The sequence below is a fragment of the Brevibacillus choshinensis genome, assembly GCF_001420695.1.
GTDB classification, from domain to species: Bacteria; Bacillota; Bacilli; order Brevibacillales; family Brevibacillaceae; genus Brevibacillus; species Brevibacillus choshinensis.
Map to the genome: position 1 here is coordinate 978,171 of NZ_LJJB01000013.1, position 115,343 is coordinate 1,093,513.

At 49.9% G+C, this 115,343-nt stretch carries 115 protein-coding genes and 1 riboswitch (2 of these 116 cut by a window edge); of the genes, 29 read left to right on the forward strand and 86 right to left on the reverse strand.

The window, feature by feature from the left end:
- On the reverse strand, positions 1-302 hold the 5' end (the start) of the coding sequence (locus AN963_RS24895; protein ID WP_055747211.1) for a multicopper oxidase family protein. The gene continues 1,177 nt to the left of window position 1, outside the view; the window shows 302 of its 1,479 coding nt (coding positions 1-302); it begins with the start codon at positions 300-302; its stop codon lies beyond the left edge, outside the window.
- A 253-nt stretch (positions 303-555) separates the two neighbouring features.
- Between AN963_RS24895 and AN963_RS24900 the strand changes: the two genes are divergently transcribed.
- Entirely contained in the window at positions 556-1,914 is a 1,359-nt protein-coding gene (locus tag AN963_RS24900) for an FAD-binding oxidoreductase (protein ID WP_055747871.1), read from the forward strand.
- Between the two features lie 525 nt (positions 1,915-2,439).
- On the opposite strand, the gene AN963_RS24910 is transcribed toward AN963_RS24900, so the two are convergent.
- From AN963_RS24910 to AN963_RS24920, 3 genes are all read right to left on the reverse strand, one after another.
- Positions 2,440-2,976 carry a peroxiredoxin family protein gene (locus AN963_RS24910; protein WP_055747213.1) on the reverse strand — a complete coding sequence of 179 codons (537 nt, stop codon included), beginning with the start codon at positions 2,974-2,976 and terminating at the stop codon, positions 2,440-2,442.
- Positions 2,966-3,655 carry a hypothetical protein gene (locus AN963_RS24915; RefSeq protein WP_055747214.1) on the reverse strand — a complete coding sequence of 230 codons (690 nt, stop codon included), beginning with the start codon at positions 3,653-3,655 and terminating at the stop codon, positions 2,966-2,968. The genes AN963_RS24910 and AN963_RS24915 overlap by 11 nt, the downstream gene beginning before the upstream one ends.
- Positions 3,656-3,846: 191 nt before the next feature.
- Positions 3,847-4,248, reverse strand: coding sequence for a DsrE/DsrF/DrsH-like family protein (locus AN963_RS24920; protein WP_055747215.1), 402 nt, complete (start codon positions 4,246-4,248; stop codon positions 3,847-3,849).
- Positions 4,249-4,263: 15 nt separating this feature from the next.
- On the opposite strand from AN963_RS24920, the gene AN963_RS24925 reads away from it, so the two are divergent.
- The gene (locus AN963_RS24925; protein WP_055747216.1) at positions 4,264-4,710 is read left to right on the forward strand and encodes an aminoacyl-tRNA deacylase; all 447 of its coding nucleotides are present in this window, start codon (positions 4,264-4,266) and stop codon (positions 4,708-4,710) included.
- Between the two features lie 159 nt (positions 4,711-4,869).
- On the opposite strand, the gene AN963_RS24930 is transcribed toward AN963_RS24925, so the two are convergent.
- Complete coding sequence (locus AN963_RS24930) at positions 4,870-5,397, reverse strand: DinB family protein (protein ID WP_055747217.1); 528 nt, start codon at positions 5,395-5,397, stop codon at positions 4,870-4,872.
- Between the two features lie 329 nt (positions 5,398-5,726).
- On the opposite strand from AN963_RS24930, the gene AN963_RS24935 reads away from it, so the two are divergent.
- Positions 5,727-6,473, forward strand: coding sequence for a glycosyltransferase family A protein (locus AN963_RS24935; protein WP_083497052.1), 747 nt, complete (start codon positions 5,727-5,729; stop codon positions 6,471-6,473).
- A 31-nt stretch (positions 6,474-6,504) separates the two neighbouring features.
- On the opposite strand, the gene AN963_RS24940 is transcribed toward AN963_RS24935, so the two are convergent.
- The gene (locus AN963_RS24940) at positions 6,505-9,573 is read right to left on the reverse strand and encodes a hybrid sensor histidine kinase/response regulator (RefSeq protein ID WP_055747219.1); all 3,069 of its coding nucleotides are present in this window, start codon (positions 9,571-9,573) and stop codon (positions 6,505-6,507) included.
- Between the two features lie 135 nt (positions 9,574-9,708).
- Here AN963_RS24940 and AN963_RS24945 point away from each other — a divergent pair, with 135 nt between their 5' ends.
- Both AN963_RS24945 and AN963_RS24950 read left to right on the forward strand, forming a co-directional pair.
- Positions 9,709-10,020 carry an ArsR/SmtB family transcription factor gene (locus AN963_RS24945; protein WP_083497102.1) on the forward strand — a complete coding sequence of 104 codons (312 nt, stop codon included), beginning with the start codon at positions 9,709-9,711 and terminating at the stop codon, positions 10,018-10,020.
- Entirely contained in the window at positions 10,017-10,478 is a 462-nt protein-coding gene (locus tag AN963_RS24950; RefSeq protein ID WP_055747220.1) for an SRPBCC family protein, read from the forward strand. Before AN963_RS24945 ends, AN963_RS24950 begins: the two co-directional genes overlap by 4 nt.
- A 228-nt stretch (positions 10,479-10,706) precedes the next feature.
- Here AN963_RS24950 and AN963_RS24955 read toward each other — a convergent pair whose 3' ends face one another.
- The 20 genes from AN963_RS24955 to cobO all read right to left on the reverse strand — a co-directional run bounded on the left by AN963_RS24955 (position 10,707) and on the right by cobO (position 29,950).
- Entirely contained in the window at positions 10,707-11,351 is a 645-nt protein-coding gene (locus tag AN963_RS24955; RefSeq protein WP_055747221.1) for a precorrin-2 dehydrogenase/sirohydrochlorin ferrochelatase family protein, read from the reverse strand.
- Between the two features lie 39 nt (positions 11,352-11,390).
- On the reverse strand, positions 11,391-12,179 hold the full coding sequence (gene cobA / locus AN963_RS24960) for a uroporphyrinogen-III C-methyltransferase (RefSeq protein WP_055747222.1): 789 nt from the start codon (positions 12,177-12,179) through the stop codon (positions 11,391-11,393).
- On the reverse strand, positions 12,176-13,225 hold the full coding sequence (gene cobT, locus AN963_RS24965; protein ID WP_055747223.1) for a nicotinate-nucleotide--dimethylbenzimidazole phosphoribosyltransferase: 1,050 nt from the start codon (positions 13,223-13,225) through the stop codon (positions 12,176-12,178). The genes cobA and cobT overlap by 4 nt, the downstream gene beginning before the upstream one ends.
- Positions 13,222-14,742: a cobyric acid synthase gene (locus AN963_RS24970; RefSeq protein WP_055747224.1), complete on the reverse strand. Its 1,521-nt coding sequence runs from the start codon at positions 14,740-14,742 to the stop codon at positions 13,222-13,224. The genes cobT and AN963_RS24970 overlap by 4 nt, the downstream gene beginning before the upstream one ends.
- Positions 14,735-16,132: a cobyrinate a,c-diamide synthase gene (locus tag AN963_RS24975; protein WP_055747225.1), complete on the reverse strand. Its 1,398-nt coding sequence runs from the start codon at positions 16,130-16,132 to the stop codon at positions 14,735-14,737. Before AN963_RS24975 ends, AN963_RS24970 begins: the two co-directional genes overlap by 8 nt.
- Positions 16,129-17,271 carry a cobalt-precorrin 5A hydrolase gene (locus AN963_RS24980; RefSeq protein WP_055747226.1) on the reverse strand — a complete coding sequence of 381 codons (1,143 nt, stop codon included), beginning with the start codon at positions 17,269-17,271 and terminating at the stop codon, positions 16,129-16,131. Before AN963_RS24980 ends, AN963_RS24975 begins: the two co-directional genes overlap by 4 nt.
- Positions 17,271-18,050 (reverse strand): precorrin-4 C(11)-methyltransferase, encoded by a 780-nt coding sequence (gene cobM / locus AN963_RS24985; protein WP_055747227.1) that lies wholly within the window; start codon positions 18,048-18,050, stop codon positions 17,271-17,273. The genes AN963_RS24980 and cobM overlap by 1 nt, the downstream gene beginning before the upstream one ends.
- Positions 18,047-18,763, reverse strand: a complete 717-nt coding sequence (gene cobI / locus AN963_RS24990) for a precorrin-2 C(20)-methyltransferase (protein ID WP_055747228.1) — start codon at positions 18,761-18,763, stop codon at positions 18,047-18,049. Before cobI ends, cobM begins: the two co-directional genes overlap by 4 nt.
- Positions 18,760-19,992 carry a bifunctional cobalt-precorrin-7 (C(5))-methyltransferase/cobalt-precorrin-6B (C(15))-methyltransferase gene (locus AN963_RS24995; protein ID WP_055747229.1) on the reverse strand — a complete coding sequence of 411 codons (1,233 nt, stop codon included), beginning with the start codon at positions 19,990-19,992 and terminating at the stop codon, positions 18,760-18,762. Before AN963_RS24995 ends, cobI begins: the two co-directional genes overlap by 4 nt.
- Entirely contained in the window at positions 19,955-21,091 is a 1,137-nt protein-coding gene (locus AN963_RS25000; RefSeq protein ID WP_055747230.1) for a cobalt-precorrin-5B (C(1))-methyltransferase, read from the reverse strand. The genes AN963_RS24995 and AN963_RS25000 overlap by 38 nt, the downstream gene beginning before the upstream one ends.
- Positions 21,092-21,095: 4 nt before the next feature.
- Complete coding sequence (locus AN963_RS25005) at positions 21,096-21,746, reverse strand: precorrin-8X methylmutase (RefSeq protein ID WP_055747231.1); 651 nt, start codon at positions 21,744-21,746, stop codon at positions 21,096-21,098.
- Positions 21,747-21,748: 2 nt separating this feature from the next.
- Positions 21,749-22,522, reverse strand: coding sequence for a precorrin-6A reductase (cobK, locus tag AN963_RS25010; RefSeq protein WP_055747232.1), 774 nt, complete (start codon positions 22,520-22,522; stop codon positions 21,749-21,751).
- 12 nt (positions 22,523-22,534) lie between these two features.
- Entirely contained in the window at positions 22,535-23,482 is a 948-nt protein-coding gene (locus AN963_RS25015) for a sirohydrochlorin chelatase (protein ID WP_055747233.1), read from the reverse strand.
- 90 nt (positions 23,483-23,572) lie between these two features.
- The gene (gene cobJ / locus AN963_RS25020) at positions 23,573-25,357 is read right to left on the reverse strand and encodes a precorrin-3B C(17)-methyltransferase (RefSeq protein ID WP_055747234.1); all 1,785 of its coding nucleotides are present in this window, start codon (positions 25,355-25,357) and stop codon (positions 23,573-23,575) included.
- Between the two features lie 80 nt (positions 25,358-25,437).
- Complete coding sequence (gene cbiB, locus AN963_RS25025) at positions 25,438-26,391, reverse strand: adenosylcobinamide-phosphate synthase CbiB (RefSeq protein ID WP_055747235.1); 954 nt, start codon at positions 26,389-26,391, stop codon at positions 25,438-25,440.
- The gene (locus AN963_RS25030; protein WP_055747236.1) at positions 26,391-27,008 is read right to left on the reverse strand and encodes a histidine phosphatase family protein; all 618 of its coding nucleotides are present in this window, start codon (positions 27,006-27,008) and stop codon (positions 26,391-26,393) included. Before AN963_RS25030 ends, cbiB begins: the two co-directional genes overlap by 1 nt.
- Positions 27,005-27,742 (reverse strand): adenosylcobinamide-GDP ribazoletransferase, encoded by a 738-nt coding sequence (gene cobS, locus AN963_RS25035; protein WP_055747237.1) that lies wholly within the window; start codon positions 27,740-27,742, stop codon positions 27,005-27,007. The genes AN963_RS25030 and cobS overlap by 4 nt, the downstream gene beginning before the upstream one ends.
- Positions 27,739-28,299, reverse strand: coding sequence for a bifunctional adenosylcobinamide kinase/adenosylcobinamide-phosphate guanylyltransferase (gene cobU, locus AN963_RS25040; RefSeq protein WP_055747238.1), 561 nt, complete (start codon positions 28,297-28,299; stop codon positions 27,739-27,741). Before cobU ends, cobS begins: the two co-directional genes overlap by 4 nt.
- Positions 28,296-29,402, reverse strand: a complete 1,107-nt coding sequence (cobD, locus tag AN963_RS25045) for a threonine-phosphate decarboxylase CobD (protein ID WP_055747239.1) — start codon at positions 29,400-29,402, stop codon at positions 28,296-28,298. The genes cobU and cobD overlap by 4 nt, the downstream gene beginning before the upstream one ends.
- Positions 29,402-29,950, reverse strand: coding sequence for a cob(I)yrinic acid a,c-diamide adenosyltransferase (cobO, locus tag AN963_RS25050; RefSeq protein ID WP_055747240.1), 549 nt, complete (start codon positions 29,948-29,950; stop codon positions 29,402-29,404). Before cobO ends, cobD begins: the two co-directional genes overlap by 1 nt.
- Positions 29,951-30,095: 145 nt before the next feature.
- A riboswitch (cobalamin riboswitch) is annotated at positions 30,096-30,310 on the reverse strand.
- Between the two features lie 193 nt (positions 30,311-30,503).
- Here cobO and AN963_RS25055 point away from each other — a divergent pair.
- The 8 genes from AN963_RS25055 (at position 30,504) to AN963_RS25090 (ending at position 37,621) form a co-directional block, all read left to right on the forward strand.
- Positions 30,504-30,884, forward strand: a complete 381-nt coding sequence (locus AN963_RS25055) for a hypothetical protein (protein WP_055747241.1) — start codon at positions 30,504-30,506, stop codon at positions 30,882-30,884.
- Between the two features lie 101 nt (positions 30,885-30,985).
- A complete protein-coding gene (locus tag AN963_RS25060) occupies positions 30,986-31,696 on the forward strand; it encodes a M15 family metallopeptidase (protein WP_055747242.1) in 711 nt (236 codons plus the stop codon).
- 64 nt (positions 31,697-31,760) lie between these two features.
- Positions 31,761-33,383, forward strand: coding sequence for an ABC transporter substrate-binding protein (locus tag AN963_RS25065; protein ID WP_055747243.1), 1,623 nt, complete (start codon positions 31,761-31,763; stop codon positions 33,381-33,383).
- A gap of 25 nt (positions 33,384-33,408) precedes the next feature.
- On the forward strand, positions 33,409-34,413 hold the full coding sequence (locus tag AN963_RS25070; RefSeq protein ID WP_055747244.1) for an ABC transporter permease: 1,005 nt from the start codon (positions 33,409-33,411) through the stop codon (positions 34,411-34,413).
- 14 nt (positions 34,414-34,427) lie between these two features.
- On the forward strand, positions 34,428-35,315 hold the full coding sequence (locus AN963_RS25075) for an ABC transporter permease (protein WP_055747245.1): 888 nt from the start codon (positions 34,428-34,430) through the stop codon (positions 35,313-35,315).
- Between the two features lie 19 nt (positions 35,316-35,334).
- On the forward strand, positions 35,335-36,306 hold the full coding sequence (locus tag AN963_RS25080) for an ABC transporter ATP-binding protein (protein WP_083497054.1): 972 nt from the start codon (positions 35,335-35,337) through the stop codon (positions 36,304-36,306).
- Positions 36,303-37,139, forward strand: coding sequence for an ATP-binding cassette domain-containing protein (locus AN963_RS25085; protein ID WP_055747246.1), 837 nt, complete (start codon positions 36,303-36,305; stop codon positions 37,137-37,139). Before AN963_RS25080 ends, AN963_RS25085 begins: the two co-directional genes overlap by 4 nt.
- A complete protein-coding gene (locus tag AN963_RS25090) occupies positions 37,091-37,621 on the forward strand; it encodes a cupin domain-containing protein (RefSeq protein WP_055747247.1) in 531 nt (176 codons plus the stop codon). Before AN963_RS25085 ends, AN963_RS25090 begins: the two co-directional genes overlap by 49 nt.
- Before the next feature lie 81 nt (positions 37,622-37,702).
- On the opposite strand, the gene AN963_RS25095 is transcribed toward AN963_RS25090, so the two are convergent.
- Entirely contained in the window at positions 37,703-38,014 is a 312-nt protein-coding gene (locus AN963_RS25095) for a hypothetical protein (RefSeq protein WP_055747248.1), read from the reverse strand.
- Between the two features lie 247 nt (positions 38,015-38,261).
- Here AN963_RS25095 and AN963_RS25100 point away from each other — a divergent pair, with 247 nt between their 5' ends.
- The 4 genes from AN963_RS25100 to AN963_RS25115 are packed head-to-tail and all read left to right on the forward strand — an operon-like array spanning position 38,262 to position 41,831.
- Positions 38,262-39,689, forward strand: a complete 1,428-nt coding sequence (locus tag AN963_RS25100; protein ID WP_236708087.1) for a right-handed parallel beta-helix repeat-containing protein — start codon at positions 38,262-38,264, stop codon at positions 39,687-39,689.
- Positions 39,686-40,228, forward strand: coding sequence for a nitrous oxide reductase accessory protein NosL (locus AN963_RS25105; protein ID WP_055747249.1), 543 nt, complete (start codon positions 39,686-39,688; stop codon positions 40,226-40,228). Before AN963_RS25100 ends, AN963_RS25105 begins: the two co-directional genes overlap by 4 nt.
- A gap of 18 nt (positions 40,229-40,246) precedes the next feature.
- The gene (locus tag AN963_RS25110; RefSeq protein ID WP_055747250.1) at positions 40,247-41,053 is read left to right on the forward strand and encodes an ABC transporter permease; all 807 of its coding nucleotides are present in this window, start codon (positions 40,247-40,249) and stop codon (positions 41,051-41,053) included.
- Positions 41,054-41,057: 4 nt separating this feature from the next.
- Positions 41,058-41,831 (forward strand): ABC transporter ATP-binding protein, encoded by a 774-nt coding sequence (locus AN963_RS25115; RefSeq protein ID WP_055747251.1) that lies wholly within the window; start codon positions 41,058-41,060, stop codon positions 41,829-41,831.
- A gap of 11 nt (positions 41,832-41,842) precedes the next feature.
- On the opposite strand, the gene AN963_RS25120 is transcribed toward AN963_RS25115, so the two are convergent.
- Positions 41,843-43,051 (reverse strand): cytochrome P450, encoded by a 1,209-nt coding sequence (locus AN963_RS25120; protein WP_055747252.1) that lies wholly within the window; start codon positions 43,049-43,051, stop codon positions 41,843-41,845.
- Between the two features lie 161 nt (positions 43,052-43,212).
- Between AN963_RS25120 and AN963_RS25125 the strand changes: the two genes are divergently transcribed.
- Complete coding sequence (locus AN963_RS25125) at positions 43,213-43,926, forward strand: TetR/AcrR family transcriptional regulator (protein WP_236708088.1); 714 nt, start codon at positions 43,213-43,215, stop codon at positions 43,924-43,926.
- An 83-nt stretch (positions 43,927-44,009) separates the two neighbouring features.
- Here AN963_RS25125 and AN963_RS25130 read toward each other — a convergent pair whose 3' ends face one another.
- From AN963_RS25130 to AN963_RS25225, 20 genes are all read right to left on the reverse strand, one after another.
- Positions 44,010-44,528 carry a DUF2179 domain-containing protein gene (locus tag AN963_RS25130; protein ID WP_055747253.1) on the reverse strand — a complete coding sequence of 173 codons (519 nt, stop codon included), beginning with the start codon at positions 44,526-44,528 and terminating at the stop codon, positions 44,010-44,012.
- Between the two features lie 138 nt (positions 44,529-44,666).
- The gene (locus tag AN963_RS25135; protein WP_083497105.1) at positions 44,667-44,864 is read right to left on the reverse strand and encodes a hypothetical protein; all 198 of its coding nucleotides are present in this window, start codon (positions 44,862-44,864) and stop codon (positions 44,667-44,669) included.
- A gap of 116 nt (positions 44,865-44,980) precedes the next feature.
- On the reverse strand, positions 44,981-45,274 hold the full coding sequence (locus AN963_RS25140; protein ID WP_055747255.1) for a DUF3817 domain-containing protein: 294 nt from the start codon (positions 45,272-45,274) through the stop codon (positions 44,981-44,983).
- An 88-nt stretch (positions 45,275-45,362) separates the two neighbouring features.
- Positions 45,363-45,896, reverse strand: coding sequence for a PadR family transcriptional regulator (locus AN963_RS25145; protein ID WP_055747256.1), 534 nt, complete (start codon positions 45,894-45,896; stop codon positions 45,363-45,365).
- A gap of 15 nt (positions 45,897-45,911) precedes the next feature.
- Entirely contained in the window at positions 45,912-47,447 is a 1,536-nt protein-coding gene (locus tag AN963_RS25150; protein WP_055747257.1) for an MDR family MFS transporter, read from the reverse strand.
- A gap of 124 nt (positions 47,448-47,571) precedes the next feature.
- Positions 47,572-48,231 (reverse strand): hypothetical protein, encoded by a 660-nt coding sequence (locus AN963_RS25155; protein ID WP_055747258.1) that lies wholly within the window; start codon positions 48,229-48,231, stop codon positions 47,572-47,574.
- A gap of 124 nt (positions 48,232-48,355) precedes the next feature.
- Positions 48,356-49,096 (reverse strand): GNAT family N-acetyltransferase, encoded by a 741-nt coding sequence (locus AN963_RS25160; protein WP_055747259.1) that lies wholly within the window; start codon positions 49,094-49,096, stop codon positions 48,356-48,358.
- Positions 49,097-49,320: 224 nt separating this feature from the next.
- Positions 49,321-49,890, reverse strand: coding sequence for an FAD-dependent oxidoreductase (locus AN963_RS25165; RefSeq protein WP_055747260.1), 570 nt, complete (start codon positions 49,888-49,890; stop codon positions 49,321-49,323).
- A 110-nt stretch (positions 49,891-50,000) separates the two neighbouring features.
- Positions 50,001-51,626: an amidohydrolase gene (locus tag AN963_RS25170; protein ID WP_055747261.1), complete on the reverse strand. Its 1,626-nt coding sequence runs from the start codon at positions 51,624-51,626 to the stop codon at positions 50,001-50,003.
- Complete coding sequence (locus AN963_RS25175) at positions 51,623-53,056, reverse strand: amidohydrolase family protein (protein WP_055747262.1); 1,434 nt, start codon at positions 53,054-53,056, stop codon at positions 51,623-51,625. The genes AN963_RS25170 and AN963_RS25175 overlap by 4 nt, the downstream gene beginning before the upstream one ends.
- Before the next feature lie 31 nt (positions 53,057-53,087).
- Complete coding sequence (locus tag AN963_RS25180) at positions 53,088-53,816, reverse strand: amino acid ABC transporter ATP-binding protein (RefSeq protein ID WP_055747263.1); 729 nt, start codon at positions 53,814-53,816, stop codon at positions 53,088-53,090.
- Positions 53,817-53,853: 37 nt separating this feature from the next.
- On the reverse strand, positions 53,854-54,507 hold the full coding sequence (locus AN963_RS25185) for an amino acid ABC transporter permease (RefSeq protein WP_055747264.1): 654 nt from the start codon (positions 54,505-54,507) through the stop codon (positions 53,854-53,856).
- Positions 54,508-54,558: 51 nt separating this feature from the next.
- On the reverse strand, positions 54,559-55,380 hold the full coding sequence (locus AN963_RS25190; RefSeq protein ID WP_055747265.1) for a transporter substrate-binding domain-containing protein: 822 nt from the start codon (positions 55,378-55,380) through the stop codon (positions 54,559-54,561).
- Positions 55,381-55,730: 350 nt separating this feature from the next.
- Complete coding sequence (locus AN963_RS25195) at positions 55,731-56,255, reverse strand: GNAT family N-acetyltransferase (RefSeq protein ID WP_055747266.1); 525 nt, start codon at positions 56,253-56,255, stop codon at positions 55,731-55,733.
- A 37-nt stretch (positions 56,256-56,292) separates the two neighbouring features.
- Positions 56,293-57,360, reverse strand: coding sequence for a CotS family spore coat protein (locus tag AN963_RS25200; RefSeq protein ID WP_083497055.1), 1,068 nt, complete (start codon positions 57,358-57,360; stop codon positions 56,293-56,295).
- Between the two features lie 192 nt (positions 57,361-57,552).
- On the reverse strand, positions 57,553-57,870 hold the full coding sequence (cyoD, locus tag AN963_RS25205) for a cytochrome o ubiquinol oxidase subunit IV (protein ID WP_055747268.1): 318 nt from the start codon (positions 57,868-57,870) through the stop codon (positions 57,553-57,555).
- Between the two features lies 1 nt (position 57,871).
- Positions 57,872-58,486 carry a cytochrome o ubiquinol oxidase subunit III gene (cyoC, locus tag AN963_RS25210; RefSeq protein ID WP_055747269.1) on the reverse strand — a complete coding sequence of 205 codons (615 nt, stop codon included), beginning with the start codon at positions 58,484-58,486 and terminating at the stop codon, positions 57,872-57,874.
- Positions 58,486-60,456 (reverse strand): cbb3-type cytochrome c oxidase subunit I, encoded by a 1,971-nt coding sequence (locus AN963_RS25215; RefSeq protein ID WP_055747270.1) that lies wholly within the window; start codon positions 60,454-60,456, stop codon positions 58,486-58,488. The genes cyoC and AN963_RS25215 overlap by 1 nt, the downstream gene beginning before the upstream one ends.
- 23 nt (positions 60,457-60,479) lie before the next feature.
- Positions 60,480-61,445 carry a ubiquinol oxidase subunit II gene (gene cyoA, locus AN963_RS25220; protein ID WP_055747271.1) on the reverse strand — a complete coding sequence of 322 codons (966 nt, stop codon included), beginning with the start codon at positions 61,443-61,445 and terminating at the stop codon, positions 60,480-60,482.
- A gap of 457 nt (positions 61,446-61,902) precedes the next feature.
- Complete coding sequence (locus tag AN963_RS25225; RefSeq protein WP_055747272.1) at positions 61,903-62,115, reverse strand: hypothetical protein; 213 nt, start codon at positions 62,113-62,115, stop codon at positions 61,903-61,905.
- A 260-nt stretch (positions 62,116-62,375) separates the two neighbouring features.
- Here AN963_RS25225 and AN963_RS25230 point away from each other — a divergent pair, with 260 nt between their 5' ends.
- Positions 62,376-63,974 carry an ATP-binding protein gene (locus AN963_RS25230; RefSeq protein ID WP_055747273.1) on the forward strand — a complete coding sequence of 533 codons (1,599 nt, stop codon included), beginning with the start codon at positions 62,376-62,378 and terminating at the stop codon, positions 63,972-63,974.
- Positions 63,975-63,995: 21 nt separating this feature from the next.
- Positions 63,996-64,727, forward strand: a complete 732-nt coding sequence (locus tag AN963_RS25235) for a response regulator (RefSeq protein WP_055747274.1) — start codon at positions 63,996-63,998, stop codon at positions 64,725-64,727.
- Positions 64,728-64,790: 63 nt separating this feature from the next.
- Here AN963_RS25235 and yedA read toward each other — a convergent pair whose 3' ends face one another.
- From yedA to AN963_RS25330, 19 genes are all read right to left on the reverse strand, one after another.
- Positions 64,791-65,756, reverse strand: a complete 966-nt coding sequence (yedA, locus tag AN963_RS25240) for a drug/metabolite exporter YedA (protein ID WP_055747275.1) — start codon at positions 65,754-65,756, stop codon at positions 64,791-64,793.
- Between the two features lie 20 nt (positions 65,757-65,776).
- Entirely contained in the window at positions 65,777-66,229 is a 453-nt protein-coding gene (locus AN963_RS25245; protein WP_055747276.1) for an Lrp/AsnC family transcriptional regulator, read from the reverse strand.
- 231 nt (positions 66,230-66,460) lie between these two features.
- Positions 66,461-67,252, reverse strand: a complete 792-nt coding sequence (locus AN963_RS25250; RefSeq protein WP_055747277.1) for a class I SAM-dependent methyltransferase — start codon at positions 67,250-67,252, stop codon at positions 66,461-66,463.
- Between the two features lie 15 nt (positions 67,253-67,267).
- The gene (locus tag AN963_RS25255) at positions 67,268-68,794 is read right to left on the reverse strand and encodes a tripartite tricarboxylate transporter permease (RefSeq protein WP_055747278.1); all 1,527 of its coding nucleotides are present in this window, start codon (positions 68,792-68,794) and stop codon (positions 67,268-67,270) included.
- Between the two features lie 12 nt (positions 68,795-68,806).
- On the reverse strand, positions 68,807-69,268 hold the full coding sequence (locus tag AN963_RS25260; RefSeq protein ID WP_055747279.1) for a tripartite tricarboxylate transporter TctB family protein: 462 nt from the start codon (positions 69,266-69,268) through the stop codon (positions 68,807-68,809).
- A 231-nt stretch (positions 69,269-69,499) separates the two neighbouring features.
- Complete coding sequence (locus AN963_RS25265; RefSeq protein ID WP_055747280.1) at positions 69,500-70,540, reverse strand: tripartite tricarboxylate transporter substrate binding protein; 1,041 nt, start codon at positions 70,538-70,540, stop codon at positions 69,500-69,502.
- A gap of 206 nt (positions 70,541-70,746) precedes the next feature.
- Positions 70,747-71,823 (reverse strand): AbrB family transcriptional regulator, encoded by a 1,077-nt coding sequence (locus AN963_RS25270; RefSeq protein ID WP_055747281.1) that lies wholly within the window; start codon positions 71,821-71,823, stop codon positions 70,747-70,749.
- 215 nt (positions 71,824-72,038) lie between these two features.
- The gene (locus AN963_RS25275) at positions 72,039-72,911 is read right to left on the reverse strand and encodes a LysR family transcriptional regulator (protein ID WP_055747282.1); all 873 of its coding nucleotides are present in this window, start codon (positions 72,909-72,911) and stop codon (positions 72,039-72,041) included.
- Positions 72,912-72,914: 3 nt separating this feature from the next.
- Positions 72,915-73,616: a TerC family protein gene (locus AN963_RS25280; protein WP_055747283.1), complete on the reverse strand. Its 702-nt coding sequence runs from the start codon at positions 73,614-73,616 to the stop codon at positions 72,915-72,917.
- 841 nt (positions 73,617-74,457) lie between these two features.
- Complete coding sequence (locus AN963_RS25285) at positions 74,458-74,871, reverse strand: VOC family protein (RefSeq protein WP_055747284.1); 414 nt, start codon at positions 74,869-74,871, stop codon at positions 74,458-74,460.
- A gap of 68 nt (positions 74,872-74,939) precedes the next feature.
- Positions 74,940-75,683: an RNA polymerase sigma factor gene (locus AN963_RS25290; RefSeq protein WP_055747285.1), complete on the reverse strand. Its 744-nt coding sequence runs from the start codon at positions 75,681-75,683 to the stop codon at positions 74,940-74,942.
- A 31-nt stretch (positions 75,684-75,714) separates the two neighbouring features.
- On the reverse strand, positions 75,715-76,023 hold the full coding sequence (locus tag AN963_RS25295) for a hypothetical protein (protein WP_055747286.1): 309 nt from the start codon (positions 76,021-76,023) through the stop codon (positions 75,715-75,717).
- A 166-nt stretch (positions 76,024-76,189) separates the two neighbouring features.
- Positions 76,190-77,134: a DUF1177 domain-containing protein gene (locus AN963_RS25300; protein WP_055747287.1), complete on the reverse strand. Its 945-nt coding sequence runs from the start codon at positions 77,132-77,134 to the stop codon at positions 76,190-76,192.
- A gap of 37 nt (positions 77,135-77,171) precedes the next feature.
- Positions 77,172-78,233, reverse strand: coding sequence for a DUF917 domain-containing protein (locus AN963_RS25305; RefSeq protein WP_055747288.1), 1,062 nt, complete (start codon positions 78,231-78,233; stop codon positions 77,172-77,174).
- A gap of 28 nt (positions 78,234-78,261) precedes the next feature.
- Positions 78,262-79,866 carry an OPT/YSL family transporter gene (locus AN963_RS25310; protein WP_055747289.1) on the reverse strand — a complete coding sequence of 535 codons (1,605 nt, stop codon included), beginning with the start codon at positions 79,864-79,866 and terminating at the stop codon, positions 78,262-78,264.
- Between the two features lie 393 nt (positions 79,867-80,259).
- Positions 80,260-81,819, reverse strand: coding sequence for a PucR family transcriptional regulator (locus tag AN963_RS25315; protein ID WP_055747290.1), 1,560 nt, complete (start codon positions 81,817-81,819; stop codon positions 80,260-80,262).
- 231 nt (positions 81,820-82,050) lie between these two features.
- Positions 82,051-83,484 (reverse strand): YfcC family protein, encoded by a 1,434-nt coding sequence (locus AN963_RS25320; RefSeq protein WP_236708089.1) that lies wholly within the window; start codon positions 83,482-83,484, stop codon positions 82,051-82,053.
- A 2-nt stretch (positions 83,485-83,486) separates the two neighbouring features.
- The gene (locus tag AN963_RS25325; RefSeq protein WP_055747291.1) at positions 83,487-84,683 is read right to left on the reverse strand and encodes a M20 family metallopeptidase; all 1,197 of its coding nucleotides are present in this window, start codon (positions 84,681-84,683) and stop codon (positions 83,487-83,489) included.
- Between the two features lie 110 nt (positions 84,684-84,793).
- Complete coding sequence (locus AN963_RS25330; RefSeq protein ID WP_055747292.1) at positions 84,794-85,024, reverse strand: hypothetical protein; 231 nt, start codon at positions 85,022-85,024, stop codon at positions 84,794-84,796.
- Positions 85,025-85,162: 138 nt separating this feature from the next.
- On the opposite strand from AN963_RS25330, the gene AN963_RS30590 reads away from it, so the two are divergent.
- Positions 85,163-85,426: a hypothetical protein gene (locus tag AN963_RS30590; protein ID WP_083497057.1), complete on the forward strand. Its 264-nt coding sequence runs from the start codon at positions 85,163-85,165 to the stop codon at positions 85,424-85,426.
- Between the two features lie 62 nt (positions 85,427-85,488).
- Here the strand turns inward: AN963_RS30590 and AN963_RS25340 are convergent, their stop codons facing one another.
- From AN963_RS25340 to AN963_RS25355, 4 genes are all read right to left on the reverse strand, one after another.
- The gene (locus AN963_RS25340) at positions 85,489-86,385 is read right to left on the reverse strand and encodes a LysR family transcriptional regulator (RefSeq protein ID WP_055747294.1); all 897 of its coding nucleotides are present in this window, start codon (positions 86,383-86,385) and stop codon (positions 85,489-85,491) included.
- Between the two features lie 27 nt (positions 86,386-86,412).
- Positions 86,413-87,345, reverse strand: a complete 933-nt coding sequence (locus AN963_RS25345) for a 3-hydroxyacyl-CoA dehydrogenase family protein (RefSeq protein ID WP_055747295.1) — start codon at positions 87,343-87,345, stop codon at positions 86,413-86,415.
- A gap of 152 nt (positions 87,346-87,497) precedes the next feature.
- Positions 87,498-88,685: an MFS transporter gene (locus tag AN963_RS25350; RefSeq protein WP_236708090.1), complete on the reverse strand. Its 1,188-nt coding sequence runs from the start codon at positions 88,683-88,685 to the stop codon at positions 87,498-87,500.
- Positions 88,686-88,822: 137 nt separating this feature from the next.
- Positions 88,823-90,244 (reverse strand): SpoVR family protein, encoded by a 1,422-nt coding sequence (locus AN963_RS25355; RefSeq protein ID WP_055747296.1) that lies wholly within the window; start codon positions 90,242-90,244, stop codon positions 88,823-88,825.
- 193 nt (positions 90,245-90,437) lie between these two features.
- Here AN963_RS25355 and AN963_RS25360 point away from each other — a divergent pair, with 193 nt between their 5' ends.
- Complete coding sequence (locus tag AN963_RS25360; RefSeq protein WP_055747297.1) at positions 90,438-91,229, forward strand: HipA family kinase; 792 nt, start codon at positions 90,438-90,440, stop codon at positions 91,227-91,229.
- 122 nt (positions 91,230-91,351) lie between these two features.
- Here AN963_RS25360 and AN963_RS25365 read toward each other — a convergent pair whose 3' ends face one another.
- Entirely contained in the window at positions 91,352-91,534 is a 183-nt protein-coding gene (locus tag AN963_RS25365; RefSeq protein WP_055747298.1) for a hypothetical protein, read from the reverse strand.
- Between AN963_RS25365 and AN963_RS31255 the strand changes: the two genes are divergently transcribed.
- From AN963_RS31255 to helD, 4 genes are all read left to right on the forward strand, one after another.
- Positions 91,533-91,685: a hypothetical protein gene (locus tag AN963_RS31255; RefSeq protein WP_161827305.1), complete on the forward strand. Its 153-nt coding sequence runs from the start codon at positions 91,533-91,535 to the stop codon at positions 91,683-91,685. The genes AN963_RS25365 and AN963_RS31255 overlap by 2 nt on opposite strands.
- A 62-nt stretch (positions 91,686-91,747) precedes the next feature.
- A complete protein-coding gene (locus AN963_RS25370; RefSeq protein WP_055747299.1) occupies positions 91,748-92,122 on the forward strand; it encodes a DUF423 domain-containing protein in 375 nt (124 codons plus the stop codon).
- A 135-nt stretch (positions 92,123-92,257) separates the two neighbouring features.
- The gene (locus tag AN963_RS25375; RefSeq protein WP_055747300.1) at positions 92,258-92,875 is read left to right on the forward strand and encodes a DUF6143 family protein; all 618 of its coding nucleotides are present in this window, start codon (positions 92,258-92,260) and stop codon (positions 92,873-92,875) included.
- Positions 92,876-93,132: 257 nt separating this feature from the next.
- Complete coding sequence (gene helD / locus AN963_RS25380; RefSeq protein WP_055747301.1) at positions 93,133-95,484, forward strand: RNA polymerase recycling motor HelD; 2,352 nt, start codon at positions 93,133-93,135, stop codon at positions 95,482-95,484.
- A 45-nt stretch (positions 95,485-95,529) separates the two neighbouring features.
- Here helD and AN963_RS25385 read toward each other — a convergent pair whose 3' ends face one another.
- The 4 genes from AN963_RS25385 to AN963_RS25400 form a co-directional block, all read right to left on the reverse strand.
- Positions 95,530-95,901 carry a DoxX family protein gene (locus AN963_RS25385; protein ID WP_055747302.1) on the reverse strand — a complete coding sequence of 124 codons (372 nt, stop codon included), beginning with the start codon at positions 95,899-95,901 and terminating at the stop codon, positions 95,530-95,532.
- 82 nt (positions 95,902-95,983) lie between these two features.
- Complete coding sequence (locus AN963_RS25390; RefSeq protein WP_055747303.1) at positions 95,984-97,219, reverse strand: MDR family MFS transporter; 1,236 nt, start codon at positions 97,217-97,219, stop codon at positions 95,984-95,986.
- Positions 97,216-98,145, reverse strand: a complete 930-nt coding sequence (locus tag AN963_RS25395) for an ArsR/SmtB family transcription factor (protein ID WP_055747304.1) — start codon at positions 98,143-98,145, stop codon at positions 97,216-97,218. The genes AN963_RS25390 and AN963_RS25395 overlap by 4 nt, the downstream gene beginning before the upstream one ends.
- A 142-nt stretch (positions 98,146-98,287) precedes the next feature.
- On the reverse strand, positions 98,288-99,154 hold the full coding sequence (locus tag AN963_RS25400) for a LysR family transcriptional regulator (protein WP_055747305.1): 867 nt from the start codon (positions 99,152-99,154) through the stop codon (positions 98,288-98,290).
- A 112-nt stretch (positions 99,155-99,266) separates the two neighbouring features.
- Here AN963_RS25400 and dapA point away from each other — a divergent pair, with 112 nt between their 5' ends.
- On the forward strand, positions 99,267-100,157 hold the full coding sequence (gene dapA, locus AN963_RS25405; RefSeq protein WP_055747306.1) for a 4-hydroxy-tetrahydrodipicolinate synthase: 891 nt from the start codon (positions 99,267-99,269) through the stop codon (positions 100,155-100,157).
- A gap of 32 nt (positions 100,158-100,189) precedes the next feature.
- Here the strand turns inward: dapA and AN963_RS25410 are convergent, their stop codons facing one another.
- The 3 genes from AN963_RS25410 to AN963_RS25420 are packed head-to-tail and all read right to left on the reverse strand — an operon-like array spanning position 100,190 to position 102,858.
- Positions 100,190-101,152, reverse strand: coding sequence for a metal-dependent hydrolase (locus AN963_RS25410; protein ID WP_055747307.1), 963 nt, complete (start codon positions 101,150-101,152; stop codon positions 100,190-100,192).
- A complete protein-coding gene (locus AN963_RS25415) occupies positions 101,152-102,060 on the reverse strand; it encodes a lysophospholipid acyltransferase family protein (protein WP_055747308.1) in 909 nt (302 codons plus the stop codon). The genes AN963_RS25410 and AN963_RS25415 overlap by 1 nt, the downstream gene beginning before the upstream one ends.
- Before the next feature lie 27 nt (positions 102,061-102,087).
- The gene (locus tag AN963_RS25420; RefSeq protein WP_055747309.1) at positions 102,088-102,858 is read right to left on the reverse strand and encodes a GNAT family N-acetyltransferase; all 771 of its coding nucleotides are present in this window, start codon (positions 102,856-102,858) and stop codon (positions 102,088-102,090) included.
- 1,280 nt (positions 102,859-104,138) lie between these two features.
- Here AN963_RS25420 and AN963_RS25425 point away from each other — a divergent pair.
- Positions 104,139-105,614 carry a M81 family metallopeptidase gene (locus AN963_RS25425; RefSeq protein WP_055747310.1) on the forward strand — a complete coding sequence of 492 codons (1,476 nt, stop codon included), beginning with the start codon at positions 104,139-104,141 and terminating at the stop codon, positions 105,612-105,614.
- Positions 105,615-105,870: 256 nt separating this feature from the next.
- Here AN963_RS25425 and AN963_RS25430 read toward each other — a convergent pair whose 3' ends face one another.
- The 3 genes from AN963_RS25430 to AN963_RS25440 form a co-directional block, all read right to left on the reverse strand.
- Positions 105,871-107,322 carry an ABC transporter substrate-binding protein gene (locus tag AN963_RS25430; protein WP_236708091.1) on the reverse strand — a complete coding sequence of 484 codons (1,452 nt, stop codon included), beginning with the start codon at positions 107,320-107,322 and terminating at the stop codon, positions 105,871-105,873.
- A 454-nt stretch (positions 107,323-107,776) separates the two neighbouring features.
- Entirely contained in the window at positions 107,777-109,567 is a 1,791-nt protein-coding gene (locus tag AN963_RS25435; protein WP_055747312.1) for a M3 family oligoendopeptidase, read from the reverse strand.
- Between the two features lie 182 nt (positions 109,568-109,749).
- The gene (locus AN963_RS25440; protein ID WP_201783781.1) at positions 109,750-110,688 is read right to left on the reverse strand and encodes an MBL fold metallo-hydrolase; all 939 of its coding nucleotides are present in this window, start codon (positions 110,686-110,688) and stop codon (positions 109,750-109,752) included.
- 250 nt (positions 110,689-110,938) lie between these two features.
- Between AN963_RS25440 and AN963_RS25445 the strand changes: the two genes are divergently transcribed.
- Entirely contained in the window at positions 110,939-111,451 is a 513-nt protein-coding gene (locus AN963_RS25445; RefSeq protein WP_055747313.1) for a Crp/Fnr family transcriptional regulator, read from the forward strand.
- 31 nt (positions 111,452-111,482) lie between these two features.
- On the opposite strand, the gene hmpA is transcribed toward AN963_RS25445, so the two are convergent.
- The 4 genes from hmpA to AN963_RS25465 all read right to left on the reverse strand — a co-directional run.
- Entirely contained in the window at positions 111,483-112,691 is a 1,209-nt protein-coding gene (hmpA, locus tag AN963_RS25450) for an NO-inducible flavohemoprotein (RefSeq protein ID WP_055747314.1), read from the reverse strand.
- A 106-nt stretch (positions 112,692-112,797) separates the two neighbouring features.
- On the reverse strand, positions 112,798-113,595 hold the full coding sequence (locus tag AN963_RS25455; protein WP_055747315.1) for a methyltransferase domain-containing protein: 798 nt from the start codon (positions 113,593-113,595) through the stop codon (positions 112,798-112,800).
- Positions 113,596-113,776: 181 nt separating this feature from the next.
- Positions 113,777-114,280: a molybdopterin-guanine dinucleotide biosynthesis protein B gene (mobB, locus tag AN963_RS25460; protein ID WP_055747316.1), complete on the reverse strand. Its 504-nt coding sequence runs from the start codon at positions 114,278-114,280 to the stop codon at positions 113,777-113,779.
- 5 nt (positions 114,281-114,285) lie between these two features.
- Positions 114,286-115,343 carry the 3' portion of a molybdopterin molybdotransferase MoeA gene (locus AN963_RS25465; protein WP_055747317.1) on the reverse strand. Its footprint extends 202 nt past the window's final position, so only the last 1,058 of its 1,260 coding nucleotides appear in the window; the start codon falls outside the window, past its right edge; its stop codon occupies positions 114,286-114,288.

Sequence of the window (115,343 nt, forward strand, 5' to 3'; positions counted from 1 at the left end):
TGTACAACGGTTCGAACTTCAGGGGTATCCATAGCCCCATGAATCGTGGTATCGACGGGCAAAAAATGTTTTTTAGGTAATTTATTTTCCCATTTCACGTATATAGGTTGGTCTTTTTCGACTTCTATCGTTGGACCAGGCACTTTCCCCTGATACGCCCAAACTTTTGTTTTTGGCAAATTTTTGTGAAATCGATGTCGTGTTTGTATCATGCGTACAACATAAGGGTTATTTTGGGAGTTTTTTCTTGGTTTGATTACTAGCGGCATTGGTAGTTGATCGATAAATTTCTTCAATTCCATTTTTTCACTCCTTTCATTTATAAACATTGAAAACGAAGGTAGATTCATAACTTGATAACGCAATCGAGAACAAAAAGAGAGATAAATGGTCTTCTTCCATCTCCTCAATCTCTATGGCCTCACACAAACACAATGGAATCTACATCCCTAAAATTCTAACTACAAAATGGGTTTGAACACAGCAAAAATAATGACTAGACAGACGCCGTTCCATAGGAAAGTGACAATACATAGGATGGAGCGGGTGAATGTGATGATAAATAAAAAACAGGGTTTGACCCGTTTGACAGGGCGTATCGTTGTGCCCGGTGATCCTGCGTACAACCAGGCTCGAATGGAATTCAACAAACGAATTTCCAAATTCCCTCGTGTGATTGTTTTTTGCAAAAGAACACAAGACGTAGTGAATGCTGTTAAATGGGCGAGGGAAAATCGCGTTCCGATTCGTGTGAGAAGCGGACGGCACAGCTATGAAGGATTTTCTGTGATGAATGGTGCGATTGTGATCGATGTTAGTCAAATGAACCGCATCCAGATCTATTCAAAACAGAAGTTGGCCAAAATTCAGACGGGAAACCAACTGCAAAGAGTTTATCGAACACTATGGCAAAAGCGTGTAACGATCCCAGCGGGTACTGCTCCTGATGTCGGGATTGCTGGATTGACCTTAGGGGGGGGAATTGGGTTGTTATCCCGAAAATACGGGTTAACACTTGATAACCTGAAGGAAGTTGAAATGGTTGTTCCCCATGGTCGCTTTGGTGCGAAAATCATCCGGTGTAATGCCCATGAACACGCGGATTTGTTTTGGGCCTGTCGTGGAGGCGGAGGAGGCAATTTTGGAGTTGCTACATCTTTTACCTTTAAGGTACACCCCATCTCAACGGTAGCCATCTACAGTATCACTTGGAAATGGAAGGATCTTGGAAAAGTATTCGACGTGTGGCAGAAATGGGCACTATCTGTAGATAACAGGCTTACTTCCACCATTCAAATGTTTTCCAAACAGGTTGGAACCGTGGAATCCACGGGTCAATTTCTCGGGTCGGCAAGTGAACTGCGCAGGATGATCCAACCGCTTCTTCATGCGGGTACGCCATTGAAAGTACGAGTGAAAACGGTTCCTTTTATAATAGCTACAAAATTTTTTGCCCAAATCGATATCGGTTTGTTGCCTAAATTTAAAGTTACCGGTGGGTACGCTTATCGTGCGGTGCCTAAGGAAGGAATTCGAACCATCCAGCGGTTTCTGGCAAATCCCCCCAATAAACATGCCAACGTGGAGTGCCAAAGCTTGGGAGGAGCTGTCGCTCGTGTCTCCCCCACTGCTACAGCCTATGTTCACCGACACGCCAAAGTGATTTTTGAACTATCAGCAAGATGGAGATTGAAACAGGAACAGAAGCGAAACATTAAGTGGGTAGAAAGCTTTCGTAGAGCCATGACTCCTTTTTTAATAGGAGATTACGTGAATTTTCCTGATCTGGAATTCAAGAATTGGCCAAGGGTATATTACAGGAACAATTTCAATCGGCTAACAAAAATAAAACGGAAATACGACCCTTTAAACGTATTTCATTTCCAACAAAGTATTCCACCTGCTAAAAATTGATATTATAGATCCTGAGGGCGTTACCTTAGCAAGGAAACGAGGAGTCGAAATAATAAATAAGGGAAAAAACCACAAGTGGTTAGAAAATAATGGCCTGATCAAGACTGCTAGTATATTTCATCTAAATACTATTTACTATTTGCCAGCACTCCATTATTTTTAAAGTAGATAGTTAACCGTTGAGGACCTAAGAATCATATATTAAAGGATATCTGGAGGAGCACTCTATGATCATGGCTTTTTAAGCATGCATAGGGTGCTCTTTTTTGTAGAAAGGAGACAATATGATAGCTGTACTCGTTGAAACGAAGGAACAAGCAAAGAAATTGGCAGCTCCTTTTAATGGGGAAGAAAAGAGTGGATACATAACGATATCATCATGTCCAATTTTTGCATACCTCGAGTATATGAAAAGGTCTCGTGTAGTCTTCGATTCCTTCATCCCTCAGCTTTTGTGTTATATCCAGCTGCCACAAGATGCCGAATTGTTCGTTTTTCAAATGAGTATCTAGCTAATCCCCTCTTTTACTCCATCGACGAAATGATGTTCTCCAACTTTTCCTGATCCATCGGGCCGATGAATTTTTCCCGGATCACTCCATTCGAGTCGATCATGTAGCTGGTAGGAATGGAAATGGCTTGGTACTGAACCGCCACCTGCTTGTCGACATCCAACACCACCGGGAACGTCATACCGTAGCCTTTGATAAAGGCTGCCACATTCTCCACACTATTTTCGGTTGAAGTCAAATTCACCCCGAGAATGACGACTCCCTTATCTTTGTTTTCCTCATAAAAAGCTTGCATATCCGGTATCTCAGCTCGGCACGGAGGACACCAAGTAGCCCATAGATTGACGATTACTTTTTGACCACGCAGGTCGGACAGCTTGATGGACTTTCCCTCTGGAGTCAGCAGTTCAAAATCCGGCGCAAGGTTGCCCTTCTGGATGCCAACCGCTTGCGATACAGGCTGTTCAAGGGAAGTGGTTCCTTGCGCATAGAGCCCCCATCCTAGCATGGCCAAGAGGGCGACTATCGCGAACAGATTGTTACTCTTCATTGGGGGTTCCTCCTGTATCACGAGCTCGATTGGCTAAAAACAAAGCGAGGACGGAAAAAATGTAGTAGAGTAGCTGCTCTTTGGATAGACCGACCAAAAGCGGCGCATAATCCGGGGAGAAAAACGTCACGTATACCTGACAAATACCGAACCAGAGCAGCATTTGCAGCCATGGGATCACACTCGTTGCACGATCTAGCTTACGAATCACCCACAGCAAAAAGACGATGGCGATGAACGCTTGCTGAAAGGAATACCAACCACCTACCTGCTCCACCCCCCACGTAAGGACATGTCCTACTGCCCAAGCAGTCAATCCACCCGTAGCAAAGACATCCACCAATACCGGGATGGGTATCCCCTGTCGTCTCACCTTTACCACCAAGTATACGGAGACTGCCAGTACACCCAGCAAGATTCCACGATCCCCACCTGAGAAATAGAGAAGCGACGCAGGCTGAGCCCATACTTTTGCGGGATAGAATAGCGCATAGCTGAACTTCCAGACGAAAAAAGCCAAAAGTAAGCTGCTAGTTATCAGTTCGAAGATCGTCTTTCTTTGCTCCTTTTCCTTTCGCAGCCGAAAATAAACCGCTACGAACGCTGATAAGATGGGGACCGCTATAGCCAGCATGCTCATTTTGATCAAGAAAGGGCCAAACTGTATGACATCGGGCATGTTCTTTTGTTTCCTTTCTCTGCGGCTTTTTTGGTATAAAAACCTCTATCGAGGCTTGTTCATGGACGAATGCCCATACAATCTCTTATGTGAAAACAAGCCTATTCTTTGTAACAGAATAGGCTTTGACGTATCTATGCTAGTATAAATCACCAATTCTCACCGTACCATTTATTTCTCGCTCACTGATCTTAGAAGGACAGGCTGACATTGGCGTCCTTGGCAAAATCGAGGAAAGTGACGGCACCGCCTACTTCAATTCCGTAGACAAAATCTTCTTTTACCAGCCCCATGACATCCATCGTCATCTGACATGCGATGAGCTTCACACCCAAGTCGCTAGCCATTTTCACCAGCTCGGGAATGGTCGGGATGTTCGCTTTTTGAAAGCCTTCCGCCATCGATTCTTTCCCTGCCGGGAGTGGCAATTGCTGATGAGCTTCCTTTTGAATGAGATTCAAGCCTTCAAAGGTAAAGAAAATAGCTACCTCTGCATCTGTCGCTGCGGAAGCAGTCGCGATCTCCCCCATTTTTTTACAAAAAGGTCCTTCTTCCCGTCCATTTTTTGCTATTCTATAAAGAACATTTCGCATGAGGAGGCTGCGCGCATGACATCCTTACAAGAACTTCTGACAACCAAGAACGTACCCTTTGAAATCCTGGAGCATCCACAACTCATACGTACGGCGCAGGACGGTGCTGACTATTTCGGCATCGAGCTTGGCCAAACTGCACCTACTCTCGTGCTGGAAACCGAAAACGGCTATGTCGCCGCGATTCTGACAGGAGATCGTGGACGGCTGGATTTTCAGTCCGTTGCCGTTACCTTATCATGCCAGGAAGTAAAGCTTGCCAACCCCAAGCAAGTGGAGGCCATCACGGGTTTTCGGATCGGCACGGTACCATTGGTAGGCCTCTTTCTTCCTTGCCTGTTTGATCGCAGACTGTTTCGTTACTCCGCTATTTATGGCGGGACTGGCGAGGCAGGATCGACGCTAAAAATCTCACCGGGAGCAGTGGAGGAATTGAATCAGGTAATGGCTTATTTGGACTAAGCGGTGAGGTGGACAAGAGCCCGGGGAGACAGCGTCGCTCCCCAAGAATCACTGTTTGTCCACGAATGACCATCACTCAATTGGACAATGGGAGGAAACGTTCGACTCCTGTTTATCTAGGTGAATCGCGATGAACCATCCTATGGAGGTGGTACCCTCTTACTTCCTTTTCAATACACCGAGATATTCTTGCCAGGGTCCGACATCTGTGCGGTATCTCTCCGCCATCACCCGTACGATTTGAGTGATGTGCGTCAAGTCATGAACGACCCACGTAGAGAGCAATTCTCTGAGCTTCACCTGACCAAACGCAGGGTGTGAGCCCGTCAATTCTAGATGCAAGTCAGGGTCAATCATCGTTTGAAGAGTAGCGATATTTTGTGCTCGAATCGTTTTGAATTCCAGTAATTTTTGTTCGATGGATCGTTCGGACGTTTCTTGCAAGTGAGAAAAACGGTCAAATGAGGGAAATGGTTTCCCTTCCCCTTCTTGTAGAATCATTTCTAATCTGGGGAGCCAATTATGTTTCTCCCCCTCTATGAGGTGCTCAATCACTTCAGAGGCATTCCATGTTCCCACTCCTTCCTTGCATTGCAGCCATCCTTCCGATAAACCCGACAAAAAATGCTCCAATGTTTGCGGGGTGCGCTCCAAAACCTCAATCGCTTCTTTCATCGAAAAATTCATATCCTTGCTCCTTTCTATTTAGAAGACTACCTATGCGACAGGCGTATCGATATTGTCATCCATTCCGGGCATACGAAACTCAAAAGCTCTCAGGCTCTTCCATGAACCACATGATATAGGAGCAGCGTTGGCAAACCAGGATGGTCGCTTCTTTATTTGCCCAATCCAGCCCAAAGAAGGTTGCTCATCAACTCCTCTCCTCTTTGTTTGTTATACGCTTCGGTTGTACCAAAAGTTTCCAAAACAACCTTATGTGCTTGTATCATGAAGCGGTATCCGACTACAGCAAAACCTGACAAACTCCAATACCATGTAATAGTCACGGCTTCATGGCAAAGGAGAGTGAGTCATCAGTGGGAAAGCGAAAGAAAAGAATTATTGTCGGAATCGCTTTTAACTCTAAAAAGCTAAAGTACAACCGCAAGAAGAGATTCTCAGTGAGCTGGATAAAGAACCGTATGAACATATTTATGCGGTATACGCGGAAGAGTTTGCAAAGGCAGACCAATCAAGGCTTTGATGCCCTTGTGGAGTACGAAAACCATTCCCGCAAAAAGATTAATAGGCAGCTGCGCAAGTATAAAAAACTCCCTAATAATATCAAGTTCATCCCGAAAAGCATGTATCAAAGAAGCATCAAGAAACGCCTGAAAGGCTATCGCTATTTATATCTGGTCCGGCTAGATTCGGATGACTTGTACCGCAGAAGCTATATTCAACAGCTCAAGAAGCATCGCAGGCGAAAAGGTGTCAAAGCGATTATTAATCAGCATGGCTACATGTATGATTCGAGAAAACAACGGATTGCGCCGATGTATGCAAAGTCACCGGCATTTTATACCTTGATTTATAAAGCGAAAGACTATTTGCGTGGCAAACGCTATAAACTTCGCGGGGGGCATCCTGCTGTCATTCGCTTGCGTCACGATAAATTGCGTCTAAGAAACTATGTGCATATCATCCACTCGGGCAATACCACAAGCAAATTCCTCTCAAAGCGCAATAAGGTCATCAACAAAAGGCGTGTCGTAAAAGGACGTCATCGTGTAAGAAGAATCCTTTCCTCGTTCATGTAAAAAAACAGCTGCCCCTCACAAGGCAGCTGTTTTATCTATCGGCGTTGTTCACACTCTGTGAAATCCGAATCGTCACTTTGGTTCCCTGATTCGGTATGCTTTCAACCTCCAGCGTGCCGCCGAAATTTCGCAGCCGCCTTTCGATATTGCGCAATCCAACTCCTTTTCGAGTCTCCTGCTGAATTTCCAGGCTGGCCCCAAACCCTGGTCCATTGTCTTCAACAGTTACCACAGTATCTCCGTCCTCAGTAACGACAGTGAGTTTTACCGTTCCTCCATCCAATTCCTTCATCGCTCCATGGCGGATAGCATTTTCCACGATCGGCTGAATGGTCAAGGGAGGAATGAGGCCTGTGATGCTTTCCTCCACTTCACAAATGACATCCAGTCGATCGCCGAAACGGATCTGCTCGATATGGAGATAAGCGTCTACCAGCTCCAGCTCACTTTGAATAGAAATCACTTTCTCATGTTGTTCGAAGTCAAAGCTGTTCCGCAGATACGTACTAAAATCGAGCAGCAGTTCCTGCGCCATTTCAATATTCTTGTGACTAACGGCTAATATCGTCGTCAAGGCATTGAACAAGAAGTGCGGCTTGATTTGCGAACGTAAAAAGGCCATCTCAGCCTCGATCAATTCGCTGACAGACTGTTTCATTTTCAAGAGAGTCCGTACCCGTGCTCTGAGCTCGAGTGCCTCGACAGGCTTGGTAATATAATCGTTTGCTCCCGCCGCAAATCCAGCGAGCAGGTCATCTCTCTGACTGCGTGCGGTCACCATCAGGACAGGCAGCTCGGAGGATGAATACATCTCTCGCACTTGTTGGCACACTTCGTACCCTGACATCTGTGGCATCATTACATCGAGGATGACGAGATCCCAATGCCGATGTTTCTCCAAAGCCTCCACTGCTTCCCTTCCACTGGACACGGTGACTATCTGATACGGCTCCACCGCCAACAGCTTCATCATCACGTATTGATTCGTCGGCTCATCATCCACCAGCAAAATGGTTGCTTCCGCCTTCTGTTGCGGAAAATGCGGCATGAATGGTAATGACTGCAATTCGGTAGTTGCGGCCACCAAACGCTCGACGGAATGAAGAAAGTATCGTTCGGTGCTTTCTACGTGTCTGACGTCTTCAAGGCTACTCGATACAGGCATGGTAAATAGGAATGTCGTGCCTTGTCCGACCACGGAGCTGACACGAATCTCACCCCCGTGTCGTTCCACAAGCTTTTTACAAATATGAAGTCCCAGCCCGTTCCCTTCGTTGCTGGTTCCTCTCTCCCCTTGCTCGAACATGTCAAATATGCTTTTTTGCTGCTCTTCTTCAATCCCGATCCCAGTATCTTTGACACGAATCTCGACCATCCTGCCTTTTTGCTCGGCCTCGATTGTAATGGTTCCAGCTGGGGTAAATTTAATCGCATTGTAGAGCAAATTGAAGACGATCTGCATAAACCGCTGCTCATCCGCCCAGATCCGCACTGACTGTTCAGGAACCTGATTAACAAGCCGTACTGACCTCTCGTCGGTCATGTAACGCATCACGTCTAGGGCAACCGCTACCACATCATGTACCTTGAGGCTGGTCGGCTTTATTTCCATGCCCGCATGTAGATGTGAAATATCTAAAAGATCGTCCAGCAAATGAGTGAGGCGCTTCCCCACGCCTATAACAAGCTCCAAATCCGCTTTTTGTCGCTCGTTCAGCTCTCCTGCCCCACCATCCACCACAGACTGCACGATGTTCAACGTAGCATGGAGAGGTGTGCGTAATTCATGCGATGTATTCGCTAAGAACTCATCCTTTGCTTTATCCAGCATCAGCAGTTGCTCGGTTAATTGCTCCGCTTTTTGCAAGGCAGTAAAATACCCCCGCGTGCTCAGCATCGCCAGAGACATGGCAAACACAATGATCTCCAGCGGAATCCAGCCGTCGTCCTGCATCCAGCCTAGAGACCTCAGATTTTCAAATACCCCGTTGAAGAGGAGGCTGCACGTGCTGATGACCACCCACATGACACTTGCAGGATTATGCCACACCCTACGAAGTAGTTGGATGAAGTGATACAAGACTGTGATCCAGGAGAAGAAAATATAGAGTCCTTGCAGATGGGTAAATTCTTTTGCTTCCAGTAGCAAAACGGATCCTGTGCAAAGCAGGATGATCGTCAGCAGCACTCTGCTTACCGTATCGTTTGATTTTTTCAGCACGATGTTTTTCATGAATAAAGAATAGCTAAAAGCAAGAGCAAGCATTGAAATAAACTGAATTCGCGTCGCCCAATCGTAGGACAAGTCGAACCAGTCGAGCGCTATACGCTCACGATGTGTAAAGATATATAGCGCTGCAAAAAAGTTGGACAGGGCGAAGTAAATAAACTCCTTGAAGCGACGATTATAGGCGTACAGAAGAAAGAAGTAGACGCTAAATAAAAAGATCACGCTGGCAGCAGTCGCGTCAAAATATTCGGAACTACGTTTGCTCGCCAATATGTCTTGAACAGGGCCAAACGAGATCCCATCAAATACACCGCCACCTGCCGCAAAATCCACATTGGCAACCTGCAAGATGATGTCCACCTCTGGCCTTGTAATGTTTACAAATGAAAGATACGGTACATTTCGGGCAATCACATCTTGGGACTGTGCCGATGGCTGCCCTTGCTGTCCTACGGTTTGTCCATTCACAACTAATAGATGCGACGAGCGTATATTCGAAACCCGAACACCCCATACGCTCTGCTTACTTTCAGGCAAAAGCAGCTTTACATGATAGGTCCCGTAACCGAGCGATGTGACCTTCTGATCGTTGACATACTTGTCCCACACGCCTGGCACATGAACCATCAACGGCGAAGTGCCCTTCGCAGAAAGCTGATCGGTTTGGAGCAACTTCTCACGATAAAACTCCCATTCCCCCTCTAGCTCAATCGTCCCTTTATTGGCGAAATCCCATCCTCTAGCGTCCAGAACCCCTTGCTTGGCCACAGGCATTTCCGTTGGGCTGTAAATATAGTCCCAAGTCAGCCGAATACCAATAACGAAGAGAAACAGGGTGAAGATGATTAGCAATTTTCCTTTATTCGCCATTGTCTCCCCCTCATTCTTTTTCCCACTCCATATTTTCCCTGTAGGAAAAGAGTTGTCAAGGAAAAATCCAGAAGAGAAACGGTTAGATTTTTTATTAAGTTGACACTTAATTAAGCGTGGACTAAAATAAAAAACATGATAGATAAAGCCATACAAGCGATTGCTGAACCTAGACGGAGGGAGATCTTGTCTCTCGTCCGCGACGGGGAGCTTGCCGCAAGCGTCATTGCATCCCATTTTGAAATTTCTGCTCCAGCCGTATCGCAGCATCTCAAGGTTCTGGAAGAATCCGGACTGGTAGTCGTCCGCAGGGAAGGAACCAAACGGTATTATCGATTGAGGAGGGACGGATTCGCCGAATTGAAACAGTACATCGACCGTTTCTGGGATGACAGCTTATTGCGATTGAAAGAAGCAGCCGAAGAGGAAGAAAGGAGAAAATCATGACTCCCTTGCAAAGTGAACAGATCGTAAAAGAAATTTTTATTGAAGCTCGTCCGGAAACCTTGTTCTCATTCTTTACAGATCCAGACAAATTAGTCCGCTGGATGGGCAGACAGGTTCTGCTTGAGCCAAAAATCGGAGGAAAGTACCGCATTGACATTAACGGAAGTGACGTTGCAATGGGCGAGTACGTGGAGATCGTCCCCTATGAGAAAATCGTCATGGCTTGGGGGTGGGAGAAATCAAAGGTTGTACCTCCCGGATCAAGCACACTCGAATTCCGACTGACACCGAAGGATAACGGGACCCTGTTGGTATTGACCCATTCCGGTTTGCCTGCGGAAGAAATTCCTTCCCACCAACATGGCTGGACTCATTACATGGCACGCATTCACCAGTTGGGACAAGGGCAAGATCCCGGAATCGATCCATGGTCGGAAACGCCGATGCATGAAAACTAGTTCGTATAAGCATCACAGCCTATATGTTTGGAGGTCGTTTCTACCTATGCAGCGAACCCTGACAACGCTCCGGAGTGGTACGCGAATATCCAATCAGCAGAGTGGCGGACCCCAAAACTGCTGACGGTAGGCTTTTTCTAAGCTCCCTTTTTCTATTAGGGTGAAGGAAGCCGATCGGGAGTACGAGGATACGATAAAAAGCTCCCACCATGTGTGAGAGCTTTTGTTTTAGTTATCGCTAGCGTCACTTCGTTGCAGCAGTTTCTCCGCCTCTTGATCCCTTCGCTCGAACTCGCCGCTCCTCGTCCAGAGCAAAAAGCGGTCATCTAGCAGCTCAGCCAGAATCGCTCGCTTCTCTCGTTCCCCCAACTTCAAGCCGAGGATTCGCTGTCGCATCTCTCCGAGAAACTGCGTGTAAGCTCCGTACTCAGGGCCTACCCATTCCTCCAGCTGTCGCCGCATCTTTTTTGCGAGACCGGGGTTTTGTCCTCCCGTGGATATCGCGATCTGCATATCGCCGCGCTCGACCACGGCAGGAACGGTAAAGGTGCACAGTTCGGGCCGATCTACGATGTTTATCCATTGGTGCGACTGGCACGCCTCGTATACAGCCAGGTTGACCTCAGGCTCGCTCGTCGCCGCAATGATCAGCACCGCATGGACAACGTCGGCCTGTTCAAATGAACGCTGCTGAAGGGAGAGCTTGCCTTCCTGTGACCAATCCTTGATCTGCTCGGTACATGAAGGAGCGACGACGGAAACCTCGGCACCCGCTTCGAGCAGGCTGCGTACTTTCCGCTCCGCCACTTGCCCGCCACCGACGACCAGACAGCGTTTTTGTTGCAAATTGACCATCATCGGGTAGTGGCGCACTGCACGTCACTCCTCTCGCTATCTTCGAACGCCTTGCAGTCAGCTAACAGGGGTGTTTGCTGACTCCAACGCCCCTTCAAACCAATTGATCTTGTCCCGCAATTGTACCACGTCGCCTACCAGGATAATCGCCGGATTCGTGATCTGGCTGTTCGTAGCCATCCGTTCCTCGATATTCTCCAAGGTACCCGTCAACGTCACCTGCTGTGGCAGCGTGCCCCACGAAATGATCGCTACGGGTGTCTGTGGATCGCGTCCATGCTTGATCAGCTGCGTGCGAATGAGAGACAAATTCGCCACCCCCATGTAAAAGGCAACCGTGTCGATACCCGTGGCCAAAGCTCGCCATTTATCAGTCGCCAGCTCTGGCTTGTCTTCACGCAAATGTCCGGTCACGACCGCATAGGACGAGCCATGCTCCCGATGCGTCACAGGAATGCCTGCGTAGGCAGGAGCAGCGATTCCGGCAGTCACACCTGGCACGATCTCAAACGGAATTCCCCGCTCCGCCAAATGCTCCGCTTCTTCTCCCACACGACCAAACACACACGGGTCTCCGCCTTTCAATCGCACTACGACATTTCCTTCCAATGCCTTTTCAGCGAGAAGCTCGTTGATTTTTTCTTGTTGCAACGTATGGTTATCCGGTAGCTTGCCGCAATAAATGCGCTCTGCCGTCTTCGGTGCATACTCCAACAGCGCGGGATTCGCCAGTCGATCGTAGATGATCACATCTGCCTGTTGCAGACATTCCAGCCCTTTAACCGTAATCAGCTTGGGATCTCCCGGACCTGCTCCGACCAAGTATACTTTCCCTGCCCGGCTCATCGATCACTTACCCCTGCCGACGCAAAGGTCGCCATCTCTCGCACCATTCGGGTCGAAGCTTCGATGATCGGGAACGCAAGAGCTGCGCCGCTTCCTTCACCAAGTCGCAGATTCAGATCGAGCAGCGGTTCCTTGCCAAGCGTCTTCAGCACAAAGGCATGGCCTGGTTCCTGCGAACGATGTCCCGCAATGAGATAGTCCGCTACTGTCGGTTGAAGCCGTACCGCCAAAAGAGCAGCTACCGTAGCGATGAATCCGTCCAACAGAACCGGAACACGGCGCGATGCAGCTCCGAGGATTGCCCCAGCCATTGCACCGATCTCCATCCCGCCTACTTTAGCCAGAACGTCGATTGGGTCGGCAGCATCTGGGCGATGCAGGGCGAGCGCTTCTCTCACCACCGCTTTTTTGCGTTGCCAGCCCTCATCCGTCAGCCCTGTTCCGCGTCCCACGATTTCATCCGGGTCGGCCTCAGTCAAAGCAGACAGGATAGCGCTGCTAGCTGTTGTATTGCCGATGCCCACTTCCCCGACAATCAGAACTTTGGCTCCATCGGCCACAATCTCCTGTGCGGACTCCACCCCGATCTGAATGGAGCGCTTTGCCTCTTCACGGGACATGGCGGCTTCGCGGAGAATATTACCCGAAGCAGCCCTGATGCGCTTTTTGCATACGCCAGGAGCGTCTACCTCTACCGCTACACCAACATCCACGAACTTTTGCAAGGCACCGATCTGACGGGCGAAAACATTGATCCCTGCTCCGCCATGCGTCAAGTTCAGCAGCATTTGCGCCGTAACTTCCTGCGGATAAGCGGATACGCCTTCCGTAGCTACGCCGTGATCCGCGGCAAATACGATGATTCCAGGTGGGCTTACGACTGGGAACGCCTCTCCTGTCATGGCAGCCAATTCGACTGCCAGAGTTTCTAAGCGCCCCAAGCTCCCGAGCGGTTTTGTCAACTGGTCGACGTGCTGTCTTGTTTGCTCTGCCGCTTCCTGATGGAGCGGTTCGATCCTGCCGAGTTGTTTTTCCAAGTCTTTCATCTTACATGCACCTCGTTTTCCTGGTAAAGCCGCATTTGCTCTTCGATAACCTCTACTTTTACATGCTGGCGAACGGTGTCGGCCAATAAATCGTACCCTTGCTCCCGAAGGGCGACAAAGGATGGGCGATCCGCTAGCGGCACCAGACCTTTCTTTGTCCGAATCGCGTTGAGCAGAAGAGTTCGAAAATCGTCATTGTGGAACAGACCGTGAAAATACGTCCCGATCAGTTTTCGGTCCTCTGCACAATAGCCATCTGAGCGATCTTCTAGCTGAATAAATGGTGCGTCGTTCTCTGTGTAGACCGATTGCCCCATGTGAATCTCGTAGCCTTCCAAAACCAGCTGTCCCCCTGCAAAACTAGCTGTACCACGCGAGAGTACGGTCGTCTTTCGAGGTTCCATCGTCGTCACCATCGGGATCAAGCCAAGCCCTACCAGCTCTCGTAACGGTGACTCCACACCATCAGGATCGTGGATTGACTCGCCCAGCATTTGATAGCCGCCACACAGTCCGATCACGTAGGTTTTACCTTCGCGATGGAGCTCCTGGATACGATCTGCCAGTCCGGTTTCTCGTAAAAACTGCAAGTCTTCCAATGTATTTTTGCTTCCTGGCAGGATGATCAGATCCGGTTCTCCCAGCTCCTCCAGTCGAGTCACAAACCTCATGCGGCAATCCGGCTCCACAAAAAACGGGTCCACGTCCGTAAAATTGGAAATACGTGGGTAGCGCAACACGGCAATGTCGATGTCACGTGGTGTCTCTCGTTGTCCTTGGTACCGATGCAAAATGAGTGAGTCCTCGGCATCGATCCACAAATCAGGAATAAAGGGGACGACCCCAAGCACGGGCTTCCCTGTGTACTCCTCAAACCAGTTCAGCCCCGGTTCAAGAAGCGTCACATCCCCACGAAACCGATTGATGATCACGCCGATTACACGATCCCGATCTTGCGGCTCCAGCAATTGCAAAGTCCCTACCAAGCTGGCAAACACACCACCACGCTCGATATCTGCCACCAAAATGACGGGAGCATTGGTCAAGCGAGCGACTCGCATATTGACCAGCTCGCGGTCGTTCAAGTTGATCTCTGCTGGGCTGCCTGCTCCCTCGATGACGATCCGCTCGTAGGCATCTGCCAGTCGCGAATACGACTCCCCGATAATTCGCAGCCCTTCGTCGAAAAACTCCTTCCGGTAGGCCATCGCTTTCATATTTTTGTAGGGTTCCCCGTTGACGACGATCTGCGACTCGGAATCCCGGGTCGGCTTGATCAGGATCGGATTCATGTCCGTCGTAGCAAGAACTCCTGCTGCCTCTGCCTGAACGCCCTGTGCTCGCCCGATTTCCTTTCCGTCGATCGTCACGTACGAGTTGAGCGCCATGTTTTGCGATTTGAACGGAGCTGTCTTGTGCCCAGCCTGCGCGAAAATCCGGCAAAAGGCCGTGGCAATCGCGCTTTTCCCCGCGTCTGAGCTCGTTCCCTGAATCATCAACGGGAGGGCTTTAGGCACGCGCGCCCACCTCCACGCAGCGTTCGATCCAGCGTTTCACCAATTCTGGATTCGAGCCAAAGTGCAGGTGCGTATAGCCTGCAACCAAATTCTCGGTAGCGTAGCCCTCCGGCTTGGTCCCGCGCAAGCCTTTGGTCTCATAGGCATGCGGCAGTTCTGCATCTGTGGCATAGGTGGAGTAATGGAATTCGTGCCCTTTTGCTTGTTCCTCTGTTCCGAGCAGGAAGTTCCCTTCTTTTCCACGTACCTCTCGATAGCCCAGTGCCGCGAGCTTCTTTTGCATCGTCACTTTGCCCGGGATGAGTCCGACCATCGGATAGCTGTCGCCTTCTGTCGTGACGATGGCTTCTGTCAAAAACATGAATCCGCCGCACTCTGCCAGTGTCGGCAGCCCGCTCTTGATCGCTGCTCGGAATGACTCCAATACCGCTTGATTCTGCGAGAGCTCGGATGCAAACTCCTCGGGGAAGCCTCCACCGATATACAAACCATCCGCCTCCGCTGGCACTGTCTCACCCGCGAGTGGCGAAAAGAAACGCAGCTTGGCGCCGTACGCTTCCAACAGCTCCAAATTTTCCGGATAGTAAAAATGGAACGCAGGATCCTTTGCCACGGCTATGGTCACACGAGGTTGTGTGCCTGTCACGCGCTCGGGTACACCTGTGACCGCAAACAGCTTTGCCTCCGCCTGCAATGTCTCAGCTTTTGCCAGCTCCCAGATCAGCTCTAGGTCGACCGTATCGCCAATCAGATCGGCCAGCTTGTCAAACAACGGTGTCAGTTCACCACGCTCTACGGATGGAACCAATCCGAGATGTCGCTCCGGAATCTCCAGCTCGTTTTCCCGCTTCAGGTAACCTACGACGGGTATGCCGCACTCCTGCTCGATAGCTGCCTTGACGATTTTATGGTGTCCTTCACTCCCGACCTTGTTTGCGATGACTCCGACGATGCGTGCCGCGGGATTGAGTAGCTGAAAGCCTTTCACGATAGCTGCCGCACTGCGTGCCATGCTCTGGCAATTGACTACGAGCAGGACGGGAGAGCCTGTCAAAATGCTGATTTCGGCCGTGCTCCCCTTGTCGCTGGTCGCTTCCTTGCCATCATACATCCCCATGACGCCCTCAATGATAGAAATGTCCGCACCTGCCGATCCCCGGACGAAGATCTCCTTGACCGTATCGTGGGAAAGCATGTAGCTGTCCAGATTACGCGATGCCCGACCAGTCACTGCCGTGTGATAGGTAGGGTCGATGTAATCAGGACCGCATTTGAACCCTTGCACGATGTAGCCTTTTCGTTTCAGTGCTGCCATCAGCCCGATGGTGACGGTCGTTTTTCCAGCCCCGCTGCCTGTTCCGGCAATGACGATACGGCGGCTCTCACTCATGCACGCCCCTCCTCTCGATACGGCATCAAGCCGACGGATATGGTGGTATTCCCTGATTTTTTCTTGGTCAGAGCCAATGTGTCCACGCCAGTGTACAGTTTGACGGCTGGCTCGCTCACGCCATAGGCTCCCGTATACTTATAGACCGTGTCAGACGGGTCCTCGATCTGTACCTGATTTAGCTCTTCCGGAGAGTACCAGACAAACGGCCAACCGTATTTTTCGCATACAGCGATGAGTCCCGCCTCGTCCTTTTTCAGCTCGATGGTGGCAAGAGCTTTTACACTCTTAATGGAGAATTGCAGCTCATCTAGCGTCTCCTTGATCACCGCTTCGATCTCCTCTGCTGATGTCCCTCGGTTGCAGCCCATGCCAAGCACGATCACCTTTGGTCGATATAACACGCCGTTGGTCAGAATCGATTGTTCTGCTTGCGAAAGCAACCGATGCGTGACAACCAGCGCTGCTTGTGGTTCAGCAGCCTGAGCATCAGCAATCGTCTCGTACTCCTGGATCGAAGGAGGCATTGGGGTATCGTGCATCCACCAGTCCCTTTCCCCGGACTCATTGACGACTGCCACCCGCTCTTCATTTACGACCGACGCACTGACCGGGGTCAGTTTGTCAGCCGAATCCCACTCCCACCCAAAACGGCGTCCGAACAAATCTACCGGAATGGTCTTTTGCACGTCAGAGGCCGTCGTGATGATCGGGCGTGCTCCCATGACTGCTGCTACCTCACGTGCTAGCTCGTTCGCTCCACCGAGATGGCCGGACAGGACGCTAATGACATTTTCTCCGCGGTCATCCACAACGACGACGCCCGGATCTTTCTTTTTGTCTTCTAGAAGTGGGGCGATCATCCTCACGACCGCTCCCAACGAAATGATGATGATCAAGCCTTTGTAAGCAGGCCAGAGGGCGGGAAATAGCATCCGCACGCTATTGGAGAATAGCTGGATGGCTCGTGATTCTTCATCCCCCCGCGCAAACTTGCTCATGTAGTACAGATCCGTCCCCGGAAACTTCTGGGCGAGATCGCGTGCCATCTCTACACCATGCTTGGTGATCGCGACGATCGCGTACTCTCCGCGCTGCTGGATGACCGGGATTTCTCCTTCTACCAGTTCGATGACCATTACTCTTTCACACCTTTTCTGAACCCGTGCGTGAAGGTTTTGTCATAAAGTTTGGATCGGTATTGCTCGTTTTTCTCATGAATGTGCGGGTCCAGCGCCCATCCTGCCAAAATCATCGCATGCTTGCGGATTCCGTTTTTTCCCATATCCTCGTCGAGGTTCTTCAGCGTCGTGCGTAATATGAACTGATCCGGCCAGCTCGCGCGTTGTACGACTGCGACAGGAGTATCCTCACTCCAGCCAGCTTCCACCAGCTCTCGCACCACTTTTTTTGTCAGGGTCGCACTCAAATAAAGGGCCAGTGTGCTATGATGCTCCGCCAGGGCACGTAGCTTTTCACGCTCTGGCACAGGAGTACGTCCTTCTGCACGGGTCAAAATCAAGGTCTGTGTCAGCTCGGGAATCGTCAGCTCAGCACCGACTGCTGCCGCTGCTGCAAAGACCGAGCTCACGCCTGGAACGATCTCCACTTCGACGCCAGCCTCTTTCAGGAGCGCGATCTGTTCCATAATCGCTCCGTAGACGGACGGATCGCCTGTTTGCAGACGTACGACCAGCTTTCCTTGATTGACGCGATCTACCATGAGCTCTACCATTTCCTCCAACGCCATGCCGGAGCTTTGCAGCACCTCTGCGTCTGGATTGCCCAAAGCTACCAGATCCTCATTGACGAGAGAATCCGTAAAGAGAATCACATCTGCCTTTTGCAACAGCTTCAAGCCTTTTACCGTAATCAAATCAGGATCGCCTGGGCCTGCCCCTACAATGTACAGCTTCATGATTTTTTCACCACCATCAAGGTAAGATAGCTGAGCTCTGCTCGCTCCAGCTCCCGAACATCCGTCCAAACCATTTCCTCTGAAGAGGTCACTTTGGTAGCAACAGCCGCTTTGTCTACCAGATTCATTTCTTTCAGCAGACCGATAATCATCGGCAGCACCTTTGCCACTTTCAAGAAGATGACGCAATCATGGGCTTCGATCGCCTGACGCATCGCTTCCTTGTCTTCTGTTGCCGGGATAATCCCGATCTGCTCATCCCCATCCGCGAGCGGCAGATTAAACCGTGAAGCCGCACCGAGGAACGAAGAGACACCAGGAACAGTGACGATCGACACTTCCGGGTGCTCGTCTTGCATCACTCGCATCATATGGATAAAGGTGCTGTAGAACATCGGATCGCCTTCTGTGACGAACGCCACGTCCTTGCCCTCTGAGAGACGCTCCCAGACCAACTCCACGGTGTTGTTCCATTCACGTTCCAAAATTTCCGGATCCCGCGTCATCGGAAATACGAGCCCGAGCATTTCCTTGTCTGTTGCCGGTTTTACATACAGCTCCGCGATTTGATGGGCATAGCTTTTGCTTCCCATCCGTTTTTTCGGGTAGGCGATGACCGGCGATTGCTGCAGCAAACGAAACGCCTTTACTGTAATCAACTCCGGATCTCCGGGACCTACTCCCAGTCCGTACAAGGTTCCGATCTTTGTCACTTGTTGTCTCCTCCTTCTTCTTCCTCGACCTTTTTGGCCCATGCTGTAATGATGTAGATCGGATTCAATGCTTCAAAGCGTGTCAGTGACAAAATCGGCTTGCTGCGCGACAGCTGGGCGAGTGTGACGGACGTTTCAAAGCCTTCTGCGGCAAAAGCCTGCGTCGCTTCATACAGCGTTTCGATGGTAGCTGCGTTGACCACAATACGTCCACCTGAGCGGAGTCGGGTGCAGCAAATGTTTAATAGCTCACGGAGCTCTCCGCCGCTGCCGCCGATGAATACGGCATCCGGGTCGGGAAATTGGTCCAGCCCATGAGGCGCTCGTGCGTTGATCACTGTCAGATCCGTGCGAAACTTGGCCATATTCTGGCGGCAGTTTTCTAGGTCATCCGCATTTTTCTCGACACCATATACTTCGCCTTCCCTTGCGATGCGTGCCGCTTCAATCGCCACAGAACCCGTGCAGGTACCGATGTCCCAGATGATGCTCTTGGCATGTAGCTGCAGCTGCGCAATGCTCAGGATGCGCACTTCTTTTTTGGTAATCAAGCCTTTGTCCGGCTTACGCTGGGAAAACTCCTCGTCTGCGATGCCAAATGGCCAGACAGGACTCTGGCGGCGCCTTTTGAGAATGACGACGTTCAGGTCGGAAAAGACGCCGTCTGCCATCTCGTCTAGCGTATACCAGCCTGTTTTCTCATCTGCACTACCCAGATTTTCTGCCACAAACGCGTCGTACTCGGTCATTCCGAACGAGAGCAAGTAATTCGCAATCGCTGCGGGGCTATTTTGTGCGTCTGTTAATAAGGCCACCTTTTCCTTGCCATCGATGCGTTGCGCCAGGCCCTTGATACTGCGACCGTGAACGCTCATCAGCGCTGCATCGTGCCAAGCTTCCCCCATTTTGGCGAAGGCAAGCTGAATAGAGCTCAGATGCGGGTAGATTTCCACGTTCAACTTTTTAGCGAGCAAGCCGCCGATACCGTAAAAAAGCGGGTCGCCCGACGCGAGAATGACCGTCTTTCTCGTCTCTGCACGCAATTCTTCTACCATAGCGGTGAGTCCGCCCTTGAGGACTCGTTTTTCCCCTCTATACTCCGGGAAAAACGAAAGATGTCTCTCCCCGCCTATCAGCAATTCACTTTCTTCTATCCATGAACGGTACAACGGCAGCAAGCTCTGCTGTCCGTCATCCCCGATCCCGATCACTTTCATCATCTGTGTCATTGATCGTCACCTTTCCCAACAGGGACCCTTTCATCGTAATGATCACGGTCTCCACTTCCATACCGCCACCTACTTCCTTCAGGGCGGCTCGGCAGCAATTCTCACACATCATTTCGAAAAACGCCGGATTGTCTGCCATCAGATCGCCCACCTGTGAAGCCGTATTGGCCTCTCTGATCTGCGTCAGCAACTCTTCGGATACTCCAGCCTGCTCTGCCATCTGGGCGAGAAAGCCGAAGTCGACGGGAGCGCTTTTGGAATGGACCATCATGACACCCTGCGCGACCTTGGAGAATTTGCCCATCATCCCGACGAGGGTCACCTTTTTCATCTTCTTACGCTTGCATTGTTGCAGGGAAAAACCAACGAAATCGCCCATCTCCACAAAGGCTTCCTCCGAAAGCTGCGGGTACATTTCAATTCCGTAGTTCTCGGTCTTGCCTCCTGTTGAAAGGACGATATGTTCACATCCTGCTTCCTTGGCGACATTGACAGCTTGCGCCACACTAGCCTTGTAGGCAGAGGTGGAAAACGGCACCACGATTCCGCGCGTCCCCAAAATGGAGATGCCACCGAGTATGCCGAGTCTTCCATTCAATGTTTTTTTCGCGATCTCTTCACCCGTGGGAACGGAGATCACGATCTTGATTCCTCGCTCGATCTCGAACTGATTCAGGACATCTTGGGCTGCTTCCCTGATCATTTTACGCGGGACGGGATTGATTGCCGCCTCCCCGATCGGGACAGGTAGGCCGGGCTTGGTCACCCTACCTACCCCGAGTCCACCGTCCAGTACGATGCCTGGCTCATCCAGCCACTCCACCGTGCTGAGAATCAAGGCACCGTGAGTCGCATCCGGGTCGTCTCCCCCGTCCTTGATCGTGCTTGCAGTCGCCTTTTCCAGAGTGAACTCGCAGCTCTCCATCTGAAAAGTCACGATCTCACCAATGGGCAGCCGGATCGTCGCTTCACTCTGCGTCTCCTGGGTGATCAGCGCGATCAAAGCAGCCTTTGTTGTCGCCGTTGCACAAGATCCAGTTGTATAACCATGGCGAAGGGGTTTTGCCTCTTTTTCGTCCGTCGCTGCTTTGGTCGCCATGGGTTTATCCCAACCGTTCCGCCATGATGGAGATCGCATTCAGCGCCGCTACGGTTACTGTACTGCCGCCTTTTCGTCCGATGTTGGTGATAAATGGGATGTCCATTTTCGCCAGCTCTTCTTTGGATTCTGCCGCAGAAACGAATCCTACCGGCATCCCGATCACGAGACCTGGTCTCGCTTCGCCTTCTTTGACCAGTCGGATCAGCTCGAGCAAAGCTGTCGGCGCGTTGCCGATGCAGTAAATGCCGCCGTCCGCTTCCTTGATCGCCTTGCGCATGGAGATAATGGCACGGGTCGTGTTGAGGCGCTTTGCTTCTTCCATGACATCGCGGTCGGAGATGTATACTTTTACTTCTCCCCCATATTTCTCGATGCGGTTTTTACTGATCCCTACTTGTACCATCTGTACGTCTGCTACGACCTTTTTCCCGCTGCGAATAGCGGCAATTCCCGCTTCAATCGCATCCTTGTGGAATACCAGACTGCGTCCGAGGTCAAAATCTGCAGAAGCGTGGATGACGCGTTGTACCACTGGAAATTGCTCGTCTGTAAACGGATGCTCGCCCAGCTCGTCGGCGATCATCTGGAAGCTCAAGTCCTCAATTTCTTGCGGTTGCACCGTTAAGGGTTTGAAATCCGTACGAAAATCCATCGTTAGTTTCCTCCTGTCACTTGTTTCAATTGGTCGAGCACGTTCTCGTAATTGGAAAACTTGGTACCGTAATCGATTTGTGGACGACCGATGACGATCGTTTCGATCCCCATTTCGAGGGCCGCCTCCACTTTTTCATCAAAAGCGCCTACCTTGCCGCTCTCTTTGGTAATCATCAGCGTCACGCCGTAATGGTCGTAGAGAGCCTTGTTCAGTTCTTTGGAAAATGGCCCTTGCATCGCTACGATGTTTTTCTGCTCGAGGCCCAGCTCTTCGCATTTTTGCATGTTGTCGATGCGTGGTAGCATTCTTGCAACCAGCGTCGTATCAGACAGACCCAGTAAACGGTCTGTAAATATTTTCAACGTCTTACTCCCTGTCGTCAGCATGATCACACCGCGCTTGTCTGCTGCCAATTCAGCCGCCTGTACATAGTCTTCTACCACGATCAGCTTTTCGCTGCCGGGTGCGGAGAGACTCTCCCGCTCGTAGCGGATGTAGGGGACTTCTGCTGCCTTTGCTGCTGCCATCGCATTTTTCGAAGCTTCCTCTGCGAACGGATGACTCGCATCCACCACAGCCTGCACCCCTTTTGCGGCAATCAGCTTTTGAATATCTTCAGCGGTCAAGCGACCTACCTGGACAGGAACTCCTGCTTCCTCCATGCTTTTGGCGGCGTTGTCAGTTACTACCGTCGTGAGCAGATCATAGCCCGCTTGTTGAATCAGCAATGCCAGCTCACGTGCATCGCTCGTTCCAGCCAATACAAGAATCATGTGGCGTCCCTCCTACTTCGTTACGGGGTCGTGTTTGTGATCATGTTTGTGATCGTGGTCATGATCGTGATCATGGTGATGATCGTGGTCGTGGTGGTGCCCATGATGATGGTGGTGATGCCCGTGCTCATCATCGTGGTGGTGATGGTGATGATCGATGTGCTCCATCGCTGCCAGCCTATACTGACAGGTGTCGCAATTCAGCTTGACCTCGCCATGCAGCGCTTCCTCCACCCGATCCTTGAGCACTTCTTTCAGCAGCGGATGGAATCCGAAATACTCGGCCATCGTGAACTGCGCTTCTGGATATTTCGAGCGGAACTGCTCCAGCTGATCGCTCATCCGTTTGATCAGGATCCCAGTAAACAAGAAGTAAGGCAGAACGACTACATGGCGAGCACCGAGCTTCAGGCAGCGCTCGATTCCCTCGTCATACAACGGATAAGTAACACCCATGAAAGCTGTTTCTACCCACTTCGCCTTGTAGCGCTCCCAGAACAGTCGCGACATTTTGTAAATATCGCTATTGGCATCCGCATCACTACTTCCCCGTCCGATCACGAGTACAGCCAGATCCTCATGTTCTTCGCCGGAAGCAAAACCAGCCTCGTTCATGCGCGTCGTCAGGATGTTGATGACTTCATCGTGGATACCGATCGGGCGTCCGTAGATGAATTGAACGTGAGGATGCAGCTCCTTCGCCTCGTCAATCGCAGCAGGAATGTGGATTTTCGCATGACCCGCCGAGAACAGAATGATTGGGATGACCGCCACACGGGTCGCTCCGCGTTTTACGCATGTATTCAGTCCTTGCAGCATGTCAGGACGTTCGAATTCCAAAAAACAAGTCTCTAAGATCGGAACGTCCAGTTCTGGTGCGAGTGAATTCACAAACTGCCTAATCTCTTCATTGCCCTCTGGATCTTTGCTTCCGTGGCCGACAAATAGTACCGCGTCCATGTAATCTCCTCCTGATTTTTCTTTTTGTATGTGCGAAAAGGTCAGCGCAACCGCCGTCCCCTTTTCTTTGCTTTTACAATCAATTTGAACCTAGTCTCCGCAAGCAGCGTTTTCGATTTCTGCTTTCGCCGGTTCACGCCATGCGTAGCCTTCCAGCTCACCTACACGCTGAAAATATTTGTGGAACCGTTCATTCGGGAAAGCTTCCTGTTTGAATCGCGTCACAATGCGTTCGACCAGGGATACGATCTCTTCCTTCGGGATACCTTCTGCGACAGGAATGCCTGAATGTGCATTTCGCCCAACAGTTTTGGCACCCAAGAACAAGTCGAACTTGCCTTTGCGGAACACAATTCCGATGTCTTCCTTGACCGCCCCGTAACAAGCCATGCCGCAGCCGTTAAAACCGATTTTCAGCTCTTTGGGCATTTCTTTGCCGCCTAACTTTTGATGCAGTTCTTCAGCGAACGGAATACCGTCCTTTTTCTCGCCATCGCAAAAATCGCATGCCTTGACCTGTAGGACATCTCCAATCGGGCTCAAAATCAATCCCAGCTGACGCAACCGCGCTGTGATGCTGTCCGGACTGGCCGTCGGAACGCGCAAGATGATTTGGTGGTGCGGCGTGTATTCGAGCTCGCCTTTTTCGCCCGCCACTTCGGCGAGAGCCATCATCTGTTGCGGTGTAATCTTTTTATTTGCTACACCAGGGCTGACCGCGCATTCGAAGATCATTTCCGGTGTAAACGACGACACTGGGCGAATCCCACTGTTGGAAGCTGGTTGGGTCACAATCCCTTTGGCTTCATTGACAGCAGTAAGTGCTTGCATCGCCCAGTCGAGCGGATTTTGCACCGTTTGTGTGGCAGGTGGTGCTTCCAATACTGCCGTCGCTGTTGCGGTTGCAGTTGCAGTTGCAGTTGCTCCAGAGTCGGTATTTTCTATCAGGGGTGTAGCCAGTGTAACGGAACCGCCCTGCGCTTCTTTTCTGTCAGATGGAGCCGAAGAAATCGAGCTGCGTGCTGTTTGATCTTCTTCTCCTGCAGCCTCCAGCGACCACGGCTCATTCTCCACTCGCAAACGCTGATGTGGCTTCAGTGGCTGTTCATCTGCTGAAAGAGTGTACTTACGTTGGTAGCCGCGCGGCGTAATCATTTTGCCATCGTAGACGAATGTGGATGTGTTTCCGATGATCACGGTCGTCAGCATTCCGATATCGTGCTCCAGCATTTGTGCCAGCGTGGTGACCACGACATGCTCCCGCTCACGGAACGCGCTTTTTACAATCCCGACCGGCGTATCCGGCGAGCGATACTGCAGTAAAATACGCTGTGCCTCTACAATCTGGCGAGTACGTCGGCCACTGCGTGGGTTGTATAGGGCGATGACGAAGTCCGCCATCCCTGCCGCATCGATCCGTCGTGCGATCAGCTCCCACGGAGTCAAGTGGTCACTCAGACTGATCGTGCAGGCATCATGCATGATTGGCGCACCCAGAATGGCGCCACAGGAGTTGATCGCAGAAATCCCTGGTACGATCTCGATGGGAACGCCGGTCGCCTCTGTCCACCCCTTTTCTACCAATACCTCGTAGACAAGACCTGCCATGCCGTACACGCCAGCATCGCCACTAGAGATGACGGCTACTTTCTTGCCTTCCACTTCAGCCTGGCGAACCGCTTCCCGCGCACGAGCCACCTCTTCGGTCATTCCGGTACTGACCACTTCCTGATCAGTCAACAGCTCACGGATCAAATCCACATAAGTCGAGTAGCCAATGATGACATCACTCTCTTGGATGGCTTCCCTTGCCCGTTTGGTGATGTGCTCAAAACTCCCTGGGCCAAACCCGATCACAAACAACTTGCCGCTCATACGGCCCCTCCTCTCCACTGACGAGCTCATCCTCGCCAGTGATCCCTTTTTCTTACAGACATTCTGTGTACCTTGGCACCTTATCCAACCATGACTGCAATCGCCAAACAAACGATGAGACATAGCAAGGAAACCAGGTACATCAAACGAACGGTTGATTGAATATCACCTGCATGCAGCGGTCGGTGCGAATCGCCCATTCTGGCGCGATCTGATGGTATTCCTTGATAAAAGTTAAGTCCGCCGAGCTGTACACCTAGCGCTCCTGCGACCCCCGCTTCCGGCAAGCCACTATTGGGACTCGGATGCAGATGTGCGTCACGGCGAATGATCGTCCAGCATTGCTCCCAGTCCAACTGCTGCAGCTTGCTGGCGATGACTAGCAAGAGCGCGGTAAAGCGGGCTGGAATGTAGTTCAGGACGTCGTCAAAGCGAGCTGATGCCCAACCAAGATTTTTGTATTTCTCATTTTTGTAGCCCACCATCGAATCCAGCGTATTCGCAGCCCGATAGGCCATCGCCAACGGCGCTCCGCCGATAGCCGCATAGATCAGCGGCGAAACAATCGCGTCCACGATGTTTTCTGCCACCGTCTCTACTGCTCCCCGGCAAATTTCCGATTCATCCAAATGCTCGGTGTCACGACCGACTACCATGGAGAGGGAGCGCCTCGCCTGTGTCCAATCGCCAGCCACCAAGTGCTTGGCGATCGTAAGTCCTGCGTCTGCCAAGCCTTTGGTAGCAATCGTTGTGGAGATCAACCAGGCACTCAGCACCCACGCGAGCACCGGGTGGATCGATGCTGCCGCCCATACGATCAACCAGACCACCATATAGCTGCCTGACACGATCAACAGGGGAAATAACAGTCCAGCTATTTTCAAATGCTCTTCCTTTTTGACCAGTGCGCGGATGACACCTTCCAGCCGCGATATCCACCATCCGATGATGACCACCGGATGAGTCAAACCACGCGGATCACCCACCACTCGATCAATCAGGTAAGCAGCTCCTACTATCAAAGCCTCGTTCATCATGATCCTCTCTCGTTCGTAAGAGATTGCTTCACCCAACGCTGCCCATCCCATTCCACGAGAAGAGCCTCGCTGTGCTTCAAGCCTTCCATCTGCCAATAGCGGCTCGGTTCTCGCTCCAGCCACGCTGCCTGGAACCAACGAATGACACCGCCGTGTGTGACGAACACCTTTGTATCTGACTCATCAGCGCTCGTCTCAGCGAATACGCCATGCAGCCAATGATCGACTCGCTCACCCAGCTGACGCAGGCTTTCACCGTTCGGGGGAGCGTGCGTGAACGGATCATCATACCAACGTGTGGCGCGCTCTCCGGCATGCTCCATCAATTGTTCATAGGTAAGCAGCTCCCAATCGCCAAAGGACAGCTCGCGCAAAGCAGGTACGACAGTCAATGGCACATTCCACGCTTCAGCGAGCGGCTGGGCAGTCTGCACGCACCTGCGCAAGTCGCTCGAATAGAGCTGAACTGGCTCGAATCCGACACACACCAAGCGTTTTGCCAGTTCTTTTGCTTCGTTTCGTCCTTGCTCGTTCAGGGAGACATCGCTGTGTCCCAAGTACCGCTTTTGCCGATTCATCTCTGTCTCGCCATGGCGTACCCAGAGCCATCTCATCCCCACCAGCTCCCTACCAGGACGAGTAGCATGACCGCTTCGCTGCTCTCGATGACGGCACCGTAGCAGTCTCCATTTAGTCCGCCCAGCTTGCCTGCCACTGCACGGGAAAACCATAAGGCAAATAGCATCGACACCAAAATCGCCGTCACAGCTGCCCATCCTCCGAGAAGCCAACCCACAACAATCAGAACGACATACCCCAACCAAATGGAAACGAGGGACAGTCCTTCACTGATGCCTTTTCCAATGCCTTTTTCAGCAGATATGTACGGCCAAAAGCGGATGGATAACAGCACATGAGTACGAGCAGCAAACGGAACGAGCAACAGCAGCATCCACTCAGGCCGAGTTAGTTCCACCAGGGCAGCGGTCTTGAGCAACAGCAACAAGATCGCTGCCAATACGCCCATCGCTCCTACGCGGCTGTCTTTCATGATTGCCAAGACTTGCTCACGTGGCCGACTGCTACCCAGACCGTCCGCCAAATCCATCCAGCCGTCCAGGTGAAGTCCACCTGTGATGTACACCCAGATGACGAGCGTCAAGACAGCAGCCAACAACGGGCTAAACAGATAAAGCGCCGCTTGATGTACCCCGCATAGCACCAAGCCGATTACGATTCCAACAGCTGGATAGCAGTTGACGCTTTTTTTCCACGCCGTCTCGGATGGTTTCAGCCACGGAACCGGAATTCTTGTAAAAAAGGCAATCGCATGCCACAGCGCACTCATCCTTTTATCCTCCACGGAATCCCGGACAAGACAGCGTACACGGTATCGGCCTGCTTTGCCGTCAATTGATTGACGTCCCCTAACACATCGGCGAACCAGCGTCCCAGTCGGTTCATTGCTACACCGCCAAGACCGACCTCGCTAGTGACCGCGATGACGGTTTGACTGTGCCCTGCATCTGCAATGGCAGACAACCATTCCTGTGCATCGCGCAATACATCGTGTGTAATGGCTTCACTTCTCCACTCTTGCTCCGGTACACTTATTAGCCGATTGCTCACCCACGTCGACAGGCAATCGACGAGAACGACCTCATGGCTGGCACAGGCGGTGAGCGAATCACTCAGGCGACCACCACTCAGTAGTCCACCTACCTGGACACATCCCCAGCTCGCCGGTCGACGCGCTTGATGTTGCTCGATTCTCACCGTCATTTCTTCATCCCAGGCTTCCCCGGTCGCTACATAGATCACAGATTCACTCGTCTTTTCTGCCAGCTCCTCCGCAAAACGGCTTTTGCCGGAGCGCACTCCTCCCGTCACCAGGATGAGACTCATCGCGCCCACCTCCCGTCGCACCAAACCTCGCGTAGAGCAGTCACCAATCGTTCGTTTTCCTCTCGACCGCGTACCGCAATCCGCACATCATGAGCAGTCAAACCGGGATACATGGCACAGCTGCGGATCAGGATTCCTTTTTTGCCGAGCATTTCCTGTAATTGCTCAGCAGTCTTGTCTTCCGGTGAGCGTAACAGTAGAAAGTTCGCTTCTCCAGCCCAGACCTTCCATCCTAGCTCATCGCGAATGAATCCGGTGAGGTAGGCTCTCTCCTCCGCGATCAACGCACGTGTCCTTTTCTCGTACGCGAGCTCCCCGAGGCACAGCTCACCTGCCCGCAGCGCCAATGCATTGACACTCCAGCTCACTTGCTTTTCGCGCATACGCCCGATCACATCTGGATGAGCGATGGCGTAGCCGAGACGCAGACCGGGAATCGCGTACATCTTGGTCATCGAACGCAAGAGAATGACGCGAGGAAAGTGCTCCAGCTGATCAGCCAGCGTATACTGCCGTTCCTCCTCTACAAAGTCGAGAAAGGCTTCATCGACCACCAGCCAAGTCTTCGTCTGCTCTGCCCAGTCCGCCAGCTTCAGCAGATCATCAGGTTGGTACAGAATGCCTGTTGGATTGTTCGGTGAACCGACGAAGATCAGATCGGTTTCTTCAAACAGCCGGTACAGCTCGCTCATGCCTGGCTTGTAGCCGTTTTCTTCCACGCCATAACAGCCGACGACTCGCGCGCCAAACTGCTGGGCGAGCTGCGTGTATTCGGAAAAGCATGGGTAAACCACTCCGACTGTTTTGGGCTCAAGACCGAGAATCGCCAATGCCATCGCTTCCGCTGCTCCATTTGCTGGTAGCAACCACGATTCAGGCAAGTTCAGACGCACTGCCAATGCCTGGCGAAAAACGCGGTGACCTGGGTCTGGGTACTTCGCGATATCCGCAATCGAGGCAAACAGCATCTGCTTGACACTCTCGGGGATTCCAAGCGGATTAATATTGGCGCTGTAATCAAGAAAGTCGCCCGGCTCTACGTTGAATCGCTGCGAAGCAGTCAGCAGATCTCCTCCATGCCCGAACGTTTCCAGCACGCCCATTAGAATTCAACTCCCAGCACGGCAGGAATTCCTTCCTCATAGTAGTGCTTGATCGGCTTCATTTCCGTCACCAGATCGGCCATGTCGATGATCTCCTGTTGGGCACTGCGTCCTGTAATCACAAGATGGATATGGCTCGGTCTGTTCTTGATCGTATCCATCACATCAGCGAGTGGCAGAACATCATCAATGGGAAAACGATCGATGGCCAGTGCGTTGTTCAGTTCATCGAAAATCACCACATCGTATCCGCCATGGAGGAGCTGCTCCTTTGCATAGCTCCACGCTTCCTGCAATGCCACGCGATGTTCTTCGGGCGTCTTGGTCCATGTAAAGCCAATCCCCTTTTGAACGATCTCAATCCCGATTTTGTCAAAAACGATCTTCTCTCCGTAGGTTCGCTCCGGTGATTTGATGAACTGCACCATCAATACCTTTTTGCCGCGTCCGGTTGCGCGTACCGCCAGTCCGAGTGCCGCAGTCGTTTTCCCCTTGCCGTCTCCTGTATAGACCAATAGCAAGCCTCGTTTTGCGTCTTGTTTATTCATTGGGAATCCTCCAAAAATTAATGTGACACTCTCATTCGATTCAAACGAAAAAACGCTTTGTTCTCCCCCGTACAAGAAAGGAAAACAAAGCGCGGATGCCAAGCAGCAACTATCCTCACCTCTTCCTTTGACCCGAAGGAAATCAGTGCACACACAAAAACAGGCAGGTCTCCTGGCTCGAGGATCATCGCTCATCTTCTCCTTCCCGCTCCCAATTGGGCAGTGGATGGCTAACGCCGTGAAGAAGAGCTCCTCTCTTACAGTGGCGGGACCGCGTTGGCATTTCACCAAACTTCCCTTTTAACCTTGATCCTGCAAACGGATTTCGCAGAAACAAGGACCTGTTTGTACTAATGTATTCAGCTGTCGTTCACTTCTATGACAAGCACTTATTTTAATAATAGCAAATGCTAGTCGGGATTCAAGCAAAAGCTGGGAAAAACGTGTTTGCTGATAAAGAATGAGCCGTACTCTTAAAATCAAATTCACCGTAACCATACCCTATAAAGGAAAAATAATAAAAGAAGGACAGTTCAGGTTCTTCTCAAGTTCGGTGGACAAAACGCAAAAAGTAGAGCAAGTTCGCACGATTCGCAGGGGGAACTACTATGTCACCACAGGTTACTTTACGCCGAAAATACATGGCAAGTACACGGCATACTTTTTTAATGCCATGCAAGATGACAAAACGAAAGAAGAGTGGGAGGGTCTAGGTTTCTATAAATTCGAAGTAAAAGAAAACCCCAACATCGCGGTCTCCCTCTCTCCCAACACCGCTTATATGAAAGCTGGAGAGGAAATCTACCTGTCTGTCACTTATTTAAGTCCGGAATTGCCCACTCAACACATCGCATGGAATGAGAAAAAGACGGGTTGCCCGCAAGCTTTTATAGGCTTGGAGCGGCGCCCAGCAAAACAAATTGCAGAAAATTAAATATAATTACAGTTTACTAAAAACTCTTTTTCCGCTACGATAATTCCTAAAGTCATCCAATTCTATCAAACTATCAAACTTACCCAAAGGAGGTGAATGATATGAACTATCCCCCAATCCCAGTAAAACACGATGACCGAACAGCTTTCACTCCTCCTGTAATCGAATGCGGCGAAGCGATGGTCGCTCTCTCTACGCTTTCTCCCAGGATCTCGGTCTATCCCGCCTACTATCATCTCGGCTATGCAGGTACTCAGACAGAAGCCTTCCTACGAAAAGGCGTCGCACATAGACTCGCTTCTGCCGCTGAACAACTTCCTGCTGGCTACCAGCTAGTCGTTCTCGATGGCTGGCGTTCCTATGAAGTCCAAGCTTCTCTGTATGAAGGCTTCCGACAATCCTTGATTGCACAAGGCTTGACAGATGAAGAGGCCATCATCCACGAGCTCAGCAAATTCGTTGCCAAACCTACGATGGATATCGAAAAACCTTCCCCTCACCTCTCTGGTGGAGCCGTCGACCTGACCATTGCAGGACCAGACGGATGGCTGGAAATGGGAACTGACTTCGATGATTTTACCGAACTGGCAATGACTCGTCACTTCGAAGAACTCCCTGAACCTACTGAAAAGGAACTCGTGATTCGCAACAACCGTCGACTTCTCTATCACATCATGGTCGACGCCGGGTTCACCAATTATTCCAATGAATGGTGGCATTACGAGTACGGTACTCGCTCCTGGGCGCGCCAAACGGATCAGCAGCCCATCTACGGTGGAATTTTGGAAATCCATGAAAAATGTGTTGAATAACGTCAATATTTGCAATATATTAAAAATTAATTAAATATATTATAGTACTTGGGGGTCGAACTCATTGAAGCGTCGATGGTCATCTCTCTTCACTTCTTCCCTGCTCGTCCTCTCCCTGATGGTTTCCGCGTGTAGCAGCGCGCCAGCAAACCAATCCCAGGGCGAGAACAAGCCTGCGGAAAACAAACCTGCCGAAGCAGCGAAGCCAGCATCTTCAACAACGCCTGCTGACACGCTCTTCGTAGGGATCACCGCCGATCAAGGCACACTGGATCCAGCTGTCACCTTTGACAACGGCGCTTGGAAAATCACGTATCCTACCTACCAGCGCCTGGTTGAATACGATGGTGGCACCACCGAAGTGAAGCCTGGTCTGGCAAAAGAATGGAAAGTGAGTGAAGACGGTCTCACCTGGACTTTCACACTCGCGGAAGGCAACAAATTCTCGGACGGCACGCCTGTCACCGCTGAAGCCGTCAAATTCACCTTTGACCGTACTCTCAAAATCAAAAAAGGTCCTGCTGACGTCTACAGTGTGATTAAAGAAGTAAAAGTAGACTCCCCGACCAGCGTCACTTTCGTTCTCTCGAAAAACTTCCCACCGTTCCTCTCCACCTTGGCAGCCAACTATGGCGGTATCGTAAATCCGAAGGTAATGGAAAAGGAGCAAAGCGGTGATCTCGGCCAAAACTTCCTCGCGAACAACACCATGGGCAGCGGCCCTTATCAGCTCACCGAATGGAGAAAAGGTGAATACATCAAGCTGACTCTCAACCCAAACTCCACTGTCAAACCTGCACTCCAAAACATCTTCTTCAAAATCATCCCAGATGCTACTGCACAACGCTTGCAGCTCGAACAAGGCGAGATCGACATCGCCGAAGGTGTTCCAAACGAACAGCTCAAAGCACTCAAAGAACTACCAACCGTCGATGTCCTGCAAAAGCCTAGCCTGTTTGTCGATTACATCTACGTGAACTCCACCAAAGGCAATCCGGCTCTGCAAAATCCGAAAGTACGCCAAGCTCTGAGCTACGCGATCGATTACGATGCCCTGACTGAATCCGTACAAGAAGGCTACGCTACACAAATGCGCGGTCCAATTCCAAAAGGACTGTGGGGATATGACGAATCCGCTCCCCAATACAAACGCGATGTAGAAAAGGCCAAAGCATTGCTGGCTGAAGCAGGTGCTTCCAACCTGACGATCGATCTCTTGTACTCCGACAACAAAGCTTGGTGGGAAACAGAAGCATTGGCCTTGCAAGCTTTCTTCTCTGACATCGGCGTGAAGCTGAATCTGAAGAAAATCGCCTATGCCACTTCCCGCGAACTCATCGACAAAGGCGAATTCGATCTCGCCATGGGTGTATGGAGCCCTGATTTCGGTGATCCGTACATGTTCATGAACTACTGGTTCGATTCCGTCAACTTCGGCCTCGCCGGAAACCGTGCTTTCTACAAAAATGACAAGGTGGACGAGCTGGTACGCAAAGCTGCTTCCATCAACGACAAGGCAGAGCGTGAAAAACTGTACAAGGAAGCTCAATTGATCACCATCGACGAAGCTCCTTACCTCTATCTGTACCAAAAAGATTTCTTGCTCCCTGTCAGCAAGTCCGTAAAAGGCTTTGTTTACAACCCAATGCTAGAGGGGATTTACAACCTCGCAGAAATGTCCAAATAGAGCCGTTTGAAGGAGTGTTTTCCTCATGAGACAAATCATCACCAAACGCCTGTCCATGCTCGTGCTGGTACTCCTGGGTGTGACGCTCATCACGTTTTTCCTCTCACACGTCATCCCCGGTGACCCTGCTCGAATGATGGTAGGCCAACGCGCCAGTGAGGAAACGCTGCAGGAAGTCCGCCGTCAATTGGGCCTAGACCAACCGGTCTGGGTCCAATATTTTACTTACATGCAAGGACTTCTCGCAGGTGACTTTGGCAACTCGATCCGCACACAGCAACCTGTTGTCGACGATCTGATCAAATTTTTCCCCGCTACGCTGGAACTTGCCTTGACCGCTTTTATCATCGCGATCGTCATCGGCATTCCGATCGGTATCTTGTCCGCCGTTAAAAAAGATACAGGCTGGGATCACGCCGGACGCTTCTTTTCCATCGCCGGTATTTCTACCCCCGTGTTTTGGAGCGGTCTGATCGGCATTTTAGTCTTTTACAAGTTTTTCGATCTGCTGCCCTCTAGCGGTCGAATGGATTTGACTGTTACTCCTCCTCCTACCATCACTGGATTGTATCTATTCGATAGTCTAGTAACAGGAAATTGGGCTGCATTTGGCAACAGCTTATGGCATCTCGCCTTGCCTGCTTGCACGCTAGCTTTTGCTCAGCTCGCTATCGTTACCCGTCAGGTACGCGCCAGCATGCTGGAAGTACTCGGCCAAGAATATATTCGGACGGCTCTCGCCAACGGTATTCATGGGCCTGTCCTGCTTTTCCGCTACGCCTTGCGCAATGCGCTGATTCCTACCATTACCGTCGTCGGTCTCTCCTTTGGTTCTCTTCTGGGCGGAGCCGTCGTGACGGAGACGATCTTCAGCTGGCCCGGTATGGGTAAATACGTCGTCGAATCGATTGCTTTCCTCGACTTCCCTGCGATCATGGGCTTTACGTTTGTCATTTCGTTCGGGTACGTGATCATCAACCTGCTGGTCGACCTCACCTATTACGCACTCGATCCACAAATCAAGGAATAGAAAGGGGATTTCCGATGTCTGGCATGACTGCGAAAACAGAAAGCATTTCGGCAATGGCAACCACGAAGACGGTCAACCCCTTTTGGTATAAAATTCGCAGAAATCCGCTGACGCTGTTTGGTTTGTTTCTGCTTCTACTCATCCTCTTGGCTTCAATCTTCGCGCCACTCATCAGCTCGTATGACCCGACCAAGATCAACATCGCACAACGGTTCGGTCCTCCAAGCAGCGAGCATTGGTTTGGCACAGACGAAGTTGGCCGCGATATCTTCACACGAATTCTGTACGGAGCACGTCTCTCCCTCGGAGTGGGTGTCGCCGTCGTATTCGGTGCAGGTCTGATCGGTACGGTGATCGGAGCGGTCTCCGGTTATTTCGGCGGCAAGCTGGATCAGGTCATCATGCGTCTCATGGATATTGTGCTTGCGTTTCCCTCTCTCGTCCTGGCCATGGCGGTAGCTGCAACACTCGGTCCCAACCTACAAAATGCCATGCTCGCCATTGCCATCATCAAAATTCCTGTCTATGTCCGTCTGGCGCGTGCCGAAACGCTCGCCCTGCGGGAAAAGCTGTATGTCAAAGCTGCTGTCACTTTTGGAATCAAGCCATGGCGCATTATTGCCCGTCATATCATTCCTAACGCTCTCTCCCCTGTCGTCATCCAGGTCACTCTGGACATCGGCGACGCGATTCTGCTCGTCGCTACACTGGGCTTCCTCGGATTGGGAGCACAACCGCCAACACCGGAGTGGGGCGCGATGATCAGCATTGGTTGGAAGTACTTATTGGACTACTGGTGGTACCCGACTTTTCCTGGGCTTGCGTTGTTTTTGGCTTCCTGCGGCTTTAATCTGATCGGCGACGGAATTCGAGATATCCTCGATCCAAAAGCCAACCGGTGAATGAAGGGAGTAATGGCAGATGCTGCTGGAAATCAAGGAACTAACCGTAGAGTTTTCATCCATGCAAAACAAGGTCAGAGCGTTGCAAAATGTCTCCATTTCCATTGATCAGGGAGAAATCGTCGGCATCGTCGGAGAATCGGGCTCTGGCAAATCCGTGACCGCCTTGACCATTTTAGGACTACTAGAGAAGAATGCGTCCATTCCTGCAGGTTCCATCACCTACAAAGGAAAGAACATTCTTTCCCTCGATAAAAAGCAACTACAGGCACTACGCGGAAAAGAAATCGGCATGGTCTTTCAGGAACCGATGACAGCCCTGCATCCTACCATGCGTATCGGAGATCAGCTCGCGGAGGTCATCCATCGCCACCGCAAAATCTCCTATCGGGAGGCGTACCAGCAAGCTATCATCAGCCTCGCAGAAGTACAAATTAACGACCCGGAGCTCGTTGCTCGCAAATATCCCTTTGAGCTGAGCGGCGGGATGCGGCAACGGGTGGTGATCGCACTCGCGATGTCCGCTCCTCCAGATCTGTTAATCGCTGACGAACCGACCACAGCCTTGGACGTGACCATTCAGCACGAGATTCTCAAGCTCATGCAGGATCTCGCAGCAAAGCGCGGTACTTCCATCATGCTGATCACCCACGATCTGGGCGTAGTCGCACAGGTGTGCCAACGAGTCGTGGTCATGTATGCGGGTGAAGTCGTGGAGACGGGTACGACCGAAGAAGTTTTGCGCCAGCCAAATCACCCGTACACCAAAGCACTGATCGGCGCGCTCCCAGATCTAGCGGAGCCCGACCAGCCACTCTCAGCTATTCCAGGAGAGTCGCCCGACCTGCGCAATCGTCCACGGGGGTGCGTCTTTGCTTCTCGCTGTGTGGAATCGCTTCCCATTTGTCTGGAGGAACCTCCCGTGCTGGAGCAAGCGTTTATCGGGGCAAGTACACATCAAGTGGCGTGCTGGAGGAGGGAAGCGGAATGAATCCGTTGCTACAAGTATCTGGGATCGGCAAGGAATACCGAAAAGGCACTCAAAGCTTTCACGCTGTTTCCCAAGTCGACTTTTCCATAGCCCGGGGTGAAACATTTGGCCTCATCGGAGAGTCTGGCTCGGGAAAGAGCACCATCGGCAAGATGATTACAGGTCTGGAACATCCGACAAACGGCACCATCCTGTACGAAGGTACAACGCTTTGGACAGGTCACAAATTTAATCGATTAAAGCCAGGGGAAATGCAAATCGTTTTTCAAGATCCCCAATCTTCACTCGATCCTCGCATGCGTGTGGAGTCCATCATTATGGAACCTTTGCAAGCTCTACCGACTACCGAGAGAAAGGCCAAGGGAACAACAGAGAAGCTACACGCTCTGATTACCCGTGTCGGGCTGAAGGTCGAGCATCTGAATCGCTTTCCTCACGAATTCAGCGGTGGACAACGCCAGCGGATCGCGATCGCTCGGGCATTGATCACCGATCCTTCCTTTGTCGTTCTCGACGAGCCGACTTCCGCTCTAGACGTCTCGGTACAGGCCCACGTGCTGAATCTCTTACAAGAGCTGAAGCGTGAGCGTAATCTTACTTATTTGTTCATCTCACACAACATGTCTGTCATCCGCTACATGTGTGATCGCATGGCTGTCATGCAAAAGGGCCGCATCGTCGAAACCGGATCAGTGACAGACATTTTCACCAACCCGCAGGACACTTACACGCAAACCTTGCTGTCCTCCCTACCTAGTCTCCATGCAAAGAAGGTTGATAATGAATGTTTAACGGAGCAGAGCTACGAGAAATCCGCAAACAAAAGCAGCTGACCCTACAAAATCTCGCCGATAAAACTGGCTTGAGTATGAGCTTGTTATCACAGATCGAACGCGGACTGGTGGACCCCACTGTGGGCACCTTCTGGAAAATCTGTTCCGCTCTGGATGTACCCATCAACCATTTCTTCCGTGTGAAGGATGACCATGAGCCTGTTATTCGTAAAGGGCTGCACAAGATTATCCAGCTAAAAAATACGATGACCAAATACCATGTGCTCACCCCTCTGCAGGAGGGCAAGATCGAGTTTTTGCTGATAGAGATCGAGCCGGGGGAAACGCTTGAGCAAGAGCAAATCTCTCACTCCGGCGAAGAGTGCGGATACATTTTACAAGGCGAATTAAAAGTGTTGCTTGCCGATCGGGAATATCATCTGTACGAAGGGGATAGCATTGGCTTCAACAGTACTTCCCCCCATCGGTTTATCAATCCAGGAAAGTCTGTCTCGCTGGCTGTTTGGGCGAGAGCGACGTAACAGAGACAAAGAGGAGCCATTTCCTAATGAAAACAACCGCGTTATCCCTAGAGATAATGCGGTTGTTCTTTTTCTTCTATCTCAATCGTACCGCTCATCTTCCATTCTCGTCTGCCCCTCGACAATCAGCTCCAGCTCTGTCTCGAAGTTCAGCATGAGCTCGATGGGCAAAAGGTCCGTCATCTCTTCAACATCCGGCAGGCGCAATGCCTCATCGAGCGTCGCAGGCTTATGCTCTAGCTGATCGAACCACTCGCGAAGCTTTTCCATCCAACGATAAAAAGAAGTTTCAAATTGATCCGCATCATCCGCAGCATCATCCTCGTGACTCTTCTTCATCTTTTCCCAATTTGTGAGCACCGTTTGCAGTGCCTTCTCCAATGTCGCATCCATCGTAACCGTCCTCCCCGAAATGCAATGTGCCCTCCCTTCATTATGAATGGTATGCACGGTGATTGCCATCTCAGGGATCTAGCCACTCTATTTTCTAGGCAAGGACGAGTCACGATTAGCTCTCTCCCCGCTCAAAATCGTTTTGTTTTTTGCCATCTTTTATAGCCCGGTTGAGTCATTTGAAAATGTGTCCGTGCTGATATGCTGAAGATAGCTCCACAAAGTCACGTCAAAGGGGGGATCCACCTTGCTCAGTGGATGGAAGAATAAGTCTGTTTTCCGCTTACTCTTGCTGACCAGCACTTCTCTCTTCCTCTTCTATTTCAACCCTGTCAGTTCGGGAGCAACAGGGCTCACAGCCCCAGACCCCTTGCAGCAGATGATCGACCAAGCTCGTCCGGGCGATACCATTACGATACCAGCTGGAGAATACGCCGGCCCCATCCGCGTGACCAAGCCGCTCGTTCTGGTCGCTCAAGGCTCTGTCACGATCTCCAACCCATCTCCTGATCCGAAACAGGAACCTGTCGTCACCATCATCAGCGATCATGTCTCGATACAGGGGATATCGATCACGGACAAACGCATCAACCGTGCAGACGCCGCTCTGATCATAAAGGGGAATCACAATGTATTGGAGCAGATCAGCATCGAGACGATGGGATCGGGCATTCAGCTGCGCGAGGCAAGCAATAACACGCTGCACAACATTCGCATTACGGGAAAGATCAAGGATAAGAGCGTCGCCAGCTCAATGGGGCACGATCACGCCAGCCACGGAGCCTCATCGGCAGGTCAATCCAGCAGCAATGTCCAGGCTCGAAAAGGGAATGGCATCGATTTATTTCAGGCTCATCAAAACCGCATCGTGTCCAACCGGGTCAGCAATGTCTATGACGGGATCTACCTGGAAAACAGCAACGGTAATCAGATCCTGCAAAATGCAGTGGAAAAATCGCGCTACGGCTATCACTTCATGGGGACTTCCCGGACTCTTCTGGCGGATAATACCGGTAGCGAAAATGTGACGGGCGCGATGCTGATGGAAACCACAGAGGCTACGGTGAAAAACAATCAGTTTCTCAAGCAAAAAAACAATCCCAACTCCCAGGGGATTCTTTTGTACGACGTCACAAATTCACTGCTGCACGGCAATCAAATCGAAGGCAATCGAGTGGGCTTGTACCTGGAGAACGCTACCGGTGTCGAAGTGAAGGAAAACAGACTGCTGCTTAATTTCATCGGGATGCAGGTCAAAGCTTCATCAGGTAATACGTTGACTGCCAATCAATTTGTCTCCAACGTCATTCAGGCACAAGCGCAGGATAGCAGTACCGATTCGTTTGCCGGCAACTACTGGGACAATCTACAGACACTCGACACCAACGGAGACAGCCGTAGTGATCTTCCGTACGAAATGAACCCGTTTTATCTGGCATTGACAGATGCCGTACCCGCTTACCAGCTCTTTTTCCAAGCACCGGGCTTCGTCTTTCTGGAGAACCTGTTCTCTGCCGGGACAGGTACAGCCATCCGAGACGAAATGCCAACAATAGCTTCTGCAGATGAGGCAACCGCCCAAGCTTCCGGAACCAACTGGGTTACCGGGGTACTCGGATTGATACTCCTCACAGGCAGTATGTACATAATTTATTCAGGAGGGAAACGGCAATGAAAAAAACAAAATGGACCACCATCATTGGAGTCATCGTAGGGGTGAGCCTGTTTATGATTGGCTGCGGGAAGCAGGAAGCACAGCCGGTCGATATCGCGGAAGGCGTGGACAAATGCGACATCTGCCACATGCACGTCGCCAATGACCAGCATGCAACTGAGCTCGTGTTGCAGGACGGAAAGGTATTGAAGTTCGACGACATTGGATGTATGCATACGTGGGTCAAGGAACATGGAGCCGAGCAGGTAAACACACAGTTTGTCCGCGATTATTACACTGCAGAGTGGCTGAAAGCAGATCAAGCCACTTTCGCGTATGACAAGACATTTAAAACACCGATGGGCTATGGCATATATTCCTTTCAGGACAAAGCAGCAGCTGAAGCATTTGTCAGTGAACAAAAAACAGGCGTCGTGATGAATACAGACAGTCTGAACAGCCACCCTTGGGAACGCACGATGAGTGAACACATGAAAATGGATATGAACATGGACAGCAAGCCTTCGGAAGGAACGACGACGCCCAAGTCCCATCACTAACAGAGGAAGTGGAGAATCGTGCACATCCAGCTCATCGCGAAACGGGAAGTGAAGGTAGGGTTTCGCAATCCATGGTCCTACTCGTTTCTCGCCTTGTTTACCTTGTTCAGCCTCGGTCTACTGGTAATTCAATCTCAGTCCTACATGGATGGGTACACCTATTCGACTGGCACAATGCTGAATCTCATCTTGTATCTGCTGCCATTGATGACCATGCTCCTCTCCTCCTTTTCTTTGACCGCTGAAAAGGAAGAAGGAAACTGGCAGCTGTTGTCTACCTATGCCATGACGACCACTTCGTTTTTGTTTGGGAAATACGTGGGCCAAGCCATTGTCCTCATTACGATTGTCTGCTTTGGCTACGGCCTGTCCGGGGTGGCCGGAGTGCTTTTGGGCAAGAGCTTCTCGATTACAGCACTCCTGTTTCTACTCGGGTTTTCCGTATGCATCATCCTGTTATTCCTGGGCATTGCCATCGTGATCGGGGCCGTCAGTAAAAACCGTTGGCAGGCCCTCACGATGGGCATCGCTGTTTGGTTCTTTCTAATTTTGGCCTGGCCGACCCTGCTCATTTCCTTTTTGAGCTTTGTCCCTTATACCTGGATCAAACCGCTCCTGCAGATTGCTTCATTTCTCAACCCTGCAGAGTTTGTGCGCATCTTCTCTGTGGCGCGTCTGGGTGGAGGATCGATCTTTGGTCCTGAATACTACAAGTGGATGTACTGGATCGATTCTCCGTTAGGCGATGTCCTTTTCGTAGCGCTCAGTCTCGGGTGGATCGGACTCACCATGTTCATCGCGATAACGGCCTGGGAAAGAAGGTAGAACGATGACAGCAAAGGGATTGACGATCAAGCAAGTCACGAAAACAATGGCAGGCAAAGTAATCGTGGAGCCATTCGACCTGCAAATACAGCCTGGAGAAGTGGTTGCCCTCTGTGGAGGGAATGGAGCGGGGAAAAGTACGATCTTGCGAATGATTGTAGGGATCCTGTCCCCGACATCAGGAACGATTGAGCTCAATGGCAAAACCTACGCAAATCATCGGGTAGACTACTTGCACCAGATTGGATACATGCCCGATCACTTCAACTTTGCCGCTGGCCTATCAGCTCGTGAAACCATCCAGTTTTATGCCGCACTACGGGGAAAATCTGCTGAAGTAGCCGATACGGCTTTGCGAGCAGTAGGTCTATTTGATTCCCGAAACAAACGCGTCACACAGTTTTCCAAAGGCATGCAGCAGCGCTTGTTGTTTGCCCAAGCCATTCTGGCCAAACCCGCTCTCGTCGTTCTGGACGAACCAACCAACGGGCTTGATCCGTATTGGATGGATGCTTTTGTCGATCTCGTACGCGAGCTGAAGCAGGCAGGTCAATCCGTCATTTTCTCGACACATCAATTACAGGTAGCGGACGCAGTAGCCGACCGTGCAATATTCCTGATGAACGGGCAAGTCGTACGTGATAGCGCCATACAGGAATACCAGACACAATACGGTGTCCATGGATTGTACGGCGCTTTCTCCGATTTGTTTGCTCCCACCCTCCAGCATGCGGTCTCCTCTGCTCCCAACAATCGACGACGTGAGCACGATTGCTAAGAGAAGAGTCGCTATCGTTCAATCAATATCGGCATGCTGGTAAGCGTAAAACCGTGCGGGACGAGATGATCCCAAGGACGGTATCCCTCTGCGATCCGGATGTTGGCGAACTGCTTGATAAAAGCGGTCATCGCATACTGCGTTTCCAATCTCGCCAAGGGGGCTCCCAAGCAAAAGTGCTGTCCGTTTCCAAACGAGAGATGATCGCGACTGTTCTGCCGGTGAATATCAAAAGTCTCCCCGTTTGCAAACTGCCGCTCGTCGCGGTTCGCGGAAGAAATCCAAACAATCACCATCTCGCCGCGCTTCATCGGTACACCGAGCACATCGGTATCCTCCTTCACGGCCCGGTCGAGGCTCGCGATAAAATGATAGCGAAGCACTTCTTCGGCAGCCTGCGGGATCAGCTCCGGCTGTTTTCGCAGCTGTCCATATACCCCTTCATTGCCAAAATAGTAGAAGCACTGCGTCAGCCAGGTTGTCGTCGTCTCGTTCCCCGCTCCCAATAGCCCAATTCCCGATCCGACCACCTCCTCATCCGTCAGCTTTGCCCCCTCGTATTCTGCCTGCGTCAGATCTGACAGGATGTCGTCTTGTGGCTGACTGCGCTTTTGCTGGACCAAAGGCAGCAGGTACTCTCCAAATTCCTTCATGGCCTGTGCCTTTCGCTTTGTCGTTTCTTCCATCCCTTCCTGATGATGTGGCAGGAACAAAATATCCGACCATTCCTTGATCTTCTCCCAATCTGTGTTAGGTACACCGAGCAGATCGGCGATGATCGTCACTGGGAGACGAACCGTAAACCGCTCGTATATATCCACTGGCTTGGACAGATCTTCTGCCAGCAGCCCTTGGATCAGGGAGTCGACGACCGCTTGAATGCGCGGCTTCCAGGTATCGAGGCTGCGGGGAGTAAAGGCACTGGCGAGCAATCCACGGCGTTTTCGATGCACAGGTGGATCGACCGAGGTGAGATTGATGCTGCTTTCTAGCTGAATCGGAATCGTGCTGCGTTCCCGCTCACTGGTGAAGATTTTGTAATCAGAGAGTACCCGCTTGACGTCTTCATAGAGAAAAACATTCCACACTTGTTGCTCCTCATCAAAGAAAATCGGGTTGTCCTCCCGCATCTCACGGTACCACGGAAACGGATTCCACCGCTCCTCATTTGTCTCCAATTTGGAAATCCCGCTCAGAAAAATAACGTCCTTCCCTTGCATGTCCTACGCCTCCCACCGAAAAGAAAAATGTTGAACCGCTGCCATGCTTTGGCGTTACCTATTTTGTCCGGCATCCACCCAACTTACCCACGCGATAAAATCCGATATCTTTGTTTGTTCATTCATAGTAAACTAACTGTAAATCAGGGTAAGGTGATGATATGAGGAAAAAGAAAACGATTCAGTTGAGCCGCATGTGGCAATACTTCGTGGACGCCACCGCACAAATCATCCAGGAGGAAGGCGTGCCCAATGTCACGATTCGAAAGATTGCGGATCTCGCTGGCTACAATAGTGCGACGATCTACAACTACTTCAGCGAACTGTCTCATCTCGTGTTTTTCGCATCCATGAAGTTCCTCAAGCCGTATACCGAAGCCGTCGTCAGCGTCTATCAAAACAAAGACCTGCCTCCGCAAGAAAAGTATTTGCACGTATGGGAGCTGTTTTGCCAGCATTCCTTTCAAAATCCTCAGATCTTTCATGCGATCTTCATCGCGGATTTAGGCAGTCAACCCGAGGAATTACTCAAGCATTACTACAGCGTCTATCCTGCTGACATTATCGCGATTCCAGCAGAATTTCAGCCGATGCTCGTCCAACAAAATATTACGAAACGGGGGCTGGCAAGTCTGGAGCTTCTCGTAAACGAAGGCTATTTGAGAAAGGAAAATGTGGACGGGATTAACGAGCTGACACTCTTGATCTGGCAAGGCATGTTTACGACCTTCCTGAACAATCGCAGCAGCTACACGCCTGAAGAGGCGACCCTCCAAACGGTCCGCTACATTCGCGAGATCGTACTCAATGCCAACCAACTCAACTTTGGCGGGCAAGAGAACAGCTCTGCCCTCTCTATGATTTCTACCCAATAAACATAAAAGCCAGCAAGGCCCCATTCCTACAGGGCTTTCGCTGGCTCTTTCTGATGGTAAGTCGTATCCTTGCTTGTTGTTGCTCAAGGGCGCAGGCGCTTCACCCAGAAACCGCCCTTGAACTGCTTCGGTTCAAGTGAAATGACAAACGCTTTGGGCGCAATCTCATAAATGTGATTCCACAGTTTCTTTTCATTCGTACGCTTGGTCAGTACCTGCATCATCAGGCGCGGGCCATCACGTCCCTCGGCTACCCAAGAGGTCACCCCGAATCCACAGTGACGTAATTTGTCCGGAAGCTCCATATCGACCGAATCGACAACCACTTGCAGTGTGACATAACCGAGAGCCAACAGCTCTTCAATCTTGCTCCCGACAAACACACCCAATCCCCAACCGATGCAGTAAGCCGCCAGATTGATCGGATTGTCCAAGTTATCCAGAACCAGACCCAACCCTTTCAGGTAGACGAAAACCTCGACCATTGCTACGAGCGACGCCAAAAAACGATACCCTTTGATCACCATCAGCAAACGTAGTGTAAAGAATGACACGTACGTAATGTTGATCCCAATGATGATCAAAATAAACTCCCAACCCATTGCGCTCCTACCCCCACCCGAACCGGGCAATCCTAAATTTTCGTAATCGTGATTATAATATAATCCATACGAAATACAAAATCTAGATGGAAAAAATTGAAGCGGAGGTTCCCTTGCTCAATTAACTAAAGAGCGCTCTCACACAAAGCATCTGGCGATGACATTCATCCCCTTGTGAAGATCGGCCAGCTCATCTGTCGCCAGCTTTTCATCTGTTTCCGTCAAGGTAATGATCTGCGGGAGCACCAATAAATAACGGTCCTCCATCAAGGTTTCGAGAAAATACCGTCCATCCTTGTCCCACGAAAGAACACCAGCCAAAATTCGGGTCTCCACACGCATCCTCCCTCTCCATCCACTTTTTTGGTCCATGATAGATATAGCGATATAAGCAAAGACGGGTACCTTTACCCGCCTTTGCTGTCGTTGTTTTTCGATCTTGTTGTCTTTTCCTACGGTTGCTCGTGTTTGATCCGCGCGTCCAGCACGAAATTGCCAAAAGGCAGCAGGGACGCGATAAAGGCACCTGCGACTTTCAAAATAGACCATTTGTTTTTAAAAGTCACGTGAGCTAGGGCAATGATATAGAGCACGAAAAACAATCCGTGCAAGGAACCGGCGATTTTCACAGCAACCGGCATATCGAGAAAATGCTTGAGCGGCATCGCAATGCCAAGCAGTACCAGATACGAAATTCCTTCAATGATACCGATAACACGAAATCGTCCGAGAGCGGAATTCAGCATAAGTGGATACCATCCTTGATTGTAATTACCATCATTATAAACGAAAAACTATCAAAAGAATGATAATTGTCCAATGTTCATAATAATTTCAAAATAAGCGTCCCCACGCTTCCTCTCGAACTCTTTCCATCCAGCGGACTTCCGCACGCAGATGCTCGATCGCTCCGAGCAGAATCATCCGGGGACCAAAGCCCAATGGCTCTGTCTGCTTCTCTGGGATCGATTCGAGCAGCTCCGCCAGCCTCCCGACCTCGCGTATGTTTTCACGAAGCGCCTGGTCCATCTTCTCGGGGTCACCGTGCTCAGCAAAAGTAAGAGCTGCGTAGTTCGGGTTATTCAGCTGCATCGGCCTGCCCATCTCCTGCACCAGGAGATGCTGAAATTCTTCTTTTCCGAGGTCTGTTATTCGATATGTTGTTTTATCCGGACGGTTTGACTCGCGGATGACCGCAGCGACCTCGATCCATTTTGCCTTCTCCAATTGATCAAATGCGTAATACAGCGAGCCTTTTGCGTATTTCACATAACAATCAATGCCCCGTGACTTCATAAGCTGCTGGATTTCGTACGGGTGCTTTTCCCCCTCCATCAAGAGTCCGAGAATGATCAGCTTCAGATTCATGATCGTCCTTCCCCCCTACTCACGGCCCGGATTCGGTTGTGGTGCAGAAGGTGGCTTTACCTGCACCCGCTCATTGCCCATTAGCACGATGAAGACAACGGCCAGTATAGCTGGCACCAGCGCCCACATGAATGTTTGTGCGATCGAGGAAGCGAGGATGTCCGTGATCTTTTCCAGAATCGGGGCAGGAATCGTCGCTCGCGTCTCTGGCGTCAAAATAGCTCGTGGATCCGTGACCATCGCACCTGGCACGCCTTGCTGTCCGGCAAACGCACTCGCCATGTCGTTCTCAAACAAATTGCGCTGCACGATCCCGAAAACCGTGATTCCCAACGTCATCCCCAACGAGCGGAAAAACGAACCCGTCGAGCTGGCAGAGCCGCGCTGGCGAATGTCAAAGCCATGAATCGCCGCCATTCCAAGCACAGAGAAGGAAAAGCCCACACCAAATCCGGTCAGAACCATGAAAATCGTGACAAGCCAACGCGGAACATCAGGCGAAAGGGTACTCAACAGGAAAATGCCTGGGACGAAAAACACGGAGGACAACAGCATAATATTGCGGAAGCTAATTTTCGTCGTGAGCATCCCACCGAGTTGACTCCCCACAACAGAGCTCAGCATCATCGGCGTAAGCAGCAGACCGGAATTCGTAGCCGATCCCCCGTATACCCCCTGAATAAAAATCGGAAGGTAAACGGTAGTGATAATGAATGCCGAGCCGTACAAGAGCGCGACAGCATTGGTCGCCGCAAACAAGCGCCGTTTGAACATGGCAAACGAAATGATCGGCTCTGCTGCCTTCGTCTCAATCACCAGGAATAGAATAAAGAGGACCCCGAAGCTCGTGAGCAATCCCAGAATCTGCACGGAATTCCATGCGTATTGATTGCCTCCCAGCTCGAGTGAAAACATCAGACTGACGACCGCTCCGACGAGAGTGATTGCACCCCACCAGTCAATGCTCTGCTTTCTGTGCTCCAGCGACTCTTTGTAGTAAACAGAGATGAAGTATAGGGAAAGCAGACCGATCGGTACATTGATGTAGAAAATCCAGTGCCACCCGAAATACTCAGTGATATATGCGCCCAACAACGGCCCGAGCACACTGGAGGTTCCAAACACCGCGCCGAACAAACCGGTCATTTTCCCCCGCTTCTCAGGTGGAAAGACGTCGAAAATGATCGTGAAGGCGATCGGCATCAACGCTCCGCCGCCTATTCCCTGAATCGCGCGGTAAATGCTCAACTCCACGATGCTGTTTGCAGTCCCGCATAGGATGGACCCAAGCAAAAACACGATCAGACCGAATACATAAAATCGTTTTCGCCCGTACATATCAGACAGCTTTCCGAAGATCGGCATCCCTGCCATGGTAGCTACCATGTACGCCGACGTCACCCAGACGAATTTATCCAGCCCGCCCATTTCCCCTACGATCGTCCCCATTGCCGTAGCTACGATCGTGTTATCCATTGAAGCCATCAGCAGGCCCAATAGCAGACCCGCCAGAACGAAATTAACTTTGCCTTTGCTTTCCTTGGTGATCAATCGATCCCCTCCAAATTATTCTAATTTGACTATTATTACATATTATATTCAAATTTGACTATTTTTCTGCAAAAAATGCTCCCACTTGAGGAGCATTTTTTTTATGACAATCGCATTTTTTCTTTTATCTTCCAGGAAATGATTGTGGTGCCAGTCGCTGATAATCCTTCTTTACAGGAGGAACATACGGCTCCACCGTTTCGGGAATACCGAAATCTTGCTTGTTCAACGTCGGTGCAGGGGGACCGCCCTGATAGATTTTTACAGCTTCTTCTATCCTGCCCGTATACGGATTATATTTCATCGGCATGTTGAACGAGCCGCCGCCGCTGTAACTGCTTCTAGAATTCGTAATGCTCGTTTCCTCATAATGAATATAGGAAGGCTCAAACGTATAGGTGATTTGTACATCTGGCCCGTCAGATGACCTCGATGTGCTGGAAGGCTTGTTCACTGCTTTCTTCGGTTGCTTGTTTGCTGCCGTCTGAACTGCCTTTGTCGATGGCTGCATTTTTTGTTCGCTAGCCGGCTTGTTCACTGCCACCGCTGATTCATTTGTCTTCAAGATTGGTTGTTCGACCGGATAAGCGGATACATTGGCTGCACGCGGCCCTTGATTGGCCAAGTCCATAGCTGGGATAGAATCTGCAAAAGTTTTCGTCGTTGCGACGCCACCAACTTCATTTTTCTGATCTGCTTTTACCTCTCTGATCAACGTCGGCCACAGGTATGCATTGAAACCTAGCAAGGCTACCATAAGCGTAATTCCCGCTACTTTTTTCATCGTTCACATTCTCCATTGCCTGATTAGATTTAATGTGCAAATAGTACGAGGACGTAAGAACTACTGCAGGAAAATTGTACTATATCAGACGTGTGAACTCCAGATGTATCGATGCAGGATAGCCTCACAGGAAATGCTGCATCCAGATATTTGGTTCTATATACACGGCTTCGTTCTTTTCCACGTCAATCTGCACCGGAGTCAGCGCATCTGGGATGATGTACGTACCGGACTCAGGGAATTTCATCCCGGTCCAACTTTCCCACTCTGCCAGACTGCCTCTGATAAACATCGACTCCTCCGCGACCTGCACGATCTTTGCGCCTAGCTTCCAATGCGTTCGAACCCATGGATCAAACGGAGCACCCTCAGCCGTATTCCACTGAATGTAACGGTCCATCGGCGTGAGAGGATACTTGTACTTGATTGACGGACGAACAGGAGCCACCATATATTCCAATCCATTTTGCTTGGCGATTTCTTTCATCGCGGTTACCATCTGCCTGCTGAGTCCGAGTCCGCGATATTTGGGATGGATCGATATGGAGAGAGCCGACAACGTGTTTGGCTGCTGCTCCTGCCGATATCCTTCAATCCCTCGCAGGAAAACGTCATCCCATCCTTTGGGGAGATCTTCCGCGGTGCCATCCCAATAAAACGGAATGGCGTTTCCTACGGCCATCACTCTTTCATTGTCATCGGTCAAGACATATTGAAAGGCACCGAACCAATCATTCAGATGCGTATAATACTGGTTCGCGACCTCATCATTTAACATGAAGGCAGACCAGCTGGCCTCTAGTACTTCGTCGATTTGATCGTCTAAATCCGTTCGTTGTGCGTGCGTGTATACGTTGTAAGACATGATTGGTATCCTCCTGGGTCTCTTTCTTATCTCTTAGTTGATCGATCATACTTTTTCATATCATTATTCTTAAACCATTACCATCTATTACCTATTCGAACTCATTCGACATTTCCCTTCCTTTTCTTACAAATTATCCCCCTTCATTTTAAAAGGCGGACCAAAAATAAACATAAAAAAACCAGCAACACCTACTGTGTTGACTGGTTACTTGATCCGTATAGTTAGTTTGTTTTCAAAACATCATGATCCACATAGCGCTCGCCGTTCAGCTCACTGATCACGTTGATCGCTACTTTCGCTCCATCACCAGAAGTAATGATTGTATGTACGCTTACACCTGCGCACGTGCCTGCTGCCCAAATGCCATCCACGTTTGATTTACCTTGGGCATCTACATCTACTACGGTTTTGATGCGTGGCTCTGTACCTGCTTTGGTATTCACACCAGCTTTTTCAGCCAGTTCTACCAGAGCGCCAGTAGCCAGGATCACATGCTTCGCTTCAAAAGAACCTTTTTCAGCGGTTTCAATCGTTACACCTTGCTCGCTTTTAGAAACGTTGGTTACTTGATCAGTAATCAGCTCAGCGCCGAATTTTGCCGCTTGTTTTTTGCCGATCTCGATCAGGTCAGGGCCTGTAATTTCAAGTACGCCGTAATGGTTTTCCAGCCATGCGCGTTTTGTCATGCTTTTATCATTGTCGATCAAGAGCGTTTTCTTCCCCGCTTTTGCTGCAAACAACGCCGCGCTTCCCCCTGCTGGGCCTCCACCAATAATCACGATATCGTACATAGTAATCTCCCCTTTCCAAAATGTGTTTCACAACATAATTATATACTTTGTTTCAAAAAAGAAAACCCCTGAAGTGTCGTTCCTTCAGTAGGCTCCCCTTTTGTATATTTCTATATTTCGCAAAGATTTTTATTCCCATCCTTCTCATAGCTGATCTCTCCGCCGATCACCGTCAACTCGATTAGCGTTTTCAGTAGATCATCCGCATCTTCCATCTCTATGAGATTTTGCGAGTAGACCGTCATATCCGCGAGCTTTCCTCGACTGAGCGTTCCCTTGATCGTTTCTTCATTGGTAGCGAGCGCACCGCCATACGTGAACACGCGCAGCGCTTCTTCCATCGTCAGATTTTGTGTCGGATTGTAACCTGCATGGGTATCTTGTGGTGCTCGGCGGGTAACAGCTGCATGAATACCCAAGAGTGGTTCTACCGGCTCTACGGGAGCATCTGAGCCACCCGCACACATGATGCCCGCTTCGAGCATGCTCTTCCAGATATACGCTTGCTCTGCTCGCTCCCGTCCAATTCGATCCGCTACCCACGGGAAATCGCCAACGACAAATCGCGGTTGAATGTCTGCGATCATACTAGGACGTCTCAAGCGTTCTAGCTGATCTGGACGTAGCAAGGACGTATGAATGATACGGTCTCGGAAGGCTACTGCCGGGAATCGCTCTAGCGTATCCAGTACATTATCTAGCGCCTGATCCCCAATCGTATGCACGGCTATTGGCATATTTGCCGCACGTGCTTCCCGGAACAGCTCATGCAACGTGTCGTTGTCATGAATTTCACTACCGACATTACCTGGGTCATCTGCATACGGAGCAGATAACAGTGCGGTTCGGCCGCCGAAGCTACCATCGGCAAAAATTTTGACGGCACCGATCTGCAGCGTCTCATTCCCGTAGCCAGCGTACATACCTCGTTCCCGCAATCTCTTTACGTGAGGATAATAGATGAGCAGATTGCAGCGCAGCCGATTTTGCTCCTGATTTAATAGTTCGTCGTACAACTGCCACGTCTGATCCAATCCTCCATACGTGCGCAAATCCTCTGTATGTACACTCGTTAGGCCGCATTCGATGGCATACCGAATTGCCTGTCGCAATGAATCCTTGAACTGCTGGTAGGTCGGCTCCGGAATATGCCGCTGGCAGATGACCGATGCTGTCTCGAGAAGAAGCCCGATCGGTTTGTTCGTCTGCGAATCCACTACGACGGTTCCACCAGAAGGAATCTCCATTTCCGCTGTGTAGCCTGCTACCTCCAATGCTTTGCTGTTGACCAAAAAGACGTGCCCACATACCCGTGTCAGGAAAACCGGACAGTGTGGTGCGACTCTGTCCAGCTCTTCGATCGTAGGCAAGCCACCATCCGTGAACCGATTTTCGTCCCAGCCTCTGCCCTGTACCCATACATTTGCCGGTGTCTGATCGGCCTGCTCCTTTACCACTTGCAGCAGCTGATCCCTGGATGTGACTTTTCCCAGATCTGTAGTTAACAGTTTCGTTGCGATCGAGGACATGTGCAAGTGACTGTCAATCAACCCCGGTGTGACCATTCTTCCGCCCAAATTCTTCACAGCTACATTCGGGCGTCCCCACTGTAACAGCATATCTTGGTGACTACCCAAGTCTATGATCCGGCCGTCTCTGACGACTACCGTCTCGACCAAAGGCTGATTTCCGTCGAATGTATAAAACTTGCCGTTGGTATAGATCGTCGTTGTCATAAATATCCGTCCTCTATCATTTGATAAACATCGCTGTGCGCTGCCACAATATCATCATGCGAACGCTGGCTGATTCGATCTGCTGCCTCCTGCGCCCCGCGAATTGCTGCTTTTTCATCTACTGTAAGCAGCTTGCGGTCTTCCATAATGATCTGGCCGTCGATGATGACGGTCTCGACCTCACTCCCTCGTGCCGAATACACCAGATTGGGCACGATGTTGCGGATGGGATTCGTATAGACCGGGCATAGACCCGGGTCGTGCAAATTGAGAACGATCAAATCCGCCTTCTTCCCTTTTTTCAGGCTGCCGATTTCATGCTCCAGACCGATCGCTTTTGCCGACTCGATCGTCGCCAGCCTCAGGGAGAGCCAGGCCGGGAACACGCGCGGATCGGAACGTTTGACTTTGTTTAAAATAGCGGCAAACTTCATTTCATTAAACATGTTGTTGCAGTTGTTGCCCGGTGCTTGATCCGACCCGAGAGCCGCCTGACCTCCCGCTTCCAGAAAGTCCAAGATAGGTGGAACCAAGCCATCTATGATTCCGATGCTGCCCGCACAGTAGATCATGGACGCCCCTCGTTTCGCCACGAGTTGCGTTTCTTCTGTAGTCGCCTCCGTCAAGTGAACGGCCATCAGTCGAGAATCCAGATACCCCAGCTCATCGAGATACGGAATCGAGCGTTTGCCGTACCGCTTCACCATCTGATCGATCTCCCGGTCCCCCTGCGCGACATGCATATGTATTCGGGTGTCGTATTTTTCAGCCAGCGCTCGGACCTCCAGCAGTAGCTCGGTACTCATCATATCCGGTCCCTGTGGTCCAAACAGGCAAGTAATTCGTCCGTTTGCTTGTCCGTGCCATTCCTCGAAAAGCCTGATGTTGTCCGTAAGCTTTCGTTGTCCGAGCGCCGGATCAAACGGATACAGCTCTCCCACCGGATTTTTCCCGATGTCATCGGGCAGTTCATTGACGGTCTCTGCCACTCTCGCACGCGCCCCTACTTTGGCATAGTGCTGGACAATCCGATTCATCCCGTAATCGTAATCGCAAAAGGTCGTCGTCCCTGCCTTGATCCCCTCGATGATCGTCACCAGTGACCCTGCTAAAGACTCCTCTTCCGTCGTATTCTTCTTAAACGGCCACAAGCCTTTTTGCATCCAGTGCGACATATCCTGGGCCATGCCCCTGAAAATCGAGATGCCACTATGAATGTGGGCGTCGATCAGGCCAGGCATCACCAGCTTGCCAGCTCCATCTATGACGCGGTCCGCTTGATAAGTCGCGAGAATCTCATCCGTGCCTCCGACGTCTAGGATCCTGTCTCCTTTTACAGCTACCGCACCGTTTTCCACCATCCCGACGCCTTTGCCTTCCATCGTCAGAACAAAGGCATGAGCGATGATCAAATCCGCTTTCACATCCATGACCCCCGTTTCCATCCTGGTTCTAGATACCCTAGTGATTCAACACTTTGGAAAGGAAATCTTTGGCTCGCTCCGTCTGCGGGTTGGTAAAGAACTTTTCAGGTGGTGCCACTTCCACGATCTTTCCATCCGCCATAAAAACGATCTGATTGCAAATTTCCCGGGCAAACCCCATCTCGTGGGTAACAACCACCATCGTCATTCCAGTCGATGCCAGATTTCGAATGGCATCCAGCACTTCCTTGATCATCTCAGGATCAAGCGCGGAGGTAGGTTCATCGAACAGCATCACTTTTGGATCCATCGCCAACGCTCTGGCAATCGCAACCCGCTGCTGCTGTCCACCGGAAAGCTGATTGGGGTAGGAGCCACACTTCTCTCCTAAGCCCAGTGATGTCAGTAGTGCTTTCGCCTTTTCCTCCGCCTGCACCTTGGGTACACTTTTCACTTGAATCGGAGCGATCGCGACATTTTCCATGGCAGTCAAATGAGGATATAAATTGAACGATTGAAACACAAAACCGATGTCGGAGCGCAAAAGATTGATATTCGTCTTCTTGTCGTGGACGGAGATACCATCAACGATGATCTCTCCACCCTGAATGGATTCCAAGGCATTGATACTGCGAATCAGCGTGCTTTTTCCAGCGCCACTCGGTCCGATCAGTGCGTACACATGAGACTGTGGCACTTCCAATTGGATATCCTTCAAGACGTGCACACTGCCATAGCTTTTGTTGACCTGATTGATTTGGATCACAGTCGGGCCTCCTTCTCACGTTGTTGGTACGATGCTATTACTCGGACACCCGATATCGCCGCTCCAACGCACTAATGATTTGAGATAAGAAAAACGTGACACAGAAGTACATGATGGCCACAAAGCTCCATACTTCAAGTGATCGGAAAGACGTCGATACCAGATTTTTCGCCACCAGCGTCAAATCGACCACTGAAATGACGGATACTAGGGAGGAGTCCTTGATCAGCGTAATAAATTGAGAAGCCATTGGCGGCAATACTTTACGCAACGCCTGAGGCAAAATGATAAAACGCATCGCCTGCACGTAAGTCATGCCCGATGAACGCGCCGCCTCCATCTGTCCTCTGGGCACTGCCTGAATGCCCGCGCGAACGATCTCTGCAATAAACGCTGCTGAAAAAAGTCCCAAGCCCAGGACCCCAGACAAGAAGGGTCCCAGCTTCAGGAATTTTCCGAGTACAAAATAAATCCAGAACAGCAAGACCAGCAAGGGAACACCACGGATAAATTCCACATAACTGACTGCCAGAAAAGAAACGACTCGATTGCCGGAGATCCGGCACAGTCCTAGCAAAACTCCAACGGGGATACTGACGAGCAGAGCGAAAGCGGACAGCTGCAGGGTTAACAGCAATCCATCCAACAGTAAACCCATATTTTGCGGAATCACATTCCAAGCGCTACCCATGTTGAGCAAACCTCCTTCTATACGCCCTCATTTAGAGCAATGAGCGGATAGTTACTGTTGTTGCACTTGATTGATCCACTCATTTGATTTGAACCATTTGTTCGTGGAGGTCTGATCGTCCAGACCATTGCGATACGAAGCCAAGAAGGAGTTCACCCATTGGATTGTCGCTTGATCATTCAGCGGCAAAGCAATCCCCAGGTTCTCAGAAGATAGCACTTCATATACGCCTCTGACAGAATCAGCGTTCATGATTTCAAAAACGCGAACGCCCGGCTCGTCAAAAATGAGCGCATCGGCTTGACCTTGTTTGACGGCCAAAGCGGCATTCGTAAAGCCATCGAAGTCCATGACTTGCGCGTTTTTAAACAGTTGCTTGGCCAACAAAGCACCCGTCGTTCCTTGTCCTACCGAAATCTTTTTGCCTGGCTGGTCCAGATCCTTCCAGCTTTGTGTTGTACTGTCTTTTTTCGGAACCATGACGACTTGTCCAGATGAATAATACGGGTCAGAAAAACTCACGGCCAGCGCGCGGTCCCCACGAATGGTCATCCCAGAGATAACCATATCGATGTCACCTGTCTGCAGCGCAGGAATCAAGCCGCCAAAATCGCTAAAATCTTTGAACTCTACTTCTACCTTCAAGGCATTAGCCATCGCTGTGCCCAAATCCATGTCATAACCTACGAACTTCCCTTCCTTATCCTTCATTTCAAAAGGGAAATAACCACTGGAAGTACCGATGACTAGTTTCTTTTTGTCGATTACTTTCTGGATCGTAGAAGGACCACTCACGCCTGTTCCAGCCTCTTGGGAACATCCTGTCATGATCATCAGCAACAACGCTACGCATAAAAACATCCATTTTCTCATCTCTTTACCCCCTAGTTTATGGAAAAGTGCTTGGTACAAAGAATGAAAAAGTCCCTCCTTACTGAGTTGGTACAGGATGTAGGAACAAACTTTATATAAGCCAACATTGGTTGGTTTATATACAACGAGAGAAAGCGGTAACGTACAAAAGTGGGATGCGATGGAAACGTCTTCAAGACACGGTGGGAGAAGCAGTGTGGATATAGAAGAGAAGGCAAAGGGTTACTGATATTTTATTTCTCAACAGATAAATAGGCAAGTGCACTATTCTGAATATAAAGAATATTAATAACGAATTGTAGGGTCTATTAGCAAAACACATAAGAGAGAGGGAATCCCTCTCTCTTCATCTACAGCTCGATCCAAAATCTTTTCACGACGTTGCCATCCTCTTCGATGAACTCCGATTCAAACACTCCGCCGTTCTTTACGATCGTTTTTTCCGAGCCAATATTACCCGCATCACATGCGACGAGTACCCGGTTCAAGCCCAGCTCTCTCGTTATTTGCAAAGACTGCTCCAGAATAGCTGTCGCGTACCCTTTCCGCCTTTGGGAAGGCACGACACCATAGCCGATATGCCCCCCTGTGTTCAGCAGCCGCTCCGTCAAATCGTGACGGATATTCACGGCTCCTGCGATCTGGCTCTGCTCATTGACCAGCCAGTACGTAGAATTGGTCACCCAGCCTGGTTGAAGATTTTCCCCGCTTTCCTCCTCCTGCAAATAACGCAGGTACGCAGCAAAATCAGTCGGCTCCTTCTCCACAATCCATGGGACAATCGGCTCTTTGCTTTGTTTCCACTCATTATAAAAAGACATATATGCTTCGTAAAATTCCATGGATGGTCTTGCCAAATACACCTGACCTGTCACTATTCCCCTCTCCTTCCGAATGCAGTAAATTACCCTATCATATCATGGGCGATAGAGCCATACAAGAATTTGCATCGAACAAAAAGAGGTATGACACAGCTCTTTCCAGCATATCTTTCGTTTTTTGTTTTTCTCGGCGCAGAAACCTTTTAACCTGGGATAGAGACATTCGATGATAGATTTTCTTTCGCAAAAAACGTTCAAAGACATGTGGGAAAGCCATATCCAAAAACAGCAGACTTTTTTGCTGATCGGTTAAGGGATTTTCTATCAGATAGGCAGACAGAAGCAGGGAAAATTTCGCCTTACTCCATTTTGAATCAAGTTCGATGATGTTATCGACAAGACGAAACATATCCTTTGAAGGAAAATCGTATCGAACATCCTCCCAATCAATGATCGTTGTAGCCGAGCGGTCGACTAAAAAATTCCGCGGATGAAAATCGCCGTGACAGAGAAAGTGTTCGTGTGCCGGCAGGCCTTTCCATTTCAGGAAAAATGAATTTCGATGCAGCAAGTCACACGCTGTCTTCCCTGAACTGAGAAAGAAGCGAATATACGATAAGATCGCTTTTATTTTTGGCGTTCGATTGGAACTGTTTCTTTTTTTCCAATTCTTGATCGCCAACAGATCGTCTTCGTATTCCTGTATCCAGTCTCGCGCTCCAACGTACAGAGCTCTATGTGTTGAATGAAAGCCAAGTGAAACTCGATGCATTTTGCCCAGTAATTTTCCCGCTTGTTTGACTCCTTTAGGCGATCGCAGGTTTGCAGGCTTTCCATGGCAAAAACGTTGCAGGATGTACAAGCTCTGTTTCCATAAAAAATAGGGGGTGCCTCGTTTGGTAGGAATCACTTCAGGAATGCTGATCCCCTGATTGCGGAGGTAATCCTCCGCTTCAAGGATAAACAGTTGGCGCCGTTTTGAAGTATGGATACTTTTGAGGATATAGGTACCCCGATCCGTTTGAAGCCGGTAAACGCTTGTATTTTTTGGCGTTGGTATTCTCTTCATGTTGTGAACCTTGAATCCGTACTCCTTCTTGATTGACTCCCTCAGCTTTTTCACCACCTTATCCCCCCAAAATACCTTGTGATTTATCATATAAACAGGGCGGTGTAGGTGTTATAAGAAAACTTGGCTGCGCCAAGCCTTTGTTGTAATCGTTTCTTTTTATCACCTTGCATACAAACGCTGTAACTGAAATGGGAGGAGGAAAAAGGCTGCAGAGGGAGAAGCGCAAGCGATTATAAAAAAACCTCCTGGGTACTTTACCCAAGAGGTTACACTTACTGATTAATACTTGTTGAACATCATGATCCAGATCGAACCGCCAATAATCGTCACGACGATCACAAGACCCAGAACGAGTGTCTGAACGTTGTAGCGTGGCTTTTCTCCTTCGCGAATGTGCATGAAGAAGAACAGCTGTACCACAAATTGCAGGATCGCCATCACTAGAATGGTAAGCACCAGTGCGGTTTTTTCGAGCATGTTGTTCATAACCAGCACCAGTGGAATAATAGTGAGCACAATCGACAGGATAAAGCCGATTACATAGGACTTGAGCGATCCGTGATTGTGATGATCTCCATGGTTTTCATGTTGTGCCATCCTACATCACCCCCATCAGGTAGACGACTGTGAAGAGGAAGATCCACACAACGTCCAGGAAGTGCCAGTACAAGCTCAGGTTGGTCACTTTGCGGCGAGTTACTGGTGTGATGCCACGGCGTTTCAATTGAATCATCAATGCCACCATCCAGAACAAACCGACCGAAACGTGAAGTCCGTGCGTACCGACAAGTGTAAAGAACGCGGACCAGAAAGCACTTGTTGCCATCGTTGCACCTTCATGAACCAGGTGCGTAAACTCATTGATTTCCAGTACCACGAAGGCGAGACCCAGAACAGCGGTGACTGCCAGCCAAGAAATCATTTCTTTTACTTTTCCTTTGTTCATAGCAAGGACTGCCAAACCGCTCGTAAAGCTACTGGTCAAAAGGATAAAGGTCGAAGCGATGATCCCTGGAAGTTCAAACAATTCTTTTCCTGTCGGCCCTCCTGCGTAGCTGTTCATCAACACCGCATAAGTGGCAAACAACGAACCGAATAAGATACAGTCAGTCACAACGAAGATCCAGAATCCTAGCACTTTTAATTGTTCATGCTCTTCATGTCCATGTTCATGATCATGCGCGCCATGAGCGTGGTCGTGATGATTCGTCATTAGTAAACCCTCCCCAGTGAAGCCTCCGTGCTTCGCACTTCCTCCACTGGTACGTAATAATCCGTATCATATTGGAAGGAACGTGCCCACATGCACAGTGCTACGCCGATAAATCCAATTACGGCGATCCATACCCAGCCGAACGTAAAACCAAATCCGACCAAGAACCAGAAGATGGACATAATAAACGGGATACCGGAGTTTTTCGGCATATGGATCGGTTCCAATTGCGCCGGCTCTTCTTTATACGTACCATTTGCTTTTGCTTCTTTTGTCAGCCACCAGTCATCGGCACCTTTCACCGTTGGAACGACAGCAAAGTTGTAAAACGGTGCTGGAGAAGGAATCGACCATTCCAGCGTACGCGCATTCCACGGGTCACCCGTTGTGTCGCGCTCACCGTGTTTGATGCTGTAAGCGATCTGCCATACTTGGAAGATGAAACCGATCCCCATCAGGAATGCCCCAACAGTCGAGATCAGGTTGAGATCTGCCCAACCGCGGTCCCAGCCGTATGTGTAGTAACGGCGAGTCATACCCATGAAGCCAAGTGCGTATTGCGGCATAAAGCATACATAGAAACCGATATTCCAGAACCAGAAGCCCCATTTTCCGAGCTTCTCATCTAGCTTGAAGCCGAACAATTTTGGCCACCAGTAGTAGATCCCTGCCAGGTAACCAAACACTACCCCACCGATCAAGACCTGATGGAAGTGGGCAATCAGGAAGTAACTGTTATGGTATTGATAGTCAGCAGGAGCAACAGCCAGCATGACACCGGTCGCACCACCTACGACAAAACAAGGAATAAAGGCGATGGTCCACAGCATTGGCTGTTTAAAGGATATCCGACCTCGGAACATTGTAAACAGCCAGTTGAATATCTTCACCCCGGTCGGGATCGCAATGACCATCGTCGATATCGCAAAGAAGACGATGACGCTGGCACTAGTACCCATGGTGAAGAAGTGGTGCGCCCATGTGAAGAACGATGCAACTGCAATCGACATCAAAGCCCACACCATGGATTTGTAACCAAAAATCGTTTTCTTCGAGAATGTCGCAACGACTTCTGAGAAGATACCAAACGCTGGTACAACTACGATATAAACCTCTGGGTGACCCCACATCCAGATGAGGTTGAGGTACATCATCGGGTTACCGCCGCCGCCCATTGTAAAGAAATGAGCACCTGCGAAACGGTCAAGGAACAAGAGAGCAATCGTTACAGTCAAGATCGGAAAAGCAAAGATGATCATGATGCTGCTGGACAATACAGACCAGCTAAACAATGGCATATTAGAAAGCTTCATGCCAGGAGCACGCATTTTCAGAATGGTTACGATGAAGTTAATCCCCGTAGCCAAACTACCAATCCCTGATATCTGTATCCCCCATATCCAGAAGTTCTGACCCGGACCAGGGCTGAAATCATTTTGTGACAGCGGTGGATATGACAACCAACCAGCATCCGGGGAACCCCCGATGACGAACGACAGGTTGAACAGCATCGCACCAAACATGAACAGCCAGAAGCTGACTGCGTTCAGGAACGGATAGGCAACATCTCGTGCGCCCAGTTGCAGCGGAACGACCATGTTAAACAGACCAAACATCATCGGCATCGCCATGAACAAGATCATGATCGTACCGTGTGTTGTAAAGATGGCATTGTAGTGATCCGAATGCAGGAACTCTACGTTCGGGAATGCCAATTGCAAACGCATCAGCAGGGCGTCGACCCCACCGCGGAACAGCATCAGAAGCGATGCGATCAAGTACATAATCCCGATTCGTTTATGGTCAACGGTAGTCAGCCATTCACGCCAGAGCCAACCCCATTTTTTATACTTGGTAAGGACAAAGACGATTGCGACCATAGTCAGAGCAATCGAAACGTCTGCACCGTAAATCAACGGGTCACCAGTAACAAAGAACGTGGACGCAAATTCCTTAAGGTTCTCCCACACTTGGTATTCCTCCTCCCTTTCTACTAATGATTCATTTTGGAATGATCCATTCCAGGCATCTGGCTCATATCAGAGCCTTGCTCGGTTTCTTTCGTAGTTGCTTCTTCGTCTGGGTGCATGACGTGGTGCATGTCGTGACCGTGACTATATTTCTGTACGATTTCTTCAAACAAGCCTTCTGGGAATGCAGAATACATTTTCTCCTCTTTCAGCACACCAGGCTTTTTCAACTCATCATAATCTTGCTTGGACATAGCAGGTGTTGTACCTTTCACTTGCTTTACCCATTGGTCGAATTCATTTTGCGGCTTTGCAACCACTTTGAATTGCATATGAGCAAAGCCTTCACCGGAGAAGTTCGCGCTAAATCCTGCGAATTCGCCAGGTTCATCTGCTTGCAGATACAGCTCAGTAGCCATCCCCGCCATCGCGTAGATCTGTCCGCCCAGTTCAGGCACCCAGAACGAGTTCATCGGCGCTTCAGCGGATACTTGGAAATGAATCGGTACACCCGCTGGAATTTCTAAGTAGTTAACTGTCGCGATATTTTGATCAGGGTAAGTAAACATCCATTTCCAATCCAACGCCGTAACCTGAATGGTCATCGGCTTCACTTCTTTATTCGGGTTTTCTTTCAGCGCATATGTGTCACGAAGCGTGAAATAACCCAAAACAGCAATGATGACGATCGGAATTCCCCACCAAATCACTTCAAGGGTCGTATTATGGGCCCACGTCGGTTTGTAAGGTGCCTTGTTCTCCGGTGTATCGCGATATCGATAGACGATAAAAGCGGTAAGCGCGAGAACGGGAACAATTATGATTGCGCACAAAATCACTGAGATGATAATGAGATTGTACTGCGTTTCGGCTACAGGTCCCTTCGGATTCAGGACAAGGTAATCACTTCCACATCCTGAAAGCAGGACAGTCGCTAGCGCTGCCAAGATCCAAAAATGGATTTGCCTCAGCATTTTTCCTCCACTCATTCTCCTAATCCCTCCCTCTTTCACACAACAACAGCAATGCTTAATACTCAAGTTTTTAACATAGGTGAACTTGTGTCATGACCGCAACTACATACTATCAGAGAGAAGATCGTTTTGTACTTCTTTTTTGCTTCGTTCAAGATTTCGTAGTTTTTCTGTTACAAAGTGTTCACGAACCAGTCACGAGTTGATCATAATATTGCTATGATTACCCTCTACTTCACAGAGCGAACCAAAATTGGATTCATTACCCATACACACGAAAAAGCCCGGTGCGATAGGACTTGCACCGGGCTTGATTCACTCTCAATAAAAAACCTCTCATTATATAAGCGAAAATGAGAGGTGACGTTTCCTATGGAATTGTGAACTCCTTTTCTGTGAAAAACGTCTCGACGTTTTTCATAAACGTGGATGTGACCGCTTGCGGTCAAACAAAACGGTCATGACCGTTTTGTCACACTTCTTGTTTGCGAATATTCATCAGACGGAAGACGGTGCTCAGGAGGAAAATGTTCATACCCGCGATCAGAAAACCGATCGACACCATTAATGGGAAATTCTCAGATCTGAAATCGCTTACATTGAAAACAAACAATAAAGCTCCGATGATAGTTGCCGTCCAAGCCATCCATTTCAATGTATCTGCTGCTTTTTTATCGTTATTCATAACACAAGACCCCTGTCTTTGTAGTTTTACGATTCACTTTTATGAACACATTGTAACATAAAATTCATTTGTTGTTCATGTTTTGTTCAAATTTTTATTGAAAATTTGTCAAAAGTTTTTCTAAAAGCCTATTGGAGCTTATCTTGTTACATTTTTCCTTTGTGTCACAAATGTGAAGTAGGTGCTCTCGTATTGTTATATAATATATGAGTAGTAAACGGTTTCATACATCCTGATCTGTCATCAAAGGTGGTTTGCTGATGGTCCCTACCCGCAAAAAAGCCCGGGTCAGTCTCTTGACCCAAATGGTTCTGCTGATTTCCATCGTTGTCCTCATCAGCATGGGAATCGGAACCGCCCTGTTTTCCTTCATCTTAGATGACATTCTGGACCGCTACATCGGACAGCAAGCCATGACGGTGGCGAAGATGGCAGCTATGGATGACGACATCATTGCCGCTTTTGAGACTGATGATCCCTCCGAATTGATCCAACCTATCGCCGAAACAATCCGGATCACGACAGGAGCAAGTTATGTGGTAATCGGAAACAAGGATGGCATTCGCTATTCCCACTACGATCCCGATCAAATCGGACTCCATATGGGGACAAGCAATGATCCTGTCTTTTTAGAAAATCGCTCCGTCATTTACCGCGGCTCAGGTATTTCCGGTCCTGCTATCAAAGCAAAGACACCCATCCTCAACAAGCAGGGTGAAACCATTGGCGTCTCCTCCGTCGGCTATGTCATGAGCGATGTGGAGAAAAAGGTCTCGGAGTACAAGGAAAGAGTCGTCGCCTTATCCATGATGCTTTTGGTTATCGGAATCATTGGAGCTTTTATAATTGCCCGTCGAGTCAAGCGATTGATCTTTGGCCTGGAACCGGAGGAAATCTCGTTCTTGTTTACGGAAAAAGCAGCTATCCTCGAATCCATTCGGGACGCTACCGTAGCCGTCGATATGCAAGGGCGTGTCGTCTCCATGAATAAGAGAGCACGTGCACTGCTACAAGAGGATTTGACCGTAGGCAAACCAATTTCCAGCTCACAGATCCGAGACATCATTTTGTCCGTCAATCGAAACACACAAGAAATGAATCATAAAATCTTGCTGGGACACGAAATTTTTATTACTGATTACTCCCCTATTTTGAATAACAATGAAGTCCGAGGTGTCGTCTTCACCTTCCGACCCGAGTCTGAAATCGAACAGCTCACAGAGGAAATCACGAAGATCAGCTCCTTCTCCGACAATATGCGGGCCCAAAACCATGAGTATTTGAACCGCTTAAATACCATTTACGGGTTGCTCAAGCTAAAAGAGTACGACAAAGCCTTAGAAATGATCACCGACGAGGTAAAAGAGAGACAGGATATTCTCGCCTTTATCATGAGCTCGGTAAAGGAACCGTTCATCGCCGCTTGTTTGCTCGGTAAAATCAACCGCTCCAAAGAGCTGAAGGTGGCAATGGAAATCGATCATGACAGCCATCTAGGAAGCGTCCCTGAGGATATGAATACAAAAGTGCTCGTCACCATTCTCGGCAATCTGATCGACAACTCCATGGAAGCCGCTCTCGAGCACAAAAGCTCAGAAGCCATGGTCCACATCTCCTTCACCGACTTGGGCGGAGACATCATTTTTGACATCGAAGATAATGGACGAGGTGTTCCCCAGGAGATGCAGACTCGAATCTTTGAAAGCGGTGTCACAACAAAGCCGGGCGAAAATCGCGGACTCGGCCTAGCCATCGTCAAGAACTCCATGGAGCTTTTAGATGGCCATATCACGATTGGTACGAGCAATCTCGGCGGAGCACGCTTCACCGTTGTTGTTCCCAAGCATAAGGGCATATAAATAGAGAGGGGGCAATCCACTATGACTGAAAAACCTATTACCGTCATGATCGTAGAAGATGACGAAGTTGCTGCCAAAATCTATGAACAATTCACACTCAAATTAGAAGGATTCCAGATCATTGCCACTGCCACAACAGGTAAACAGGCATTGGACATGCTGCACGTCTTTACACCTGATGTTCTGCTTCTGGACATTTTTTTGCCGGATATGAACGGGATTGATCTGTTGCGGGAAGTACGGAAGCATTATCGTGGCATCGACGCTGTCATGATCACAGCTGCGAACGATGTGGAAACGGTGCGAGAGGCGATACGAGGTGGGGCGTACAGCTACATCATCAAGCCGATTATGATCGATAAATTCATGTCTACCTTGGAGCAATATGCGAACACCAGGCGCCAGCTGCAACAGCATACCACCATGGATCAAACAGCCGTAGATAAGCTGTTTACCAAAACGGTGCATGCTCCATTTCCCAAAACCGGCGAGACTGTCACCATGCTCCCGAAAGGAATCGACAAGCTGACGCTGAAGCTCATCCGAGATAAAATGCAGGTGATTACACAGAGCGTGAATGCGGACGATCTCGCAGCACTGGCTGGCATGAGCCATTCTACCGTTCGCAGATATCTCGAATTCCTCGTCTCCATAAATGAAGTCACTGTCGAGACGTTCTACGGAACAGTCGGACGTCCAGAACGTAAATATCGCTGGGCTGAGCAAGACGGCAAGATGATGCGGGATGCGTAGAAACGCATTGTGATGGGATGTACGGGCAGGTTTTTCTTGGTACCTGCCCGTACATCCCTTTCTTCATTCACTTGCTTGAAGCTTGCCTTCCTCTTTGCGTGCGACCGGTTGCGCTTGGCTGGCGCTCTGCCCTCGAAAAATCGTGATGATGGCGACGGCTGCGATAATCATGCCGGCTGCGACCCATGACTGAGTAGTCAGCTGTTCCTCTGCGAGCAACCAGCCTAAAAATACCGCAACGATCGGGTTTACAAAAGCGTAAGTGGACACAAGTGAAGGTTCTGCATTTTTCAAAAGCCAAATATATGCGGTATAAGCAATAATAGAGCCAAATACGATTAAATACCCGAGGGCAATCCAGGAACGAAGGGATATCGCCGTCAGATGCAGCTTCGTCCAGTCATCAAGAAAGATCGACGCGATGCCGAGCAGAACTCCCCCTACAATCATTTGCAGGGCGGTTGACATTAAAGGAGACGCGGGGAGCTTGGCGGTACGGGAATATAAAGAACCAAACGCCCAGCTCATCGAGGCGAACAAAAGCGCGAGGATTCCGATGGTATCGATGCCTTTATTGTCAGCTCCGCCTGGATGGACGACCAACACAGCTACGCCCGCCAGACCAAACAGAATACCGGCCATCACGCCGACCGTCGGCTTTTGCCGGCTCCCACCACCCCAGTTGAACACGAGGATCCACAGTGGTACGGTCGCGACCAGCAAGGATGCTATGGCAGAGGGCAGTCTCAGCTCCGCCCAAGCTACGACCCCATTTCCTCCGAGAAGCAATAAAGCCCCAACAATACCGGCCACTTTCCACTCAGCTGCTCTGGGCATTTCCGCCCCCTTCCAGCGCCCAATCAGGAACAGGACCGCACCGGCCAGAAAGAACCTCACCCCTGCCATGATAAAGGGAGGCATAGACTCAATGGCTACCTTCATTCCGAGATAAGTTCCTCCCCAGAAAAGGTACACGGTTAGCAAAGCGAGAGTAACGGCAAAAAGTTTCGAATCTTTTTTCACTGTCATCGCCTGTTTCCACCCTTGTTTTATATTTCCTTCCACCCGTCCTCGTAGATCGTAGACAAGATGAATGTCGTAGAGGTTTCCAAAATCTCTTCATGCTTTACCATTTCATCGATCAGATTGGTGAGATCCTCCGGTGCAGTCACGCGCACTTTTAGCATCATACACCACTCTCCTGCGAGTCGCTGGCATTCGATGATCTTCACATTTGGTACCTGCAACTCCACGATCTTTGCAGCGATTTCCTTGAAGTTATGGCATCTCGCTTTGACAAAGATCAAGACCTTGATTTTCTGCTCTAATTTTCTCCAATCGACGATGCCGCGATATCCTTTGATCACCCCATTCCTTTCTAGCTTTACCACCCGCTGGTGAACAGCAGGGCGCGAGATGTGCAAGAGCTTGCTGATTTCTTCGTGTGACAGCCTTCCGTTTTCTTCGAGTAATTCCAGGATTCTCAGATCTACATCGTCCATCGTCATACCTCCTGTGGAAATAGTAGCATAATCTTTCCAGAAATAAACCATTCGTAATCACAGGTCGTCAAATTCAAACGAATCGTAATATACGAGCAAGATTTCAAATAAAACTGTCAAAAAGCCATTCAGAAATCGACTGAATCATTACGGTTCGTTACATCGTCAACCGTACAGCAAAAAGCCCCCACTAAAACCTCCAGTGGGGACTCTGTGCACTCATAGTACGAGCTATTTTTCTAATTTTTGCTTTACAAAAAGAGCCATCCATTCATCTATCTGAATGGAAGTGACTTGCTCGCCTTCCTTTTCTACTGCAAAGTAAGCGTGGATTTCCTCATCAGCACCCGTGATATGCGCCGTCACCTGTTCGACCTGCTCCTCGGACTCAGCCGTGCGTCTCACCCAAGTCGCATACGGGAAGGTTTTTTTACGGATACGTGACTGACTCTCGACCAGACCTGCCTGCTCCACCCACTCCAACCATTCGGAACGGGAATAGCTACGCACATGACTGGTATCACGAAGCTTCTCCAACGTATTCACAAAGCGATCCAGCTTTTCATCCTCCGGCGCAATGTTGTCGATCAGAATGAACTTCCCGCCTGGCTTCAGCACACGTGCTACTTCTCGTACAAACGCCTGTGGATTCGGGAAGTGATGTGCGGCGATTCGGCATCCCACAGCATCAAAGGACTCGCCGAGAAACGGCAGTGCCTCCGCATCCGCGACTACATAAGAGACATTTCTGCAGTGAGACGTCAGATGGTTCCGGGCTGCCGCAAGCATAGGCTGTGTCAAATCGGTCGCAAAGACTTGTCCTACATGGGGGGCAATCTTCTTGGTGAGGTGCCCACCGCCGGTCGCAACATCGAGAAATACCCAATCAGCCGACGGATTCAGCCAAGGTGCCAGCAAAGAGAGATCGTCTCCTGTAGCGTGCGTCTGACTGGTCACATACTTTTCGGCATTGGCCCCGAACTGCTGTTTGACTTCCTCTTTGATTTGTTTGTCATCGCGCATCAGCTTCACCCTCCTCTATCCTTCTACGTTCACGACTACTTTTTTCCCTCTCATTTTCATGATCAATGGAACTGTGATCCAGAGAACCGCAATGATCAGGAACACCAGTGATACTGGCTTTTCAATAAAGACGGAGAAATCGCCATTGGACGTCGTCAACGCGCGTCGTAGGTTGTTTTCGATCATTGGACCCAAGACCAGGCCCAGAACGAGTGGAGCCATCGGGAAATCGTTTTTCGCCAAGAAGTATCCTACGACACCACAAATGAGCAGCAGCACCAGATCAAATACCGAGACGCGTACCGCGTATACACCAAAAATAGAAATGGCTACGATCATCGGAATCAAGTACTTTGGCGGCGTCTCAATTAGTTTGGCAAACACCTTTACAAGCGGCATGTTGAGAATCAGGAGCATCAGGTTTCCGATGAACATGCTGGCGATCAAGCCCCAAGCGATTGTTGGATGCTCGTCAAACAGCAAAGGACCTGGCTGCACGTTGTACATAATCAGGGCGCCCATCAATACAGCGGTCGTCCCTGTCCCTGGAATCCCCAAGGTCAAAAGTGGAATCATTGCGCCACCCGAAGCAGCGTTGTTTGCCGACTCAGGAGCGGCTACACCAGCAATGGCCCCTTTCCCGAATTTCTCAGGGTTTTTGCTGATTTTCTTTTCCAACAAGTAAGCCAGAAAGGATGCCAGTGTTGCACCCGAACCCGGTACGATCCCTTTGAAGAATCCGACCAACGAACCGCGGATGATCGGCCCTGCACTCTCTTTCAGGTCTTGCTTGGTAGGTAGAATACGAGAGATTTTCGCGATCTCCCCCTCATTGGAATCGCGCTCCAGGATTGTTTTGAAGACTTCACCAAGAGCGAATACCCCTACAGCAATCGTCAAAAATTCCAAACCAGAATAGAGCTCCGGCATTTCAAAAGTAAAGCGCGACACACCAGACACGTTGTCGATCCCGATCGTCGCGAGTAACAACCCGAACACCGTCATAATCAGTGCCTTGGTGACTGATTTTCCTGCCAGGCCGCTCAATGCGCACAGGCCCAGGATCATCAAGGAAAACTCATCGGCAGGACTGAGCTTGAGTGCCACATCGGAGAGTGGCTCTGCTAAAAATACCAGACCGACAAGCGAGACAATCCCTGCAACAAACGAACCAATCGCAGCGATCGCCAGGGCGACTCCCGCCCGTCCCTGCTTGGCCATCGGGTATCCGTCCAGTACTGTGACGACGGAGGATGACTCACCAGGTGTGTTCAACAGGATAGAAGTCGTGGAGCCTCCATACATTGCCCCGTAGTAAACACCTGCCAGCAAAATAATCGCGCTGGTCGCCGCCTCCTCGGGAGGTAGTCCTCCTGTCAGTGAAGCTGTTACCGGAATCAACAGCGCTACGCCGCTGATAGGCCCAATCCCCGGCAATACACCGACTACTGTCCCGATCAGTACGCCGACAAACGCAAAGATGATATTTTGCCATTGCAGGGCAGTAGCAAATCCGTTTAGTAAATAGTGAAACGCATCCATGTCATCCACCTCCTACAAGCCTAACCATGTTGGTAAACCGGGCAAAGTACCATCGAGAACATTCACGTACAAAAAGTAGATACCGAAGGAAAAAGCGCCGGAAATGAGCAATGTGTTGAGCCATTTCCCTTTTTGCATCGTTTGGAAGCCAACCAAGAGGAAGAGGAAGGTGCTCACTACGTAGCCGATTTCCTCTAAAAGCAGCACGTAGAGTAAAGCTGCTGCCAGTATGATGAGGAACCGCTTGTAATCGAGAGCTGGCCCCTCTTTTTTCTCCCCTTGCTTGTATGTGAACGTCTCGTAAAACAGTCGCAGGCTCAGTAGAACCAAGAGAGAGCCCAGTCCCAGCGGAAAGATATTTGGTCCGACATTGCTGCCGTACGCACTCGCAGAAATGTTTTGGCTGCCAATCACAAACGCTACTCCCAAAACGAGAAACAGCAAGCTGGCGTAACGGTCAAATGTTTTGCTCACGTATGCTCCTCCTTTTCGTACAAGGCTTCAGGAATGGAGGAGGAGAAGAATCGCTTCTTCTCCATCCCCTACCAACCTTTTTTTAACGTATAAGAATTCATAATCGCTAGCGCTAATGAATTCTGGAGCGCATAACGAAGTGCCTCAGCGTATGCTTCTGGCATTACTTCGGTAAAACTTTCCGCTTAAACGCGGTCGCTCCTCCATGAACATGCCTCGGTAGAGGTTTTTTTACTTCGCCATATTGAGCAGGCCCAGGATTTCCTTGAACATTTTTTCTTGCTCGCCCAGGTAGGTCTTGAAGTCAGCTCCGTTTTTGTAGCCGTCATCCCAACCGTTTGTTTCCAGCTCTGCTTTCCATTCTGGAGTTTGGGTCATGGCTTTGAGTTTTTCTTCCCAGTAAGCCACCGCTTCAGGAGACATTTCTTTTGGTCCAAACACACCGCGCCAGTTGATCAGCTCTGTATCATATCCGGACTCTTTGTAGGTCGGAATGTCTTTGAACAAGCCTTTCAGACGCTCAGGAGAGGACACACCCAGGATTTTCACTTTTCCAGACTTCATGTACTCGCCGGCGCCCGATACGTCTGTTGCCAGTACGTCTGCATTTCCTCCCAAGAGAGAGGCGATCGCTTCGCCGCCACCGTCGTAGGAGATGTATTTCACTGTCTTCGGATCGATGCCCGCTTTTACTGCTGGCATCAGGAACGTCAAGTGATCCAGTGAACCAGGAGCAGAGCCGCCAGCCACGGTGACCTTCGTTGGATCTGCTTTGATTGCGTCCATCAGTGATTTCAGATCTTGGTATGGAGAATCCGCTTTCACTACGATGGCTCCGTAGTCTTTCGTCAGCTGCGCCAGCGGAGTCATATCATTGTAGGAATGTGGGCTGTTTCCTTCTTTTTTCAAATTGTTGATGATGATCGGCGTCGAAGGAAGCAAAAGCTTGTAGTTGTTTTTCTTGTCCTGCGTCACGAAGTCAGCCAATCCTACTGCCTGACCGCCGCCTGGTTTGTTTTCGACCGTGATCGTCTTTTCTACCAGCTTGCTAGCTGACATCACCTTGGCTAGAGATCTCGCGGTTTTATCCAATCCGCCACCTGCACCGGAGGGAGCGTTTATGACGATTGGTTTTTCCGGATAGGTCGAAGCTGCTTTCTCACCACCTGCAGCTGTCTGCCCTCCGCCGCCACCACAGGCTGCCAGGCTCAGTGCCATCGCTGTGGTAAGAAGTACTCCGCTCCACTTCGTCCATTTCTTTGTTTGTTTCATCTGTAAAGCCCCCTTTTGTTGATAGCGTTTTCAACTACAGCGATCATAGCATCCCATGAAAACGCTTCCTAGTTTGTTCAGATTTTTTGGATAAACGTTATTTTTATGATTGTTTTCATATTTTTCACGCCAAATAGACCTGTCGTCCCTTCGGCAGGAACATACAGGCCTATCTATTCGGATCTGTTTTGGTTGAAAGACTCTCGTTACCCGCTGCCCTGACCGGCTTCCTGCAGTTCCCGGGTACGGCGATGACGATTCACCCACGTACGGACTCCAAAGGAAAACAAGGTGAGGACAAAAAGCACGCGAAACAACTGAAACGCTGTAACCAACAAGGGATCCGCTCCGATCGTCAAGGCAGTCAAGCTCATCTCTGCAATTCCGCCTGGAGCCGTGGCTAGAATATTTGTCAGCACATCCGTATCGGTAGCGTAGGAGATGCCGACCGCGAGCACGATCACCATCACAAACAACAGCACGGAATGCATCAGACCAAACAGGAAGAAACGGCGGTTCCGGGCGATATCCTCCCTTTTGAAGCCGAGACCAATGCTGACTCCGACAAAGACCTGCGCGGCTTTGACCAAGAAACCTGTCAAAGCTGGACTCTCTCCTGTGAGCGATGTATTCATCGACACCAATGCAGTCAGTAGCAGAGCGCCGAGCAAGAAAGGAGCCGGTATGGAACAGCGCGACGCGATCCATGCCCCGATGACACCTACAGCTAGAATGATCAACGTCTGGCTGAATCCAAGCACATGTGCTCCGGAGACGCTCTGGATCGAAGCATGGTGAGGCAACCACATGACGATAAACGGTGTACACAATACGATGGTGACAGCTCGTAGCGAGTGGAAGATCGAAATGACTTGCTGGTTTCCTCCCACGGACTGCCCGATCGTCACCATTTCGGATAATCCACCGGGGATATTGCTGAAAATCGCGGTAATTCCTTCGACCTTGCCGACTTTATAGAAAATCCAGGCGTTGCCCAAGCTGATCAATACGGTCAAGATCGTCGCGATCAGCATCAAACCGATGTGACCCGTCATGGTCCCCCAGATCTCTGGTGTCATGCGCAGGCCAAGCGATATGCCGATCACGATCAGACCTATTTGGCGAAACCATCGGGGAATCCACATGTTTTGGACGCCGATGAACGTACAAACAACCGTTGTGACTAATGCTCCTAGCAGCCAAGGAAGAGGACTATGTACGGCAGCAAAAAGTAATCCCCCCAATGAACCGAGCAGCAATGTAAACAGTGTGCGTAGCAGCATGAGCGCTTCCTCTCCTACTCTCTGACGTTGATCGAGCTTCTATGATGAGGTACACCTAGTGTAAAACAATCGATCCCGTAGCAAAAATACAAAATGGTTATCGTTGGCGATTCCCTGCGTGAATATCTGCTCTCTTGTACGGGATGAAAAAAAGAAAAAACCTGCACCTTCCGACAAGCTCATCCTTGTCTTCGCTGCAGGTTCACTTACCCTTTTCATTTCGGGACTTCTATATCGATCTGTTCCATGAAGCTGACAAAAGCCTTGACCATTTGCAGCTCCATCGAGTCAGCATGATAGAACATCCACGTCTTTCGCTTGATTGGCTCCCCGGCCTCTGTGGTCAGCTCGATCATGAACAGATCGTCCTTACCATTCAGAACGACCCGCGGCAGGATGGCGTAACCCAGACCGCTCGCTACCATTTCACTGCACGTATCCGCTTTGTCGACCTCCATACCGATCAGCGGTGGCTGGGAGTAATGCTCGGTCCACCAGTTGTCGACCAGCGCCCTCAGCATCGGATCCGTCTCGTAATCGATTCGCGGCAACGAAGGCAGATCAGCGATATTGATCGGTTCTCTGGAGACGACACAAACAGATTCTTCAAACAGCAGCAGCTTTTGGTCCGTCCAGTTGTAGTTGCCCCGGACAAACCCCACATGGACATCCTGATTATACACAGACTTGTACACGTCTTTGCTCCACCCGGTGATGACCTTGTACTCGACATTCGGGTATGCTTCCTTGAACTGCTTCAAGATCATGGGGAGCTTGTATCGCGCGAAGTAATTGGATACACCAAGCCTCAGCGTTCCATTGACCTCGTCGCCCATGTTCAAGACATGCTCCTTGATGTTGCGCAGGCGCAGTAGCATTTCATCCGCACATTTGGCCAAATACTCTCCCTGAGGAGTGAAATGGACACCTCGGCTTCCCCGCTGCACAATCTGTACGCCAAATTCTTTTTCAATCTGACGCAAGCGTTTGGTCAGGGCAGGTTGGGAAATGTACAAGGCCTCTGCTGTCTTGGTGATATTCTGCTCCTGAAACAGCGTCTGCAGAATCTGCCAGTCGCGATATTCCATCTCCTACAAGGTCTCCGCGTGATCTTGCCCGACTCTATTTGCTTTTTCCTTTTCCGCTTTACGTTTGAAGTAATTCCCCACAGCGATGACAACCAGTGCCAATGCTACTGGCAAAATGATGTGCAACGCAGGCATTGTCTCTTCGATAAAGCCGCCGACCAGCTTGTCTCCTACGATCATTTCCCCTGCTGTGTATCCGAGCAAGGCAGCGCCCAGCAGTACGATGATAGGAAAACGGTTCATCAGCTTCATCAAGAGCTGACTTCCCCAAATAATCAATGGGATACTGATCGCCAGACCGATAATCACCAGCAGCAGATTGCCGTTGGCAGCACCCGCCACTGCAATGACGTTGTCCAAGCTCATGATCAGGTCCGCAAAAATAATGGTTTTCAACGCTTCCATCATGTTCGAGCCGCCGCCGATGTGACTATCTTCATCTTCGCCCTTCAGCAGTTTGACAGCGATCCAGATGAGCAATAGTCCGCCAACGACCTGCACCAGTGGAATTTTCAACAGCCAGATAGCGATAAAGGTCAGGATAATCCGCAGCGCGATGGCACCGAAGCTTCCCCAGAAGACTGCCTTCTTTTGCAATTCCGGATTCAAGTTTCGACAAGCGAGAGCGATCACGACCGCGTTGTCGCCACTCAATACGATATTTACGATAATTATTTGCAAAAGACTAAGTAAAAACTCTGTCATGATTGCTCCCTCCTAATTAATTAATAGCCATAGTGTCAATAATAGACCTTTCTCACCCGAAACGCAGTATTAAATTAATTACTTGCATAAATTTTACGGGAAATGTTCTTGATTTGCGAATGAAAAAAGCCCTCTTTACTAGAGGGATTTACTCTGTCGGGAATGTAGCTGCAGTCGAGAGAAGCCTGTTTCCATACTCCGCTCCGGGCTACGTCCCGCTGGAAGCACAGACTGTCCGCTCCACCATGATCCCGAGGGAATCGCCAAATGACGCGCAGCTCCGAAGGTTAGTCATAGATAGCGATTCTGTTGCCTCGGGCTTCATGGCTCCTCTAAGTGGGACTTCACAGTCGCTCCGTCTGGTAACATGCTTCTCTGGCGAGTGATTTCTGTTTCATCGAGCCATATCAAGACCTTTTTGGAGATTTTCATTCTCAAACAGTAAAAGCCTGTCACTTAGCTGACAGGCTTCTATGATTCAAAAGGAAATCCTTCACCTGAGCTACCAACGATACTAGCCCCGACTAAGGACGAAGCTCGTACGAGGAAAAAGGAGAAAAAAGCGAAAGGTATTAGGGACACGACCCAGGCGGGATGGAAAAAGAGGAACACGATTTTAAGCGTCCACCACTGTGAAACATCTGCGAGAGGTCTACTTTGGACGCGATTCCGCTTTTGGAATGGAGCCGAGCAGGAATGCCCCCTCAGCAGTGGCCCTACCCGGCTTGAGCGTTTTCTCCTTTTTCCTCCCCTCCATTGCAGCTAGAGCGATAGGGCATTTAAATTTGAAGCCCTCTTTAACAGAGGGCTTGGGCACTATTATACGCTTCTACTTTTTCTTCTACGAATTCGCTGCTTCATCCTCAGCAGACGGCCAACCGCCCCATAAATTGGAAAGATGCCCATCGGGGTCACGCAGCTGAAAGCTGTAACCGCCGCCTTGCTTGTAGACCATCTCGCCTAGCTCATATCCTTTCTCCGCAAGCTCCTGGTACACAGCCTGAATATTTTGCACTTGCAGGGAAATAATCGGTTGCAGTTGGCCTTGCATATTGCGAAAATCCAGATTCGGAACGTTCTCGCTGCGCACGAGACCTAATCCCACTCCACCTACGTTCATCCAGGCTTCGTTGTCACCTGGCTTGAAATCAAACGAAAACGGAATCCCCAATACTTCACGATACCACTTTACAGAAGCTTCTACGTCTTTTACTGGCAATTGCACAACGGCAAAATTGGTGATGTTGGCCGACATCTTTTCCACTCCTTCAAAGTTTTTACAATCGATAAAACGAAGAAATCTTCCGAAAAGAAACGGTCTCTTCAACAATTTTGAAAAAAAGATAGCAGATGCCCATTTGGGTCTCGTACCGTGAAGGTCAAACGATCCCCCACGACCGCTACTCGCTCCACACTCATGCCTTTTTCCGTCAGCAGAAAATAGGTGCGGCAAATCGCTAAAGGATCTCCCGCCCGAAAAGCTTCCAGAAACTGTTCCAGCATCTCTTTGGTCACGGACTCGTTCGCTGATCGTGAGGCTATGGTACGTTGCTTTTTTCGAGTGGCTGGCTCAAGTGGCTTCTCATCCTCGTCTTTTACCTGAGCCGCGAGTGCTTGCAAGCGTAGGCGCGCTCGCTTCACGCCTTCCTTTACGGCTCCTGTGGTGGTATGGAGCAGCTTGGCTGTTTCCGGGGCAGTAAAGGCAAAAATGTCCATCAATAGGATGAGTACCATTTGGCGTGCATTCAAACGATCCGCGAGCTGTTCAAACGACTCCCGAATAGAGAAGTCGTCGAGAGCGGATCCATGGTACAATTCCTCCACGAATTCATCGGATGGCGACACCTGTTTCTTCCGGCAATGATCGATCCAGGCATTCGTCGCGATACGCTTGATATAGGATTTGCTCAGCTCTCGATCTGGTGAAATCTCGATGGAGCGATATAGCTTAGTCAATGTTTCCTGCATGAGATCCTGCGCATCCCAGTGGTTCTTGGCAAGCTGCAAGCAAACCAGTTTCAATTCAGGCAAAAAATGCTCCAGGTGTGCAAATGAAGCGGCAGTCATGTAATTCCTCCAGAAACGTTTGCGATTTGCGCTACACCGATTTCATGTAACGATACATGGCATAATCTGTCCGGACTTTGCGGATGGCTAACCAAGGAGGCAGCCCTCTCGCTACCCACCGCAGCGCTGACATGATATTTTGCTCGTCCTCGAACTGCTCGACGATGACGACTGTCTTTTCATTGATATAATGCTGAAGTTCGTCCCAGCCCATTTCCGAGTAGGCATCACGTCCGTATGTTTTCAGATCCAGAAAATCCTGGCGTTTGGGCTCATTGATTTGCATGAGACGGCGGATCGCTCTCGCGCAATCAGGATGTATCGGATGATTGGATGACATGGCATCTTATTCCCTTCTCTATTCCTAAAAAGCCTAAAGTCCTTCTCTACTGTTCGTTATCCTCGCCTCCCATTCCTCCCCGCATACGGACTTCACCTTTGTGGCAATTTCTCCCCTAACAAAAAAAGACAGAGAGAAATGTCTTCTCCCTGTCTCACGTCACTTGTTAGTTGCCTGCTACGTTGCCCATCGTTTGCAGCACTTTCATCGATCCGTAGCGGTTGAGGATTTGTGCGTATTCCGCTTCATCGTACAAGGTGGATACGCCATTGGTGTACTCTTTGGCCACTTCTACCGCAAATTTGACGGCAAGCGCAATATCTGATTCGTGACTGGCACCTGTACCGCAGCCTGGAACGGCTGTCTGTGCCGTAATCGCGACACCTACGACCGGAGCATCCGTGGCAACGGCAGGCTGCAGGATGCTATTGATGTGGAATAGGTCATTCCCGTACGGCGTGATGTCCTGCATCGTAATTGGGAAAGTCACTGGAAGCTGTCCGGTGGTCATTTCCATAATGCGGAGCAAATCCTCGCTGATACGAAGAATGAAGCCTTCTTTTACAGTCGGCGAGATCGCGATTCCTTTGTGATTGACGATGCGGTTGCCTTTCGTCGTATCGATAGACAAAATCGCTTCCATCTCAGGAATGACTTCATAGCGGTTCATGGTCAAAATATCGACTGGCGAGCCCATAAAATCTACCGGCTCGTGCGGCTGCGTAGGGGCATTCGGGCAAATATGCGTGCTGATGATGACATCTCCTGCGAGGACGTCACCCTTCTTTTGCATATCTGCGAGCTTCAAGGCAGATGCAATCGCTGCGATCGCGCCGTCTGCATCCGACACCATCCCGATTCGGCTCGGCCGTGCACCAATACCGCCCAATCTTCCGATAATCCCAAAGGTTGGCGCAGTCCCGCCTGTGGCTTTCCCGTTTTTGCCCGGAATGACAATCTTGACGAAATCGGTCTTGCCTTCTTCCCCTGTTACCGTTTGTACACTGACCTTCACCGCTGGATACGATGCAAAAAGTTCCTTAATCGTTTCTCCACTGACATATGCACTATCCAGCGCTTCAAACACGGTGATGGTTTGTTTCCATGACATGCTCGTTACCTCCCTGATTTGTGGATGCGTCCGTTATTTAAGCAAAGATGTAGGAGAGTATCTGTTTGTCGACGGCGCCTTCCACCGAAGCCATCAGCTCGCGGTTGCGCATGGTTGCTCCTAAAATCAGTTGTTCTTTTGGTACGTGAATGACTGCGAGCTTTTGACCCTTTTCGACCTCAGCGGAAACGATCGGTTTGGCTGTCTGCGCATCCAGAGTCATGATGAGATCTGGGAATGTGCCCAGTCGCTCTCCGTTTACTTCCAAAGTCATATATTCGTTCCAAAACGTCATTTCATGACCGTTGATGACGACGCGCCCTACGTCAAAACCACCAGCCGTATTCAATGCAAATTCGTCAACGACACCAGCTGTGACAACACGGCCTCCGAGCTTTTGGCAGACCGCTTCAATCGCTGCCTCTCCTTTTGCTCCGAGCAGGGCTTCCCCTACCTCGATCGCCTGCTGGATCGCACCAGGAGCTCCATTTGCTCTGGCATACGCTACAGTCACAGGATTGCGAGCAACGACAACCAGTCCGCCTGCTTCCACGGAGATCTTGCGCACCAGCCCTGCTGCCTGTTGCAAGTGGCCGCTCACGCATACCTCGTGATAGCGCTCGTCCTTCCCACCTACGGCAGCTTGGTGAGAAATAAAGCCGTCGAGCTCATGCAGATTCATAGCTCCCATGAGGCCTGTCGGATGTGCTCGTCCATTACATGGCAAGTCGATCACGGGAAGCCCTGTCACTGCAGCCTGAAACCAGCCGTTTACCGTCGTACCTGCCCCATTTTCATTGGTGATGATCCCTTTAATCGGCTGACCGATTGTCTTTTCTAAAAGCTGCAAGGCACGAACGTAATGCATCGGTTTTGTATATTGATCCGTGGCAGCAGGTGCCCCGACCAGCGCAACTGTCGCCAGCAGATCTTCGTCATTCATCTCTTCTGCGGTATACAGCTGCGGTGTTCCCACTTCCAACGCGAGACGCCCTGATTCCAGTCCATCTTCCAGCCAGCCACCACCGCCTCCGCCTAACACGCATCCGCCGTATACAGCTGCTTCCATCATGGAAGTCGTTAAGGTCACTTTCGCCATTTTGTTTCTCCTCCATCTCCAGTTGGTTTTATTTCTTGGCAAATTTCACTACGGAACTAAAGAAGCTGTAGAGCGCATCCCCGGCGATAAAACCAGCCGCGAGAATACTGAGTGTGCTTTCTGCTTGTTTGCCTTTCATTTTCAACACGACCGTGCGAATGAGGATACCAGCCAGTACCGCCCAGCCCGCATTCGGATTCAGGATCAGCAACCCTGTGGCAAACATGACCCCAACCTGACGACTGGATCCACCAACCAATTGCAGGATTGCGCCTGGAATCGCCCACATCAGCAATTGCTTGGCAACCTCTGGGGAAGTACCTGCCTCAATCGTACTGGCGTATACTTTATCCACGGGTGGGATGAGCCCTTGAGAGAAAAAGCTGTTGTACGAAAACATGACGGTAATCAAAGCGACACCAAACGCGATCAAGCCTGCGAAGTATTGCTGTTTGCGACCTGCTAGCTCTGCTTCAGGATCGGAACCGTTGCCACGCAAGATGTAGCCCGTTTTCAAGTCGTAGCCCATATCAGCAAAAGCTGGACCTGTCGCAGCACTGAAACCTACCAAGAGTGCTAGCGCCACTGGTGGGAACCCGATCATCATCCCGATGATCAGCGTAATCAGCGCAATCGCAAAAGCCGGGAACCACCCAGAGTGCATCGCCGCAATCCCTACGATCAGTTCGTGTACGTACGCAGCAAATGCAGCGAAGATCATAAAGCCGATCAACATGCCGAATGACATGTGTGAAATCAGTCCGCCTGTAAGTGCGACAATCAATGCAATGACCAAATAGGCAATAAAGCCAAATCCCAGAGTCCGGGAGGTTTGTTTGTCACTTTTCGTATACGTTACTTCCTCAACAGAAGAAGAAGCGTTTGTAACCGGTTTCTTTTTTCTAAAAATAATAACTGCCACTTGGAACAATGCGACTATCCCTGCCCCGATCATAAAGCCGTGCGGGATATACATTGTGTTCACGTCAACATGGAAAAGTGGTACGGAATATTGTCTTAGCAAAAGACCGATGCCAAACATCGCCAAGGCCCAGATGTTCCCGATAAACGCTACCCCGAATGCGGACATCGAAATGCCCAAGTATGAACCAATCAAACCAATGACCGTCCCTACTCCCAACAACGCCCCACGCTTACCGCCTTTGTCTCCTGCGATAATCGCTTCCGCTGTAGCAACACCCGGAGCCCATGTCCCTGAGGCCGGGAATACTTTGGAATCGAAGAGCTTGTACAGCAGTGCTGTATCCACAAACATCGCCAGCCCTGCCCCGATCATCATTGGCATGATCAGTTCTGGCTTCCCCATCGCAAAGGGGATCCCAATGGGAATCAGCAAGCTGTTTGCCGCACCGAATGTCGCAGAGGAAATTGACGTCTGTACCAGGTTTTGTCGATGAATCGATCTGTATTTCGAAAATATCTCCAATGGAATCCGAGCGATCAGCATCGCGGCCAGCGCACCTATAATCGATGTGCTCGGCGTTACCCCAAGCGATGTAATCAGCTGCATTCCAATTATGGCACCAAATACGGACAAGCCTACGTTCAATAGTAGTGAGAACGGCTCGAAAACAGAGGGATGCTTTTCTTTGGAAGTTTTATTTTTAGCCATGTTCCTACCCCCTTTTATAATTTTCTGTATGATTGCACAAAGACTGAAAAAGCGTTTTTCCTACTACTGTTTCTTCTTTCTTCCCATCAGATACACTCGCGTAAATGGAACGCGGCGTCCTGGAAGCTTTGCAGGAACCGTTGTTTCGAAGCGCTGTCGATTCTCTCCCCCTTCAAAAGGTTGTTTCTTATCTATTCTGTTTTTTTTTACTTTTAGAAAAACTTGGCTTATCGCCCAGTTCAATAGCGAAAGCCTTAGTTTTTCTTATACTTTCTTCCTTTATTAAACTTTCTGAAAGTATAACAAAAACAAGCCGCTTTCCCCTATGGAAAGCGACCCAAAAGTTGACCCCCATTTTTGGGCGCCATCACAAATATGTGATTGTACGTAGCTCTACGTGATCGCTTTGGCATGAATATCCTTCGTCTTCCATACCCGCATGGCTACGTCCAGACGAAAGCGTACCTCGGGATCATTCAAATCATTTTGGATGATTTCGCTCACTCGATCTAGTCGATACAAGACGGAATTGCGATGGATAAACAACTCTTCCGCTACCCGCTTGGTGTTGCCGCCCGATCGCAGGAACGCATTGAGTGTAGCCAGCAGCTCGGTTCCATATTCTTTATCATACGCAACGATAGGCTCGATCAGCATTGAGGTGAGTGCAGTGAGCACAGGATGTCCGGCCGCATCCAAAAGCAGGTCTTCCACAAGCACTTCGTGGAAATGAACGATCTTTTGCTTTGGCTGTGTATGTAGACCGATTTCCATGGCTTTGTGCGCTTCCTGTCTGCTCGTTGGAACATCCGACAACTGCTCGCGGATGGCGCCGATCCCTACGTACAATTGAGTATGGGCAGGAATCTCCTCAGCCTGGGCCATAAGCTCACGCACTAACTGCTCGGCTTCGGCTCTCTGCTTTTCTGCCGTGTCATGGATGGTCGAGCACAGCACGATCAGTGAATCGTTGATAAAAACTCCCTTTCGTGTATACACACCGGGCTTGTTCACCCGTTGAACCAGCAGATTGTACATACGCGTCAGCGACTCATCACGGCCCTGCTTTTCAGCCCCCGCTCGAATCTGCAGCACCATTACATAGGAAAACCGCCCGAGAGGAATTCCTAGCTGCTGGGCGCGATAACGTAGCAGATCCTCCTGATGGGACGAACCGGAAAACAGCTCCACCAGAAACGATTCCTGTTCCCTTTCCCGCTGCAGCTGCTGCGACTGGCGAATCGTAAACTCAATGGCGAGCACGGTAATGGCATGATCGAGGCACATCTCTTCAAAGCGCTCCTGCTCCCCGAGCACTCTGGAAATAGCTAAATACCCCATGACCTTGCTGCCTACTTGCACAGGTCGCTTTTCCATAAAATCCGTCCAGCCAAAACGAGTCGTGCAGCTCTCCACTTCTCCGTCTTCATTCAGTACAGCAGCCTCACAGCCTAGCAAATGCCCAATCAACACGACTAGCTCAGTCGTCCGACGGTTTAAGACCAGATTGGTAAACTGCTGATTGATTTCCCGCACCTCCCGCAGCAAAAATGCCTGCCGATTGAGGATTTGATCAATCACCGTATGCGTCATATCGATAAACGTAATTTCTAGTGGAATATCGAACAACGGGATGCCGTAAAGATTGCTTTTTTCCAGTGCCTCCTGGGGCACCTCTTGAATAAATCGCTTCGTCTTGATCCCTACCGCCGATCCACCAACCCGATGCATCTCATCTAGCAGCCTGCACAGCATCGTAGGTTCATGGCGAAAGGAATAGCCCGTCGTCAATATCAATTCATTGGGTCGCAGAAAACCGGTCAAAGTCGGGGTTTCCATGTTGTCGATATAGTAAATTTCCTTGGATACGCCACTCGCGCCTGCCATGACCTGTACCCCATTAAACAAGGGCAGCTGCAGAAGCCGTTCCACGGTAAAAGGCTTGTTTTCCATGCATTCACCTCATCGCACTCGCTCTTCTACTGAATGCTACCATATTTGCAGGTATAAAAGAAAAGAGACCTGATCATCAGGTCTCTTTGGCTCCTTCTATCATGGCTACGAGTCTACGAAGTTCCTGCACCAATCAGTTCAGCAGTCGTATTGGAACGAAGCGTGTTTTTCACCGAATATAAGCCAGGAAAGGGCTTGAACGGGAACCGATTTAATCCACCACTGACCAGCTTAATAAGCAATCGCATGCCCAATAAGCACAAAGACTGCTCCGGTAATGACCCACATCAGCATCAGCGGCCACATGAATTTGACCCATTGCTGATACGTAATCCCCGATACCGCCAGACTGCCCATTAGTGCAGAAGAGGTCGGCAGAATCATATTGGTGAAACCGTCTCCCATTTGGAAGGCGAGGACGGATGTTTGGCGAGTTACGCCGAGCAGGTCTGCGAGCGGTACCATGATCGGCATGGTCGTAGCCGCTAACCCCGTTCCCGATGTGATAAAGACGTTCATGACGGTCTGGAAGAAATACATCCCAAGCACTTGAATCGAGCCGTGCAAATGACCTACGGCATCGGACAATCCGAAGACGATCGTGTCGATGACATTCCCCTGCTCCAGAACAATCAGGATCGAACGGGCAATCCCGATAATGAATGCGCCAAAGGTGATGGCGCTCGCGCCTTTTACAAATTCACTGGCAATCCGGCTCGGACCAAACTTCGCGCATAAGCCCGAAACGACGCCCATCGTCAAAAACAATGCCGACAGTTCTTCCATCCACCAGTCTTTTTTCGATACCCCCCATATGAGCAGAGCAAAGCTGGCGATGATGGTGAGGACCGTCAAAATATGTTTGACCTCCAAGCTAGGGAGCGAAGAAAGGTCTAGTTTCTTCTCTGTAGACGTTTTCTCCAGATTGTGAACGATGCTGGCTTCTGGTGTCTTGCGTACCTTGCGTGCATAGCGGATGATGTACCAGCTGGTGATAACCAAAAGCGTGATCAACAGAATGGCCCGTAGCCACATCCCCGAAAACATCGGTACCTCAGCGATGACCTGAGCCAGTCCCACGTTAAACGGATTCATCAGACCCGCAGTAAAACCGATGGAGGCCCCGAGCGAGACCATCGCCGTTCCTGTCAACGCATCATACCCGAGTGAACGGGCGATCGCGATTCCCAGTGGTACGAAAACCATGACCTCGGACGACATGCCCATCGTAAAACCACCGACGGAGAACAATCCCAAGAACACCGGAATAATCATGATGCCCCGTTTGGAAAATGTTTTTGCTACCCGGCTCGTCACGGCTTCGATCGTTCCTGTCGCCGTGATGACCTGAAACGCACCGCCGATAATAAAGATGAAGAATACGATATCACTGGAATCAATGAGTCCTTTTACAATAGCTTTTGGTACTTCTACCAGACTGACCGGATCGCCTTCCACGGCGTGATAGGAGTTGGGGACTACTAACGTTTTCCCAGAGGTCGGATCCTTTGCCCGCTCAAACTCGCCGGACGGCACTAAATAAGTAAGGGCCGCGGCGAGCAATGTCAGGATGACCAAAAGCACGAAGGTATGAGGCATTTTGATATATTTTCGCCAAAATGAAGTCGGCCGACCAGAATCCGTCATAACGGGATGTACGCTCATGCTCAGGCCTCCTCTGATTGTTTATTCTTTTTCCAGGTCTCGAACTCTTCCCGTACTTTCTGGAAGACAGCTTGATCTGCACATAAATCATAGGCGGTCATAGCCAACGCTTTTGCCGCATGATTCATTCCGATCAGGCCATCCTCAGACGCAGTTGCCACTGTAAATTCTGGTGTATGGGTGCCTGCCTCTGTTATTTTGATATAAGGATGGATCGTCGCCGTCACCTGTCCGACATTCCCGATATCCGAAGAGCCAATGCCGCCCTTTTTCGGTGGATCGCTCACTTCAATCCCCATCGCCTCCAGATTTTCAGCAAACAATCCCGCAAGTGCATGATTGTTGTTTCGCTCCGCATAGACGAGACCTTCTTTGATCTCTGCACGCGCCCCGACCGCTTCGGCAGAGTGATGTACGGTCTTGTAGACCTTTTCTGTCAGCTCGCGAAGCTCCCGTACATTGGCTGCTCGGAGAATAAACTTGGCTTCGCAGTATTCCGGCACGACATTTGGTGCATCTCCGCCTTTTGTAATAATGCCATGAATCCGCACATCTTCCTTGCAAAACTGGCGCAGGGAATTGATGGCAACAAACGTGTTGATCAAGGCGTCCAATGCACTAATGCCTTTTTCTGGCGCAGAGGACGCGTGAGCCTGCTTCCCGTAAAAGCTAAAGGTCGCATCGACACAAGCGAGTGCACCACGCAAGACCATCGTCTTTTTGTGAGGGTGGCACATCATAGCAGCATCAACTTCATCAAATACACCTTGTCCACACATGATGATTTTGCCTCCGCCATCTTCTTCTGCTGGCGTTCCCATCACGATGATGCGACCAGGCAAATCAGGGATTGCCTTTTTCAGTGCCAATGCCGCTCCTACAGCCGACGTCCCGATCAGATTGTGACCGCAAGCATGTCCAATCTCTGGTAGCGCGTCGTACTCCGCGAGCAAGGCAATCGTAGGTCCCCCTGGTCGTCCTTCCCACGTTGCACGGAAAGCGGTTTCAAGTCCGGCTATCTCACGCTCTACTTCAAAACCTGCTGCCACCAGCGGCTCCGTCAACCATTGTGATGCTTTTTTCTCGAAAAAACTGAGCTCTGGGTTGGCATGGATCGCCAAGGCGATCTCACGCAGCTGGGCATCAAGCTCATCGACGGCTTGTACAATACGCTGTTTGTTCTCGGAAGTCTGTCCCATATTCCTGATATAGCCTCCTTTTCTTCCTTCGTAGACATTTCGAAAAATTGAAATAGATTGGAATGCACTCATTGTACGATCATGCTTTTTATAAGTAAAATTAAAACATTTTAACCCATAACTATAATTTTTTTTATAGCTTGGCAAAAATAAAAGAGGCCATCATCACTTTGGAAGGATAACGACCTCTTGTGTTTTTGCTGATTTTGTTTTTCCACTTTTGTCTTCGTCCTGCGTTGATTCATATCCACAAAGGCGAAGATACTTCTGTTCAGCTCCGGGTTGCGTTTTCCTTCACGCTCCAGCTTTTCTCGATGCTTGCGCGCATTGCTTTTTGCCATATGACTCACTCCTTTGTTCTATATGATAAGCCGCATGGGGGTCGGATGCAACTAAAATGGGGGAATTACCAATATCACTTGTCCACTCCCAAAGACTCACCCTCGAATAAGCTGTAGGGAACGGGAGGTGATGCGTTTTTGAAAAAGCCAACTGCATCCAGAGTAGAGAATCAAGTCTATTCCAATCGAGTCTTACGGTCCGAATTCGATAGGAAATGGCGGACTTTCGTGACCCGTAGCGGGTATGTGTCGTATATCGCAACGGCAAATCGCGCCAAGGTAGTCGTCCTGCTCTCCAACGGTTCCCGCAAGCTCCTCATTTTCAACAAAGGCGGGCGAGTCCTCGTAGGCGGCGGAGGTACTAGTCATTATAGTAAACCTCATGTCGCGCAAGATCTGTAGGTTTTCGCTGGCAACAAAAAATGCCCTTTCTTTTGAAAAGAACTGGGCATTTTTCATTTCGTTTACGTCAGCTCGTAATTTTGCAGAAACTCCACAAATCGATCGACAACGGCAAACTTCAAGGTTGCCTGTCTATACAGCATCCACGTCCGCCTTTTGATCGGCTGGCCATCCTTGAGCGTCAGGTCCACGGTGTACAAATTTTCATTCGGCCTCAGAAACACTCGTGGAATGATGGCGTAACCCAAACCAAACTTCGCCATCTCCTTGCAGGTCTCGTGACTATCCACCTGCATGGTGATTGTCGGGGGCTCTTGATAGCGCTCGTACCACCACTGGTCGATCGCATGACTGAGCGAGAACGACATCTGGTCGCCTAGCTTCAACGCCAGCTTGGGAGCACGGTAATTGATCCGCGGTAAGGAAGGCAGATCTTCGAGATTGATTTTTTCTTTGGAGACGAGGCAAATATTTTCTTCCTGAATCAAATGCTTTTGGTCGAGCCACTGGAACTCCCCGCGAATAATCCCCACCTGTATCTCTTCCTGCAGCAGCATATCGAAAATCTCAGAGCTAAAGCCCGTGTCTACGTGAATCTGTACCTTGGGATACAGCTCCAAAAACTTTTTAATGATCAGCGGAAGCTCGTACTGTCCAAAATAGATGGACGCCCCGATGCGTAGCGTTCCCTGCACTTCCCGCTGCATGTTGATGATATGGTCTTTCGTGTCTCGCAACTCGGCTAGCATTTTGTTCGCATAGATCGCCAAGTACTCGCCCTCTGGCGTAAAGCGAATGCCTTTTCCGTGTTTGACGATGAGTGGAACCCCAAATCTTTTTTCCAGCTGCTGCAGACGGTACGTCAGGGCGGGTTGCGTCATGTACATCCGCTCTGCTGCTCTCGTCAAGCTCTTCTCCTTGCTCAAGGATTGCAGCAAAAACCAGTCTTTTTCGTCCATGCTACCCCCCTGCCTCGGAAACGTCCCTTATCCGCGCTTCATTTTTACCAGTCGGATAAAATGTTCGTCCCGCTCTTTCAATTTTTCCTCTACGGAAGTATCCGCATACGAATAGATGCCCGATCCGGTCTTCGTGCCGAGCTCGCCCTTTTCCACCAGCTCCTCGATGAGAGCAGGGGCTTTCTGGGATGCATCCAGTACGGGTGCCAGATTCTCAATCACTCGCTTCCACGTATCCAGTCCACCGAAGTCCGCCGTTTCGATCGGGCCGACAAAAGCCCAACGGAATCCAATGCCATCTTTCATGACCGTGTCAATCTCCCGCGCATCTGCTACACCTTCCTTCAGCAAAGAAAAGGCTTCTCTCATCAGGGCAGCCTGCAGGCGATTGGCGATAAAGCCCGGAACATCCTTTTTCAACAATACCGGAGACTTCCCGATCTTGACCATGAGATCCATGACAGCGGATACAACTTCATCCGATGTTGATTCATGCCGAACAACTTCCACCAGCGGGACAAGCTGTGCCGGATTGAAAAAGTGAGTGATGATGATCCGATGTGGCGTTTTTGCCTTTTCAATCAGTCGCGCAATCGAGAAGGTAGAGGTATTGGATGCAATGATAGCATCTTCTTTCGCTAAATGCTCCAATTTCTCAAACAGATCCCATTTCATTTCGATGACTTCCGGGATCGCTTCTGTGATTACGTCAGCCTCCGCGACAGCTGCCTGGAGATCGGTGGTCAGAACTATACGCTCCAGAGCGTCCTGCATGGCTTGCTCGGTAATCACTTGCTCGGTGACGAGAAGGGACAAGCTGTTCTCGACGCTATGTTTGGCTTTGCTCAAAAACTCTTCTTTTAAGTCGTAGAGGGAGACGGTGTAACCAGCCAGCGCATATTCCTGGGCAATTCCGTGGCCCATAACGCCAGATCCAATGACTGCTACATGATTTGCCATGTGAAGTTCCTCCTGAGATGTAAATATTCGACGCTTACATTTGTACGTATACGAAAAAAGTTTCGACTCCTTCCACACTATCGCTCCACGGATACAAAAGTGTTACAAAGATTCGAAAGCACTCCTATAGCTGCCGCTTCTGGAAGCACACGTTATCCGTTGTTTTCTACAGGGATAGCTGCCGATTGTAATGCTCGCAAACAGAGCGGCGTGACTAGCGTACCGATGGCGATCACCGTAAACGCCCCTCCCCAATGCCCATAATCGAGAACCAAGCCAAATACAGCGGGTGAAATGATCGTGAAACTGAATCCTAAAACGGATTGAACGCCCAATGCGATACCGAGTACCTCAGGGTCCGTTATATCGGCGATAGATTTGTTGTAAATGGGAGAATCCGCAATAATTGTGAAGCCATAGAGCAGAGCGATACCCCCAACGATCCAGACAGGAAAGGAAATCATCCACCCAATGGAAAAAGAGCAGGCAATGCTGAGCCAAATGAACAGGCGAATGGCGCGCACGTTTCCCCAATGATCCGCTAGCTTCCCTCCGAAATAGGTGGCAATCCCGCCAATCATGACAATCAGGGAAGCACTTAGATTTCCCCAGGATAGCGCGTCAGAAATTCCTTTTTGCTGAAAATAATACACCATAAACGGCCCCATCCAAGCCCACATCGCATACAGTTCCCAGCAGTGACCCGCATAACTGAAATTGACCAACAAATTTTTCTTAGCCACAATTTTCTTAAGTAACGCAAGTGTGACAGGGGTCGATGAAAGCGTGACCTCTGGAATATTTGATATCAGAATCAGACCACAGGAGAGAATGGCCGCGCACGAAGTAACTACAATAACTCCTTGCCATCCCCATGCATTCTGTAAGATGCCTGACACAAATAAAGAAAAACCAGATCCAACCACGAGGGAGCCTACAAAAATACCCATCGCTTTTCCTCTTGAGGCAGGTGGAGCTAATTGGGCAACAATCTTCATTCCGGGCACATACACCCCGGCGATCCCGATTCCTGAAAGCAGACGAAGAAGCAGCGCAGACCAGAATCCTTCCGCAAAGGCAGCAAATAATAAGCCACTGATTCCTGCGACGAGTGACCCATAAGCAAACGAATACTTTGGATTGTACTTATCACTGGCAAAACTGTAAAAAATGACTGCCAATACATAACCAAGATGAAAGGTCGCCACGATGATACCTGCTTGGGTGGATGACAGATCCCACTGTCCTTGGACTACAGGCATGATGGCAGAAAAATTAAACCATACTTGCATCGATAGAAACTGTGCGATTGATAACATCCATAGCACGCGTTGGTTCATCGGCGCCTCCTTATTGAGACCTTTTTTGAAAGTATAGCACGCGTAGAATTATTAGTAAGAAAATTACAAAAAGTTTTTATCACAAACGAAAAAACGCAAGCCCGGTTCCATCCCCGAGCTTGCGGCCTCCATGCTACTTATAAAAACCGGCGATGTACTTTCTTTCCATCGTACGTAAACAAGACTTGACGATCCTCGACGACTGTCTCCAGGTGCACGTTTTTTCCCCACAGCGTATAGACGTACGGCAACGTTTTTTCCACGTATTTGACATCCAGCTCCAGTCCCTCGAAATGATGCTTCAAGTACATTTCTCCGGATCTCAAGTAGTCACCATCGTGGACCATGACGTACGGGAAGCCACCATTGACCCGTGTACCCGCCAGACCGTCACGCACTTGCTCCCACTGTTTCTCCGAGACGACCCAATCATTCCCCTGCTTGCCGAACATGTAGAGATCCAGATCGGCCACCAAGTCTTTGGTCATGAAATTGCTGATAAAGCTGATGTCTGATTCCAGCTCACGAACCTCAAAAATCTTGGCGCGCCCTTCTCCCGGCTTGCGTCCAAACCGCTCCTGCTCTTCCTTGGTCGGTTTATCCCAGCGTCGCTCGATATCCTCGAAAATTTTCAAGCCCAAATGATAGGGATTAATACTCGTGGTGGAAGGCTGGATGACGGAGGAATGCAGCTTGGCAAAATCGATAGTCTCCGCCTCTGTCAGTTCCATTTCTCGCAGGATACGCATATGCCAGTAGGTCGCCCAGCCTTCGTTCATGATCTTGGTCTCCATCTGTGGCCAGAAGTAGAGCATCTCATCGCGGACGATTGTCAACACGTCTCGCTGCCAGTCGTCCAGTATGCTACTGTACTCCATCACGAACAGCAGCACGTCCTTTTCCGGCGAGGGTGGGAATTTGCGTACAGGCTTCACCGGATCGCTCTCATTCTTTTCCTGACGATCCAATCCCCACAAATCATCATACGGAGAATGACGTTCGGTTCTCCCTTTCTTAGAGGCATCGTCTGGTTCGCGTTTCCAGCGCAGCTTGGGTCGCAACAGACTCGGATCAATATGCTCCTGAATGGCAAGACTCGCATCGAGGAGATTCTCCACCGCTTCTTTTCCGTATGCGATCTCGTACTGACGGATGCGCTCCGAGCTGGCCGCCATGCTCTCTACCATGTCTCGGTTTGTGTTGGAGAAGCGCATGTTGTTCTTGAAGAAGTCGCAGTGTGCCAAAACGTGCGCGACAATCAGCTTGTTCTGAATCAGCGAGTTGCCATCCAGCAAAAACGCGTAGCAAGGATTGGAGTTGATGACTAATTCGTAAATTTTGCTCAGGTTGAGATCGTACGACAATTTCATGCGATAAAACGACTTTCCGAAGCTCCAATGCGAAAACCGCGTCGGCATTCCGTAAGCTCCAAACGTATAGATGATATCCGCCGGGCAGATTTCGTATCTCATCGGATAAAAATCAAGGTTGAACCCCTTGGCAATCTCAGTAATTTCATCAATAGACCGCTCTAGCTCTTTGCGTTCTTCGTTGGTCAATGCCCTTCCCCTCCCATTTGCCAAAGCCTATTTTATATATATGGAGAAAGACGACAAAAGAAGACAGCAATCCGGAAAAGGATTGCTGGCTTTGCAGTTTACGGCTTCGCGTCCAGTTTTTTCTCCTTCGTTCACTGTCCCTCATATAATTTATAGCAACAGACACTTACGACCTATAAAGAGGAGTGGGGTCATGGGATGGAAATACAAAAAGGCTGTGAAAAATATTTCCCGTAAACGTATTTGGCTGGTGAGAAATAAAAAAGGAGCGACCGGATACTTCAAGTGTCCCCAAAGACATCGAATGAACAAGTACCGCCTGATGGTTGCCAACGAGTACATTGCTGCTTCGCTTGCCCGTCTTTTGGGGCTCCCTGTGGCCAAGCTGAGTCAGGCGACCGTACGTGGGCCAAAAAAAGAAAAAATGCGGGGCATGGTTTCCATCAGAATCCCCGCTGCTGAAGTCATTACGTGGAAACAGGCTGACAAAATGGTGCACCTCGCCCCTGAAAAACATGTGAATCACAGCGAGCTTTTGGCGCAAGTAGTCGTATTTGACACGTGGATTCTCAATCCTGACCGCACAAGTGTTAACATCATTTTATATCGCAACTCCCTCATGGAAAAATATAACTGGTATTTGATTGACCACGGGAGTGCCTTGTTCGGGTCACCGAGCAAATCGCCGCTCTTCAATAGAGTAAAAGCAAAGCATCCCCAGCTAAACAAATGCATACGATTGTCCAACGGCATAAAACCGTTGATCATAAGAAACAAAGCGGCGGTAGCAGACATGATCCAAAAAATCGAATCATTAACCGAATCGGATATTAAACGGGCAATCAAGAGAGTTCCCAAGTTCCATTTGACAAAGGCAAAAAAACGTTTCATCAAAAAACTTTTGCTTTTTCGCAAACGGAAACTGGGAAAAATCATGGCTGATATATTGGATCGGTTAAACAATAACTTCCGGGCCGTTCTTTAATAGAATCCGCCAGAGGTCTCCTACTTCTTAAGCGGAGGACCTCTGGGGAATATCAACGCAAAAAAAAGCATCCCCAGTTTGGGAGATGCCTTTTAGCCTGATTTGCCATTAGAAACTTCATATTATTTCTGGAACCAATCGCGTACACCGGTATAAATCAGAGCACCCGAGAAGACCAGCATCGCGATCAAGCCGATCCCATCCACCAAGGGATTAAGTCCGTTCAGGAAAGTACCGTCGAGCGGGGTTTTCAACAAAGCATAGCCACCCACAAGACCGCCAGCAAGAGAGAGCCATTTGTTCATGTCACAATCACCTCCCGATGCAGCAGCGGTAAGCGTTGCCACTGCGTTACTTCAATTTATGACGGGAGTTGACAAGCGGTCTGTACGCGAGTCCAACACACTGTTCATCAAATTGCAATTGGGCAACGCACGTCCATTTGGAGTAAAATAGATTCGATAACCACGGATTGACGCGAGCTTTTGCGAAGCTTTGATAAAAGGAGTGAATGACGCATGAAACTGTTTCTGATGCTAGGTAGTATCAGCGGCTTTTTGTCTGTCGCATTGGGAGCTTTTGGTGCCCATGCGCTGAAGGAAAAACTGGACGAGTATTCTCTCGGTATTTTTCATACTGGGGTTACCTACCAAACCACACACGCTCTGGCCTTGATTGTGGTCGCTTTCTTGATCAAATGGTATCCGGATTCATCAGGCCTGACTTGGGCGGGATGGTGCTTTGCGATCGGTACCCTTATTTTTTCGGGAAGCCTCTATGCGTTGGCGGCGTCCGGAGTCAAAGTGCTCGGGGCCATTACACCAATCGGTGGCCTGCTGTTCCTCGTAGGCTGGGCCTTGCTCGCCATTCATGCTTGGAAAGCGGTATCGTAACAAGTCCAAGCAGACAACAGAAACAACGTCCAATCACTGTGATTAGCAGCTGGTTGGGCGTTGTTTTTAGATCGGCACCCCTCTTGGGCGACTGCCATATGCTGTAGGGTTACCACACTCAAAGGAGAGGAACCGATGGCAAAGTCCTCCTTCAACCCGTCCCCCTATTACTACGGAATGCCAGACGTCTACATGCAGATGGGCTACTACCCGTTCCCTACTCCGCCAGCCACGGAGCAGCTCCCCCGACAAGTACACATCCCCTATGCGATGTCGATGGCTTCCCAATGCAAATACTTTCTCGGACAAACGGAAAAAGTAATCGCTGGCACAAACGACCAGAGCTTTGGGGCTTTGGCGAATCCGTTTCGTTCTGGCGTCCTTTTATATGTTTTTGACTGGCATGTGACGAATCTCTCCGATCATCCTCTGGAGGTACAATTCTGGTTCGGAAAAACAGAGTCGATCGTTGGGGCCAAATCATCTCCTGCTATAACACCTGGCTACGCGCAGCTCTCTCCCTGTCCCCCTTCCCAAGGAAAGATTCTCTTTTCTACCGGAGGCACCGACTTGCCACGCGGAGGAGCCGTCGCCACGACGAGAATCATTCCATCAATGAGTACGGCAGGAGCAGAAATAAACGGACAGTGGATTCTCGGGCCAGGAATGACACTGATGGCTCACGTTCCTGCGTCAGAGAAAGGTGCCTCCTTTCTATTTTCGACAGGCTGGTGGGAACAACCCGTCTTCTGATCTGATCAAGCGACGAACCACAGAGGTACGGATGTGCGCGCAAAAAAGCGGAGTGCCTAAGCACCCCGCTACATTTTTACAATAAAAAACCCTTCACATACATGTTGAAACACCAAGTTCCCTATGATAGAATGGGAATTGGTCTCTTGATGTAAACAATATTCAAACTCATTTTTACCCAATATTATCTTATCACACATCTAGGGTAGTTGTCAAACCCTCAAGACCAATAATGGGCATGAAAAAGGAGCGGTATCATGAGCGAAGCTGACCAAGACAGACTAAAGGAGCAACAGCGGGTAGAGCAGGTCATAGCAGAGATCAACAGACAGATCGCCAGCCTACAAGATCATGTCACAGAAGTCAGTGCTGACATCGTGGGAATCCGCAAGCATTTTTGGGACGATGTCACCGTCAACTTTGAGGATGCTACCGAAGCGGCCGAGACTTACGCCAGCATCAAACAGCAAGCTGAGGTCCTGTCTGAACGCGAGCGCGTCCATCGACATGCGCACAATAAGCTGAGGACGCTGAATCGCCTGGTGCAATCCCCCTATTTCGGACGAATTGATTTTCGCGAAGAGACAGAAGCATCGGCGGACCCGATTTATTTGGGTATCGCTTCTCTGCTCGATGAGCGTGAGGAGCAGTTTTTAGTCTATGACTGGCGCGCCCCCATCTCCAGCCTGTATTACGATTACTCTCCAGGACCTGCCGATTACGAGACACCGAGTGGAACCGTCTCTGGTGAAATAACGTGCAAGCGCCAATATGTCATCCGGGATGGACAGCTGCTCCATCTTTTTGACACTGGCGTGACGATCGGCGATGAGCTTTTGCAGGAAGTATTGGGCAAGCAGGCTGACTCGCAAATGAAGAGCATCGTCGCCACGATCCAACGAGATCAAAACCGCATCATCCGCAATGAGTATAGCCGACTCGTCATCGTTTCGGGTGCAGCCGGAAGCGGGAAGACCTCTGCCGCCCTGCAACGCATTGCCTATTTGCTGTACCGTTACCGGAAAACGCTGCGCGCCGAGCAAATCGTGCTGTTCTCTCCCAACTCGTTGTTTAACAGCTACGTTTCTACTGTCCTCCCTGAGCTGGGAGAAGAAAACATGCAACAAACGACGTTCCAGGATTACGCAGAACACCGGCTCGGCTCGACTTTTCAGCTGGAACACCCGCTAGCGCAAATGGAGTACGTGCTGACCGCAATGAAGGAGCCTGGCTATGCGGAACGTCTGGAGGGCATCCGGATCAAAACATCTCCGCGTTTTATGCGAGCAATCGATGACTACGCTTCTCTCCTCAAAGAGGACGGCATCCTGTTCCGCCCGATTACTTTCCGAGACAGAGTCATCGTCAGTGCTAAGCGCATTCGCAATCATTTTTACTCTATGGAGAGCTCCATTTCCATTCCCAATCGGATGGCTCTACTCGCGAAATGGCTGCTCGGGGAACTGAAGAAACAGGAACGACTGGAATGTTCCAAGCCGTGGGTCGAAGACGAGCTGGAGCTTTTGGACAAAGACGCATTTGTGGCGGTCTATCAGGAGCTGCGCAAGAAGAATCAGTTCAGGGAAGACACCTTCAACGACTTTGATCGCGAGCAAGAGCTGCTTTCGGCAAAAATCGTAAAGAAGCACTTTCGACCTCTGCGCGAGTCGGTTCGCGAGCTGCAATTCATTGATACCACGGCTACGTATCGCCAGCTCTTTTCTGATTCAGCTCTGGCTACGACTGTCTTTTCCGTAGAGGAAAGACCTGAGCTGTGGGCCGAGATCTGTACGCAAACCGTGGAAAGATTGGATAAAAACGAGCTGACCTACGAGGACACTCCTCCATTCCTGTACTTGCAGGAAAAGCTGGAGGGCTTTCAGACCAACAACATCGTCCGGCATGTCTTCATCGATGAAGCACAGGACTACTCGCCATTCCAGTTTGCCCTCCTACAAAGGCTCTTTCCCCGTGCCAAAATGACGGTACTGGGTGACTGGAATCAGGCCATTTATGCCCACGCCTACGATAGCTCGAGCTTTGAATCTGTCGCCTCGCTCTATGAGCCTGAGCAGACAGAGACGTTTGTCCTGACAAAAAGCTATCGTTCGACGGAGCCCATCGTCGAATTTACCCGCCAGCTAGTAAAAGACGGCGAACGAATCGAGCCATTCCGTCGTGCGGGTCGCAAGCCTAGCGTGACGATCACGCCCAATCATGAAGCACTCACTGAAAAAATAACCGCGCAAATCCAGAAGCTGCAGGCAGAAGGGCATCAAGCCATCGCGGTCATCACCAAGACGGCCGAGGAAGCACAAGCAGCCCATGAGCGCCTGCGCGACAAGCTGGATATTCGGATGATCGGAACCCGCGCGATTGCCTACGAGACTGGAGCCTTGATCATCCCGTCGTATTTAGCAAAAGGTGTAGAATTTGACGCGGTACTCATCTATAACGCCTCGTCGGAGCGCTATCATCTGGAGAGCGAGCGAAAGCTGTTTTACACGGCCTGCACGCGCGCCATGCATGAATTGCATCTATACAGTGTCGGAGAAGTAAGTCCGCTCCTCACCTCTGTGTCGCGTGATAGATATGAATGGTTTCAATAAGGAATTCTATGTAAAAGAGACCCGGCTGACGCTTGACAAAAGCGTTCAACCAGGTCTCTTTTCCCTTTTTTTCAGACCCACACAGACTGCAACCGCCAGCAAAATGAGATCAAACTCGTAGCCGTTCTTTCCCGCCTGCCCCATGAAACCATGGTCCCACTTGACAGTCACAATCGCTCCCAGCATAATCACAGCCAAAGCCCACGCTGCGTAGTGAGACCATATCCCCAAAATCAAGGCAAGTCCTCCCACAATCTCCACAGCCATCACAGGGTAAGCCAACCACGGGGGCAATCCGAGGTCACCAAACATCGCCGTGACCACCGCCATTCCTTTTTGTAGCTTGGCAATCCCGTGCACGAGAAAGATGATGCCTGTCACGATCCGCAGAGCGACAAATGCTTTTTCTCCCGCCATCTTGTCTCCCTCCTCCCCACTACCTTATGCGAGGAGAAGGACAATCAGTCGAGACAAGTTCAAAAATGGCTCCTCTTTCTCTTTACATAGAAGATGACTTTGACGCAACATTCCCGTGCTGTCTTCTCGCATGCAGCTGTCGGCCCATCCAATAAAACACCAGACTGACGAGAGCACATCCTCCCATGATGAGGAACATCGCTGGCCCTCCATAAGCAGACAAAATCATTCCACCCGCCCAAGGTCCGAGGAAGCTCCCCAGCTCGCTGACGCTCTGCGCCCCGTAGTAAGTCCCCCGCATAGTAGCTGGACTGATTTGATCGATCTGAGCGTATTCGGCGGGTACGATCAAGATCTCACCCAAGGTAAATACGATCATGGCGGTCACCATCCAGACCCAACTTACCGAGAAAGCAAATCCAACTTCCCCCACAGCCATCAGCACAGCTCCACCCGCTATTCGGGAAAACAAGGAATACCTTTCGACTAATCGGGTCAATGGAATTTGAAAGAGCAATACGGTAAATCCATTGGCGCTCATCATCACACCAAATAGTGCTACCCCTTCGGCCACATGTTCCTGCAAGTACTGGGACAGCGTGACAGACATTTGTCCGTGCACGGTGACCAGCAAAATCCCACCCAAGACAAAGGATAACAACGCCGTATCCCGACTGAGGACCTTCCACATTTGCCCCAGACCAGGCTTTTCTTCTACCGCTTCTCCCTGACCATCGCCCACTGCATAACGCTTGCAAGCTACCGCGAGCACAATAGCAAATAGGACATAGGAGATAGCTGTCATCAAAAACGCTGTACCACTCCCGGCAATACCGAGAAATGCTCCGAGCATCGGACCGATTGCGACTCCGAGATTGTTGGCCAAATACCGATTGGAAAAGACACGAAACCGTTTGTCCTCCGGTGTCAGATCTCCCATCATCGCCTTGGAGACGGTGCCATAAAACGATCCCGCCAAACCTTTGACGAGACTGACCACTAACAGAGCTACTGGATGACTGACCGTGATAAAGGTAGCAAACGCAGCAGCCATGACCAGCATGGACAGGATCATGAGCTTGCGCCTGCCAAACAGATCGGACAAGATCCCTCCGAGAAAACCACCAACCGTGCCCGCCAGTGGCCCAGCCCCAATAATGACCCCGATGTAAGCAGGCCCGAGCGTCGTTGTCTCACTTAAATAGATGGCCAAAAACGGCATGCTCATCGCTTGCGTGAGCATCACAAATACTGTGCCCGCCATCAACAGATGGACAACGGGATGATAAGCCTGCCAATATTGCCGCAACTGATTCATTCTGCTCGTTCCCCACTTTCCAAAAAGGAACGCAGCAAGACAGGCAGCCTATCAACAAATGACTCGCGCAAGCTATAGTAAGAAATCGTCGTTGTCCCTACATAATGAGCCCGGATCAATCCAGCTCGCCGTAGTGCCGTGACATGGTGGTGCACTGTACTTTTCGCCAGACCTACATGTTGTTGCAGCTCACTCAGGGTACACGTCTTTTTCGCCAGAAGCCGCAGGAGCAAGAGACGTTTTTCGTCCGCGAGACATTGTGTCAAGGGCAGCAGCTCGAGCAGAGGTTCGGAATGTTCCCGAGCAGCATCGCCAACGGGATAAAGACAAGTAGCCATTCCCCGATAGAAGTCGAGAACGGAGGTCGGGGCGCAATGGTATTGGGGAATGAGCACGACCTGCTGCAAATCTGCCATCGGCTCGATCCAGATCCCGTTTGTCGCTTGATCAACCAGCTCCATTGCAGGTGTATGCCCGATTTGTGCCGCCAGCTGTCGCGCACTCTGCTCGAGACGTTTCATGATTTGAGGCTCCAGCTTGGAAAAATAATGCTCATTCCAACGCGTCAACAGGGACAGACTGTGGTCGCGGATTTCTCCCAGATTCAGCGGGATGGTATCGACCCACGGAGCCAATCGCTCGTAGATCTCACCCGCTGGAATCTCCTCCAGCCAGACGAGGAAATCTTCGACCGTCTGTTTCTTCGGTGACTGCGCAACGAGTAAAACCAGGCGATGCAGTACCTCCCAGCGCTGATCTTCCAGCTCGCGAGCGAATGCATCTGGCAGCATCCGCGTCGTTTCTTTCTTCCACTCACTTCCGAGCTGGAAGTGTTTTCTCTCCTTCTCATGAATGTACGCATACAAACTCATAATGCATTCATAAGCGGCAGAGCATTCGATTTTCATTGAATAATAGTTTTTCATTCGATCACCATCGAACCTTTTTGTTTTATCCTACCATGCCCTACTCATTGCGTATAGAGCCAGCATCTGTTTTTTTGTATAAAAAATAATAAAGCCAGCCCAACATGAATGGTGTCAGACTGGCAAAGCTACGCTTCCTCTATCAATGCAGCAGTTCAATAAAATCTTGCAAGGAATGGGACATCCACTTCTTCGGACGCATGATCATTTGCAAGTCCAATCGGATGTCAGGATGACTAAAGGGAAGGGCGGTCAATTCCCCTCGCTGAATTTCTTCGTCGGCAGCCATACGCGGCAGCAAAGCGATCCCGGAGCCTGTCATCAAGCAGCGTTTGATCGCTTCTGGATTCCCTAATTCCAAGCCTACGCGATAGGGAATTCTTTGCTCTTGCAGAACCCGCTCCAGCATGATCCGATAGTTGCAGCTTGCTTCCGTCATGATCCATTCCACGTCGCATAGCTGGTCGAGTGTAATCGTACCCATCGAGGACAACGGATGAGTGGGGCTCGCTAGTAGCTCCAGTGGCTCTTCCCTGATTTTTACCCACTCCAGGGCAAGATCAGAAGGCTTGCTCTCCAGCAAAAGCCCTATATCATAATCGCCTTCCTTGACCTTCTCGACGATGGCAGTTTCCCGATCTGGCTGAAGCCGGATGGTCAGCGTCGGATACTTTTGGCGAAGATGTTGAATCAGGGCCGGAAGATAGTAGGAAGCCAAGGAATCAATCGTCCCGATCGTTAAGGTCCCCCCTCCCTGGAGGGTCAGCGTCTCCTTCGACTGCTGATACAAATTGAGCATCTGTACCGCGATTTTCAGCAGCTCTTCCCCTGCGGAAGTGAGGCGCAGACTTTTCCCGTAACGTTCGAACAATTTGACACCGTAGGACTGTTCCAGCTTCTGTATTTGCATCGTCACACTGGACTGCGCGTAGCCCAGCTCTCCAGCGGCTTTTGTAAAGCTCTGATGGAAGGCAACCTCTCGAAATGTTTGAAAATAAGTGAGATCCATATCGTCACCACTTCAAAATTATTGATATTACTTATCACTTATTATAGATAACACTGATATCGAACGCCATGGTAAAGTACTAACAACGAGAATAACGGGGAGGAACACCACATTGTTACAAGAACGCGATTTGCATGGAATCTACGCGCCAGTCATTACACCTTTTTTACCAAATGAAGAGCTGGATCTGGACTCATACCGGAAGCATGTGCAGGAGCTCTTAAACCATAACATTCACGGCCTGATCGTCAACGGGACTACAGGCGAATCTCCGACCGTATCCTGGGAAGAAGTCACTCAGCTCGTCCAAGTAACGAAAGAGGTGCTCAACGAGAGTGGCAAACAGCTTCCACTCGTCGTAGGTACAGGTACCAATAGCACCGCATCAACCGTAAAGCGGACGGAACTGGCAGGAGAACTGGGAGCGGATGCCGTTCTCGTCGTCACGCCATACTACAATCGCCCACCGCAAGCAGGTGTCATCGAACATTATCGCCGGGCAGCTCAAGTGGGTGTCCCCGTCATCGCTTATGAAATCCCTCATCGCACAGGGCTTCGCTTGGCTGCAGATACCATCAAAGCCGTCTTGGACCTGGATGGCGTGATCGGAATAAAAGACAGCACAGGTAGTCTCGATCTCCTGAGTGAACTTACCAAAGGAGATACGAAACCGGTCCTGTGCGGCGATGACATCCTATTTCTTTCCATGTTACAGCACGGAGCAACGGGAGGCATTTTGGCCTCTTCCATGATCCAGACTGAGGTTTTTGTCCAGGTGTATGAGCTTGCCAAACAAGGCGAGTTTGATCAGGCACAAAAAACCTTCGATTCTCTTGTTCCTATGATTCAAAAACTGTTTCAAGAGTCGAACCCTGCACCAATCAAGTGGATTTTGACGCAGCAAGGCATCCTTTCCTCCGATACACTGCGTCTGCCGATGAGCCCGATCAGCCAAGGCCTGCAACAGGAATTGAAAGAGCTGTTCCCAGCCTTTGCACGATAAACGTCACATCTTCGCAACTTCAGCGGGACTCCCTATACAAATGGGGGGTCCCACGCTTTTTTACGCCATCCCAACCGATGATGAACGACATTCAGCTCCCTGTCCAACCGAACGTCCACACCGAAGGGCAGCTTGCGGTTGTACCAGAATCGGACGTCGCTCCACACCACTTCATAGCCATCATGACATTCTTTCCAGGTGACGTGGATTCGCTGGGCAAAGCCGAGAAACGCACGAACACCGTCGACTCCGACCGTTGCCTGAATGATGTCATCCTGCCGCTGCTTTGGATATACCTCTTGCAAAATCACATGCGCGTACTCAATCTTTCCCGTGTAAAACTGCTCTGCAGTCTCCACGACAAACCTCCAATGAAACGGGTGAAAACTGGGGATGACATGGCATACGCCTTTCGTTTCGAGTGCGGCTGCTACCCGCTTGACCAAGTGCCCATGCTGCCAAGCGCGCACCCCAATGTAGAGTAAGGTAATCCCGTACGCCGCTGGAAAGAGAAGTACAGCCTCTCCTCCAAATGCCAACCACCAGACGGCTGATACCGAATGCAGTGCGAATAGAAACGGCTCAAAGATCGCCAATACATCCATGTGGACCCAACGTCGGTTCAGCGGGCGAATGCACTGAACACCATAGGCATTGAGCATATCGAGAAAGACGTGGAAGACGACGGCGATCCACGTCCAGAAATAGAGGAGTCCGAGCTGGCCCATCACATCGAATCCCCATGCCAACGGGAGACTGATGACAAGCGGCCAAAGAAATAAGGCGGGAATGGAATGAGTTATACCCCGATGAAAACGGATGTAAGAGGTAATACCTCGCAATCTGGCTACTGTATCAAAATCGGGTGCATGTGATCCTACGACTGTGGCAATCATCAGCGCCTGACTTACCGCTGGGTCGTTCCCTACTAGCCCAGTCGCGTGTGCCAATCCAGCCAACGTAACGCCCAGCAAGAGATGGCTCCCTGTGTCCATTATGATACCTCCTCCGGATTGTGCTCTTCGGTCGTCCATCGTTCATCGACATTAAACCAGTACAGCCATTCTTCAGGTACCTTTCTCACTGTCTCCTCCAGAAACGAATAGAGCTGTTCCATCGCTTCTGCTGCTTGGTCCTTTCGATACTGCTCATGTAGCAGGAGGGGGGCTGAGAAAACGAGTTGATGAGTAAAACCCCGCAATCGACGGCAGTAAAACGGAATGACAGGAACCTTTCCGTCCAGTGCTAGCGCCGCCGCTCCTCGTGGCAAGGGTGTCTTCCTCCCAAACATGTGTCCCGTCGGAAAAGCTGGCCGCGAGAAGTCTCCCAGCAAAAAGACGACACCATTTTGGGCCAATTGCCGACGAAGCTGCTTCAACAACTGCAGGGGTGGTGTCTCATCATAGTCCACACCCTCACACCCAAGCTCCCGCAAAATTAGATACAGCGGTCTCAGTTCTTCACTTTGAGCCGTTACTACTGCCAGACAAGGATAGCGTTGGCTAAGATACCAGTACGCAAAAAAGAAGTTCCCCACATGAGGGGCATAAATAATCGCTCCCTTGCCTAGCTGCAAAGCTGACTGTAGGTGTTCCTCCCCTGTTGGGCAAAAATGCTTATGTCCCCACTTGGGCAAATGTCTACTCACAAACAGCAATTCGTAGAGCGTTAGGCATACCTGATAAAAGTACTGTCTGTGCAAGCGCTGCACAGGAGCTTGTGTTCCTAGAATGGCGCTCATATTTGCCTTGACCCGATGACGGATGGAACCACCAAATCGGGCAAACAAATGAGCAACCAGCGAAAAGAGTGTTAGCAAAAAAGGGCGCGGAATCCATACGAGAATCCTACCTAGCAAGCGAACTCGCTCTGGACGTGTCAGCCACCCAATCCAGCGGTACATGGCGACCCACCCTCTCTTTTCGTTTGTCTATCTTTCTATAAACCGACGACGATATTTTTCCGTCATTTGCTTTTGTTCTAGTACAACGAAGTAATCTGTGCTCTTCAAGATCGGATCGTACGCCGGCTCCAAGGCGAGCTGTGCGCCTAGCCAGAGATAGCCTTTCATTAAAGGAGGCAGCAGACGATACATTTCCTTTAGGCTTTCTTCGGTCTGCACAGGCCGAAGTCCAACCCGACGAGATTCAGGGTGTGGGTACACGAGATAACGATCAGTGAGAAAGGAAAAACGATGCAAGAGGGCATGAAGGCAACTCAACCGGTCAGTATCGATCGCTCGGAGACTGGCGCAGCCAACTAAATAGTCATATCCATGCTCTCTCACGTAGTCGGCGATCCCTTCCCACAGTAGCTGAATGACCCTTCCGTTGCGGTACGCAGGATCCACACAGCTTCGCCCGAGCTCTAGCATCCTAGTGCGCGGGAGGAGAGATTGGCTGAGATCGAACATCGTTTCCGAGTAAAAGCCACCATTTGTCACTGCCTTCTTTCCAGGCAGGAGACGGTAGGTGCCAACGACGCGTCCGGTTTCTTCTTCTTTGACAATCAAGTGATCGCACCAGTTGTCAAAGCGATCCTGATCCAGCTTTTGATCCGTTTCCCCTTCTGCAAGTCCAGCTTCTTCGATAAAAGCCGCGTAGCGAAGCTTCCATACTTGGTGACGTTCGTCATCGCGATCAGCTAGTTTCACCGCAAGAGATACTTGTTGCTGTTCTACCCGCTTCGCTGCATTCTCCACTTGATCTCCCCCTTTGCTATTGTCGCAAGGTGATCCTTTCTCTTTCACTCTACTCCTCAATGACTTCAAATCGATAAATCGCAGGTAAAGGTTTTCCGAAGATTGAGGCGGGGATCTTTACGATATTTACATGAATATGGGCCTCTTGGTTCGGGCTGTAGTGGAGAGGAGAAAAAAGGAGAAAACGCTCAAGCCGGGTAGGGCCACTGCTCGGGGGTCATTCCTGTACAGCTCCATTCCAAAAGCGGAACCGCGTCCAAAGTAGACCTCTCTGAGATGCTACTCAGAGGTGGACGCTTAAAATCGTGTTCCTCTTTTTCCGCTCCGCCTGGGTCGTGTCCCTAATACCTTTCACTTTTTTCTCCTTTTTTCTCCTACTAGCTCAATCCTTAGTCGGGGCGAGTATCGTTGGCAGCTCATGAAGGATTTCCTGTTGAATCACAAAAGCCTGTCAGCTAAGTGACAGGCTTTTGTGGTTTGCGGTGCCAATCTCCAAAAAGTTCTCGATATGGCTCAATGAAACAGAATTAGCTTGCTAGAGAAGCATGTTTCCAGACGGAGCGACTGTGAAGTCCCACTTAGCGGAGCCATGAATCCCGAGGCAACAGAATCGCTATCTATGACTGACCTACGGAGCTGCGCGCCGTTTGGCGATTCCCTCGGGATCATGGCGGAGCGGACAGTTAATACTCCCATGCAGGACGTAGCCCGGAGCGGAGTATGGAAGCAGGCTTCTCCCCACTACCGATACTTTGTGACAGGCTCAACATGTTTGCAACTTGAGCATCTCAAAAAGGTCCTAGAATAGCTCAATGAAACAGAATTAGCTTGCTAGAGAAGCATGTTTCCAGATGGAGCGACTGTGAAGTCCCACTTAGCGGAGCCATGAATCCCGAGGCAATAGAATCGCTATCTATGACTGACCTTCGGAGCTGCGCGCCGTTTGGCGATTCCCTCGGGATCATGATGGAGCGGACAGTCTACACTTTCTGCAGGACGTAGCCCGGAGCGGAGTATGGAAGCAGGCTTCTCCCCACTACCGATACTTTGTGACAGGCTCAACCTGTTTGCAACTTGAGCATCTCAAAAAGCCTCACTTCTTCGGGTAATTTCAAAAGAATTAAAATATTTAAAAAATCAGTATTGTAGAAGATGGAAGTTAACAGTACAATCATTTTCAGGAGTATGCACTTCATTTGTGAATAGCACCTGAAGCAATAACTTCTGATCCTTATTCAAGTAAACGTTTTAATGCTGACTTTGAAGGAGGTAGAAGACAAATGAGATTTGCAATCGGTGTACTAGCTCACGAGACAAACACATTTTCCAGTGTACCTACAACAGTGGAGTCCTTTAAGCAACTAGAGTGGGAGCATGGACAAGCGATTCTGGAAAAGAGTAGAAATGTGCGTAACTTTATAGGAGGGATGATTGATCGGGCTGAAGAGTTGGGGATTGAATTGGTACCCACTTTCTCTACTATTGCCAAACCATCAGGAATAATCACAAAGGAAACGTATGAAATAGTAGTAAATGAGTTACTTGATGGTATCAAACAAGCAGGAGAGATAGATGCTGTTTGTCTAGGTCTGCATGGAGCAGGAGTAGTAGAGGGGATTGATGATCTGGAAGGAGAGATTTTACAAGCCGTTCGCACTGTTATCGGCTACTCCATTCCACTTACCGCAGCCCTTGACCTGCACGGAAATCTGACCCAGAAAATGATCGCGGAAGCAGATGCACTGTTTGGCGTTCATTTATATCCACATGTGGATATGTATGAACGAGCTATCGAAGCAATTGACGTTGCCCATCGTATGGTAAAAGGCGAGTGCAAACCTGTTATGCATCTTACAAAGCTGCCGCTGATTATCCCAACCTCGACGACCAATCTCTCACCTGCAAAAGACATTAATGAAGCATGCTACAAGTGGGAAAAGGAACCAGGAGTCATCGACTGCGCGTTCTTTCACGGTTTCCCCTATACCGATACACCTGATGTGGGCGTCTCCATTATCAGTGTTGTAGATGGCGACAAGGAACTGGCAAAGCGAGTGACAGAGGATGTTGCGAGACTGGTTTGGGAAAAGCGGGATGAGTTTGCACAGCATGTCCTTACTCCTGCAGAAGGCATACAGGAAGCACTTGGGTCAGAAGGCTTGCCTGTTGTCATTAATGAAACCTCTGACAATCCTGGCGGGGGGACACCTGGAGATGGGACGTACTTGCTTGGAGCGATGCTGGAAGCAAAGCTGGAGAATGCCTGCTTTGGTTTTATCTACGATCCAGGTGTTGCGCAAATCGCTCATGAGGCTGGCGTCGGTTCAACAATCGAGATAAAGCTGGGCGGTAAAACGGATGCGTTGCACGGGGAATCACTGTCTGTCACAGCCTATGTAAAAAGCTTGTCGGACGGAAAGTTTATCGCTTCAACTCCAATGGGAAAAGGAAGTCAAGTCAATTATGGGAAGTCAGCAAGACTGCAGGTAGGCGGGATCGATATACTCGTTTGTTCTGTGCGATCGCAGGTGTTTGATGAACAGATTTTCCTGTTGCATGGCATTAACGTTTTGGAGTATAAGATTGTCGCACTAAAATCCAGCCAACACTTTAGAGCTTCCTTTGAACCGATCGCAGCCCGGATCATTTCGGTAGACTCACCTGGACTTACATGCTATCAATTTACCCAATTCGATTACAAACGACTTCAACGTCCCATTTATCCGCTTGATCAGGAAACTATATTTCCAAATTGAAAAATAAAGGATGATGAGAATGAGTAATCAAAATTGGACGAAATCTTTCAACGAGTACGCTCAAAAGCTTATGCGCTATCATGCAACTTCAGGATGCAGGAAAGCTCTCTCATGATCCGGTAGTGAAGTATCTCCCTGGCATCCGCCTAGCCACTTTCAACGAGCGAATAGGAGCAAAAAAGAAGCTGACGAAAAACGAAAGTTTTTTCGCCAGCTTCTTTACTATTTTAGGGACTTTTTAGACAGCACCACAGCTTTACTCGTTAACCCACATATCCTGCAATACTACACCCACTCTTGGATATTGCTTGACTCCCTGAATGCGATTATTAACGAGATTAAATTCTTTCGGCATGTATAGGGGAACCAGATATGCCTGTTCTACTGCCAGCTTTTGAATTTCCTGATAAGCTTTCTTTCTTTCTCCCAAATCCATCGTCGTACGTCCTTTTACAAGAAGCGAATCCAACTGCTTATCGTTAACTCTGCCTGTATTCAAGCCACCAATCTGACTGGAATGCATAAAAACAAACAATACATCCGGATCAAAGTAAGCATATTTACTTCTGCATATATCAAAATTGCCTTTATTTGTCACTTCAATCATAGTTGCTGTTTCTAATACTTGTATTTTTAGATCGATACCAATTTCTTTCAGCATGCTTTGAATCAACTGATTCCCAGGGAAAGGTTCAGAAGCAACCATCGTGAGACTAAGTGTCTTACCATCCTTTTCTCTGATTCCTTGTGCATTTTCCTTCCACCCGGCTGCCTCCAGCAGTTTTTTCGCTTCTTCGGTACTATATTTATAGGCGTATTGTTCAATATTTTCATCGTAACCAAACAGTGTCGGTGGTAACGGTCCGTAGGCAGGCTCACCTTCTCCCTGCAAGTCAGCCTGAATAATCGCTTCTTTATTAATCGCCATATTCAAGGCTTTACGCACATTTAAATCTTGCAGGGTCGCACTTGAAAGATTGAAATTAAGGAATGAAATACCTGTCTTCAATGACTCAAGCAACGTAAATTTCTCGTTTTTTCTGTATTTGCTTGCATCCTTTGGAGGCAGATTGATTCCAATGTCAATAGCACCACTGTCCATTGCTGCCACCATTGTTGAACGGACTTTAATGAACTTGATGACAAGCTTATCTGGTCTCGGTGGTCCCTGGTTTTCCGCCATACCATCTCCCCATTTGTACGCCTCATTTCTTACCAGTGTGATGGACTCGCCTGTCTTCCAGCTTTCAAACTTCCAGGGGCCAACTCCTACAGGGTTTCTCCAATACTCTTTTCCTTGCTTTTTGATCGCCTCCATGGAAAGTGGCTGCAAATAAGCGGAGTCTGCCAAAGTAGGGAGTATCGTAGCAGACGCCTCTTTTAACTCCAAAACCAAGGTTTTGTCATCGGGAGCTGATACGGATTTAACAGACCCTAGCATAAAGCTAGTAACTGATCCAGCCATGTCAGGCGACAATGCCCGATCAAAGGTTTCTTTGAAAGATTTGGCTGTCAGCGGAGTGCCATCGTGGAAGGTAACACCGGAACGAATTTTGAAAGTCAACGTCTTACCATCCTCTGAAGCCGCATACGACTCTGCCAGATGGGGTTTTACTTCAAGTGTTTTTGGGTCCAAATAAAGTAAGGTCCCTCCCAAAAAGGAAGTCACAAGACTTGCTGTTGCCATTTGAGATTTTTGAGGATCCAAGGAATCTGGTTCCTCCGGGAGTCCGATTGTAACGGTACCGCCGTTTTTCGGAACCAAATTGCTTGCGTTTGATTTTCCTGCGTCATTTTGCTTATCTGTAGGTGCTGATGTTGAACTGCAACCAACCACTGAGGCCAAAAGCAAGCCAACGGCAAGAAGGTACGCGATCAACCTTCTTTTTTTTTGACGATTCATGATGAAAACCCTCCTTTTTTAGTTAGAAACCGTTTACAAAAGTGAAGTATACACTTCAGTTATCTATTATTTTTGACTATGCGTACACCAGTTAGATTATATGGTTATCAGATAATTAATACAAGTATGAATAGTTTTCGAAAAAATTTTTCCGCTGTCTGCCGAACCTAGTTCTCAATGGCCCCACAGCTGCATTCCCGACAAAAAAACCTGTCACCATAAAAAGTGACAGGCTCTCTTCAATTTCAAGAATGATATCTTACGCTTCCTCAGTCAGACGCAGGAATTCATCGATGTCGGCTACAGCCAGATCTACAGCAGCTTGCCAGAATTCTACCTGGGTCATGTCTTCGCCGAGATGGGTCTTAGCCAGGTCTTCTACCATGAGACGACCAGTGTCTTGCAGGAGCGCGTCGTATTTGGCTGCGAAGCCTTCTCCTTCTGCGAGTGCGCGGGCGTAGACACTCAGACTGAACAAATAGCCGAATGTGTACGGAAAATTGTAGAACGGATAGCTCGTGATATAGAAATGAAGCTTGGAAGCCCAGAAATGTGGCTCGTATTCGGCCAATGCTCCGTTGTACGCTTCTTGCTGCGCTTCAGTCATCAGGCGATCGAGATCGGCTGCACTCACCAGACCGTTCTTGCGTTGCTCATAGAAGTTTTTCTCGAACAGGAAACGCGCCTGGATGTTCATGAAGAACGCTACGACGGATTGCAGCTTGTCTTCGAGAAGCACCAGTCGTTCGTCATCGCTCGCTGCATTTTTCACAGCCGCATCCGCCAAGATCATCTCAGCAAAAGTGGACGCAGTCTCTGCTACGTTCATAGCGTAGTTTTGCGAGAGTGGCGGTAGATCCCACATGACTTGCTGGTGGTATGCGTGCCCCAGTTCATGGGCGAGCGTCGACACATTGCTCGCGTTGCCTGCATAGGTCATAAACACGCGAGATTGCTTGCTCACCGGGAAGCTAGTGCAGAAACCACCTGGTCGTTTTCCTGGGCGATCCTCCGCCTCAATCCATGCTTCGTCAAAGGCCAACTGGGCGAACTCGGCCATTTTCGGGTTAAAGCGATCAAAGTTGTCCACAATTAGCGCTGCGGCTTCATCATAGGAAACCTTTTTGTGCGTGCTACCTACCGGAGCAGAAATATCATACCAGCTCAGCTTTTCGACGCCGATCAGCTTTGCCTTGCGTTCTAGATACGCTACCAGTCGATCTTTGCGAGTATTGATCGCCTGCCACATAGCATCGAGGGTCTTTTCCTGCATCCGTCCGATGTCGAGCGGCTCGCGCAGAACTGAATCCCAGCCGCGGTGGCGATACAGGGACAGACGGAACCCCCCCAAGTGATTGAGAGCCTGTGCGCACAGCTCTGTCTCGTTCCCCCATGCTTCCAGCCATTTTTCAAATACCTGTTTGCGTACGGCACGATCCGGATGACTCAGCAGATTGGAAGCTTGCCCGACTGACAGCTGCTTCTTCTCCCCGTCTAGCTCTACCTCGATGGTCATGCGGCCTACAACCGCGTTGTACAGGTCTTGCCAGGCATGGTAGCCGTCTACGGCCAAATCATTGGCGAGCACTTCTTGTTCAGGAGACAGCTTTTCCTGCGCACGGCGGCGGCGTTCATTTAATGGAAACGCGATCGGAGCCAGCTCATCGTCAGCAAGCAATGCGTCCCACTTGTCCGCATCGATTTTGAGCAACTGTTCTTCCCAACGGGTCAATGCCGAACCAAACGAGGCGGAGATCGTTTTTACTCGTCCCCCCAGCATTTTTGCAGCTTCGTCCTTCATGTTTTGAGCGGTCAGGCAGGAAATAAAAGCGCCGGCTTGTCTCGTTCGTACAGAAATCGCCTGCACGCTTTCCACAACCTCCATGAACGTCTTCTTTTCCTGTAAAGACAATTCGTTTTGCCCTACCTTTGCCTGTAACGCAGCGATATCGCTCTCCAATTCGCCTAAAAATGAACGAAATTCTTCGGATTCGCTACCGCCGGGAAACAGCACTTCCAGGTCCCAACGCTGTGGCAATGTTTTTTCCATACAGAACCCCTCCCTGATATATGTACCTTACCGTTTATTACTGCTTACTGTGTACTAGTCCTACTCGATTAAAACTCTATCGATCAATTAATTTCTATAATGATTCTGAGAACTCCTCCTACTAATAGAAAACCCCCGCTCTCTCGTCTGTGAGAAATCAGGGGTATCTCGTTTCGTATGACTTATTGTGGCAGTGAATATGTCTCGCCCTGCTTCTCCATGACGATCCGATTTCTTTCCACACCCGCTGCAGCTAGCAGGCGCTCCATCGGCTCCTCCACTGGTTCCTGGGAAAGCACAAACGTATCCCAGTGAATCGGCACGAGCCACTTGCCCCCAGTTTGCTTGAACATTTGCCACGCTTGCTCCGGTGTGCAATGCGCCCCCTGATACGAATCTGGCTTGTAAGCTCCGATCGGCATAAACACCAAATCGATCTGGCCAAACTCCTCCTTGAGGTTTTCCATGGACATGTAGGCCGTATCTCCAGGATAGAGGATACGTACACCATTTTTCTCGATCAGGTAGCCGTTGTAGCCGTAATCGTGATTCCATGGAAAGCGATTGCCCCAGTGCCGCACAGGAATCGCTGTAATTTTCACTCCATCGGCAGTCATCGTCTGCTGATGGGGCTGGATTTCTTCATACGATCCGAACGGCAAATGACGTATCAGTCTGCTTGTGCCCCGCGCGGTAATGACATGCGTCGAGCGTTTCGCCAGCTTGCGCAGTGTAGGTAAATCCACGTGATCCATATGGGCATGTGAGAGCAAAATCAGGTCGACTTCTCCCACTTCTTCACACGACAGAGCCGGTGGCGTAAAACGCGAGGGACCAATATGCATCCCTGCAATCCGAATTCCCAATTTTTCGCCTAGCACAGGGTCAGTGATCATTTTCGTCCCAAATACGTTGAGAAGTAAAGTAGAATGTCCAATCCATGTAAACGTCACCTCATGATCGGCCCAGTTTGCAGGGGTTGGCTTGTGTTCCAGCTGGCGGTACGGCGGTTTGGGTAAATTCCCCATATGTTGCCAATAGCGGAAGGCAAAGTAACCAAACAGGAGCAAAACCAGCAGGACGATGAGGATACCTATCCAGGTGATGATTGTGATCAGCATCAAGAGCTCCTTTATCAAGTCCGGTTTGATGCCATCATTATAGCAAAGGACGCGCTGGGTAGTGCAAGCGGCAAGCGGCTGCAAACTGTCGAATCCAAAAAAAGTAACTCTTTACAACCTTGGCAAGTGATGTTTCCATTCTTATATACGACCATTCTCAGGTGGTATATTCAATCTAAATAAAAGGTGGGTATCTCAGGTAACCCCTTTTACCGAGACTATGATCCCTGATACTTGCGAGGTGAACCCCATGATTTTGCACAAAGGAGAAACGCTTTTTCGTCAAGGCGAATCCGGTCCACTCTACCATCTCAAAAGCGGGATGTTAAAAATCAACCGCGTGCACGTTGACGGGACCATTACGTTGGTCAACATCATCGTGCCTGACGAAACCATCCCTCACCACTCCTTGATCACTCCAAATCCTTATTACGGGACAGCAGTGGCTCTGGTCACTTGCGAAATAGACGTTCTCGACGCTCCGAGCTGGTATCGCGAGCTGGAGGAAAATCACGCGAAGTGCCGCGGGATTGCCCTGCAATTGCAATCCAAGCTACGCATGATGCAACAGCGGATCGATCAGCTGTCAGAAGTATCGCCTGCTGAAAGACTGCGCAAGCTCCAGCTCTGGTTTCAATCATTTGTTCCCGTTGACTCTTTGTCGGACGTACTCACTCAGGACGAGATCGGGCAGCTCATTGGTCTACGACGCGAAACCGTCAATCGGTTGCTACGTGCACAAGTAAATCGAGCTCGCGAATAATCGAGCTCGATCCATGGCTAGCTATATTTGTTTACAGATTGCCGGCAGGCCCGAAAAATTCATAGTGCATATCATCTGCCGGAATGCCCCAATCCGTAAGAGCCTTTTTGATCGACTGCATGAACGGTACAGGACCGCAAAAATAATAGCTGGCCGCTTTCTCTGGTACGATTTCCTGTAGCCATTTCAGATCGATATATCCCTCATGATGAAACGATCCCGCTTCCCTATCCTGCTCAGTCGGCTGCGAATAGCTCCAGTATGCGGAAACACGTGGATTGTCTTGAGTAACTCTCTCGACATCCTCCCGCAAGGCATGCCTGTTGCCATTTTGTGCTGCGTGGATAAATGTCACCTGGCGAGCTGACTTTTCCGCCAGAGTCGTAAGCATGCTGACCATCGGTGTCAGACCGACTCCGCCACTGATGAGCACGACCGGACGCTCCTCTTGTTTCAACGTGAAATCTCCGGCTGGTGCGGAGACGTGCAGGACATCTCCTTCCTTTACCTTCTCGGTTAAATAGACAGATACTTTCCCCGCTGGCTTCTCTTCACATGCATCTTCCTGTTTGACCGAAATACGGTAGTACGCTTTGCCAGGCGCGTCGGACAAACTGTACTGGCGAATATGAGTATTCCGCTCCCCTGGAATATCTACCTTTACGCTGATGTATTGCCCTGGTTCATAGACTGCGAGCGCCTGCCGATCCTGCGGGACCAGATAAAAGGAAGTAATGACGTCGCTTTCCCGTACCTTTTTCTCTACAACGAATGCCCGAAAATCTGCCCAGCCACCGACCTGCTCGCGGGATTGTTCGTACAGTTCTGCCTCTACCCCGATAAACGCATCTGCGATCACGCCGTACGCCTCTGCCCATGCATCCAAAATTTCCTCTGTCGCCGCATCTCCCAGCACGTCTTTGATCGCTGCCAACAGATTTTCTCCGACGATCGGATAATGCTCTGGCAAGATACCGAGACTGCGGTGTTTATGGGCGATCTGTTTGACCACAGGCAGGATATTCGCTAAGTTGTCGATGTGTTGCGCAGCTGCGTACACGGCATTCGCCAGTGCTGTCTGCTGCCGTCCTTGCTTTTGATTCGCGTGATTGAACACGTTTAACAGCTCGGGATGCTGAGTAAACAATCTTTCATAAAATCGTTTCGTTATAGCAACCCCGTGCACTTCCAGCACAGGCACCGTCGATTTGATTACGTGAATGGTTTTTTCGTTGAGCATCGTGATCCTTCCCTTCGAATCAGGTATACCTTGATTCTAGAGGGTGCGCTCACCACGCACAGTGATTTCAATCACAGGAAAACGAAACGATTTGTGACAGGAGCCTTTACACGGATTCAGCCAGAAAACTCATGAAGGGAAACAGTCCAAAAAACCTTCCGTCCCTCACCCGCTGATGCGCCTCTTCTTTCAGAGCTGTCGCCGTTTGCATAGTTATCACCCCTGTATCTACGAGACGATGTGCCCCACGCTCCAAATAATTCAGCATATAATCAGGATTTTTCCCGAAATAGGAATGGCTTTCTATCTGGATGGAATTAAAGCCTTGGGCAGACAGCATGGCGGGCAGTTGCCGTACAAGCCACGGATTGTGAGTGTTGTATTTTTTCATGATCTCTATACAGACTTGCAGCGGATCATGCTCACCCATCGCCACGGAACGGTTCGCATAGTCTCCGTCAAAAATGGCTAACTGACCGCCTTTCTTTAAGACACGCTTTGCTTCTTGCAGAAAGAGCTCAGGAGATGGGACGTGACCGAGAACCGTATGGAACACCACCGTATCAAAAGAGTGATCGGAAAACGGGAGCGTCCTGCCATCCCCGACAACAAGCTCAACATGCGAATGCTCATTCAACGAGCGTGCCTTTTCGATGAAGATAGCGGATGGATCAATCCCGATCACTTTGCCTACGCCGGGTCCTTGCGCCAGCATCCGCGTGATCGCCCCTGTACCACAGCCGACCTCGAGAATCTCCATTCCCTCCGACCAATTCAAGCGAGCCAAATAGGAAGAGATGATCGCACGCATCTCCAGATCAGCCGCTCGTATTTCCAGACTATCGCTCAATCTTCTTTGCACATCCGGATCGACTTCCGTAATTTTGGCATACGGATCTAGCACGATAAATCCTGCCCCCTTTTTAGTCACTCGACTCAACACATGCAACGGCTGCATACCTTCAATATAACGCTTTCGCCAAAAGCATCCAAACTATTCTGAAAAACAACCAAACAAAAAAACAGATTTCCGTAGCCGACCTACTTAGCTAAAGAATCTGTCTTTGAATAGCTACGAAAGGAATCTATTCTTCCTCGGAGAGCAGCCTTTTCACAAACTGGTAAATAGCCTCGTCATCCTGAATGGAGATCTGTGGCCATTTATCTGTAGCGATTGGCTCCCACGTGACAATGCCCTTGATAGCAGTCACGATATGTAAAAGTTCAAGATCCTCTGCTTTACGCAACAGGACGAGCTTAGGGTATCCTTCCCGCTTAAAGCCTTCGACGAGAATCAGGTCAGCCCCTGCCTGTGTCAGCCGTTCTATCAGCTGGGGGAGGAGCGTCGGTCTCTGCTCGTGAATAACTGTCTTGGTCTCTGAGGTGATTGCCACCAAGGAAGCCCCTGCCTCCCGATACCGCCACGTGTCTTTTCCCTGCTGGTCCCACTCAAAATCGTGGCCTCCGTCGTGCTTGACCACTCCGACTCGCATACCCGACTGCTCGAAATGCGCAATCAGCTTGGTCAACAGGGTCGTCTTGCCACTATCGGAATAGCCTACCAACTGAAGTACATACGGTTGTTTCACTCAGACTACCCCTCCTGCTTCCAGCTTGGTGCTGCGTGTGACAGTACTTCCACAAGCTCTCCCGCCTGCTTGCCGATTCCTCCTGCGGGAATCACGATAAAGCATTCACTGTTTTTTAGCGTGCCGAGATTTCCCGCTTTTTCGTTGAAATCGGGCTGGGCATACAGGACCCCATCCTTTTCTAGCAACCACCCGCGCAAATATCTCGGGTACGGACAAGGCTTGGTATACGTGACTGCGAGCTTTGCCTTGATCGTACGCAGCTGTACTCCCTGCACACCTGACAGCTTTTGCACAGCAGGGCGGACAAACAATTCAAATCCGAGAAAGCAAGCCCCCGGATTCCCAGACAACGCTATGATTGGTTTGCCATGCAGCATCAGGCTCGTGGTCGGACTACCTGGTCGCATCGCGATCCGATTAAACAGCAGCTCGGCTTCCGGCTCATCCGAAAGGGCTGCCATCACGTCGTAGTCGCCTACCGATACTCCCCCGCTTGTGACGAGCACATCAACCATCTTTAAATGCTCAGCCAACGTTCCCTTCGCCACATCCAGATCATCCGGCATATTTGGAAACAAAAGAGGAATGCCGCCCGCTTCGGCAATCAAAGCGGACAGCATCCATGTATTACTATTGCGGATCTTTCCGGGATAAAGCGGTTGATCCACATCCAGCAGCTCGACACCTGTGGAAAGAAGCCCGATCCGCGGCTTGCGAACAACCGGTACATGGGTGTACCCAAAGGTCGCCAATATCGCGAGCGTACCCGCATTAATCCTCTCACCCGCTCGCACAATGACCGCTCCCGAAGCGATCTCTTCCCCGTGTCGGGATACGTTTTCTCCCTGCTTTAACGCCCGCTTGATTCCCACTTCCTCCAAAAAGGCAGCAGGCTGCACGGTCTGCTCAAACATGATGACGGCGTCAGCCCCTGAAGGCATCATCGCGCCCGTCATGATCCGACTTGCGCAACCTTCTGCCACAGTGATCTTGGGAACATCACCGGCAGCGATGGTCTCCACGACTTTCAAGCGAACTGGCTGATCCGGTGTAGCTAGAA

Coding starts and splice junctions, on each gene's coding strand:
- AN963_RS24900 (WP_055747871.1), top strand. CDS start 556: ATGATAAATAAAAAACAGGGTTTGACCCGTTTGACAGGGCGTATCGTT.
- AN963_RS24910 (WP_055747213.1), bottom strand. CDS start 2,976: ATGAAGAGTAACAATCTGTTCGCGATAGTCGCCCTCTTGGCCATGCTA.
- AN963_RS24915 (WP_055747214.1), bottom strand. CDS start 3,655: ATGCCCGATGTCATACAGTTTGGCCCTTTCTTGATCAAAATGAGCATG.
- AN963_RS24920 (WP_055747215.1), bottom strand. CDS start 4,248: ATGCGAAATGTTCTTTATAGAATAGCAAAAAATGGACGGGAAGAAGGA.
- AN963_RS24925 (WP_055747216.1), top strand. CDS start 4,264: ATGACATCCTTACAAGAACTTCTGACAACCAAGAACGTACCCTTTGAA.
- AN963_RS24930 (WP_055747217.1), bottom strand. CDS start 5,397: ATGAATTTTTCGATGAAAGAAGCGATTGAGGTTTTGGAGCGCACCCCG.
- AN963_RS24935 (WP_083497052.1), top strand. CDS start 5,727: ATGGCAAAGGAGAGTGAGTCATCAGTGGGAAAGCGAAAGAAAAGAATT.
- AN963_RS24940 (WP_055747219.1), bottom strand. CDS start 9,573: ATGGCGAATAAAGGAAAATTGCTAATCATCTTCACCCTGTTTCTCTTC.
- AN963_RS24945 (WP_083497102.1), top strand. CDS start 9,709: ATGATAGATAAAGCCATACAAGCGATTGCTGAACCTAGACGGAGGGAG.
- AN963_RS24950 (WP_055747220.1), top strand. CDS start 10,017: ATGACTCCCTTGCAAAGTGAACAGATCGTAAAAGAAATTTTTATTGAA.
- cobA (WP_055747222.1), bottom strand. CDS start 12,179: ATGAGCCGGGCAGGGAAAGTATACTTGGTCGGAGCAGGTCCGGGAGAT.
- cobT (WP_055747223.1), bottom strand. CDS start 13,225: ATGAAAGACTTGGAAAAACAACTCGGCAGGATCGAACCGCTCCATCAG.
- AN963_RS24975 (WP_055747225.1), bottom strand. CDS start 16,132: ATGAGTGAGAGCCGCCGTATCGTCATTGCCGGAACAGGCAGCGGGGCT.
- AN963_RS24980 (WP_055747226.1), bottom strand. CDS start 17,271: ATGGTCATCGAACTGGTAGAAGGAGAAATCCCGGTCATCCAGCAGCGC.
- cobM (WP_055747227.1), bottom strand. CDS start 18,050: ATGAAGCTGTACATTGTAGGGGCAGGCCCAGGCGATCCTGATTTGATT.
- AN963_RS24995 (WP_055747229.1), bottom strand. CDS start 19,992: ATGACACAGATGATGAAAGTGATCGGGATCGGGGATGACGGACAGCAG.
- AN963_RS25000 (WP_055747230.1), bottom strand. CDS start 21,091: ATGGCGACCAAAGCAGCGACGGACGAAAAAGAGGCAAAACCCCTTCGC.
- AN963_RS25005 (WP_055747231.1), bottom strand. CDS start 21,746: ATGGATTTTCGTACGGATTTCAAACCCTTAACGGTGCAACCGCAAGAA.
- cobK (WP_055747232.1), bottom strand. CDS start 22,522: ATGATTCTTGTATTGGCTGGAACGAGCGATGCACGTGAGCTGGCATTG.
- AN963_RS25015 (WP_055747233.1), bottom strand. CDS start 23,482: ATGGACGCGGTACTATTTGTCGGCCACGGAAGCAAAGATCCAGAGGGC.
- cobJ (WP_055747234.1), bottom strand. CDS start 25,357: ATGAGCGGCAAGTTGTTTGTGATCGGGTTTGGCCCAGGGAGTTTTGAG.
- cbiB (WP_055747235.1), bottom strand. CDS start 26,391: ATGAACGAGGCTTTGATAGTAGGAGCTGCTTACCTGATTGATCGAGTG.
- AN963_RS25030 (WP_055747236.1), bottom strand. CDS start 27,008: ATGAGATGGCTCTGGGTACGCCATGGCGAGACAGAGATGAATCGGCAA.
- cobS (WP_055747237.1), bottom strand. CDS start 27,742: ATGAGTGCGCTGTGGCATGCGATTGCCTTTTTTACAAGAATTCCGGTT.
- cobU (WP_055747238.1), bottom strand. CDS start 28,299: ATGAGTCTCATCCTGGTGACGGGAGGAGTGCGCTCCGGCAAAAGCCGT.
- cobD (WP_055747239.1), bottom strand. CDS start 29,402: ATGGGCGTGCTGGAAACGTTCGGGCATGGAGGAGATCTGCTGACTGCT.
- cobO (WP_055747240.1), bottom strand. CDS start 29,950: ATGAATAAACAAGACGCAAAACGAGGCTTGCTATTGGTCTATACAGGA.
- AN963_RS25060 (WP_055747242.1), top strand. CDS start 30,986: ATGAACTATCCCCCAATCCCAGTAAAACACGATGACCGAACAGCTTTC.
- AN963_RS25070 (WP_055747244.1), top strand. CDS start 33,409: ATGAGACAAATCATCACCAAACGCCTGTCCATGCTCGTGCTGGTACTC.
- AN963_RS25075 (WP_055747245.1), top strand. CDS start 34,428: ATGTCTGGCATGACTGCGAAAACAGAAAGCATTTCGGCAATGGCAACC.
- AN963_RS25080 (WP_083497054.1), top strand. CDS start 35,335: ATGCTGCTGGAAATCAAGGAACTAACCGTAGAGTTTTCATCCATGCAA.
- AN963_RS25085 (WP_055747246.1), top strand. CDS start 36,303: ATGAATCCGTTGCTACAAGTATCTGGGATCGGCAAGGAATACCGAAAA.
- AN963_RS25090 (WP_055747247.1), top strand. CDS start 37,091: ATGTTTAACGGAGCAGAGCTACGAGAAATCCGCAAACAAAAGCAGCTG.
- AN963_RS25095 (WP_055747248.1), bottom strand. CDS start 38,014: ATGGATGCGACATTGGAGAAGGCACTGCAAACGGTGCTCACAAATTGG.
- AN963_RS25105 (WP_055747249.1), top strand. CDS start 39,686: ATGAAAAAAACAAAATGGACCACCATCATTGGAGTCATCGTAGGGGTG.
- AN963_RS25115 (WP_055747251.1), top strand. CDS start 41,058: ATGACAGCAAAGGGATTGACGATCAAGCAAGTCACGAAAACAATGGCA.
- AN963_RS25120 (WP_055747252.1), bottom strand. CDS start 43,051: ATGCAAGGGAAGGACGTTATTTTTCTGAGCGGGATTTCCAAATTGGAG.
- AN963_RS25125 (WP_236708088.1), top strand. CDS start 43,213: ATGAGGAAAAAGAAAACGATTCAGTTGAGCCGCATGTGGCAATACTTC.
- AN963_RS25130 (WP_055747253.1), bottom strand. CDS start 44,528: ATGGGTTGGGAGTTTATTTTGATCATCATTGGGATCAACATTACGTAC.
- AN963_RS25140 (WP_055747255.1), bottom strand. CDS start 45,274: ATGCTGAATTCCGCTCTCGGACGATTTCGTGTTATCGGTATCATTGAA.
- AN963_RS25145 (WP_055747256.1), bottom strand. CDS start 45,896: ATGAATCTGAAGCTGATCATTCTCGGACTCTTGATGGAGGGGGAAAAG.
- AN963_RS25155 (WP_055747258.1), bottom strand. CDS start 48,231: ATGAAAAAAGTAGCGGGAATTACGCTTATGGTAGCCTTGCTAGGTTTC.
- AN963_RS25160 (WP_055747259.1), bottom strand. CDS start 49,096: ATGTCTTACAACGTATACACGCACGCACAACGAACGGATTTAGACGAT.
- AN963_RS25165 (WP_055747260.1), bottom strand. CDS start 49,890: ATGTACGATATCGTGATTATTGGTGGAGGCCCAGCAGGGGGAAGCGCG.
- AN963_RS25170 (WP_055747261.1), bottom strand. CDS start 51,626: ATGACAACGACGATCTATACCAACGGCAAGTTTTATACATTCGACGGA.
- AN963_RS25175 (WP_055747262.1), bottom strand. CDS start 53,056: ATGGATGTGAAAGCGGATTTGATCATCGCTCATGCCTTTGTTCTGACG.
- AN963_RS25185 (WP_055747264.1), bottom strand. CDS start 54,507: ATGGGTAGCGCTTGGAATGTGATTCCGCAAAATATGGGTTTACTGTTG.
- AN963_RS25190 (WP_055747265.1), bottom strand. CDS start 55,380: ATGAGAAAATGGATGTTTTTATGCGTAGCGTTGTTGCTGATGATCATG.
- AN963_RS25200 (WP_083497055.1), bottom strand. CDS start 57,360: ATGATAAATCACAAGGTATTTTGGGGGGATAAGGTGGTGAAAAAGCTG.
- cyoD (WP_055747268.1), bottom strand. CDS start 57,870: ATGGCACAACATGAAAACCATGGAGATCATCACAATCACGGATCGCTC.
- cyoC (WP_055747269.1), bottom strand. CDS start 58,486: ATGACGAATCATCACGACCACGCTCATGGCGCGCATGATCATGAACAT.
- cyoA (WP_055747271.1), bottom strand. CDS start 61,445: ATGAGTGGAGGAAAAATGCTGAGGCAAATCCATTTTTGGATCTTGGCA.
- AN963_RS25225 (WP_055747272.1), bottom strand. CDS start 62,115: ATGAATAACGATAAAAAAGCAGCAGATACATTGAAATGGATGGCTTGG.
- AN963_RS25230 (WP_055747273.1), top strand. CDS start 62,376: ATGGTCCCTACCCGCAAAAAAGCCCGGGTCAGTCTCTTGACCCAAATG.
- AN963_RS25235 (WP_055747274.1), top strand. CDS start 63,996: ATGACTGAAAAACCTATTACCGTCATGATCGTAGAAGATGACGAAGTT.
- yedA (WP_055747275.1), bottom strand. CDS start 65,756: ATGACAGTGAAAAAAGATTCGAAACTTTTTGCCGTTACTCTCGCTTTG.
- AN963_RS25245 (WP_055747276.1), bottom strand. CDS start 66,229: ATGGACGATGTAGATCTGAGAATCCTGGAATTACTCGAAGAAAACGGA.
- AN963_RS25250 (WP_055747277.1), bottom strand. CDS start 67,252: ATGCGCGATGACAAACAAATCAAAGAGGAAGTCAAACAGCAGTTCGGG.
- AN963_RS25255 (WP_055747278.1), bottom strand. CDS start 68,794: ATGGATGCGTTTCACTATTTACTAAACGGATTTGCTACTGCCCTGCAA.
- AN963_RS25265 (WP_055747280.1), bottom strand. CDS start 70,540: ATGAAACAAACAAAGAAATGGACGAAGTGGAGCGGAGTACTTCTTACC.
- AN963_RS25270 (WP_055747281.1), bottom strand. CDS start 71,823: ATGCTGCTACGCACACTGTTTACATTGCTGCTCGGTTCATTGGGGGGA.
- AN963_RS25275 (WP_055747282.1), bottom strand. CDS start 72,911: ATGGAATATCGCGACTGGCAGATTCTGCAGACGCTGTTTCAGGAGCAG.
- AN963_RS25280 (WP_055747283.1), bottom strand. CDS start 73,616: ATGACAGAGTTTTTACTTAGTCTTTTGCAAATAATTATCGTAAATATC.
- AN963_RS25285 (WP_055747284.1), bottom strand. CDS start 74,871: ATGTCGGCCAACATCACCAATTTTGCCGTTGTGCAATTGCCAGTAAAA.
- AN963_RS25290 (WP_055747285.1), bottom strand. CDS start 75,683: ATGACTGCCGCTTCATTTGCACACCTGGAGCATTTTTTGCCTGAATTG.
- AN963_RS25295 (WP_055747286.1), bottom strand. CDS start 76,023: ATGTCATCCAATCATCCGATACATCCTGATTGCGCGAGAGCGATCCGC.
- AN963_RS25300 (WP_055747287.1), bottom strand. CDS start 77,134: ATGTCATGGAAACAAACCATCACCGTGTTTGAAGCGCTGGATAGTGCA.
- AN963_RS25305 (WP_055747288.1), bottom strand. CDS start 78,233: ATGGCGAAAGTGACCTTAACGACTTCCATGATGGAAGCAGCTGTATAC.
- AN963_RS25310 (WP_055747289.1), bottom strand. CDS start 79,866: ATGGCTAAAAATAAAACTTCCAAAGAAAAGCATCCCTCTGTTTTCGAG.
- AN963_RS25315 (WP_055747290.1), bottom strand. CDS start 81,819: ATGGAAAACAAGCCTTTTACCGTGGAACGGCTTCTGCAGCTGCCCTTG.
- AN963_RS25320 (WP_236708089.1), bottom strand. CDS start 83,484: ATGAGCGTACATCCCGTTATGACGGATTCTGGTCGGCCGACTTCATTT.
- AN963_RS25325 (WP_055747291.1), bottom strand. CDS start 84,683: ATGGGACAGACTTCCGAGAACAAACAGCGTATTGTACAAGCCGTCGAT.
- AN963_RS25330 (WP_055747292.1), bottom strand. CDS start 85,024: ATGGCAAAAAGCAATGCGCGCAAGCATCGAGAAAAGCTGGAGCGTGAA.
- AN963_RS25340 (WP_055747294.1), bottom strand. CDS start 86,385: ATGGACGAAAAAGACTGGTTTTTGCTGCAATCCTTGAGCAAGGAGAAG.
- AN963_RS25345 (WP_055747295.1), bottom strand. CDS start 87,345: ATGGCAAATCATGTAGCAGTCATTGGATCTGGCGTTATGGGCCACGGA.
- AN963_RS25350 (WP_236708090.1), bottom strand. CDS start 88,685: ATGAACCAACGCGTGCTATGGATGTTATCAATCGCACAGTTTCTATCG.
- AN963_RS25360 (WP_055747297.1), top strand. CDS start 90,438: ATGGGATGGAAATACAAAAAGGCTGTGAAAAATATTTCCCGTAAACGT.
- AN963_RS31255 (WP_161827305.1), top strand. CDS start 91,533: ATGTCACAATCACCTCCCGATGCAGCAGCGGTAAGCGTTGCCACTGCG.
- AN963_RS25365 (WP_055747298.1), bottom strand. CDS start 91,534: ATGAACAAATGGCTCTCTCTTGCTGGCGGTCTTGTGGGTGGCTATGCT.
- AN963_RS25370 (WP_055747299.1), top strand. CDS start 91,748: ATGAAACTGTTTCTGATGCTAGGTAGTATCAGCGGCTTTTTGTCTGTC.
- AN963_RS25375 (WP_055747300.1), top strand. CDS start 92,258: ATGGCAAAGTCCTCCTTCAACCCGTCCCCCTATTACTACGGAATGCCA.
- helD (WP_055747301.1), top strand. CDS start 93,133: ATGAGCGAAGCTGACCAAGACAGACTAAAGGAGCAACAGCGGGTAGAG.
- AN963_RS25385 (WP_055747302.1), bottom strand. CDS start 95,901: ATGGCGGGAGAAAAAGCATTTGTCGCTCTGCGGATCGTGACAGGCATC.
- AN963_RS25390 (WP_055747303.1), bottom strand. CDS start 97,219: ATGAATCAGTTGCGGCAATATTGGCAGGCTTATCATCCCGTTGTCCAT.
- AN963_RS25395 (WP_055747304.1), bottom strand. CDS start 98,145: ATGAAAAACTATTATTCAATGAAAATCGAATGCTCTGCCGCTTATGAA.
- AN963_RS25400 (WP_055747305.1), bottom strand. CDS start 99,154: ATGGATCTCACTTATTTTCAAACATTTCGAGAGGTTGCCTTCCATCAG.
- AN963_RS25410 (WP_055747307.1), bottom strand. CDS start 101,152: ATGGACACAGGGAGCCATCTCTTGCTGGGCGTTACGTTGGCTGGATTG.
- AN963_RS25415 (WP_055747308.1), bottom strand. CDS start 102,060: ATGTACCGCTGGATTGGGTGGCTGACACGTCCAGAGCGAGTTCGCTTG.
- AN963_RS25425 (WP_055747310.1), top strand. CDS start 104,139: ATGAGATTTGCAATCGGTGTACTAGCTCACGAGACAAACACATTTTCC.
- AN963_RS25435 (WP_055747312.1), bottom strand. CDS start 109,567: ATGGAAAAAACATTGCCACAGCGTTGGGACCTGGAAGTGCTGTTTCCC.
- AN963_RS25440 (WP_201783781.1), bottom strand. CDS start 110,688: ATGCTGATCACAATCATCACCTGGATAGGTATCCTCATCGTCCTGCTG.
- AN963_RS25445 (WP_055747313.1), top strand. CDS start 110,939: ATGATTTTGCACAAAGGAGAAACGCTTTTTCGTCAAGGCGAATCCGGT.
- hmpA (WP_055747314.1), bottom strand. CDS start 112,691: ATGCTCAACGAAAAAACCATTCACGTAATCAAATCGACGGTGCCTGTG.